General features: G+C 60.6%; 104 protein-coding genes, 1 tRNA gene and 5 pseudogenes (1 of these 110 only partly in view). 56 read left to right on the forward strand and 54 right to left on the reverse strand.

All coding sequences use genetic code 11. The features are described 5' to 3' along the window. Positions 1-388: 388 nt before the first annotated feature. Positions 389-1543 (forward strand): annotated as a pseudogene (locus ACI512_RS25690) (FIST signal transduction protein); the annotation flags it as partial. 507 nt (positions 1544-2050) lie between these two features. Continuing rightward, positions 2051-2410 (forward strand): annotated as a pseudogene (locus ACI512_RS25695) (methyl-accepting chemotaxis protein); the annotation flags it as partial. Positions 2411-2496: 86 nt separating this feature from the next. Here the strand turns inward: ACI512_RS25695 and msrA are convergent. Then, positions 2497-3003: a peptide-methionine (S)-S-oxide reductase MsrA gene (gene msrA / locus ACI512_RS25700; RefSeq protein ID WP_231808535.1), complete on the reverse strand. Its 507-nt coding sequence runs from the start codon at positions 3001-3003 to the stop codon at positions 2497-2499. 135 nt (positions 3004-3138) lie between these two features. Between msrA and ACI512_RS25705 the strand changes: the two genes are divergently transcribed. Then, entirely contained in the window at positions 3139-4179 is a 1041-nt protein-coding gene (locus tag ACI512_RS25705; RefSeq protein WP_236383794.1) for an alpha/beta fold hydrolase, read from the forward strand. Between the two features lie 119 nt (positions 4180-4298). After that, positions 4299-4460, forward strand: coding sequence for a DUF2986 domain-containing protein (locus ACI512_RS25710; protein WP_064490545.1), 162 nt, complete (start codon positions 4299-4301; stop codon positions 4458-4460). A 1-nt stretch (position 4461) separates the two neighbouring features. Here ACI512_RS25710 and ACI512_RS25715 read toward each other — a convergent pair whose 3' ends face one another. Then, positions 4462-5673, reverse strand: a complete 1212-nt coding sequence (locus tag ACI512_RS25715; protein WP_405121418.1) for a YeeE/YedE family protein — start codon at positions 5671-5673, stop codon at positions 4462-4464. A 653-nt stretch (positions 5674-6326) separates the two neighbouring features. On the opposite strand from ACI512_RS25715, the gene ACI512_RS25720 reads away from it, so the two are divergent. Further along, positions 6327-7595, forward strand: a complete 1269-nt coding sequence (locus tag ACI512_RS25720) for an MFS transporter (protein WP_236383750.1) — start codon at positions 6327-6329, stop codon at positions 7593-7595. Here ACI512_RS25720 and ACI512_RS25725 read toward each other — a convergent pair. After that, the gene (locus ACI512_RS25725) at positions 7546-8343 is read right to left on the reverse strand and encodes a DNA/RNA non-specific endonuclease (RefSeq protein WP_015885058.1); all 798 of its coding nucleotides are present in this window, start codon (positions 8341-8343) and stop codon (positions 7546-7548) included. The two genes, ACI512_RS25720 and ACI512_RS25725, sit on opposite strands and share 50 nt — an antisense overlap. A 156-nt stretch (positions 8344-8499) precedes the next feature. Between ACI512_RS25725 and ACI512_RS25730 the strand changes: the two genes are divergently transcribed. Continuing rightward, positions 8500-9561: an SDR family oxidoreductase gene (locus ACI512_RS25730; RefSeq protein WP_122811204.1), complete on the forward strand. Its 1062-nt coding sequence runs from the start codon at positions 8500-8502 to the stop codon at positions 9559-9561. On the opposite strand, the gene ACI512_RS25735 is transcribed toward ACI512_RS25730, so the two are convergent. Then, positions 9558-10781: an MFS transporter gene (locus ACI512_RS25735; protein ID WP_405121419.1), complete on the reverse strand. Its 1224-nt coding sequence runs from the start codon at positions 10779-10781 to the stop codon at positions 9558-9560. The genes ACI512_RS25730 and ACI512_RS25735 overlap by 4 nt on opposite strands. 121 nt (positions 10782-10902) lie before the next feature. Here ACI512_RS25735 and ACI512_RS25740 point away from each other — a divergent pair, with 121 nt between their 5' ends. Continuing rightward, on the forward strand, positions 10903-11607 hold the full coding sequence (locus ACI512_RS25740; protein ID WP_064052791.1) for a TetR/AcrR family transcriptional regulator: 705 nt from the start codon (positions 10903-10905) through the stop codon (positions 11605-11607). Positions 11608-11658: 51 nt separating this feature from the next. Here ACI512_RS25740 and ACI512_RS25745 read toward each other — a convergent pair whose 3' ends face one another. Together ACI512_RS25745 and ACI512_RS25750 are read right to left on the reverse strand one after the other, a co-directional pair. After that, positions 11659-12702, reverse strand: a complete 1044-nt coding sequence (locus ACI512_RS25745; protein ID WP_236382118.1) for a D-isomer specific 2-hydroxyacid dehydrogenase family protein — start codon at positions 12700-12702, stop codon at positions 11659-11661. A gap of 120 nt (positions 12703-12822) precedes the next feature. Next, entirely contained in the window at positions 12823-13719 is an 897-nt protein-coding gene (locus tag ACI512_RS25750) for a LysR family transcriptional regulator (RefSeq protein WP_236382119.1), read from the reverse strand. 122 nt (positions 13720-13841) lie between these two features. Between ACI512_RS25750 and ACI512_RS25755 the strand changes: the two genes are divergently transcribed. The 3 genes from ACI512_RS25755 to ACI512_RS25765 all read left to right on the forward strand — a co-directional run bounded on the left by ACI512_RS25755 (position 13842) and on the right by ACI512_RS25765 (position 17100). Beyond that, positions 13842-14507 (forward strand): RraA family protein, encoded by a 666-nt coding sequence (locus ACI512_RS25755; protein ID WP_236382121.1) that lies wholly within the window; start codon positions 13842-13844, stop codon positions 14505-14507. Beyond that, positions 14504-15709: a pyridoxal phosphate-dependent aminotransferase gene (locus tag ACI512_RS25760; RefSeq protein WP_236382129.1), complete on the forward strand. Its 1206-nt coding sequence runs from the start codon at positions 14504-14506 to the stop codon at positions 15707-15709. Before ACI512_RS25755 ends, ACI512_RS25760 begins: the two co-directional genes overlap by 4 nt. 95 nt (positions 15710-15804) lie before the next feature. Then, positions 15805-17100, forward strand: coding sequence for a cation:dicarboxylate symporter family transporter (locus tag ACI512_RS25765; RefSeq protein WP_405121420.1), 1296 nt, complete (start codon positions 15805-15807; stop codon positions 17098-17100). 222 nt (positions 17101-17322) lie between these two features. Here ACI512_RS25765 and ACI512_RS25770 read toward each other — a convergent pair whose 3' ends face one another. Then, positions 17323-17781, reverse strand: coding sequence for an Hsp20 family protein (locus ACI512_RS25770; protein WP_064052786.1), 459 nt, complete (start codon positions 17779-17781; stop codon positions 17323-17325). Between the two features lie 222 nt (positions 17782-18003). Between ACI512_RS25770 and ACI512_RS25775 the strand changes: the two are divergent. Beyond that, positions 18004-18102 (forward strand): annotated as a pseudogene (locus ACI512_RS25775) (LysR family transcriptional regulator); the annotation flags it as partial. A gap of 32 nt (positions 18103-18134) precedes the next feature. Here the strand turns inward: ACI512_RS25775 and ACI512_RS25780 are convergent. From ACI512_RS25780 to ACI512_RS25815, 8 genes and pseudogenes are all read right to left on the reverse strand, one after another. Continuing rightward, a complete protein-coding gene (locus ACI512_RS25780) occupies positions 18135-18677 on the reverse strand; it encodes a hypothetical protein (protein WP_167355308.1) in 543 nt (180 codons plus the stop codon). Positions 18678-19211: 534 nt separating this feature from the next. Beyond that, the gene (locus tag ACI512_RS25785; protein ID WP_236382139.1) at positions 19212-19553 is read right to left on the reverse strand and encodes a HEAT repeat domain-containing protein; all 342 of its coding nucleotides are present in this window, start codon (positions 19551-19553) and stop codon (positions 19212-19214) included. Between the two features lie 592 nt (positions 19554-20145). Next, positions 20146-20448, reverse strand: coding sequence for a hypothetical protein (locus tag ACI512_RS25790; RefSeq protein ID WP_405121421.1), 303 nt, complete (start codon positions 20446-20448; stop codon positions 20146-20148). A 167-nt stretch (positions 20449-20615) separates the two neighbouring features. After that, positions 20616-21809, reverse strand: coding sequence for an IS4 family transposase (locus tag ACI512_RS25795; protein WP_122304830.1), 1194 nt, complete (start codon positions 21807-21809; stop codon positions 20616-20618). Between the two features lie 188 nt (positions 21810-21997). After that, positions 21998-22534: pseudogene (locus tag ACI512_RS25800) on the reverse strand (methyl-accepting chemotaxis protein); the annotation flags it as partial. A gap of 327 nt (positions 22535-22861) precedes the next feature. Beyond that, positions 22862-24022, reverse strand: a pseudogene (locus tag ACI512_RS25805) (HAMP domain-containing protein); the annotation flags it as partial. A gap of 239 nt (positions 24023-24261) precedes the next feature. Beyond that, positions 24262-24717 carry a DnaB-like helicase C-terminal domain-containing protein gene (locus ACI512_RS25810; protein WP_329616600.1) on the reverse strand — a complete coding sequence of 152 codons (456 nt, stop codon included), beginning with the start codon at positions 24715-24717 and terminating at the stop codon, positions 24262-24264. A gap of 396 nt (positions 24718-25113) precedes the next feature. Further along, positions 25114-26361: a Bcr/CflA family multidrug efflux MFS transporter gene (locus tag ACI512_RS25815; protein ID WP_372812811.1), complete on the reverse strand. Its 1248-nt coding sequence runs from the start codon at positions 26359-26361 to the stop codon at positions 25114-25116. A gap of 302 nt (positions 26362-26663) precedes the next feature. On the opposite strand from ACI512_RS25815, the gene ACI512_RS25820 reads away from it, so the two are divergent. The 8 genes from ACI512_RS25820 (at position 26664) to ACI512_RS25855 (ending at position 33807) form a co-directional block, all read left to right on the forward strand. Continuing rightward, a complete protein-coding gene (locus ACI512_RS25820) occupies positions 26664-27653 on the forward strand; it encodes an aldo/keto reductase (RefSeq protein WP_236383519.1) in 990 nt (329 codons plus the stop codon). 10 nt (positions 27654-27663) lie between these two features. Beyond that, positions 27664-28254: a flavodoxin gene (locus ACI512_RS25825; protein WP_236309684.1), complete on the forward strand. Its 591-nt coding sequence runs from the start codon at positions 27664-27666 to the stop codon at positions 28252-28254. A 58-nt stretch (positions 28255-28312) separates the two neighbouring features. Beyond that, positions 28313-29305 carry an aldo/keto reductase gene (locus ACI512_RS25830; RefSeq protein WP_169878013.1) on the forward strand — a complete coding sequence of 331 codons (993 nt, stop codon included), beginning with the start codon at positions 28313-28315 and terminating at the stop codon, positions 29303-29305. A gap of 26 nt (positions 29306-29331) precedes the next feature. Further along, positions 29332-29811, forward strand: coding sequence for a cupin domain-containing protein (locus tag ACI512_RS25835; protein ID WP_236309686.1), 480 nt, complete (start codon positions 29332-29334; stop codon positions 29809-29811). After that, entirely contained in the window at positions 29808-30599 is a 792-nt protein-coding gene (locus tag ACI512_RS25840) for a carboxymuconolactone decarboxylase family protein (RefSeq protein ID WP_236383515.1), read from the forward strand. Before ACI512_RS25835 ends, ACI512_RS25840 begins: the two co-directional genes overlap by 4 nt. Before the next feature lie 2 nt (positions 30600-30601). Next, complete coding sequence (locus ACI512_RS25845) at positions 30602-31684, forward strand: alpha/beta fold hydrolase (RefSeq protein ID WP_169878016.1); 1083 nt, start codon at positions 30602-30604, stop codon at positions 31682-31684. A gap of 70 nt (positions 31685-31754) precedes the next feature. Further along, positions 31755-32816: an alpha/beta hydrolase gene (locus ACI512_RS25850; protein WP_405121422.1), complete on the forward strand. Its 1062-nt coding sequence runs from the start codon at positions 31755-31757 to the stop codon at positions 32814-32816. A 97-nt stretch (positions 32817-32913) separates the two neighbouring features. Then, positions 32914-33807 carry a LysR family transcriptional regulator gene (locus ACI512_RS25855; RefSeq protein WP_169878018.1) on the forward strand — a complete coding sequence of 298 codons (894 nt, stop codon included), beginning with the start codon at positions 32914-32916 and terminating at the stop codon, positions 33805-33807. A gap of 68 nt (positions 33808-33875) precedes the next feature. On the opposite strand, the gene ACI512_RS25860 is transcribed toward ACI512_RS25855, so the two are convergent. From ACI512_RS25860 to ACI512_RS25885, 6 genes are all read right to left on the reverse strand, one after another. Further along, entirely contained in the window at positions 33876-34151 is a 276-nt protein-coding gene (locus tag ACI512_RS25860) for a hypothetical protein (protein ID WP_236380697.1), read from the reverse strand. Beyond that, entirely contained in the window at positions 34148-35128 is a 981-nt protein-coding gene (locus ACI512_RS25865; protein WP_169878020.1) for an integrase domain-containing protein, read from the reverse strand. The genes ACI512_RS25860 and ACI512_RS25865 overlap by 4 nt, the downstream gene beginning before the upstream one ends. A 290-nt stretch (positions 35129-35418) precedes the next feature. Then, on the reverse strand, positions 35419-35694 hold the full coding sequence (locus tag ACI512_RS25870; protein WP_169878021.1) for a hypothetical protein: 276 nt from the start codon (positions 35692-35694) through the stop codon (positions 35419-35421). A gap of 346 nt (positions 35695-36040) precedes the next feature. Further along, entirely contained in the window at positions 36041-37363 is a 1323-nt protein-coding gene (locus tag ACI512_RS25875) for an integrase arm-type DNA-binding domain-containing protein (protein WP_236380695.1), read from the reverse strand. Between the two features lie 162 nt (positions 37364-37525). After that, a tRNA-Asn gene (locus tag ACI512_RS25880) sits at positions 37526-37601 on the reverse strand. Between the two features lie 60 nt (positions 37602-37661). Continuing rightward, a complete protein-coding gene (locus ACI512_RS25885; protein ID WP_236380694.1) occupies positions 37662-38558 on the reverse strand; it encodes a LysR family transcriptional regulator in 897 nt (298 codons plus the stop codon). 100 nt (positions 38559-38658) lie between these two features. Here ACI512_RS25885 and lldD point away from each other — a divergent pair, with 100 nt between their 5' ends. Both lldD and ACI512_RS25895 read left to right on the forward strand, forming a co-directional pair. Next, positions 38659-39801: an FMN-dependent L-lactate dehydrogenase LldD gene (gene lldD / locus ACI512_RS25890; protein ID WP_236380693.1), complete on the forward strand. Its 1143-nt coding sequence runs from the start codon at positions 38659-38661 to the stop codon at positions 39799-39801. 302 nt (positions 39802-40103) lie between these two features. Further along, the gene (locus ACI512_RS25895; protein ID WP_043205693.1) at positions 40104-41030 is read left to right on the forward strand and encodes a GGDEF domain-containing protein; all 927 of its coding nucleotides are present in this window, start codon (positions 40104-40106) and stop codon (positions 41028-41030) included. Between the two features lie 57 nt (positions 41031-41087). On the opposite strand, the gene ACI512_RS25900 is transcribed toward ACI512_RS25895, so the two are convergent. From ACI512_RS25900 to ACI512_RS25930, 7 genes are all read right to left on the reverse strand, one after another. After that, positions 41088-41855 carry a TenA family transcriptional regulator gene (locus tag ACI512_RS25900; RefSeq protein WP_252120936.1) on the reverse strand — a complete coding sequence of 256 codons (768 nt, stop codon included), beginning with the start codon at positions 41853-41855 and terminating at the stop codon, positions 41088-41090. A 79-nt stretch (positions 41856-41934) separates the two neighbouring features. Then, on the reverse strand, positions 41935-44397 hold the full coding sequence (locus tag ACI512_RS25905) for an EAL domain-containing protein (protein WP_046036075.1): 2463 nt from the start codon (positions 44395-44397) through the stop codon (positions 41935-41937). 71 nt (positions 44398-44468) lie between these two features. Further along, positions 44469-46271, reverse strand: a complete 1803-nt coding sequence (locus ACI512_RS25910; protein ID WP_236380692.1) for an ABC transporter ATP-binding protein — start codon at positions 46269-46271, stop codon at positions 44469-44471. Continuing rightward, on the reverse strand, positions 46264-46866 hold the full coding sequence (locus tag ACI512_RS25915; protein WP_175538081.1) for a DsbA family protein: 603 nt from the start codon (positions 46864-46866) through the stop codon (positions 46264-46266). The genes ACI512_RS25910 and ACI512_RS25915 overlap by 8 nt, the downstream gene beginning before the upstream one ends. 36 nt (positions 46867-46902) lie before the next feature. Next, positions 46903-47844: a rhodanese-related sulfurtransferase gene (locus ACI512_RS25920; protein ID WP_046036072.1), complete on the reverse strand. Its 942-nt coding sequence runs from the start codon at positions 47842-47844 to the stop codon at positions 46903-46905. A 187-nt stretch (positions 47845-48031) separates the two neighbouring features. Continuing rightward, on the reverse strand, positions 48032-48325 hold the full coding sequence (locus tag ACI512_RS25925) for a BolA family transcriptional regulator (RefSeq protein ID WP_015885082.1): 294 nt from the start codon (positions 48323-48325) through the stop codon (positions 48032-48034). A gap of 6 nt (positions 48326-48331) precedes the next feature. Then, entirely contained in the window at positions 48332-48850 is a 519-nt protein-coding gene (locus tag ACI512_RS25930; protein ID WP_015885083.1) for a DUF2059 domain-containing protein, read from the reverse strand. Between the two features lie 193 nt (positions 48851-49043). Between ACI512_RS25930 and ACI512_RS25935 the strand changes: the two genes are divergently transcribed. After that, entirely contained in the window at positions 49044-50426 is a 1383-nt protein-coding gene (locus ACI512_RS25935; protein WP_236380688.1) for a class II fumarate hydratase, read from the forward strand. A 1-nt stretch (position 50427) separates the two neighbouring features. Here ACI512_RS25935 and ACI512_RS25940 read toward each other — a convergent pair whose 3' ends face one another. From ACI512_RS25940 to pap, 3 genes are all read right to left on the reverse strand, one after another. Next, positions 50428-51384: a DMT family transporter gene (locus tag ACI512_RS25940; RefSeq protein ID WP_064052776.1), complete on the reverse strand. Its 957-nt coding sequence runs from the start codon at positions 51382-51384 to the stop codon at positions 50428-50430. 270 nt (positions 51385-51654) lie between these two features. Beyond that, entirely contained in the window at positions 51655-52839 is a 1185-nt protein-coding gene (locus ACI512_RS25945; protein ID WP_064052775.1) for a thiolase family protein, read from the reverse strand. A gap of 297 nt (positions 52840-53136) precedes the next feature. Then, a complete protein-coding gene (gene pap, locus ACI512_RS25950; RefSeq protein ID WP_015885087.1) occupies positions 53137-54651 on the reverse strand; it encodes a polyphosphate:AMP phosphotransferase in 1515 nt (504 codons plus the stop codon). 157 nt (positions 54652-54808) lie between these two features. On the opposite strand from pap, the gene mnmC reads away from it, so the two are divergent. The 5 genes from mnmC to ACI512_RS25975 all read left to right on the forward strand — a co-directional run bounded on the left by mnmC (position 54809) and on the right by ACI512_RS25975 (position 62135). Further along, positions 54809-56788, forward strand: a complete 1980-nt coding sequence (gene mnmC, locus ACI512_RS25955) for a bifunctional tRNA (5-methylaminomethyl-2-thiouridine)(34)-methyltransferase MnmD/FAD-dependent 5-carboxymethylaminomethyl-2-thiouridine(34) oxidoreductase MnmC (RefSeq protein WP_236380684.1) — start codon at positions 54809-54811, stop codon at positions 56786-56788. Between the two features lie 341 nt (positions 56789-57129). After that, positions 57130-58902 carry an N-acetylglutaminylglutamine amidotransferase gene (locus ACI512_RS25960; RefSeq protein ID WP_064052772.1) on the forward strand — a complete coding sequence of 591 codons (1773 nt, stop codon included), beginning with the start codon at positions 57130-57132 and terminating at the stop codon, positions 58900-58902. Between the two features lie 3 nt (positions 58903-58905). Then, the gene (gene ngg / locus ACI512_RS25965) at positions 58906-60639 is read left to right on the forward strand and encodes an N-acetylglutaminylglutamine synthetase (RefSeq protein ID WP_015885091.1); all 1734 of its coding nucleotides are present in this window, start codon (positions 58906-58908) and stop codon (positions 60637-60639) included. A gap of 24 nt (positions 60640-60663) precedes the next feature. Further along, on the forward strand, positions 60664-61848 hold the full coding sequence (locus ACI512_RS25970) for an osmoprotectant NAGGN system M42 family peptidase (protein WP_015885092.1): 1185 nt from the start codon (positions 60664-60666) through the stop codon (positions 61846-61848). A 59-nt stretch (positions 61849-61907) separates the two neighbouring features. Further along, positions 61908-62135 carry a YheU family protein gene (locus ACI512_RS25975; protein ID WP_003236706.1) on the forward strand — a complete coding sequence of 76 codons (228 nt, stop codon included), beginning with the start codon at positions 61908-61910 and terminating at the stop codon, positions 62133-62135. 2 nt (positions 62136-62137) lie between these two features. Here the strand turns inward: ACI512_RS25975 and csrA are convergent, their stop codons facing one another. Further along, positions 62138-62341: a carbon storage regulator CsrA gene (csrA, locus tag ACI512_RS25980; protein ID WP_015885093.1), complete on the reverse strand. Its 204-nt coding sequence runs from the start codon at positions 62339-62341 to the stop codon at positions 62138-62140. A 129-nt stretch (positions 62342-62470) separates the two neighbouring features. Then, positions 62471-63286, reverse strand: coding sequence for an SDR family oxidoreductase (locus tag ACI512_RS25985; RefSeq protein ID WP_015885094.1), 816 nt, complete (start codon positions 63284-63286; stop codon positions 62471-62473). Between the two features lie 328 nt (positions 63287-63614). On the opposite strand from ACI512_RS25985, the gene ACI512_RS25990 reads away from it, so the two are divergent. Further along, complete coding sequence (locus ACI512_RS25990; protein WP_015885095.1) at positions 63615-63767, forward strand: DUF3309 family protein; 153 nt, start codon at positions 63615-63617, stop codon at positions 63765-63767. A gap of 53 nt (positions 63768-63820) precedes the next feature. Here ACI512_RS25990 and ACI512_RS25995 read toward each other — a convergent pair whose 3' ends face one another. The 5 genes from ACI512_RS25995 to ACI512_RS26015 all read right to left on the reverse strand — a co-directional run bounded on the left by ACI512_RS25995 (position 63821) and on the right by ACI512_RS26015 (position 69544). Beyond that, positions 63821-65908: an LTA synthase family protein gene (locus ACI512_RS25995; protein WP_064052769.1), complete on the reverse strand. Its 2088-nt coding sequence runs from the start codon at positions 65906-65908 to the stop codon at positions 63821-63823. A 348-nt stretch (positions 65909-66256) separates the two neighbouring features. Continuing rightward, a complete protein-coding gene (locus ACI512_RS26000) occupies positions 66257-66448 on the reverse strand; it encodes a PLDc N-terminal domain-containing protein (protein WP_015885097.1) in 192 nt (63 codons plus the stop codon). Between the two features lie 68 nt (positions 66449-66516). Then, positions 66517-67047 carry a hypothetical protein gene (locus ACI512_RS26005; protein ID WP_236381091.1) on the reverse strand — a complete coding sequence of 177 codons (531 nt, stop codon included), beginning with the start codon at positions 67045-67047 and terminating at the stop codon, positions 66517-66519. Positions 67048-67088: 41 nt separating this feature from the next. Beyond that, on the reverse strand, positions 67089-67604 hold the full coding sequence (locus ACI512_RS26010) for an ankyrin repeat domain-containing protein (protein WP_236381089.1): 516 nt from the start codon (positions 67602-67604) through the stop codon (positions 67089-67091). A gap of 113 nt (positions 67605-67717) precedes the next feature. Next, on the reverse strand, positions 67718-69544 hold the full coding sequence (locus ACI512_RS26015) for a long-chain-acyl-CoA synthetase (protein ID WP_236381088.1): 1827 nt from the start codon (positions 69542-69544) through the stop codon (positions 67718-67720). A 395-nt stretch (positions 69545-69939) separates the two neighbouring features. On the opposite strand from ACI512_RS26015, the gene ACI512_RS26020 reads away from it, so the two are divergent. Beyond that, on the forward strand, positions 69940-70218 hold the full coding sequence (locus ACI512_RS26020) for a DUF3509 domain-containing protein (RefSeq protein WP_003172952.1): 279 nt from the start codon (positions 69940-69942) through the stop codon (positions 70216-70218). A gap of 58 nt (positions 70219-70276) precedes the next feature. Here the strand turns inward: ACI512_RS26020 and ACI512_RS26025 are convergent, their stop codons facing one another. From ACI512_RS26025 to aroC, 4 genes are all read right to left on the reverse strand, one after another. Next, positions 70277-70546, reverse strand: a complete 270-nt coding sequence (locus ACI512_RS26025; RefSeq protein ID WP_015885101.1) for a response regulator transcription factor — start codon at positions 70544-70546, stop codon at positions 70277-70279. Between the two features lie 210 nt (positions 70547-70756). Then, positions 70757-71287 (reverse strand): acireductone dioxygenase, encoded by a 531-nt coding sequence (locus ACI512_RS26030; protein ID WP_236381087.1) that lies wholly within the window; start codon positions 71285-71287, stop codon positions 70757-70759. Further along, the gene (locus tag ACI512_RS26035; RefSeq protein ID WP_236381086.1) at positions 71284-72447 is read right to left on the reverse strand and encodes an MFS transporter; all 1164 of its coding nucleotides are present in this window, start codon (positions 72445-72447) and stop codon (positions 71284-71286) included. Before ACI512_RS26035 ends, ACI512_RS26030 begins: the two co-directional genes overlap by 4 nt. A gap of 85 nt (positions 72448-72532) precedes the next feature. After that, on the reverse strand, positions 72533-73624 hold the full coding sequence (gene aroC, locus ACI512_RS26040; RefSeq protein WP_064052765.1) for a chorismate synthase: 1092 nt from the start codon (positions 73622-73624) through the stop codon (positions 72533-72535). Between the two features lie 143 nt (positions 73625-73767). Here aroC and ACI512_RS26045 point away from each other — a divergent pair, with 143 nt between their 5' ends. Both ACI512_RS26045 and ACI512_RS26050 read left to right on the forward strand, forming a co-directional pair. Beyond that, complete coding sequence (locus ACI512_RS26045) at positions 73768-74730, forward strand: alpha/beta hydrolase (protein WP_015885105.1); 963 nt, start codon at positions 73768-73770, stop codon at positions 74728-74730. Positions 74731-74828: 98 nt separating this feature from the next. Next, positions 74829-75635: a hypothetical protein gene (locus ACI512_RS26050; RefSeq protein WP_236381085.1), complete on the forward strand. Its 807-nt coding sequence runs from the start codon at positions 74829-74831 to the stop codon at positions 75633-75635. A 102-nt stretch (positions 75636-75737) separates the two neighbouring features. On the opposite strand, the gene prmB is transcribed toward ACI512_RS26050, so the two are convergent. After that, positions 75738-76646: a 50S ribosomal protein L3 N(5)-glutamine methyltransferase gene (prmB, locus tag ACI512_RS26055; RefSeq protein WP_015885107.1), complete on the reverse strand. Its 909-nt coding sequence runs from the start codon at positions 76644-76646 to the stop codon at positions 75738-75740. Between the two features lie 239 nt (positions 76647-76885). On the opposite strand from prmB, the gene ACI512_RS26060 reads away from it, so the two are divergent. From ACI512_RS26060 to ACI512_RS26080, 5 genes are all read left to right on the forward strand, one after another. Further along, entirely contained in the window at positions 76886-77476 is a 591-nt protein-coding gene (locus ACI512_RS26060) for a cysteine hydrolase family protein (RefSeq protein ID WP_015885108.1), read from the forward strand. A gap of 141 nt (positions 77477-77617) precedes the next feature. After that, positions 77618-77938, forward strand: a complete 321-nt coding sequence (locus ACI512_RS26065) for a hypothetical protein (protein ID WP_049712226.1) — start codon at positions 77618-77620, stop codon at positions 77936-77938. 75 nt (positions 77939-78013) lie between these two features. Continuing rightward, positions 78014-78571 carry a Smr/MutS family protein gene (locus ACI512_RS26070; RefSeq protein ID WP_015885110.1) on the forward strand — a complete coding sequence of 186 codons (558 nt, stop codon included), beginning with the start codon at positions 78014-78016 and terminating at the stop codon, positions 78569-78571. A 78-nt stretch (positions 78572-78649) separates the two neighbouring features. Next, on the forward strand, positions 78650-79195 hold the full coding sequence (gene folE, locus ACI512_RS26075; RefSeq protein ID WP_003442011.1) for a GTP cyclohydrolase I FolE: 546 nt from the start codon (positions 78650-78652) through the stop codon (positions 79193-79195). A 102-nt stretch (positions 79196-79297) separates the two neighbouring features. After that, the gene (locus ACI512_RS26080; protein ID WP_015885111.1) at positions 79298-79669 is read left to right on the forward strand and encodes a glutathione S-transferase N-terminal domain-containing protein; all 372 of its coding nucleotides are present in this window, start codon (positions 79298-79300) and stop codon (positions 79667-79669) included. A gap of 117 nt (positions 79670-79786) precedes the next feature. Here ACI512_RS26080 and ACI512_RS26085 read toward each other — a convergent pair whose 3' ends face one another. The 3 genes from ACI512_RS26085 to ACI512_RS26095 are packed head-to-tail and all read right to left on the reverse strand — an operon-like array spanning position 79787 to position 82711. Beyond that, positions 79787-80095: a hypothetical protein gene (locus ACI512_RS26085; protein ID WP_015885112.1), complete on the reverse strand. Its 309-nt coding sequence runs from the start codon at positions 80093-80095 to the stop codon at positions 79787-79789. Next, a complete protein-coding gene (locus ACI512_RS26090; protein WP_236381082.1) occupies positions 80092-81417 on the reverse strand; it encodes an acyclic terpene utilization AtuA family protein in 1326 nt (441 codons plus the stop codon). Before ACI512_RS26090 ends, ACI512_RS26085 begins: the two co-directional genes overlap by 4 nt. Position 81418: 1 nt before the next feature. After that, complete coding sequence (locus tag ACI512_RS26095) at positions 81419-82711, reverse strand: CitMHS family transporter (protein WP_236381080.1); 1293 nt, start codon at positions 82709-82711, stop codon at positions 81419-81421. Positions 82712-82822: 111 nt separating this feature from the next. On the opposite strand from ACI512_RS26095, the gene ACI512_RS26100 reads away from it, so the two are divergent. Further along, positions 82823-83758, forward strand: a complete 936-nt coding sequence (locus tag ACI512_RS26100; protein WP_405121423.1) for a LysR family transcriptional regulator — start codon at positions 82823-82825, stop codon at positions 83756-83758. On the opposite strand, the gene ACI512_RS26105 is transcribed toward ACI512_RS26100, so the two are convergent. Together ACI512_RS26105 and ACI512_RS26110 are read right to left on the reverse strand one after the other, a co-directional pair. Further along, the gene (locus tag ACI512_RS26105; RefSeq protein ID WP_015885116.1) at positions 83728-84330 is read right to left on the reverse strand and encodes a glutathione S-transferase family protein; all 603 of its coding nucleotides are present in this window, start codon (positions 84328-84330) and stop codon (positions 83728-83730) included. The genes ACI512_RS26100 and ACI512_RS26105 overlap by 31 nt on opposite strands. Positions 84331-84340: 10 nt before the next feature. Continuing rightward, on the reverse strand, positions 84341-85507 hold the full coding sequence (locus ACI512_RS26110; RefSeq protein ID WP_236378830.1) for a PLP-dependent aminotransferase family protein: 1167 nt from the start codon (positions 85505-85507) through the stop codon (positions 84341-84343). A gap of 82 nt (positions 85508-85589) precedes the next feature. Here ACI512_RS26110 and ACI512_RS26115 point away from each other — a divergent pair, with 82 nt between their 5' ends. The 3 genes from ACI512_RS26115 (at position 85590) to ACI512_RS26125 (ending at position 88230) form a co-directional block, all read left to right on the forward strand. Then, the gene (locus ACI512_RS26115) at positions 85590-86024 is read left to right on the forward strand and encodes a MarR family winged helix-turn-helix transcriptional regulator (RefSeq protein WP_015885118.1); all 435 of its coding nucleotides are present in this window, start codon (positions 85590-85592) and stop codon (positions 86022-86024) included. 169 nt (positions 86025-86193) lie between these two features. Then, positions 86194-87540, forward strand: coding sequence for an NCS2 family permease (locus tag ACI512_RS26120; protein ID WP_015885119.1), 1347 nt, complete (start codon positions 86194-86196; stop codon positions 87538-87540). A 63-nt stretch (positions 87541-87603) separates the two neighbouring features. Continuing rightward, entirely contained in the window at positions 87604-88230 is a 627-nt protein-coding gene (locus ACI512_RS26125) for a LysE family translocator (protein ID WP_046036061.1), read from the forward strand. Between the two features lie 7 nt (positions 88231-88237). Here the strand turns inward: ACI512_RS26125 and ACI512_RS26130 are convergent, their stop codons facing one another. Together ACI512_RS26130 and uraH are read right to left on the reverse strand one after the other, a co-directional pair. After that, complete coding sequence (locus tag ACI512_RS26130) at positions 88238-93373, reverse strand: dermonecrotic toxin domain-containing protein (protein ID WP_405121424.1); 5136 nt, start codon at positions 93371-93373, stop codon at positions 88238-88240. 227 nt (positions 93374-93600) lie between these two features. Beyond that, positions 93601-93954, reverse strand: coding sequence for a hydroxyisourate hydrolase (gene uraH / locus ACI512_RS26135; protein WP_405121425.1), 354 nt, complete (start codon positions 93952-93954; stop codon positions 93601-93603). 388 nt (positions 93955-94342) lie between these two features. On the opposite strand from uraH, the gene puuE reads away from it, so the two are divergent. The 8 genes from puuE to ACI512_RS26175 all read left to right on the forward strand — a co-directional run bounded on the left by puuE (position 94343) and on the right by ACI512_RS26175 (position 101625). Further along, positions 94343-95269, forward strand: coding sequence for an allantoinase PuuE (gene puuE, locus ACI512_RS26140; protein ID WP_064052759.1), 927 nt, complete (start codon positions 94343-94345; stop codon positions 95267-95269). Next, a complete protein-coding gene (gene uraD, locus ACI512_RS26145) occupies positions 95266-95781 on the forward strand; it encodes a 2-oxo-4-hydroxy-4-carboxy-5-ureidoimidazoline decarboxylase (protein WP_064052758.1) in 516 nt (171 codons plus the stop codon). Before puuE ends, uraD begins: the two co-directional genes overlap by 4 nt. 41 nt (positions 95782-95822) lie before the next feature. Beyond that, positions 95823-96818, forward strand: coding sequence for an allantoicase (alc, locus tag ACI512_RS26150; RefSeq protein ID WP_015885125.1), 996 nt, complete (start codon positions 95823-95825; stop codon positions 96816-96818). Positions 96819-97005: 187 nt separating this feature from the next. After that, a complete protein-coding gene (locus ACI512_RS26155; protein ID WP_015885126.1) occupies positions 97006-97509 on the forward strand; it encodes an ureidoglycolate lyase in 504 nt (167 codons plus the stop codon). Between the two features lie 51 nt (positions 97510-97560). After that, positions 97561-98865 carry a urate hydroxylase PuuD gene (locus ACI512_RS26160; RefSeq protein ID WP_064052757.1) on the forward strand — a complete coding sequence of 435 codons (1305 nt, stop codon included), beginning with the start codon at positions 97561-97563 and terminating at the stop codon, positions 98863-98865. A gap of 193 nt (positions 98866-99058) precedes the next feature. Then, complete coding sequence (locus ACI512_RS26165) at positions 99059-100405, forward strand: nucleobase:cation symporter-2 family protein (protein ID WP_236378849.1); 1347 nt, start codon at positions 99059-99061, stop codon at positions 100403-100405. A gap of 42 nt (positions 100406-100447) precedes the next feature. Beyond that, positions 100448-100816 carry a hypothetical protein gene (locus tag ACI512_RS26170; protein ID WP_236378852.1) on the forward strand — a complete coding sequence of 123 codons (369 nt, stop codon included), beginning with the start codon at positions 100448-100450 and terminating at the stop codon, positions 100814-100816. Positions 100817-100839: 23 nt separating this feature from the next. After that, positions 100840-101625, forward strand: coding sequence for an outer membrane protein OmpK (locus ACI512_RS26175; protein ID WP_046036057.1), 786 nt, complete (start codon positions 100840-100842; stop codon positions 101623-101625). Positions 101626-101673: 48 nt separating this feature from the next. Here the strand turns inward: ACI512_RS26175 and ACI512_RS26180 are convergent, their stop codons facing one another. Beyond that, positions 101674-102804, reverse strand: coding sequence for a patatin-like phospholipase family protein (locus ACI512_RS26180; protein ID WP_231808667.1), 1131 nt, complete (start codon positions 102802-102804; stop codon positions 101674-101676). 85 nt (positions 102805-102889) lie between these two features. Further along, positions 102890-103822, reverse strand: coding sequence for a lipid A biosynthesis lauroyl acyltransferase (locus tag ACI512_RS26185; protein WP_015885131.1), 933 nt, complete (start codon positions 103820-103822; stop codon positions 102890-102892). Between the two features lie 119 nt (positions 103823-103941). Here ACI512_RS26185 and minC point away from each other — a divergent pair, with 119 nt between their 5' ends. The 8 genes from minC to ACI512_RS26225 all read left to right on the forward strand — a co-directional run bounded on the left by minC (position 103942) and on the right by ACI512_RS26225 (position 112027). Continuing rightward, on the forward strand, positions 103942-104679 hold the full coding sequence (minC, locus tag ACI512_RS26190) for a septum site-determining protein MinC (protein ID WP_015885132.1): 738 nt from the start codon (positions 103942-103944) through the stop codon (positions 104677-104679). Between the two features lie 200 nt (positions 104680-104879). Next, positions 104880-105692 (forward strand): septum site-determining protein MinD, encoded by an 813-nt coding sequence (gene minD, locus ACI512_RS26195; protein ID WP_017737535.1) that lies wholly within the window; start codon positions 104880-104882, stop codon positions 105690-105692. 3 nt (positions 105693-105695) lie between these two features. Further along, positions 105696-105950 carry a cell division topological specificity factor MinE gene (gene minE / locus ACI512_RS26200; RefSeq protein ID WP_003175252.1) on the forward strand — a complete coding sequence of 85 codons (255 nt, stop codon included), beginning with the start codon at positions 105696-105698 and terminating at the stop codon, positions 105948-105950. Between the two features lie 96 nt (positions 105951-106046). Further along, on the forward strand, positions 106047-106682 hold the full coding sequence (locus ACI512_RS26205; RefSeq protein WP_015885133.1) for an RluA family pseudouridine synthase: 636 nt from the start codon (positions 106047-106049) through the stop codon (positions 106680-106682). Positions 106683-106779: 97 nt separating this feature from the next. After that, entirely contained in the window at positions 106780-108069 is a 1290-nt protein-coding gene (locus ACI512_RS26210) for a M18 family aminopeptidase (protein ID WP_046036055.1), read from the forward strand. 208 nt (positions 108070-108277) lie between these two features. Then, positions 108278-108454 (forward strand): hypothetical protein, encoded by a 177-nt coding sequence (locus ACI512_RS26215; RefSeq protein ID WP_015885135.1) that lies wholly within the window; start codon positions 108278-108280, stop codon positions 108452-108454. A gap of 52 nt (positions 108455-108506) precedes the next feature. Then, positions 108507-110672 (forward strand): mechanosensitive ion channel family protein, encoded by a 2166-nt coding sequence (locus ACI512_RS26220; protein WP_015885136.1) that lies wholly within the window; start codon positions 108507-108509, stop codon positions 110670-110672. 17 nt (positions 110673-110689) lie between these two features. Further along, on the forward strand, positions 110690-112027 hold the full coding sequence (locus ACI512_RS26225) for an amidohydrolase (protein WP_236378854.1): 1338 nt from the start codon (positions 110690-110692) through the stop codon (positions 112025-112027). A 146-nt stretch (positions 112028-112173) separates the two neighbouring features. Here ACI512_RS26225 and ACI512_RS26230 read toward each other — a convergent pair whose 3' ends face one another. Further along, the gene (locus ACI512_RS26230) at positions 112174-112395 is read right to left on the reverse strand and encodes an MbtH family protein (protein ID WP_015885138.1); all 222 of its coding nucleotides are present in this window, start codon (positions 112393-112395) and stop codon (positions 112174-112176) included. Positions 112396-112477: 82 nt separating this feature from the next. Continuing rightward, positions 112478-113853, reverse strand: partial view of an aspartate aminotransferase family protein gene (locus tag ACI512_RS26235; RefSeq protein ID WP_015885139.1) — the 3' portion only. Its footprint extends 19 nt past the window's final position; 1376 of the gene's 1395 nt are visible here — the last part of the coding sequence; its start codon lies off the right edge, out of view; its stop codon occupies positions 112478-112480.

Raw genomic sequence — 113853 nt, forward strand, 5'->3', positions numbered from 1 at the left:
CTGCAAGTTCTGGACTAGCAATTAGTTCGTCACCCACAAAAGCCCCCATCGTTTTCTTTCGGCAAATACACGCTCATCGCTATCTACTTCCCATTCACTTTTGTGCACATCGCTCCTCCTTAAGCGCAGCCATAGCAGCAACTCGCAAGCAAGTGCTGAGAGTGGCCCACTGCCATCCATTGCAGAGTAGCCCAAGAATATACCGTTTGCTATTAAGTCAATGGTCTACGGGTACTCATCATTGCGCCACCCTGCGGCTGGATAACTATTTCAAACCGCGGCCATCCGTCGCATCCCCCCTCCCCGCCCTCCAGCCCCCACCCCACCCGCCGATAACCTAACTATCCACACACATCTCCCGTGTGCCCCCCTTTCGAGCCCCCACCTAATGAACCCACTCTCCCTCTTCAAAAGCCCCCGGGCCGCTCGTCAAGGCACCACCACGCTCACCTGCACCGCCAACGACCTGGACGCTTCCCTCACCACCCTGCGCATCACCCCCACCCTGATCACCGGTTTCATTTCCCCCCACCTCGACATCGACGCCATCGCCGCCAAGCTCAAACGTCGCTTCCCCCAGTCCACCATCAGCCTCTGCACCACCTCCGGCGAGCTCTGCAACGCACCCAATTCACTGTATTGCGCCACGGGCGAGCGTTGGGACCGGATCGTCTTGCAGCTGTTCGACGACAGTGTGATCGCCTCCGCCGAAGTCGTGATGGTGCCGCTGGAATGCGAGGACATCCGCAGTGGCGGCAAGCGCATGGGCATGCAGGAGCGCATTGCCAAGTTGGTGAGCAATATCAAGCGGGTGCAGGTGCGTACCGCGATTGATCATCGCGATACGTTGGCGTATGTGGTGTTCGATGGGTTGTCGGCGTCGAAGTCGTTTTTTATGGAGGCGCTGTATGAGTCGGGGCGCTTTCCTTGCCTGTTTGTGGGGGGGTCGGCCGGGGGTAAATCGGATTTCAAGAAGACGCTGATTCATGACGGCCAGCGCAGTTATCAGCACCACGCGCAGATTGTGTTCCTGAAGACGGCGGCGCAGGTGCGGTTTGGGGTGTTCAAGAGCCAGAACTTCAAGCCGGCGGATTTGACCTTCAGTGTGCTGACGGCTTCGGTGGAGGACCGCACGATTGATCAGGTGATCGACAGCGCCGGCAATATCAAGAGCATGGTGCAGGCGCTGTGTGATGCGTTCAGTTGTGCGCCCCAGGCGCTGGAGTCGAAGCTGGCGGATTATTCGTTCGCGATCCGGGTGGGCAGTGAGTTGTTCGTGCGGTCCATTGCGCGCATCGACTTTGAGCAGCAGATCGTGCAGTTGTTTTGCGACGTGGCGCCGGGCGAGGAGTTAGTGATGGTGCGGCGCACACCGTTGCGTGAGGCGACGCGGTTGGACTACGAGCAATTTTTGCGTGGCAAGGGCGGTGTGCCGGTGGCGGGTATTTTGAATGACTGCATTTTGCGTCGACTCAACAACGCCGCCGAGCTGGGCAGCATGGCCGGGGCGTTTGGGGACGTGCCGCTGGCGGGGTTCTCGACCTTTGGTGAGATTCTGGGGTTGAACCTGAACCAGACGCTGACGGCGATTTTCTTTTTCCGGGTGGCCAAGGGTGCCAGTTTCAGTGATGAGTACGTGGATAATTTCATCGCGCACTATGGCGAGTTCAAGGCGTTTTTCCTACGTCGCCAGGTGAAGAAGCTGGCGGGGTTGAACCATGTGGTGGTCAAGCAGATTGCCGCATTCAAGAACAACGACTTCACCAACACCCTGAATACCCGTGGGCTGGACCGCAATATCCTGCCGGTGTTCGAAGGCCTGGCGGACTTGGGCCTGGTGCTGGCACATGCCGAGCGTCAGCAGGAGGACATCGCTGCGCAGCTCAAGCATTACTCCGGTGAGCTGCATGCGTCGATGGACGACCTGGTGGGCACTATTGATCGGCAAAACAGCGTGTCGGCCCAGGCAGGAGCGACGGTGGAGGGGCTGTCCAGCCAGGCGGATGTTGCCGTTGAAGGCGCGCGCACGCTGGCCGGTTCGAGTTTGCGTATCCAGTCGATTGTGCAGGTGATCCAGCAGATCGCCGGGCAGACCAACCTGCTGGCGCTCAACGCCGCCATCGAAGCGGCGCGTGCGGGCGACCTGGGCCGGGGCTTTGCGGTGGTGGCCGATGAGGTGCGCAAACTGGCGGAGATCACGCGTAAGAATGCGGCCGAAATCGGTGTGGATATCGACCTGCTGTCGAGTGAGATCCAGCGCGTTGCGCAGCAAATTGAAGATCAGTCCACCGGGGTCGGCGCACTGCGCGAGATGCTCGATGCACTGGAGGCCTCCAGCCGCGCCACGGAAGGCACGGCGCAACGCACCAAAACCATTGCGGATACGTTGACCGGGCTGACCCACGCGTAGGCAAGGCAACGGTTCACATCAAGAGGCGGCGCGCGCACCGTTCGCTGGCGCGCCGCCACCCTTGACCTTCCTCCTCACCGCCCTCTTCAACCCCGCTTCGGCAGCTTCCAATTTGGCCGCACAAAGTGGCACGTATACCCATTAGGTATCCGCTCCAGATAATCCTGATGCTCCGGCTCCGCTTCCCAAAACGGTCCGGCCGGCTCGATCTCTGTCACCACCCGACCCGGCCACAACTTGGATGCATCGACATCCGCAGCCGTGTCTTCGGCGATATCCCGCTGCTGCTCACTCAGGTAATAAATCGCCGAACGATAACTGGGCCCAAGGTCATTGCCCTGCCGGTTAGCCGTGCTCGGGTCATGGATCTGGAAAAAGAATTCAAGAATCTGCCGGTAACTGATCACCGCCGGGTCAAACACGATCTCAATCGCTTCGGCATGGTTGCCATGGTTTCGGTAGGTGGCGTTCGGCACATCGCCGCCGGTGTAGCCAACCCGCGTGTGCAGCACGCCGGGGTAGCGGCGCAAAAGGTCTTGCATGCCCCAGAAGCAACCGCCGGCAAGAATGGCGGTTTCGGTTTGGTTGGTCATGGTCGGCATTTCCCCTGAATGGATACAGGGTAGTTATGGGGCTGTGTTGGCCAATACCAAGGGCGGGTTGGGGGGATACCCAGACGAACGGTTTCAGGTAATGATGCACGCCCCGAATCAAGGACGATAACAAAAATGAAAACCGCTTTTCGCGCCCTGTTCCTGCTCTGCCTGGCCACGCCCGCCTTCGCCGCCGAACGCTCCGTCGGTTTCACAACCACCACGCTGCCCGCCGCGCCAACCAACCGCGCGCTTGAAATGGTGGTCTGGTACCCCGCCGCCGCCACCGCCCAACCCCAGCTGATCGCCGACAACGCGGTCTTCATCGGCGCCCTTGCCGTGCCTGACGCACCACCGGCCAGCGGCGACCATCCGCTGGTCGTGCTCTCCCACGGTTACGGCGGCAATTGGGGCAAACAGGTGTGGCTGGCCAGTGCTTTGGCGCACAAGGGTTACATCGTGGCGGCGGTCAACCACCCCGGCACCACTACCCAGGACCGCAGCCCGCAAAACGCCGCGCAGTTATGGCAACGCCCGGCCGACCTGAGCCGTGCTATCGACGCGGTCCTGGCCCAGCCGAAGCAATTTGGCGCAGTGGCGAAAAACCAGATTGCCGCCGTGGGCCACTCCCTCGGCGGCTGGACCGTGCTGGAAATCGCCGGGGCGCGCTTCGACCCCGACCTGTTCAGTCGCGACTGCGACGTCCACCCCAAGCTGGGCGGTTGCATTGGCTACCGGGAGATGAACCCCGCCGGCACACCAGACGGGAAGGCCAAACTGGCGGCGGATTTGCGCGACAAGCGCGTTACCGCCATCGTGTCATTGGACCTGGGCCTGTCGCGCGGTATGACCGACGCCAGCCTGGCCGCACTGCAAGTGCCGACATTGGTGATTGCGGGGGGCGTGCCAACCGAGGATATGGACTTCAATCTGGAGTCCGCCGACTTGGCCAAGCGGCTGCCAGAGGCGTCGACGCAGTACGTGAAGATCGACGATGCCACTCACTTCAGTTTCATGCCGATCTGCAAGCCAGGTGGCATGGCCTTGGTTGAAGAGAGTTCGCCAGGCGATGGCATGATCTGCCGGGATGGTGAGGGCGCGCGGCCGCGAGCGGTGATCCAGCAGCAGGTGATCGCGCTGATCAGCGAATTTTTGCAGCGCACGGCTCACCCCTAAGAGCAACGCCAACCGTCGGAAAAGGTTTTATCAAGCGCCTTATGCTGAAAAGCGCGCAGGGGAACAGCCCGCTTTTTTAAACTGGTATCATCGAGGCCTTTCAAAGGTTGGTAAAAGACATGAATCGCCAGAAAAAACTCCAGCAGCTCTTCAAGGCCAAAGCCAAAAAAGCCAGCGCCAAATTGGCGCCGAAGAAAAAAGATACGTACATCAGCAAAGCGGACCGGGAAAAGCTGGCGGCTGAAGCCGCTCAGGCGCCAGACATTTCTCCGCAGAGCTGACTCAGCAACCGCTCAACGCGACCTGCGGCCGCTCGCCGGCAAAGAAAAACGGCCGTAACCGCACGCCCACGCCATTGCCGATAAACGCCGCCACCAGCCACACCCAACCATGCAGGCTGCCCGAGGCGATGCCGCTGAAGTACGCGCCGATATTGCAGCCGTAGGCCAGACGCGAGCCATAACCGAGCAACAGGCCGCCGATCACCGCCGCCACCAGCGAGCGCGCCGGGATGTTCAGCCTGGGGGCGAAACGCCCGGCCAGGCCTGCGGCCAACAACGCGCCGAGGACAATGCCGATGTCCATGACGCTGGTGATGTCTTCCCATACCGGCGCGGCGAGGGCCTTGGCATTGCCCGGCATTTGCCAGAACGCCCAGCTGGCTACGTCCACACCCACACCGCTTGCCACCTTGGCGCCCCACAAGGCGAACGCAGAAGTAATACCCCATGGCCGCCCCGCCAATGCCAGGGTGGCGTAGTTGAGCAGGGCCAGGCCGATGGCGCCCCACACCAGTGGCCACGGCCCACGCAGGAAGCGGCGCACGCCTTGGTGCTCGCTTTTTACGCCCTCTTCCAGCTGACCATGACGGCCCTTCTCCAGGCGCACGGTGATAACCGCAATGAGCGCAAACACAGTCAGGCTCAAGCCCAGCGCCGGCAGCACGCCGAAGCTCTTGACGATGGACACCGCCGGGAACGCAGGCAGCGCAAACCACCAGTCAACGTGGTGTGTGGCAATCAACGAACCGCAGATAAAGAAAAATAGCGTCACCAGCATGCGCGCATTACCGCCGCCCACGGTGAACAACGTGCCCGACGCACAACCGCCGCCCAGCTGCATGCCGATCCCGAAGATAAACGCCCCGAACACCACCGACACCCCGGCCGGCGCCACCAGCCCGACCACCGGCTGGCCGAACAAGGTGCCCGCCCCCAACGCGGGGAAGAACAGCAGCACCGCCACCGCCAGCATCACCATCTGCGCACGCAAGCCGGCGCCACGGCGATCATTGATAAACACACGCCAGGCCGAGGTAAAACCGAAGGCAGCATGGTAAAGGGTCAAGCCCAGTGCAGCGCCGACCACCAGCAACAGCACCTGGCGTGAGCCGACGCTGTTTTGCAGGAACAGGGCGCCAAGCACCAGGATGATAAAAGCCACCAAAGGCGCGACAGGCTTGCGCGCAGGGATGAGAGGGAGAGAGGTGCTCATGGGGTATCCCGGGTTGATTGAATGGGTTGATTGCGAGGGGGCGAGTATAACGCCGTGGGGTGATATTCAGTGTGGGAGCTGTCGAGCTTCAGCGAGGCTGCGATGGCGGTGGGTCAGGCAAAGAAAATGCCAGCAATACCGCCGCCTTCGTAGCCTCGCTGGGGCTCGACAACTCCCACCTTTGAGCTTCACTGCTGTCGGGAACTGCAATCGCCGTGCGGGCCTTGTGAACCGCAACCCAACCGCCACCGCCAATCCCCTGTGGGAGCTGTCGAGCGTCAGCGAGGCTGCGATGGCGGTGGGTCAGGCAAAGAAAATGCCAGCAATACCGCCGCCTTCGTAGCCTCGCTGGGGCTCGACAACTCCCACCTTTGAGCCTCACTGCTGCCGGGCACTGCAATCGCCGTGCGGGCCTTGTGAACAGCAACCCAACCGCCACCGCCAATCCCCTGTGGGAGCTGTCGAGCTTCAGCGAGGCTGCGATGGCGGTGGGTCAGGCAAAGAAAATGCCAGCAATACCGCCGCCTTCGTAGCCTCGCTGGGGCTCGACAACTCCCACATTGATCTTCACTGTGGTTGTGAACTGCGCCTGCCGCGTCATACACCCAGGCGCTGTTTAGATGATCCCGCCTTGAGGAGTAAAAAATACCGCCATGAGTTTCCTCGGCACCTTCCGCTCGCTGCGCAGCCCCAATTACCGCATCTGGGCCGCGGGTGCGTTGGTGTCCAATATCGGCACTTGGATGCAACGCACCGCCCAGGACTGGCTGGTACTCACTCAGCTTACCCCGCACAACGCCGCCGCTGTCGGCATCGTCATGTCGTTGCAGTTCGGGCCGCAGTTGCTGCTGTTGCCGTGGACCGGGTTTGCCGCCGACCACTATGACCAGCGCAAGCTGCTGATCGTCACCCAAGCGGTCATGGGCTTGCTGGCGCTGACGCTGGGGGTGTTCACCATCACCGGGTTTGTCGAGCTGTGGCACGTGTATGTGTTCGCGTTCCTGTCCGGCTGCGCGTCGGCGTTCGATGCGCCGGTGCGGCAGATTTTCGTCGCGGAGCTGGTGGCCGAGAAGGACTTGTCCAACGCCATCGCGCTCAACTCCACCTCGTTCAATATGGCGCGCATGATCGGCCCGGCGGTGGCCGGCCTGACCATCGCGTCGGTGGGCACCGGCTGGGCATTCCTGCTCAACGGCAGCAGTTTTTTTGCGGTGCTGGCGTCGTTGTTTTTCCTGCGGGTGTCGGGGCAGCACGCCAAGGTTCGCGCCCTGCGCACCAAGGGCAGCCTCACCGAGGGCTTGCGCTATGTGTGGGCGCGGCCGGACTTGAAGGCGATCCTGCTGATGCTGTTTCTGATCGGCACCTTCGGCATGAACTTCCCGATTTTCATCTCGACCATGGCGGTCCGCGTGTTCGATACCGATGCGCGCGGCTATGGCCTGTTGTCTTCGACGTTGGCCATCGGCACCCTCGCCGGCGCCCTGATCGCGGCTGGCCGTGAACGACCGCAGTTCAGGTCACTGCTCAACGGCGCGGCGATCTTCGGGATCGGCTGCACGTTGGCGGCCCTGGCGCCGAACTACTGGCTGTTTGCCGTGGCGCTGGTGATCATCGGCGTGGGCGCCATGACCTTCAGCAACACCACCAACAGCCTGATGCAACTCACCACCGAGCTGGCCATGCGCGGCCGGGTGATCGCCCTGCGTGTCGGCGTGGCCCTGGGCGGCACGCCGATCGGCGCGCCTATCGTCGGCTGGGTGGCCGACCACCTCGGGCCGCGCTGGGCGCTGGGGGTCGGCGCCGTGTCGGGCATCCTGGCGGTGGGTGTGGCGCTCTATACCCTCAAGCGCCAGATGGATCGGCCCGCGTCGATCACGTCCGCCCCACCGACCCGGAAACCGGAAGATTCCCCAACAACTTGAGCCCGGTGCTCTTCACGAAGGTGTCGTAGTCCATCGGCTTCTGGATGCGCGTCTCAGCATTGGGCAGCACATACGCCCAGGCGCGCCGGGACGAGGCGTCATACACCAGCTTGAACAGGCGCGTCGGCACCCAGACCTTGTTTTTACCGATGGTGCTGTAGCCGGCGTCGAACAGCGGGCCGGTAAACACGTACACATCGCCGCCGGAGCGCTGGGCAAACTTGCGCACGTCGGCCTCGACCTTGCTCCAGATCTTGCGGTTGTTGGTGGGGTCTTGCGGCACCATGTTCGACAGCGCGAAGGATTGGGCCATGGCATGGGCGTTGGGTGCATCGGCGGCCGGGGCCTGGTGGCCACGGTCCACGGCCGGGTGCTGGCTGCGGTAGTCGCTCAGCTCGGCGCGCCCGGCCTTGGGGATGCGTGGGTCGGGGTAGAACTGGTTGGTGCGCTCCTCGCCTTTGGCGTCTTTCAACTGCGTGGCATTCAGGCGTTCAACCACCACCAGCGGGGTCTTGCTGGTTTGCGAGTACAGCACCGCGAAGGTGTCGGAGCACAGGGCCAAGGGCTTCATCGACGCCGGGACGGTGGCCATGTTGATCGGGGTGGTGGCGGGAAAGAGTTGGGCGCAACCGTCAAACGAACTGCGTTGCTGCGTGGGGGTGTAGGGATTGGCCAGGCTGCGTGCGTCTACAGCGGTGGAGAGTAAAACGAGGGCCGACAGCCCGACTGCAATCTTGCGTAGGTACATGCGTTAGATCTTATGGTGAGGGTAAACGGACGAGCGCGAATGTTCGTGCGGGGTGTATGGACCCTGATAGGCCGGTTTGGTGCCGCAAGGCCACGGATAAGGTTGAACCTCTCCTACACGCCAGGGCTCAGAACCCTACATCCTAGGGAGAATTGTATGACCCAGACCGCACTCGTCGTGGGCGCCAGCGGCATCGTTGGCAGCGCCACCACCCAGTTACTGCTCGATAACCAGTGGCAGGTTGCCGCGCTGTCGCGTAGCCCGTCCCAGATACCTGGCGTGATCCCGGTAGCCGCCGACTTGCAAGACCCGGCCTCAGTACAGCAGGCACTGGCCGAGTTGAAACCCACCCATGTGTTCATCACCACCTGGTCGCGCCAGGCCACGGAAGCCGAGAACATCCGCGTCAACGCCGCCATGGTGCGCAACGTGCTGGACGCCGTGCGCCCCGCCGGCACGGTGCAGCATGTGGCCCTGGTGACCGGTTTGAAGCACTACCTCGGCCCGTTCGAAAACTATGGCAAGGGCAGCCTGCCGCAGACCCCGTTCCGCGAAGAACAAGGCCGCCTGGACGTGGAGAATTTCTACTACGCCCAGGAAGACGAAGTGTTCGCTGCGGCCGAGAAAGACGGCTTCACCTGGAGCGTGCACCGCCCGCACACCGTCACGGGCGTCGCCGTGGGCAATGCGATGAACATGGCGACCACCCTCGCCGTCTACGCCAGCGTGTGCAAACACACCGGGCGCCCGTTTGTGTTCCCAGGTTCGCGTGTGCAGTGGGACAGCCTCACCGACATGACCGATGCACGGCAACTGGCCCAACAACAGCTATGGGCGGCGACCACACCGGCGGCGGCGAACCAGGCGTTCAACATCACCAATGGCGATGTGTTCCGCTGGCAATGGATGTGGGGGCAAATCGCCGATTACTTTGGCCTCACCCCGGCAGACTTCCCCGCCCAGCCCTGCCCGCTTGAGCAGCAGATGGCCGATGACCAGTCCGCCTGGAGCCAGATGGTTGCGCAGCATGGGTTGAAAGAAGCCGACATCAGCCGGCTCGTCTCGCCGTGGCACACCGATGCCGACCTGGGGCGGCCGATCGAGGTGGTCACGGACATGTCCAAGAGCCGCCAGCTGGGTTTCACCGCTTATCAGGCCAGCGACCAGGCGTTTTTCGCGGTGTTCGATCAGTTGCGCGCCGCGCGGTTGATCCCTTAACCCGGCAGGGGTTGGGTGGGTGCTGCAGCGCCAGCCCGGCGACCGGGCTTGAAACCATGGGCGCTGGCACCCCAGGCAATCGCCAGGGACACGCCCACCAACACCAGCATCGCCCACGGAAACGACGCCACGCCCCAGGTATCCAGCAATACCCCGCCGACCACGCCGCTGCCGGCAATGGCGCTGTTCCAGGCCACCACGTTCAGCGACAGCGCCACATCCGCGCCATCCCCCGCTGCATCGGCCAGCGCGGTTTGCAGCAAGGTTGCAGCGCCGCCAAAACTCAGGCCCCAGACCGCCACACCGAGGTAAACCACTTCAGGCACGCCGCCAAAAAAGCCCAACACCAGCGAGACGCCGCCAAACACCGCCAGGCTGGCGAGGACCGTGTTGCGCAAGAGCGGCTCCACCAACCTGGCCGCGATCCAGATCCCCGCCAACGCGGCCACCCCGAACACCAACAGCACCAGGTCAACCCGGTCCGCCAAGCCAGCAGGCGCCACGAACGGTGCAATGTAGGTGTACAGAATGTTGTGCGCCAGCATCCACGTCATCACCACCGCCAGCACCGGCCGTACGCCCGGCGTCGTCAACACCTTGCCCAACGACACGCGTTGATGCGCAGGCTGGGGCGCGTAGTCCGGGACTTTCACCAGCACCCACGCAATCAGTACCAGGCTCACGGCCGACATCAGGCCGAAGGTGGTGCGCCACCCCACCCACCCGCCCAGCCAGGTACCCAGCGGCACACCCAACGACAGCGCAATCGGCGTGCCGACCATCGCCAACGCCAGCGCCCTACCCTGTTGATGGGGCGCGACCATACGCCGTGCGTAACCGGCCAGCAGGCTCCAGGCCAACCCCGCCGCGACACCGGCAAAGAAGCGTGCCACCAGGGTCACGCCATAGTGTGACGACAGCGCCGTGATGGAGTTGAACAGCAAAAAGCCGACGATGGTCAGCAGCAGCACATTACGCCGGCGCCAGCTCCGGGTGGCGATGGTCAGGGGGATCACTGCCAGCACCGAGCCCAAGGCATACGCGGTGACCATCTGCCCGGCCATGGATGGGGAAATCGCCAGGCCGTCGCTGATCAACGGCAAGAGGCCGGCGGGCAGGGTTTCGGTGACGATGCAGATAAAGCCGGTCATCGCCAGGGCGAGCAAGGCGCCGATGGGCAGACGGTCGGATGACGCCGATAAGGTCAATGAGGGGGTCACGGGAAACTCCTTGATTGGGACTTAAATACTGATCGATACAGATGTTGCGGGCGTACGCCATGCGTTGTCAACGACTTATGTATCGACTAGTATTTATCTCGCTTTCCACCGGAGATCTCTCATGGCACAAATGGGCCGCCCCCGCACCTTCGACCGTGAACACGCCGTGGAACAGGCCATGCACCTGTTCTGGCAGCACGGCTACGACGCCACGTCACTGGCGCAGCTCAAGGCCGGCCTGGGCGGCGGGATCTCCGCGCCGAGTTTCTACGCGGCCTTCGGTTCCAAAGAAGCGTTGTTCGACGAATGCGTGCAGCGCTACCTGGCGACCTACGCCCAGGTCACTGAATGCCTGTGGGACGAAAACCTGCCACCGCGCCGTGCCGTTGAAACCGCACTGCGCCAATCCGCGCGCATGCAGTGTGAAGACGGACACCCCAAGGGCTGCATGGTGGCGCTGGGCGTAATGAGCGCGCCGAGCCCGGAGAATGCGCGGGTGGCGGACGGGTTGACGCAGTCGCGGCTGCGTACGCGGGCGGGGATTGTGGCGTGTGTGGAACGGGCGATTCGTCTGGGGCAGTTGCCGCCCACGGTTAACCCGGCAGTGATGGCGTCGGTGTTTGATAGTTTCCTGCAGGGCGTTTCGATTCTGGCGCGCGATAACGTCCCGCACGCCACCCTCGACGCAGCGATCAGCCAACTCATGCTGACTTGGGACATTGCAGCCTCCCTCGCCTCCCCTGTGGCGAGGGAGCTTGCTCCCGTTGGGACGCGCAGCGTCCCCACATCGGCTGATACAGGTGCGTCAGGGACGGCGCGTTCCTGAGGGCTGCGGCTGCTGCGCAGCCCAACGGGAGCAAGCGCCCTCGCCACAGGCTCACGTGAGGCTGAACGCATGGATCTTGTCGACAATCTGCCGTGAAGCCCTACGGATCGCCGTCGTCGTGTTGCCTGCGATATGCGGTGTGAGTTGGGCATTGCCGACGCCTGCCAGGGGCGAGTTGAAGCGGTCTTTTTCCAGCGCGAAGGTATCGATGGCGACCGCTTTGATGTGCCTGGGAAACGCGGTCATGAAGCTTGCCAACTGGGCTTCATCGACGATGCCGCCGCGAGCGGTGTTGATCAGCACCGACCCTCGGCGCATTTGCCTGAACTGGGCAAGCCCGAACAGGCCTCGGGTGAGCGGTGTCAGCGGGACGTGGATAGAGACCACGTCGGCCTCCCCCAGCACGTGCTCGAGGGTTGGTCGTCGCTCAAGCCCAAGGCTGCGCGCGGCCTGCTCGGTAAAACGTTCGGAACCGGTGGCGATGACCTTGATACCGAGCGATCCCGCTTTGCGTGCGACCTCTTGAGCAATGCTGCCCGTGCCGACCAACCCTAGCGTGAGTTCGCTGAATTCGCGGCTTGGCGCCAAGGTGCCCTTGGACCAGCGACCGCAGTGCGTTTCGGCGTTGTAGTGGTCCAGGTCTCTGGATAAAAACAACGCCTGGGCCACCACATAATCGGCGACCGCCGTCGCGTTGGAGCCCGGCGTGTTCAGCAAGGTCACACCACACCGCTGCGCCTCTTGCTGGTCGATATGGTTGAGGCCTGCACCGGCTTGGGCGATAGCGCGCAGCGGCGTGGGCAAGGCCGGTGATACGGCGGCGCGGATCAGTTCGCCGTCCATGGGAATATTCAGGCGCGTCTTGAACACGCTGTACCCCCCGGCCTGAGTCACGACGTCGATGAACGCTTGCCTGTCGTGGCCGTTGATCTCGGTGTACCGCAGGCGCTCGCCATAGTGTTGGCGAATGCTGTGTTTATCCGCGAAATAATAGAGATTGAGGGTGACCACCAGGCCCAACTCAAGGAAGCGGTCAACTTCCTCAAATAACAATGGAGGGCCGGGTGCATCCAGTATCAGGGTGGTAAACGCCATGCGCTTGGACCTCTTGCTAGAGAGAGGAGCGGGTCGATGCATCGTCAAGAACGTTGAACTTACGCCATCACGATACCGAGACACAGGCATACCCACTGGCCTGGCCACGTTCCACGTGCGCTAAAACAACAGACGCGAAAAATTGCAGCACGCCTGCGCCATCCGCGCCACGTCCTGGTTCAAGCCAAATTGCCGATCCACCCGGTGCAGCGCCACATACTGAATAGTCGGCAATTCCGGCTGCGTGACCAACGCGCGCAACGCCCCTTGCTCGATCAGGTGGGACAGACACGCCTTGGGCAAATAGCTCACACCGATCCCCGACAACGCCAACCCCACCTGCACCAGCAGGTTATGGCTAGTGAGTGTGCGTGGCATCTGCACGTTGTGCGCGGCCAGCCAGCGCTCGTAGATCAAGCCGGTGCCCGACTGTGAACCCTGGGTCAACACCGTGTAGTTGGCCAGGGTTTCAAGGCTGACAGGGTCTGCGTCAGGGATAAGACCCGGCGAACAGATCCAGGCGTTTTCCACGCATTGCAGCGCGGTGCTGTGGAAACGCGGATCGCTGTACACGTCGGGCACGATCACCAGGTCCAGTTGGTCGCTTTCCAGTTTGCGGAACAGCTCGCTGCTGAGCTCCACCGACGGCTCGATTTGCACCTTGGGGTAGGCCTGGCGCAGCGCTTCCACCAACGCCGGCAACCAGGTGAGCGCGGTGAGTTCAGTGACGCCCAGGCGAAACCTGCGCACCAGCACGTCACGGGCGCTGACCCGTTCCAGCAATTGGTCGCGGCTGTTGAGCAGGTCACGGGCGTAGTCGAGCAGCTCGCCGCCCTTTTCCGTCAGCCGGGCATTGCGCTTGCTGCGGTCGAAAATTTCGACGTCGAAGGTGTCTTCCAGCTCCTGGATACGCTTGGAGATGGCCGACTGCGACATGTTCAGCTTGTTGGCCGCCGCTTCGAAGCTGCCCAGTTCAGCGATCCAGTACAGCGCGTCGATTTGCTTGAAGGTGATCATGGCGGACCGCTCATGAAAAAAAGCGATGCTAACACATCATAAAATATCGCTAAAACTCTCCGATTATCACTCCTAAGATCTGGCCATAGCCCGTTGCTATCCAACGATTCTGGAGATTTGCCATGTCCTTGCCCGGTTCACGCATCCTTCCCAACGCCCCCATGGCCTCGGCCGAACTGGTCGAGGCCTTCGCCCAGGTGGTCACCCCGCACATCAGCGACAACCTCGGCCGACACATCGGCGCCCGCGGCCTCACGCGCTACAACCGCACCGGCAAATTGGTCGGCACGGCTATCACGGTAAAAACCCGCCCCGGCGACAACCTGCTGATCTACAAAGCCTTGAGCCTGCTGCAACCCGGCCATGTGCTGGTGGTGGATGGCCAGGGCGATACCAACAACGCGGTGATCGGCGAGCTGGTCAAGCTCTACGCCCAGCAACGCGGCTGCGTGGGGTTTGTGATTGATGGGGCGATCCGCGATGTCGCCAGCTTCGAGGACACCCCGTGCTATGCCCGCGCCGTTGTGCACACCGGCCCGTACAAAACCGGCCCCGGCGAAGTGAACGTGCCGGTGTCGATCGGCGGTATGATCATCAACCCCGGCGACCTGCTGGTAGGCGATGAAGACGGCCTGGTCGCGTTCTCCCAGGTAGACGCCGCCGAAGTGCTGCGCCGCGCCGCGCAGCATGCCGAACATGAAGAGGCTGTCAAAGCCGAGATCGCCAGCGGTGCCGTGCGCCAGAGCTGGATCGACAAGGTCCTGGACACTGCAGGGTTGGCGCCATGAAGCACTTTTTGTCTGACCGCGTCCTGGGCATCGCGCCCTCCCCCAGCATTGCCGCCAACGCGCTGGTGACCGAGTTGCGCGCCCAGGGCCGCGATATCGTCAACTTCACCGTGGGCGAGCCGGACTTCGACACCCCGGCGCATATCCTTGCCGCCGCCGGCCAGGCGATGCACAGCGGCGACACCCATTACACACCGACCACCGGCACCCTCGCCCTGCGCCAGGCCATCTGCCTCAAGCTGCAACGGGACAACGACCTGGTCTACGGGCTGGATGAAGTGGTGGCCGGTTGCGGCGGCAAGCACATCATCTATCACGCGCTGGCCGCCACGCTGAATCGGGGTGATGAAGTCATCGTGCACACGCCTTACTGGGTGTCATACCCCGATATCGCACGGCTCAACGATGCAACGCCGGTGATCATTCCCGGCGACGAAAGCCTGGGGTTCAAGCTGTCGCCCGACGCCTTGGAACAGGCGATCACCCCGCGCACCAAATGGGTGATCCTCAACAGCCCGAACAACCCCAGCGGCGCGGTCTACAGTGAAGCCGACCTGCTGGCGCTGGCACAGGTGCTGCGGCGTCATCCTCATGTGCTGATCATGGCCGACGAAATCTACGAGCACTTCGTGTATGGCGAAGCCCGGCACGTGCCATTGACGCGCCTGGCGCCCGACCTCAAGCCGCGCACGCTGATCGTCAACGGTGCCTCCAAAGGCTACGCCATGACCGGCTGGCGCCTGGGTTTTGGTGCCGGCCCCGCCTGGCTGATCGCGGCCATCGCCAAGCTGCTGTCGCAAACCACCACGTGCCCCAGTTCGTTGAGCCAAGCGGCTGCCGTGGCTGCGTTTGCCGGAGACCAGGCGCCCATCGCCGCGATGCGCGAGGAATACCAGCAACGCCGCGCACGCATGCTGGCCCTGCTGGCGGGCATCCCCGGCGTGAGCTGCACCCCGCCGGACGGCGCGTTCTACGTGTTCGCCAACGTCAGCGCACTGATGGGCAAGCTCACCCCACAAGGCGATCGCCTCGACAGCGACACCCAACTGGTGGACTACCTGCTGCGTGACTACGGCCTGGCCACCGTGAGCGGCGCAGCGTATGGCATGTCGCCCTATGTGCGCCTGTCCTTCGCAAGCTCGTTAGAAGTGATCGAAGAAGGGTGCCGTCGTCTCAAGGACGCCTGCCGCGACCTGCGCTGACGGTTTCCCGCTGCACCCGGCGACCCACGGACGGCCGCTGTTTTGACTGCCTAGAACAACAACTTAAAATCATTGATCTCAAATGAGGCATTCCTATGCACACGCCCCGTATCGCGCTGGTCTGGCAAATCATGATCGGCTTGCTCGCCGGCATCGCCCTGGGTGCCCTGTTGCACCGCTTTCCCGAATCCCGGCCGTGGCTGGTGGACAATCTGTTGCAACCGGCGGGCGACATCTTTATCAAGCTGATGAAGATGATCGTGGTGCCTATCGTATTCTCCTGCATGGTGGTGGGCATTGCGGGCCACGGTGACGGCAAATCCCTGGGCCGGATCGGGGCGCGCTCACTGGGGTATTTTTTCTGCATCACCACCTTGGCGATCATCGTCGGGCTGGTGCTGGGCAACCTGCTCAAGCCGGGCGCCGGCACGGAATTGTCCAGCCTGCACGCGGCGACTATCACCCTGCCCACCAGCAATGGTGGCGGCCACAGCCTGGGGCAAATCATCGTCGGCATCATCCCGGACAACGTGATCAACGCCATGGCCCAGGGCAGCCTGTTGTCGGTGCTGTTTTTTGCGGTGATGTTCGGGTTGGGTGTGGCGCGCTTGCCCGCCGAGCGCAAAGACCCGGTGATTGCCCTGCTACGGGGCGTCTCGGATGCGATGTTCAAGGTCACCTCGATGATCATGGCCTACTCGCCCATCGGCGTGTTCGGCATGATCGCGGTGACCGTGGCCAACTTCGGCTTCGGCTCACTGATGCCGCTGGCCAAGTTGATCATGGTCAGCTACGTGGCCATCGCCTTTTTTGTACTGGTGGTGCTGAACCTGGTGGCACGCCTGTGCGGCATCAACTTGTTCGCGCTGATGCGGCATATCAAGGATGAACTGGTATTGGCCTTCTCCACCGCCAGCTCGGCGGCTGTGATGCCGCAACTGATGAAGAAGCTCGAAACCTACGGCGTACCGCCTTCACTGGTGAGCTTTGTGGTACCGGTGGGGTATTCGTTTAACCTCGACGGTGCCTCGCTGTTCCTCGGCATCGGCACCTTGTTCGTGGCGCAGTTGTACGGTATCGACCTGAGCTTTGGGGACCAGGCGCTGCTGGTGGTGACGATGGTGCTCACCTCGAAAGGCGCTGCCGGGGTGCCAGGGTTTATGTTCGTGATTCTGTCGGCGACCCTGGCCAGTGCCGGGTTGCCATTGGAAGGGATCGCGTTCATCGCGGGGGTGTATCGCTTGATGGAAATGCCGACGACCGCCCTGAACGTGTTGGGCAATGCGCTGGCGCCGTTGGTGATTGCCAAGTGGGAGAGACGGGAGGCACGGGCTGCGCAGCAGCAAACAGCCCAAACACTCCCGGATTGTGGTGTGCAGAACAAGCCCTGATCCATTCAGCTAAGGGAGAACACTGTGCCAGTGGCGAGGGAGCTTGCTCCCGTTGGACTGCGCAGCAGCCCCAGGTCTGTCATGCAACAACGGGGGCCGCTTCGCGCCCCAACGGGAGCAAGCTCCCTCGCCACAGGTTACTTTGCACCGTTTGGGCACCGCGACATCGTGTATGAAGACCACGAATAAAGGCGCTCCAAAGAGCGCCTTTATTCATTTCACTCACTGCTCGCTGATGGACTTCACATCCGCCTTCGCGGCACCACCAATCGCAATACGCTTAGGCTTGGCTTCCTCCGGTACGACCCTGAGCAGGTCAATGCTCAGCAAACCATTGGAGAGCTGCGCGCCCTGCACTTCAATGTGGTCGACTAGGCGGAACGACAGGCGAAACGCGCGCTGGGCGATGCCCTGGTGCAGGTAGGTGATGCTTTCATTGTGCTCGCGCTTGCCGCCGGCGACGGTCAGCACACCTTTTTCCACCTGGATATCCAGGTCATCCTCCACCAGGCCTGCGGCCGCGATGACGATTCGGTAGTGGTCATCGCCGTGCTTTTCGACGTTGTGAGGTGGATAGGTGGTACCGGCCTCGCTGCGAAGCGCCGATTCGAAAAGGTCATTGAACCGGTCAAAGCCGACGGAGTGGCGGAACAGTGGGGCCAACGAAAGAGTAGTAGCCATTGCAAAATCTCCTGAGTTTTCTCCAAGTGATTAAGTACGCGACCCGGATTCGGCATCGCGTAAAGCCTAAGTAGGTTCAGGCGGAAAAATTTCAAGCGGGGTCCGTAAAATTTTTTATCCGGGGTCATGATCCCCCGAAGAAAGGCTGACGCACCGGCGCGCAAGGATCGTTGTGGGATCGACCAAAGCGACACTGTGAGCCCCTATCTCAAACATTTCAGGTTGATGCGCATGGCTATCGAGGGCTATGGCGTTGCCTGGTTGCCGCAGAGTGCGGTGGTGGATGAACTGGAGCGCGGCGTGCTGGTGCGCGCCGGGGGGTGATAATCACGCAAGACGTAGTGCTCGGACACTTACTCCCCTCCTCCTAACCCTAAGTTACGCAGGGCTGCTTCAAGCAGCCGCACTGCGTTCTGAGCCTCAGCGTTGGCGGTAAGCGTTGCGTTCGAAACATAGCCGCCGTTAGCAGCACCTTCTGCGTTCACCGCTGAAGCCGTCTGGACCGCCGTAGACCTGGCCTGAACCAAGTTTTGCTGCAACTCTCGTCTAAGAGTGGCTTGTTGTGTCACTCTCGGATCTTCCTTGCCGCCCTTCAAACCGACATCCCTCTGCCAGCCTCCATTCCCATCGGATACGACGCGCTTGGCGCTCTGCTTATAGACCCCCTTCCTGGTATCCAGAAGATAGAGCGAGTGCGATTGACGGGGGTTGGCAGAGTCTTTGAGGTAGTAGTTGGAAGCATCGCCCGTTAAGACGAAGGGCTTGTACACAGGTGTTTGTGATTCATTCAGTGATGGGACGGTAGGTGGGTGCGACGCCATTGGCGAAGTGGTGGGTTGCTCTCGCTGCAAAAAGGGTAGAGGTGCGGAATAAGGCAATGCGGTGCTGGCTATCACGGTTGTTGGATTCCTGAACAATAAATGGGTGGTGACGGATGAATAACTGCTGGGATGACGTTTGCCAGCAGACAAGCCAGTGGTGGGTTGGCAGATAAGGCCAGTTCCACGGCATCCAAGATGGATCCATGACTTTATTTTTCAGGAGTCGGACAAACGCCCGCTTTACTGACTCAGCGCTATGGCATTGAGGATCGTTGTCTAAGGCAACGACCTGTGCGTTGGCCAGGGAGGGCTGGGTCAAATACAAGGCAAAAAAAAGCCTGCATCTGTGCAGGTTTCTCTTTATGTCGCTATATGGCTCCATGAGCTGGACTCGAACCAGGGACCCAATGATTAACAGTCATTTGCTGGCTGTTAGGCGCACTGGGGCCACGGCGAAATGTGGCGCAGAAAATAGGTTAGCTGCATAGCGTGGTTCGCATGAATGCGTCACTCCAGGAAAGTTAGTCGGGTTGGGTGGGCTTGTCAAAGCAGGACATTTCAATGACCTGTAGGAAAAGGAGTCGTGCGCTGTCAGCTACTGAGTAACCTTTATGCATTACTTAATTTTCTGACTAACGTAGCCGCCATTAGCTTCAACGTTCTGCTCTCTACCTCAAACCCCTCATCTAGAGCACGTATGACCTGCGCCCTGTCAAGAATATGGCCAGCCAAAAAAACTGATTCAATTGACTCGATTGCATGAATGACAACCGACTCATCTTCAGTTTTTAGAAGCGACAGCAAAACGCGCAACGCCCGCTCATCATCCGAGTCTCCGAGAGACTCCGCACACCGACCTCGCCAGACTTCAGACTTTGCCAGAAGAGTAGATTCAAGTTCGTTCCAGCTTGAATTATCAAACTGAGAGACCTTGGAGGTCGCGATATCCATTCCTACATCCGACCGATAATCTTCTGACCCTATTGAATCCAATAACAACTCATAGTCTTTAAACACATTTCGCCTATCAGAATTTTACTCCTCAGGGTCAGACCCCATTTACAGCTTCATTTACTGCTCTCAACCCACCCGAAGCCCCCCATCAAGAGAGGGACTTTCCCAAAGCCAGCACCGGCGGAAAGTATCGTATCCGCCCCTCGGTAACCCAATGGGCCATCGCCTCCTGCCAACCCTGCCGGGATCCCTCAGGGTCTGACCCCGTTTACACTCTCAGCGCCATAACTATACAAACCTTTCTTAGCCATCTAAATAAACGACTGCAGAAAGCACTCACGCGTTGCTGGACAATCAAAAAAACTTCAAATCACTCCCCTTCAATATCGCAATCATAAGCCTCTGTTAACGAATAAAAAACCATACAACAATTCATAATTTGAAATCGAAACGCGGAGCACGTCGGGGACAACACCATGCCCCCGCAAGCACCCAGTCCTGGTTCGTAGCAAACCAAACCAGATCATTTACCTCTAGAAGCTCGTCATCCGTCTGCGTTATTCCAGATAATAGGACAGGTCAATCGGCATCAGACGTCAAACTTGGTTTTAACCTCTCCTCCACGCGCATAAGTCATCACAAACGAATTCCAATTTTCACCACGCTTGGTGGCGCACTCTCTCAACTCTTTCACCAAACGATAGATAATTGCTCCATTGTAATCCGTTTCTGCATCCGTCACACGATCCCCTTCTTTCTCGACAGTAAGAACCGTCTCCATATACCCCACACTCACTCTTACCTCATAACAAAAAGAGTCATAGCCATCCACGACACCAGCATCTAGCAACTCAAAAATCCGCTTCACCGACTGTAGGTCTTGAGTAACCACTATATAATCTCCGGAATCTTATGGGCTTCATTTTCAAACATAACTTTTTCGGCCTTTCCATTTATCGTATAGGTCACTTCCATGCTGTCAGGACGTGGCGACCGCGGATCCTCACGATAAAAATTTATAAACTAATTGGGGTCAGACCCTGAGGGATCCCCACAAATTTACTCCAAGCTCTGCGCCTGATGATGCACCTCATCACGCAGAGCATGCTCCAATATTTCTAATTGCTTTCGGTCTCCGAGACCTGTGCAACTGCGCCAATACTCCAGGCCTAAACGCCACAGAGAAAGTACTCGCCGCTCCTTGAGGCTGTTGCTTTGATAACGCCGCTCCAATTGGTTCTCTCGTGCCTGCAACCCTGTTAAGAAGATCAGGTAGTTGGCCAAAGCGGCAATCAGCAACAACACTTCAATGCGCCTTGGACAGTGGCTTCGATGCAGGTTCAAGCCCCATCCCAGGTGCTCACTTTTGACATCCCGGAAGCCTTCTTCGATCTGCATACGCCGCTTATAAATCGCGACGATTTTTGCTGGATTCCACTCGCTTTGCGACAAGTTACTGGCAAGCAACCACGGCTCGCGCTCACGTCTAGCGGACTGCCGGCTTAGTTTGCTTCTAGCGACTGAGCCTGTAACACGTTGGTGTTTGCGGCCCTTTGCTGAATGACGGACACAGTACAAATCGATGAAGTGAGGGGCGCTACGTGTCATCTCGACACGGCCTAACGATTTGGCCGATGAGGTGGCCAGAGCGTACAAATTCTTCACTGGTTGCCAGTCATTGTCTTCGCGACGATAAAGCTCACGATTTCGTATACGGGCCACGTAATACCAGCCCTGCGCTGCTACAGCCTTCATCCAGGGGCGCCGGAAACCTGCATCAGTGACCAGGACTGGAACGCATCCATCAGGCAGTAACTCAGCCAACGTTTTGAGCAGACGGCTTTGATATCTTGGGCAACTTTCGCGTTCATGAACGCTTTCATAAATAGGAAATGAACGTCCCGCAAACGGGACCGCAGCTCTTAACAAAAAAGCGTCGCCAGGCGCATCAATTCTCGACCAGTCGACCAAGATTAAAGGGTGCTTCAAGGAGCCCAGCAATGCCCGCAGCATCGCCCAGTAGAACAATGGCCGCTCCGCTCTCAGGTGTTGATTACCCAACAATCGGTCCACTCGCTTGATTGCATGTTTTGGATACGCTTGACCTGGCATAAAACGTCCGAGCGCAGTCAGCGTCAGGCGACGACCTCGTAGTAACGAACTGACACAACTCACCAGCGTTGTCAGACGGCGAGAATGGATTGAAGGCAGTGCTTGAGCGAGTGCTCTGTGTAAAAATCGGATGGCCTGCATGAGTTCGGGGGTCTTGTTTTTGTGTGGTGCAAACCAAGTTGCCGACTCATGCAGGCGTCTTCAATATTCCAACTTCTTGATTTTCGGTAAGAAAAATCGGGGATCCCTCAGGGTCAGACCCCATTTACCCGAAACGGACTGTGCCACAAATCTTTTATTGCCAACAAATTCGGCCCCCCTTTGCCGCGTTACAGCTTGAAACGCGAAACGACAGTACGCAGTTCCCCTGCCAGCAGCGTGAGCTCCTCCGCAGTCACAGCGTTGTCCTCTATGCCCTCCATCAGCGCAACGCTACCGTTACGAATCTCGGTCACATTGCGATTGATATCCTCCGAGACGGCGTGCTGCTGAACCGCCGCGCTGGCTATCTGGGTGTTCATTCCTACGATTTGCTCGACGCCGTCATTGATTGCATCCAGGCTAGTCGAGGCCTGATCAGCGGATTCGATGCATTCCTGCGCGCGCAGTTTGCCCGCTTTCATTTGCTCGACGGCGTCGCCTGTCGCCAGTTGCAGCTCTTGGATAATCCGGCGGATCTCTTCGGTTGAGTTTTGTGTGCGCGAGGCCAGAGTTCTGACCTCGTCGGCGACCACCGCGAATCCTCGACCCTGCTCACCGGCGCGGGCCGCCTCAATGGCCGCGTTCAACGCCAGCAGGTTGGTTTGATCAGCAATGTTACGGATCACCTCAATCACGCCGCCGATCTGCTGGCTGTGTTGCGCGAGTGCCGAAACCTTTTGCGCACTGCGCTCTACCTCATCGGCCAAGGCTTCAATAGTCACGCGGGTTTCCTGCATCTTCGCCAGGCCGGTGTTTGAGGACTGGCTGGCGTGCCCAGCGGCGTGGGCAGCACCCTCGGTGTTTTGCGCCACGTCCGCAACGCTGGTGGTCATCTCGTTGATAGCCGTAGCGACTTGTTCGGTTTCGCTTTGCTGGGCGCTCATCGCGCGTTTAGCCCGGTCAATCGACACCCCAATGCGCTCCGCCGCATCGGAGACCGATTGTGAACTGCGCTCGACCTGGGCAAGCGAGGAGCCAAAGGCTTGCACCATATGGTTAAGGCCGTTGCCCACGTCGGCCATTTCATCTTTGCCGCGCACTTGAACTCGCACGCTCAGGTCGCCCTGAGCAATGAGTTGGGTGGCAATCAAAACATCGTTGATCGTGCGACGCATGGCGCTGTAGATGCCGCTGAACACATACACCAGCAACAGGCCAAGAACGACAAACATACCTAGAATGAATAGTCGTTCCGACGTTTTTTCCTGAACTCGGCGTTCAAGCGCATTCAACAGTGCGTCTTGCAGCGTGTCTTGCGCTTTGTACAACTCAGCCACCACCGCATTGCCCTTAGCCGGCAAGTTCTGCACGCCGCTGATGATGTCGCTTGGCGCGCCAATCAATACTTCGAGGTCGGCGCGGAAGCTGTCGAGGCTCGCAAAAGCACTGGTGATCGGCGCCTGAATACTATCGGTGAGGGCGGGTTCTCTGCGGCGCAAAAGTGCCAGGCTTTGCTGAAGTTCTTTATGGATGAGCAACTCATTTTTAAGCATCGACTTGATGACGCTGCGCTCACCCCCACTCAACGTTCGCCCATCATGTAGCCCGCTGGCCAGCCCGCGCAATTGCCCGACGATATTGATTTGTCGTGGCAGCCTTAAGGTGCTCTGATCGATCATGAACAACGATGCGTAATCTTCATCCAGCACCATGCCCGACGTGGCCGATACGTAGTATACGAAGTTCAACGTCTCGGTGAGCTGATCGTTCCAGTCGTCGAAGATGGCACTCTGGTTGGCATCCGCTTTCGCCCGCTCAATCAAACGCTGCGCCCCAGAGTGCAGACGCTGCACTCGATCACCGGTTTCCAGCTGTGTGTTGAGTTGTCGGTCGGTTGCAGCCAGTTTCGAAAACGCGTCCTCCAACTTCAACTGGTTGGCCGACAGATCGGCTTGAGCGGTTGTATCCCCGCTGAGCAAGCGGTTGGTGAGCGCACGTTGCAACATCGATAGGCGTAGTACAGGTGTTACGTCCAATAGATAGCGCTGGCCTACTTGTTCCGAGCGAATGACCTCAAGGCTTCCGTTGATCTGATGGATCACGCGCGTACCGAGCAGAACCAAAGGGATTAGGACGATGATTGCAAGCACACCGAATTTCGTGGAGAAGCGTAATCGGTCAGCCAGGTGTACGGCAGGAGCAAGGATGTTCATGGAGTTCTCACAGCCCGGAATGGGACGGTTTGTAGTTGATGTGTAGTTGAGAACACTCCATTTTCTCGAATGCCTGGCTCTGTCTGGCTCATTCGGCTAATCACGTTTTATGCAATTAAACGTTTCAGACATCCTGTCGGCATTGAGATTGAAAACTTTATGAAAAGTTGTACAGATATTTATTTTTGTACAACTTGTGAACGCTTTGATAGCAATGATGTCTCCGAGCCATCACTGCTTCAAGGGAGTCTTGTAGGGTAAGCGCTGCGGTCGCTACCGGATTGATCTGTGCTGGAGGCCGTTTGTCTCCCATCGACATGTCTATAGATCTGGACCGTGTTGGTTGGCTTCTGTTGAGGCGCTGCATCCACGACACTAAATGTCAGACTGGTTTTCCCCATAGAAGGACGCGCCGCAATGACGATCAAATCAGCATCTTGAAAGCCGCCTGTGATCTGGCGCATCGCCTCCAAACCACTGGGAATGCCAGTAATGCTCTCGCCCTCATTGAAGTGGTAGTCGATCCTTTCAAGCACCTCATGCGATAGCGCATAAAACGACGACAGCGACGGCTGATTATCCAGATCGATGGGCAGGATGCGGATCCCTGCATCGGCGCAGAACGCACCTAAATTGGCGCCAACCGTGGTCTTACCCGGCCCGCCTTTGGTTGAAACGACTGCAGCGACTTTCACGGAGCTTCCCTCTTAATCGTAGGATTTGAGACGGCTTCATGCTGGTCACGCTGTGCGCTTTGATCACCCTGGAGAAATCCAAGGCAAAAAAAAGCCTGCATCTCTGCAGGCTTCTCTTTTATGTCGCTATCTGGCTCCACGACCTGGACTCGAATAGAAAAATAAGTACCTGTTTTCCAATAAAATTGTGCTGATCTCCAAAATCTTTACCCCTACTATTATCCTAATTAAGCCCGGATTTTATACAAACTCTTTGGATCCCCATGAGCACGGCAATCCGAACTGTTGAGTTGTGACAGGAAACCAATCGGCCAGAAGGACAGTTGAGATTTACCCCGATAAGAACAATTGTTCAATTTGTGCTCGGTTTCAGCATCGATGGACATGGCGATTGGGTCAGGACCTCTCTCCGCGAGCTCCCTTCGACCACAACGCCGCCACCAGGCAGCCGATGCCAGCCCCACCCATCACCAGCGCCATGCCCTTCGGCGTTCCATCCGCCAACCAGCTGACTAATGCTGCGCTGAAAATGCCGCTGCCGTAGTGCATGGCCCCGACGAGCGACGAAGCAGAACCCGCTCTGTGGGGAAAGAAGGCCAACGCGCCCGCGACGGAATTGGCGACGATAAGCCCGTTCATGGACATGTAGAAAAATATGGGGATGACCAAGCCCCAAATCCCACCCCAACCAAACAACACGCAAACACTGAGCACCACACCGAAAAAAGCCAACGTCCATGCGCCGCGATAGAAAAGCTGCTCGCTACTCATGCGGCTCAGCAATCGGCCATTGATGAAATTGGCGATCATCATGCCGACGATATTTACCCCGAACAGCCACCCGTAGGCCTGAGGTGACACCTGGTAGAAGTCGATGTAGGCGAACGGTGTTCCGACGATAAACGCGTAGGCACCGCCGTAAAAAAATCCGCCCGACAACGCGTAGCCGATCAGCCGAGGATCGCGGATTAGCTGCAGATAAGTGGCAAACGTATGCCGCAGTGGCTCACGCGTTCTGTGCTTGGGAGGGAGACTCTCTGGCAGCCTGCCGAACGAAAAGAGCGTCACCAGCCCGACGATAGCCAGTGCCCAAAAGATTGCCGGCCACGACCACAGCAACAGGATCTGGCCGCCAACCAGCGGACCGGCAATCGGAGCTACGCCCATGATCAAAATCAGCGTCGACAGCATCTTCGCCGACTGTTCCCTGCCGTACAGGTCGCGCACCATTGCCCGCGACAGCACCGGCCCCACACAGGCGCCCAGTGCCTGAACCACCCGCCACACCATCATTTCAGTGACTGTCGTCGACAGCGCACAGCCAACCGAGCCGATGATGAAAAGGACCATCCCAATAAGGATCGGAAACTTGCGTCCAAACCGGTCGCTGATTGGCCCCCATATCAACTGGCCAAGGCTGAACCCGATCAGGAAGGCGGAAAACGTCAGCTCAACGCCCGCTGAATCGGTATGCAACGCGCGACTAATGGCGGGCAGGGCAGGCAGATACATATCAGTAGAAATCGAGGCGAACGACATCAACGCACTCAGGTTAAGCATCAACCGCACGTTGTTGGTTGTGCGCGGCACGTCCGATGGGCTGCCAGCGTTGCGTTCTGTCTCGGCAGGGCCAAGAGATGACATGGAATTCGCCTATAGCCGGTAAGTAGCTCGCCAGCGTAAGTGTTACTGAATGTTCGATTAACCCCTTAATCCCGCAAGGGGAAATGAGCACTGCTCATGAATGCCCCGGTGCATCAGCGCTTGCAGCGACGGAGCTTCGGATTGATTAGTTCTCTTCATATGTCCTTGCCGTTTTACCCGGGTAGTCCAATCGCAGGTCATCACTTAACGTCCTCCCATCGAGGTTGCAGCCGAGTGACTGCAACCCTCCCCCACCTTGGCTCAAGGGCCAGGCGGGTTTGCTTACGCCGGGAGAGAACGCAATGCAAAAGCGCTATTTGGGCAACAGTTCGTTAGAAGTCTCGGCCCTTGGCCTGGGCTGCATGGGCCTGAGCCACGGCTATGGTCCGGCCACGGACACCCAGGATGCCGTGTCCCTGATCCGCGCCGCCGTGGACCTGGGCGTTACCTTCTTTGACACCGCAGAGGTGTACGGCCCCTACTTGAACGAAGACGTGGTAGGGCAGGCCTTGGCGCCCGTGCGCGATCAAGTGGTGATCGCCACCAAGTTTGGTTTCACCTTTGGCGCGGACAACAAACAGCAGATTCTCAACAGCCGCCCGGAGCATATTCGCGAGGCCGTTGAGGGCTCGCTGCGGCGGCTCAGGACCGATTACATCGATCTTCTTTACCAGCATCGGGTCGATCCGGATGTGCCCATCGAAGACGTTGCCGGCACCGTCAAAGCCTTGATCGCTGAAGGCAAAGTGAAGCACTTCGGCCTCTCGGAAGCAGGCGCACAGACCATCCGCCGAGCGCACGCCGTGCAACCGGTCACGGCGCTGCAAAGTGAATATTCGATGTGGTGGCGAGAGCCCGAGTTGGAGATTTTCCCAACCCTCTCCGAGCTGGGCATCGGCTTCGTACCGTTTAGCCCGTTGGGCAAAGGTTTTCTCACCGGTGCTATTTCAGCCGACGCATCGTTTGGCAGCGATGACTTTCGCAGCGTCGTTCCACGCTTTGGCCAGGAGGCGCTGCAGGCCAATCAGAACCTGGTCATCCGACTGCGCGAGATCGCCGCGCAAAAAGGGGTAACCCCTGCGCAGATCGCCCTCGCCTGGCTGCTCGCCCAGGCGCCGTGCATCGTACCGATTCCGGGGACGACCAAGCTGCATCGCCTTCAAGAAAACATCGGCAGTGCGTCGGTCAACCTTACCGAAGCGGAGCTGGAAGCCATCGCCTGCGCCTTATCGCAGATCAGCATTCAAGGTGACCGCTACCCCGAGGCGCTTAAAGCGCGTGTCGGACGCTAAGGGAGGCTGAATGAACGACCACGACTCGCTACGCCGCACGGTAGTTTTTGCGTTGGCCAGCTCGCCGTTTCTGGCGCGGGCCAGCACGGACGCCAGCGACGAGCGCTCTGCACCTTCCGGCTCTCGCACCTTGGTGGCGTACTTCTCTCGTTCCGGCAACACGCGGGTCGTGGCCGGGCTTATCCAGCGCGGCCTGGGTGCTGACCTGTACGAAATTCGCCCTGCCACCGCCTACCCTGAGGACTACCTGCAAACGGTGGAACAGGCGCGCCGGGAGCGCGATAGCGGCTTCGAGCCGGCACTGGAAAGCAGGGTCCACAACTTGGACGCGTACGACACCCTGTTTCTCGGCTTTCCCATCTGGGGTGAAACCATGCCCCCAGTGGTGCGCGCGTTTCTTTCGGCACATGACCTTGCGGGCAAGACCATCATTCCATTCAACACCCATGGCGGCTATGGCTTAGGCAACAGCCGTGCCGTGCTCGACCGTCACGCACCCAAGGCCAAGGTGCTGGTGGGGTTCGTGATGGAGGGCGAGCAAGAGCGCAAAACCATGGAGTGCGTGAACGAATGGATAAGCGACAGCAACTTCAAACGTTAAACGTGCGACGCAAGTCATCGACCCGCTGCGCCCCCCCATTTCCAACTAGGAGACACCAATGAAAACCCGCATTTTGGGCAATGGCCTGGAAGTGTCCGCACTCGGTCTTGGCTGCATGAACATGACTCAGGTCTACGGCCCGGCCGCCGACAAGCAGGACATGATCAAACTGATCCGCACCGCCCACGAACGTGGCGTGAACCTGTTCGACACCGCCGAGGCCTACGGACCGTTCAGCAATGAAGAGCTGCTCGGCGAGGCCCTGCAGCCAATCCGCGACCAGGTGGTGATCGCCACCAAATTCGGTTTCGACATCGACTTGATTTCCGGCGCCCGAGGGGCTGGCCTCAACAGTCGACCGGAGCATATCCGCGCAGTGGCTGACGCCGCGTTGAAGCGCCTGCGCACCGACCGTATCGATCTGTTCTACCAGCACCGTGTCGATCCTGCGGTGCCCATCGAAGAGGTCGCGGGCACAATCAAAGACCTGATCGCTGAAGGCAAGGTAAAACACTTTGGCCTCTCTGAAGCCGGTGTCGAGACTATCCGCCGCGCACACGCGGTGCAGCCGCTGTCTGCGGTGCAGAGCGAGTACTCGTTGTTCTGGCGTGGCCCTGAGCAAGAGCTGCTGCCCGTGCTGGAGGAGTTGGGCATCGGCTTCGTGCCGTTCAGCCCACTTGGCGCCGGTTTTCTCACCGGCAAGATCGATGAGAACACCCAGTTTGATGCATCGGACTTCCGTAACTTCGTACCGCGCTTCTCCGTAGAGGCACGCAAGGCCAACCTGGCGTTGGTCGAGGTGGTGAAAGCAGTCGCACAGCGCAAAAATGCCACGCCTGCCCAAGTGGCCTTGGCTTGGCTGCTGGCACAGAAGCCTTGGATCGTGCCAATCCCCGGCACCACGAAACAGCATCGCCTTGATGAAAACCTTGGCGCTATCGAGCTGGAATTGAGCCGCGATGAGCTGCGTGCGATCCGTGAGCAGATCTCGCAGGTCCAGGTCCTCGGCGAACGCCTGCCTGAGGCCGTACTGAAGATGACTGGGCTTTGATCCCTTCCCTGCCAGGAGTTACGGCTATGAACCCCCTGATCGCCCCACTGGTTGCCCTTTCGCTTATGGCTGGCGAAGCCACAGCCGAGGACACCAAGGAAGTTCGCGTCACCCGTGTTGGCACTAAGCCTTCCGTTCAAGGCCCTGCTGACAACTTCACCGGCACCGTGCGGGTTGATGGCCTATTCAAGGGCGATGCTCCCGCACGCATTGGCGGCGGTACAGTGACCTTCGAGCCTGGAGCACGCACGGCTTGGCATACCCATCCGCTGGGCCAAACGCTCATCGTCACCGCTGGCGTGGGCTATGTGCAGCAGGCAGGCGGCCCCCGCCAGGAAATTCGCCCAGGCGACACCGTATGGATTCCGGCCAACGTGCGTCACTGGCATGGGGCTACCGCTACCACAGCTATGACCCATATCGCGTTGGCAGAATCCCTGGATGGCAGCGCCGTGACCTGGGGCGACAAGGTCTCCGATGCCGAGTACGGAGGCGCGCCAAAATGACTGCATCGATCTTGCGTGCCCTGAGATATCGCGAAACCCGCTCCATTGCCGCTTTCCTGGCATTGTGCCTTGGCTTGGGGGACGTTCCCGGCGTTGTCGCCCAAGAAAGCGTGGCACCGTCTACCCCAGCCAATACAGCACCGCCCTCCGAAGCATTGTCGAGCAGACAACAGGCCATTCCATTGATCGCTGCGTTTATGGCATCCAGCGACATTCCCCGCCTTAACCAGGCGTTGAATCAAGGATTGGATGCGGGCCTGACCATCAGTGAGGCCAAGGAAATTCTGGTGCAGCTCTATGCGTACGCGGGCTTCCCACGCAGCCTGAATGCGCTGGGCGAACTGATGAAGGTCGTTGATGCGCGCAAAGCGCGAGGTATTCAGGATGTAACAGGACGCGAACCCAGTCGGCCCGCCCCAACGGGCCAGGAATTGGTTGAGGTCGGTACTGTTAACCAGACCCGCATATCCGGTGGAGCGGTGAAAAGTCCGGTGTTCGACTTTGCGCCGGTCATCAACCAGTACCTGCAGGCCCATCTGTTCGGCGACATCTTCGAGCGTGACAACCTGGACTGGCAAAGCCGTGAACTGGCCACCGTCGGCGCTTTGGCTGCAACGCCGGGTGCCGAGCCGCAGCTGCGCTCCCATATGCTGGCGAGCATGCGGGTCGGCCTGAGTGCTGGCCAACTGCGCCAGGTGACCGAAATACTCGCCAAACACGCAGACGAAGCAGTCGCCACGCGTGCGAGTGCGGCGCTGACTCAAGCCCTTGCGGCGTCGGGTAGTTGAACATGAAGAGCACAAGGAACGTTCTGACCCTCGCTATCACGTGCCTACTTGCCGCCTGTGCGGCGCCTATCAGCAGCCCTGGCAACACCGCCGCGCCATTGCAGATTCAGGAGCAAGGCAGCTTCGCCGCCGGCGGCACCCTAATCACTGCACCGGGTACGTTCGACCCGCGCAAACCCATGGCGCCCGATGGCCAGACCTACCATGGCGATCACGCCTATGTGTTTTACCAATTGCCGGTCAACGCGCGAAAACTGCCGATCGTCATGTGGCACGGTGCCGGCCAGTTTTCCAAAACCTGGGAAACCACAGCCGATGGCCGCGAAGGCTTCCAGAACATTTTTCTGCGCCGTCAGTTTAGCGTGTACCTGATCGACCAACCCCGCCGCGGTAACGCCGGTCGCAGCATGGTAGAGGCAACGCTCAAGCCCACGCCGGACGAACAGCTGTGGTTTAACCAGTTCCGCATCGGTTTGTGGCCCAACTACTTTGATGGCGTGCAGGTCGCGCGCGATGAGCAAACACGCGACCAGTTCTTTCGCGCCATGACCCCCAACACAGGTCCGTTCGATATGGACGTGGTTTCCGATGGAGTATCCGCTGCGTTCAACCGGATCGGCCCCGGCATTTTATTCACTCACTCCCAAGGCGGCGGCCCCGGCTGGCTCACCGCGATCAAGAACGACAAGGTGAAAGCCATCGTCGCGTTCGAGCCGGGTAGCAGCTTTGTCTTTCCTTCAGGAGAGGTTCCGGCACCGATACCCAGCGCTTTCGACACGGTGCAAGGCGCTGAGGTGCCGATGAGCCAGTTCATGGCATTGACGCGGATTCCGATCCTGATCCTCTACGGTGACAACATTCCTGATCACGCCATCGACCTACCGGCCCAAGACAGCTGGCGGGCCCGACTCGCGATGGCGCGGCTGTGGCGCGACAGCGTTAACAAACATGGCGGTGACGTGAAGCTAATTCATCTTCCGGAAATTGGCATCAAGGGCAACACGCACTTTCCTATGTCAGACCTGAACAACATTCAGATCGCGGACTTGGTGGCCAAGTTCCTTGCCGAGAAACATCTGAATTGATCTGGAATGCAGGCCTGCCGAATCAGAAAAAAACCTGCTACTTCACACTTCAATCGTTTGGAGAAATCGTATGAGAAACACTGTTCTCAAAGCCACTTTTATGGCCGCGATGATCGGCATTTCGGCCGGCAAGAGCATGGCGGCTGACTACAAGAAGAACCCGTTCACGCTGGTCTATGACGGTGCGATTACCAAGAATGAGCCGGGCAAGGTCAACATCCATCCGGTGACCTACAAGCTCAACGGCCTGGACATCGTCGCCAACGTTTACACCCCGGCCAGCTACGACCCGAAAAAGGCCTACCCCACCGTTGTGGTGGCGCACCCTAACGGCGGTGTGAAAGAGCAAGTCGCGGGGCTGTACGCGCAGCGCCTGGCCGAACAGGGCTACATCACTATTACCGCCGATGCGGCCTATCAAGGTGGCAGCGGCGGCCAACCGCGCAGCGTCGACAAACCAGCCAACCGTATCGAAGATATCCACGGCATGGCGGACTTCATTACCCAGTACGCCGGAGTTGATGCTCAGCGTCTGGGCCTGCTCGGCATCTGCGGCGGGGGCGGTTACTCCCTGGCCGCTGCCGAGACCGACAAGCGCTTCAAATCGATTGCCACAATCAGCATGTTCAACTCAGGCCGTGTGCGCCGTAACGGCTACGTCGACTCCCAAATGGACACCATACAGGATCGCCTCAAGCAAGCGTCTGAGGCACGCGCCCTGGAAGCTGCCGGTGGCGAGGTTCGTTACTCGGGCGATGCCAACCTGACCGATGAGCAGATTGCCAAATTGCCGTTTGATCTCTACCGCCAAGGTTACGAGTACTACTGGAAAACCCACGCGCACCCGAACTCGACCTTCAAGTACACCACCAGCAGCTTGCTCGACCTGATGCGCTTCGACGCTACCAACCAAATCGAACTGATTGGCCAACCATTGTTGATGATCGCCGGCACCAAGGCCGATAGCCTGTACATGACTGAGGATGCATTCGCCAAAGCCACTGGCACCAAGGACAAAGAGTTCTTCAAGATTGAAGGCGCAACCCATATCGAAACCTACTGGGTACCCAAATACGTCGACGCCGCACTGAGCAAACTCACGCCGTTTTACGCAAGAACCCTCGCGAAGTAACCATTGATACATGTTGAGAGGATTGCAACTGTCTCGAAGCACTCGAGACATGGTTAGATAGGACAATTCAGCGCACCTTTATGAAGGGTCCTCATCAATGTCCCGCGCCAATCTCAACGATCTGCAAGCCTTCGTGATCATCGCTCGCGAAGGCAGCTTTACCCGCGCTGCTGCTCAGCTAGGCGTTTCGCAATCTGCAATTAGCCACACCATGCGCGCCCTTGAATCGCGCCTTGGTGTGCGCCTGCTGACTCGGACAACGCGCAGTGTATCGCCCACTGAAGCGGGTTTGCGCTTGTACAAGTCCATGGCTCCACGGTTCGAAGAGATCGAATTGGAATTGGCGGCAGTCAGCGAGTTTCGCGATACCCCGTCGGGCACCGTACGCATTTCAGCGTCCGAACATGCAGCCAACAACATTCTCTGGCCAAAGCTGTTGAAGGTGCTTCCTGGCTATCCGGATATCCACGTGGAAATCACCGTGGACTACGCCCTCTCCGACATCGTCGCCCAGCGCTACGATGCTGGCGTACGACTGGGCGACCAAGTGGCAAAGGATATGATCGCCGTACCTATCGGCCCTCGGCTGCACATGGCGGTAGTGGCATCACCCGAATACTTCCGCAAGTACACCCCACCTGAAGCCCCTGCAGATTTAGCGGCACACAACTGCATCAACCTGCGCTTGCCAACCCACGGTAGCCTGCTGCAATGGGACTTTGAAAAGGGCGGCCACGAGCTCAAAGCACGTGTCGAAGGTCAATGGACATTCAATAGCAGCGTGCCGATTTTGCGCGCGGCGGTAGCTGGCTGTGGTTTGGCTTTTTTGCCGGAAGACATGGTAGCGAAGGAAATTGCCGAGGGAGCGTTGGTTCGGGTGATGGAGGATTGGTGTCAGCCATTTCCTGGCTACCATCTCTACTACCCCAACCGGCGTGAGCAGTCGTCAGCGTTCGGCGTCGTGGTTGATGCGCTGCGGCATGAACGCTGAGTTTTCCATTCGTATAGCGATCGGCGGCAGATCGAAAATGTCTGCTTTTGGTGATTTATGACCTTCGCCTAGCGGTTGAACTGCCAGGATTTTCCTAGGCGATAAGTGAGTAATTGCATGGTCAGCAAATAGTAATAGCGCGTCGATTCAGTGCGCTGGTTTAGGTGGTGAGTCAAAAACCACGCAAGGTGTTTTCTCTGCCAAGTCCATGGATTGTCGCGTTGCCAGCGCTCAGCGACTGCTGTTTGGATAGTCTTCGCCTGACGCAGGTGGCGTTGGCGTGTGGTATGTGACCCAGTCAAGACGCTCGCCAGGAAGAGTTCCATATCGAATGCCGTGCTCATGCTCGACCACCAATATACGCCGATACCACGCCGATGCGGCCGTGCCCCAGCTCATAGCTGATTTGTAAACGTGCCTCTCGATCAAGGCGCGGATCGAGGTGCCTGCACCTGCCACCGTTGATGGGCGCTAGGTAATGGGTGATCTGCTCATAGCGTTCGCACGCATAGGCCGCCCGTAATTCGTGGAAGCCATTGAGGTTGTGCTGATGGAGGATGTCCCGGGCAGGGCGGACGATTTCCCGTTGAAAATCGAGGTAGCTCTCGTTTTGTGCAAGCAGGTTGTGGCTACCGCCAGGCGAGACCTGTTCGGCAAATCTCAGCGCATCACGAATATGATCATCTACTGTGATCCAGCGGGGTGCCGACGCACCTGAACGGCCACCCTTAGTGCCATTCTGGATGTTGATTTTTCCGTATTGTTCGGCCTCACGTTTGAGGCGCGGAAGGTCGGCCAAGATGGTCTCGCGCAAGCGCATACCGGTTGCTCGCGCCAACTGAGCGATGGCCGCGGCGCGCGGCATTTGGTGTTCGCAGAGCACGTCGACGATCCGCTTCACGTGTTCGCGGTCTTGGCCTTGCGGCACCGAACGACGAACACTGGTGCGCCGCATTCCCAGGGCCTTGCTCGGACTCGGCACCTTCACATACTGATCACCGCGAAGCGCGGCCATGGTTCGGTTCACGCTGGACAACCGATTTTGCGCGGTGGCGATGCAGATAGCCCCTTGTTCAACTTGCTGCCGCAGATGTCCAGCGTAGTTTAGCAAGGTCTGCCGATCAATTTTTCGCGCATCGTTAAACCCGGGACCATCCTCCGACCGACACCAGCGTACAAACGCCTGCCACCGATCACTGTGCGCTTTGACCGTGCCATAATGACCGCCGCCAAAAAGATCACGCAGTGCCTGCGGCCCGGCATAGCTCAGCTGCCGGCCATAGCCGAAATTGCGCCCATCCCGTCTACCGACCAATGCCATGATCAAACTCCTCTCGAAGCCAAACCCTTAAAACCTTCCCCACGTCATCCCGCCACGGAAGTTGAGTGTTATCAGGGATCAAGGCCCCTGCGACCTGTGAGGGTTGTCCACTAACGCGGGACTGGCGGCTCCTTACGACCGGGAGCATGGGCATCTCATGATCTGGCCTCCTGAGCACTTCCGAAGAAGTGGGCGGGTGGAGGCTGCACTGACTGACGAGACCAAGCGCCGCGAGATCCTGAGTCGGGTGAAGGCAGTGGTGCGATGACCGGGGCATGCCTGACTGTCAGTCAGGTGCAGTCCATTCCGTGGGCTGCGGCACCATCATCTGCATCGCTGTTGCTGGTGACTTCTGTGTTTGTCACGCCGATTGTCACGAGGGGGAATGCCGCAAAGCCTTGTACGAGTTGGGCTGCAGCAGCGGTAGGAGCGTTCGTCTCTTCCAGGAAGTAAGAGACGAACGCAGGTTGGCGCAGTGAAATGGCCAAGCGGATAGGTTGCTGCAGGGCAGGAATGTAGAGGTATGAGTTGCCGCAGTGGGCACTCTGGTAGAAGTAGGCATCCATCACATCGCTGTGACTGTGCGAGCCGCCGGACGCTAATCGCACTTGGGGGAGAACCACCACTGAGTGGCGTAGCCTCAAAGGTTCTGGCTACCTGGGTTGCTGTCAACGACAGCACTTGTACGATCTTTTCTACGCCCACGGATAGACAGGGTCAAGGCTCGATTTTCCGAGAACTCTGCGGCTGAAAATGACATTAGCCGTCTATGGAAGTTCGTGGTTTCCAAAAGACGATTGCGGGAGTTTTAAGATTTTTTAAGTGAGGTCCATCCAAAGAGGGCGGCTTTGCAGCCCTCTTTGGATGGACCTGCGTGGACAAGCGGATCACCGAGATATGAAGACCGATCGCTTACTCGGTTGCGCCATGTTTTGCTTTTAGTCGAGTGACGTTCACACCCGTCTGATTGGCGAATTCGCGTGGGCTGACATGCTCCTGCTGATTAGCCTCAAGGTAGCGACTCCACCAGTTCATGATCAGCCTGCGCTCCTCGATGAACTCGGCCTTGTGGATGTAGGCCGCTCGGACGTTGTTGCGCTCCTTGTGGCTCATCTGCCGCTCGATGGCTGTATCCGTCCACAAACCCGACTCGATCAGTGCGCTGCAGGCCATCGAACGAAAGCCATGGCCGCAGATCTCAGTTTTGGTGTCGTAACCCATCTTCCGAAGCGCGCTGTTCACAGTGTTTTCGGACATCGGTTTCCAAGACTTGGTATCGCCTGCGAACACCAAGTCAAATTTGCCTGTGATTGCGTGGATCTGCTCGAGTAGGGCGACCGCTTGCGGTGATAAGGGTACAAGGTGGATGTCCCCGGCCATCTTCGTACCCCTTGTGGAAAAGGGTACGCCTTCCAACGCTGGTCGCGTGTCGGGTATTTCCCAGACGCCACGCTTGAGGTCGAACTCGCTCCAGCGGGCGAAGCGCAGCTCGCTGGAGCGTACAAACACGTGCAGCGAGAGTAAGACCGTCAGCCGGGTAAGTGCGCGGCCTTTATAGGTGTCGATCCGTTCCTGCAATTCAGGCAAGCGCGATAAGGATAAAGCGGGGCGGTGGACGACTCGCGAGGCTTTGATCGAGCCTACGAGGTCATACGCAGGGTTCACGGTGATAAGCCGGAGGCGCTTTGCTTCGCGCATGATGCTCTGCAGGTAGTTTTGTACCCTTAAAGCAATGTCTATCGTTCCGCGCTTCTTGATCGCTTCCAAGGGCTGCATAAGGTCGTGGGTGTCTAGGTCGACAATGGCGCGGGCGCCGATTAGCGGGAAGAGATGGGTTTTGAGGCGGCTCATCACTGTCTTGGAATAGTCTGGTGCCCACTTGGCTGACATTTCCGTGTGCCAGCCGAGGGCAACGCTTTCAAAGGTGCGGCCTTTGATCAGGGCTTGCGTCTTGGCTTGGTTCTTGGCTCCTATGGGATCAATGCCATCCGCCAGCATTCGCTTGACCTCCAAGCGCTTGCGGCGCGCATCTGCGAAGCTAACGATGGGATAGTTGCCGAATGAGGTCAGTCCTTCCCGGCCATCAGGTTTAACGTATCTGAGACGCCAGCCTTTGCGGCCATTGGGTTGGACGAGAAGGTAAAGGCCGTCGCCGTCGAAAAGCTTGTAGGCGCGGTCTGTGGGCTTGGCCGTACGGCAAGCGGAATCGGAGAGTGGAGCAGTGGTGCGCGACATAAGGGTACTCCCTATTATCGAACTGACCTTTATCCCAAACTCTACCCTTAAAACGGCTGGTACCCACCGGAATCCGACGGAACGCCAAAACGAAAAAACCCGCCAGAAGGCGGGTTTTTCGGGTGGTTCAGAGATTTTGGAAGCCTTCTCTGGAACCTTGTCTGGCTCCACGACCTGGACTCGAACCAGGGACCCAATGATTAACAGTCATTTGCTCTACCAACTGAGCTATCGCGGAATGCGCCGTATGTTACTGATTAAAAAGGAGAAGTCAAGCCTTGCCTGGCATTCGGTGGCATTAAACCGGATAGCCGGTTGAATCGGCGTGTTCCTTGGCCAACTCCAGCCAGGCCAAGGCGGCGGGTGGCAGGTGGGCGCTGGCGCGCCAGGCCAGGGCGATGTGCCAGTCGGTGTGGGGTTCGTCCAAGGGGACCAGGGCGATGCCGGCGTGTTGATGTTTGTGCGCCAGCATCCGCGGCAGGAAGGCCACGCCCAGGCCGGCGGCGACCAGGTCGACGATAAAGTCGATCTGCCCGCTGCGGGCGGTCACCTTTGGGGTGACGCCTTTGTGCTCGCAGGCGGCGAGGATCTTGGCGTTCAGGGCGAAGCCCGCTTCGAACAAGATGAACGGCGAGTCCGCCAGGTCGGTGAAGTCGATGCGCGTGTGCGAAGCCAGTGGATGGCTGATGGGCAGCACGGCCATCAGCGGTTCATTGCGCACCGGTTGGTAGTTAAAGTCTTCGTCGACCGGCAACAGCAGGGCCGCCAGGTCGACCTCTCCTGCTTCCAGGCACTCGCGCAGTTTTTTGCTGCCGTATTCGGTGAGTTCGATGTCGATGTCCGGGTAGCGGCTGCGGTAGGTGGCGAACATCGTCGCGAACAGCACACCGCAGCCAACCGGTGGCAAACCGATACGCAGCACGCCACGCTTGAGACCACGCAGGTCGTTGATCTCGGCCACCAGGTTGTTGTGCTCGGCGAGCAGCACCAAGGCACGGCGGTAGGCAATTTCGCCAGCGGCGGTGAGTTCGTTACGGTGGCCAAGACGATTGAGCAGCGGCGCGCCCAATTCCTCTTCCAGGGTCTTGACCGCCTTACTCACGGTGGATTGGGTCAGGGACACCACCTCGGCGGCCTGGGAGAAACCACCCTGGCGCACCACTTCGACAAAGGCACGCAATGTTCTCAAGTTCATCAGTATTCCCTTGGCGACTGGATACCAGTGATAAAAGTTGTTTTTATCATGACAGAAATTTACCTATCCTGATCCGCCCTGCCTCGTGGAGACACCGTTCATGATCATCTCGTCCGCCTCCGACTACCGCGCAGCCGCCCAGCGCAAGCTGCCGCGCTTCCTGTTCGACTACATCGACGGCGGCGCCTACGCCGAACACACGATGCGTGCGAACAGTTCGGACCTGGCCGAGATCAGCCTGCGCCAGCGCATCCTGCGCAACGTGGATAACCTGAGCCTGAAAACCACCGTGTTCGGCCAGGAACTGGACATGCCGGTGATCCTCAGCCCGGTGGGCCTGACCGGCATGTATGCGCGGCGTGGTGAAGTTCAGGCGGCTAAAGCGGCGGCGAACAAAGGCGTTCCGTTCTGCCTGTCGACGGTGTCGGTGTGCCCGATTGAAGAAGTCTCGTCACAAAGCGCGCGGGCGATCTGGTTCCAACTCTATGTGCTCAAGGACCGAGGTTTTATGCGCAACGCGCTGGAGCGCGCACAAGCCGCGGGGGTCACCACACTGGTCTTTACCGTGGACATGCCCACGCCCGGCGCGCGCTATCGCGATGCTCACTCGGGCATGTCCGGCCCGTTCGCCGCGCAGCGACGTATGCTGCAGGCCATGACCAAGCCGCAGTGGGCTTTCGACGTCGGCTTGATGGGCCGCCCGCACGACCTGGGCAATATCTCCAAGTACCTGGGCAAACCCACGCATCTGGAAGACTACATCGGCTGGCTCGCCAACAACTTCGACCCGTCGATCAGTTGGAAAGACCTGGAGTGGATCCGCGAATTCTGGAAAGGCCCGATGATCATCAAAGGCATCCTCGACCCCCAGGACGCCAAGGACGCGGTGAGTTTCGGCGCCGATGGCATCGTGGTGTCCAACCATGGCGGCCGCCAACTGGACGGCGTGCTGTCCACCGCCAAGGCCCTGCCACCGATTGCCGATGCGGTGGGCGATGACCTCACGGTGCTGGTGGACTCCGGCATCCGTTCCGGGCTGGACGTGGTGCGCATGCTTGCCCTGGGGGCCAAGGCGTGCCTGCTGGGTCGCGCCAGCGCCTATGCCCTGGCTGCCGATGGCCAAAACGGCGTGGAAAACCTGCTGGACATTTTCGCCAAAGAAATGCGCGTGGCGATGACCTTGACCGGCGTAACGTCGATTGACCAGATTGACCACACCACCCTGGTAGGCCAGCGGCATTAAGTCGGACATCAGCCAAATAACCGGCGCGCTGATTCAACGACTGCTTTCTGATTAGGGAGTAGTCGTTGTTTTATAAGAACATTTAATAATGTTAAACAAATTGGCATGAATATCGCTCTAACCAATCCCAAGCAGGTTAAGCGATGACAAGACGTGCGGCGGTGCCCAGGGGTTATAACCCACTGCAAAGCGGTCTAAACTGTTACTAATGTTTTACGGAACTGAAGGAACAGTAAGACGCTTGGCACTTGCCACTCTCATCGAGCCTGTAAGACAGCTTAGTGCTTAGAGGCCGATCGCTTATGAAAACACCTACCCAGACCAACGCAATTGACTTCGACAGTGCCAAATTGCAACGCCTGGGGTTTGGTCAGCCATCCCTCCTTCCACGCCGCCCCACGACCCTTGCGCAACTTCGCCAACAGCTCGGCCAGCAATTGCAAACCAGCCTGGAGCCGGAGCGCATCCTCGGCGTGTTCTTCCGCGAGATCCAGCGCCTGGTACCCCTGGACGCCCTGCAATACCGTCATCAAGCCAGCGACCTGCGCCTGGAATTCGGCCATCGCGGCCACCATTCGGTGAGCTACAGCCTGAGCCATGAAGGCGAACACCTGGGCGAGCTGATCTTTCGGCGTAACCAACGGCTGTCGGAAGAGGAGCTCGGCCAGCTCGAATCGCTGCTGGCCCCCCTGCTCTACCCGATGCGCAACGCCCTGCTGTATCGCGCCGCCACCCGCAGTGCCCTGCGCGACCCGTTGACCGAGACCGGCAACCGCATCGCCATGGACCAGACCCTGCAACGGGAAATCGACATGGCGCGCCGGCACCTGAACCCGCTGTCCTTGTTGATGATCGACATCGATCACTTCAAGCGCATCAACGACACCCATGGCCACGCCGCGGGCGATAATGTATTGCGCGCCGTCGCCGCGGCGATCAAGGGCCAGTTGCGTAACGTGGACATGGTGTTCCGGTTTGGCGGGGAAGAGTTTCTGATCCTGCTGTCCAACACCGGCCGAGACGCGGCGGCGATGGTCGGGGAGCGCCTGCGCCAGGCGGCACAGGCCCAAGACTACTGGGCGGATGACACGCGGATCGAATTGACGGTAAGCCTCGGTTGTTCGACCTTACTGGCCGCCGAGTCTGCCGAAAGCCTGCTGCGCCGAGCCGACACCGCGTTGTACGTGGCCAAGCGCGAAGGCCGTAACCGCCTGGCGATGGCGGGGTAACCCCGCCAACGCGCGACACTTCAAGGGTGGCGAGGGAGCAAGCTCCCTCACCACAGGTCAAGCTTCGCTGGCCACCCGCGCCTGGCGCTCACGCATCACTGCGGGGGCTTTCTCTTTCTCCAGGCGCATGCAGCTTTCCAGGAACAGGAACATGTAGTCGTAGCTCTTGCACACGGCTTGGCGCAGTTCTGCCTGCAGTTCCTTGGTCGGGTTCATGCCGGCCAGGGTGCAGATGATTTCCAGCGCTTCCCACGGGTGGGCATCATCGTACTGGGCGTGCATTTTCAGCCACTTCATCGCACGTTTGCGCTCTTCCTCGGGAAAAGCCGCCGCATAGACGCCGGTGGAACACACCACGGCGGACCATTCCCCGGTCGCCCCTTCGATCGCGTAGTTGGTCGCGGCGATGGCCACGATCAGCGAATCGGCGGAGCTGGTGTGCCAGCACCAATGGCTCAGTGCATGCAACTCCGGCGGTACGTTCTGGGCCTGCAACTCCTCCAGGCTCACACCATGGGCACGGGCCCAGTGCACCCAATAGTCGGCGTGGTTGAGTTCCACGCGAATATTGCGCATCAGCCAGCGGCGCGCCATGTCTTCCCCAGGATGGCGGGCAAATTTGGTCTTGGTGAGGTTCTGTGCCATGTACAAGGCAAACTGTTCCACCACTGGCCAGCCACCGATCAGGTAATGGCGCATGGTTTTGGCGCTGAGCGTGTTATCGCGCATGCGCTGGTACAGTTCGTGTTCGACAACTCGACGCTTGCTCTCGCTACAGTCCAGGATCAGTTTCTGAGCCCAGGCGGGGTAACTCGAGGCTTCCATAAGCGGGCCGGTTCTGTTGAATGTGTCGATCACTGTTAAGGCTCCTTTTTAAGTGTGATTGTACAGACCAGCAAATGTTTCAGCGGAATGTGCCGGGCGCCTTGAATAACAGAGGCTGCGGCCGCACAGGTCGACACTGCAAGCTATCAAAGGTAAACAATTGCGGTCGTTCAATCAGGTAGCCCTGAGCGTAATCCACACCAATTTCGAGTAACGCCTGTTCGATTTGCGGTGTCTCGACAAACTCTGCAATTGTGCGCTTACCCATGACGTGGCCGATGTGGTTGATCACTTCGACCATCGCGCGGTTAATCGGGTCGTCCAGCATATCCTTTACGAAACTTCCATCGATCTTCAGGAAGTCTACAGGTAAATGTTTGAGATAGGCGAATGAGGACATTCCGGCACAAAAGTCATCCAACGAGAACTGACAGCCTAAGGCTTTGAGTTCATTAATAAAGCGGATCGCACTGCCCAAGTTTGCAATAGCGCTGGTTTCGGTTATTTCAAAACAGATCATGCCGGGCGGAATTGCGTAAGTATGAAATTTCTCACGCAAAAATCCGAGAAAGTCATCATCACCAATAGTTATGCCTGACAGATTGATCGCACACATGGCCATAGGGCGACCCGGACGCTCGTGCAGGCAACGGGCGATGATCTTGAACACATTCTCCACCACCCAACGGTCCAGGGATGTCATCAGACCGTAGCGCTCGGCGGCCGGGATAAAGCTGTCGGGCAAGATGATGCGCCCGGCTTCGTCGTGCAGGCGCAGCAGGATCTCGATATGCCCATCACCACCGTCGGTCTGCCCCAGGGGTGAGATTTCCTGGGCATACAGGCAGAACCGGTTCTCTTCCAAGGCCATGTGCAGACGCTGCACCCAGGCCATTTCGCCAAAGCGCAGCGACAGTTCCGAGTCGTCGGCGTGGTACACCTGCACACGGTTGCGGCCCTTTTCCTTGGCCATGTAGCACGCCATGTCGGCAGCGCGCAGTGAGGTTTCCAGGGTGGTCGGGGTGTGCCCCAAGTGCACCAGGCCGATGCTGACGGTGGTCATGAACGGCCGGCCTTTCCACACAAAGTGCAGGCTTTGCACGGTATGGCGCAGGCTCTCGGCGATTTTTTCCGCCACCGCCGCCGGACAATTCTCCAGCAGGATGCCGAATTCATCCCCGCCCAGGCGCGCCAGGGTGTCGCCTTCGCGCAGGTCCGATTGCAGCAGCGCGCAGATATGCCGCAGCAGCTCATCACCCGCCGCGTGGCCACAGGTGTCGTTGACCAGCTTGAACTGGTCCAGGTCAAGAAACATCAAGGCATGTCGCCCGCCGTACTGCTGAGCGGCAGGATGCAGCACCTGTTCCAGGCGGAACTCGAATTCACGACGGTTGGCCAGCCCGGTCAGGGCGTCGTGAGTCGCCTGCCAGGACAGGTTGGCAATGTATTGACGCTCCTGGGTCATATCATGCAACACCAGCACCGCCCCGGTGACTTTACCCCCGCTGCGGATCGGCGCGCCCACCAGGGTCACCGACACCGTACTGCCATCCAGGCGTTGGATGGTTTTCGAATGCTCGCTGCCGCCGCTCAATTGGCCCTTAACGATATGTTCGATCAGGGTAAAGCCATCGGGCTGGGCATTGTCATCCAGCAAGTTGAACAGCGCTGCCAGGGGTAACCCTTGCGCCTGGGCCGAATTCCAGTGGGTCAGCGCCTCGGCCGCCGGGTTCATATAGCTGATGGCGCCGTCGACGTCGGTCGTGATCACGCCATCGCCAATCGACTCCAGGGTGATCTGCGCCCGCTCCTTCTCCTGTTGCAGGGCATCGGCAAAGGCGTGGCGCTGAGCCAGTAACTTATGCGTACGCAACAACGCCAGCACAATCAGGCCGAGCGCCGTGGCCAGGTTGGTGATCAGCAGCAACCCCAGGATCATCCGCGAGCCTTCGCCCAACGCATCACTAAAGGCCTTGGCAGCGGGCGTCACGCCTTCGTTGATGGCGATGATATGCGCCTTCCATTGCTGCACATCGTTGGCGCTGACCTGGTCGCGGGTGATCGAGCTGTGCATCTCACGCGCCAGTTCATCCAATTGCACCAGGTAGCCATCGCCGACGGTCCACAGCTCGATGGCTTTTTCCAGGTAACTGAAATGGCGAAAATTGAGGTACAACCAGATCAGGCTGGAAACGTCATCCGGGTGGTTGCCGCCTTTGAGAATGCCCAGTCGTGCAGCGCTCAGGTCGGGCGTGGGACGGTCCAGGGCAATGCGCAGTTCATGCCCGCCCTGAGGCACGGCAATGGCCTGCTGGTACTTGAGGTAAGTAGTTTCGTCGCGGTTATCGGCGTACAGCGTCAGGTAATAGATGGCGTCTTTCTGGCCCTTGGACCACAGGCTTTCGCCAGCCACATAGCCGCGTACTGCCGAAAGCACGTAAAGACTGACGCAGCCTAACAATGCCTGGAACAGTACGACGGCGATAAAGGGCCAGACAATGCCCAACAGCCTTGGCGTTCCGAGAGTCCGCTTTTGCTTCATGAAGTCCCTTGCACATGCACTGCTGGATACGCACGCGAAAATCCGCTTCTGATAGCTCAGCCTAGGCTAAATCAACGCACTTGTTGCAGGTGTCCATAGAGTTTGGCGTACAGGCCGCCGTCGGCAATCAACTGTTGATGATCACCATCTTCAGCAATGTGACCGCCGTCGAAGACTAATACTCGATCGGCCTGCTTAACCGCCGACAGGCGGTGGGCAATAATCAGTGTAGTACGCCCGCTGAGGAAGCGCGCGAGCGCCTGGTGCAGGTTGTACTCGGTGGCGGCGTCCAGGGCGGAAGTCGCTTCGTCGAGGATCACCACTTTCGGCTCGGCCAACACCATGCGCGCAATCGCCAGGCGCTGACGCTGCCCGCCGGAAAACCGCACCCCGGAACGCCCCACCACACTGTCCAGGCCCATGGGCAATGCCTTGACGGTAGCCTCCAACTGCGCAATTTCCAGTGCCTGCCAGCAGGCTTGGTCACTGCGCTCGCGGCCCATGGTCAGGTTGGCGCGCACGGTGTCGTTGAACAGCGCCGGGTGTTGCAGCACCACGGCGACGTGCTCGCGAATGGTCTCCAGGCCAATTTCCTGCTGGGTGGCGCCGCCAAATCGGATCGTCCCGGCCTGGGGCGTGTAAAGCCCGAGCAGCAGCTGCACCAGGGTGCTTTTGCCGCCACCGCTGGCGCCGACGATCGCCACCTTTTCACCGGGCGCGATGGCCAGGTTCAACTGGTCGAGCACCCGGTCTTCGCCATAGCCGAAACTGAGGCCGCGCACCTCGATGCCCACGGTTTCACGCCCGGTAAACGGGTCTTGGCCCCCGGCGTACTGCGGCTCATCGGCACGCGCCAGCAGTTCGTTGATCCGCGTCAGCGCCCCGCCCGCCGCGTAGTAGGCGTATTGCAGGTTCAGCAGCTGTTCCACCGGGCCGATCATGAACCACAGGTAACTGAACACCGCGAGCATCTGGCCAATGGACAGGTCGGAGAACAGCACCGTGAGCATCGCGGCGGCGCGGAAGATGTCGATACCAAACTGGAACAGCAAACCGCTGGCGCGGCTGGAAGCGTCGGTTTTCCACTGGGAATGGATCGCGTAGTCACGCACCTCCTGGGCACGCTGGCCGAGGCGCCCGAGGAAGAAACCCTGGCGGTTGCCGGCGCGCACTTCCTGAATGGCGTCCAGGGTTTCGGTCAGTGCCTGGGTAAAGCGCGCGGTGCTGTCGTTCTCCAGCTTCTTAAGGTGTTTGACGCGCTTGCCCAACTGCACCGTGGCGTAGATCACCAGCGGGTTGAACAGCAGGATCAGCAAGGCCAGTTGCCAATGCATCCACACCAGAATGGCCGAGGTGCCCACCAGTGTCAGCATCGCCACCAGGAAGCGGCTGAGGGTTTCACCGACGAATTTATCCAGGGTGTCCAGGTCGGTGACCAGGTGCGTGGTGACCGTGCCGCTGCCCAGGCTTTCATATTCGCCCAGGGAAATACGCTTGAGCCGTTCGATCAGGCGCACGCGGATGCGGTACACGATGTCCTTGGCCAGCCGCGCAAACAGCCGCGCCTGCACCACGTTGAATACCAGCGCACCGCAGCGCAGCAGCAGGGTCACCAGCAGCATCAGGCCGATATAGCCCGCCGCCTTCTGCCAACCCAGAGGCAGCGCGTGGTTCATCACGTTCAGGGCCGCATCGCCGTGGCCCAGCAGCACTTCGTCCACCAATAACGGCAGCAGCAAAGGGATAGGAACGCTGCAAAGGGTCGCCAGCACGGCAACGCCGTTGGCGATCCACAGGGATTTCTTGTGGCGCAGGGCCAGCCGGCGGATTTCTGCCCAGGTCAGGCGATCGGTGCGTTGAGGGCGTTCATGCACAGGTTGCCCGCTCCAGCCATCGGCCCAATAACGGCGACAGGTCGGACAACGGCTGGTAACCATTGGTCAGCAGGGCCAACTGGCCATTGCGCTCGGCCAGCAGCGTCGGGAAACCGGCGATGCCCAGATCCTGCACCCACGTAAAGTCGGCAGCGGTGGCGGCGTGTTGCTCGGCACGGTCGAAGGCGCCCGCAAACTCGATACGCGGGATGCCCGCTTGCTCTGCCAACTCCACCAGCACACTGGCCAAGGTCACGTCGCGACCCTCGACATAAAATGCGCGCTGGATCAGCCCCAGCAGCGTCCAGGCACAGTCCGGCGCCAGGCTGCGGGCGGTGACGATGGCGCGGCACGCCGGCTCGGTGTCGTAGACAAAACCATCGGGCAACGCGCCTTCACGCTTGAACGGCTGGCCGGTGGCCTCGGTGACCGCCTGCCAGTGCTCCAGGATGTAGCGCCGGGTGGTTGGCTCCAGCGCCGCACCGCTGCCGGTGCGCAAGCCGCCCACCACCAGGTGCAGTTCCACGCCGGCCGCCTGGGCCTGCTCCACCAACGCCTCGGCCACCGGGGCAAAGCCCCAGCACCAGGAACACATCGGGTCCATTACGTAGAGCAGGCGCGCGGACATGGCTCAGGCCTCGGAAGGGGTTTGCTTGTAGTTGAAACCAATCGGGTGCGGCATGTTGCGGGCCTTGGCCAGCTCGATCTGCTTTTGCCGGTCGATCGCGCTGCGACGGGTTTTCTCCGGCAGCTTATCCCAGCAATGCGGGCAACTGATGCCAGCCACGTAGTGCTCGGAGGCGCGGTCTTCAACGCTCACCGGTGTGCGGCAAGCATGACATTGATCGTAGTCGCCTTCGCTCAAGTCGTGGCGTACGGTCACGCGATTATCGAAAACAAAGCAGTCGCCCTGCCACTTGGTTTCCTCCTGGGGCACCTCTTCGAGGTACTTCAGGATGCCGCCCTTGAGATGATAAACCTCATCGAAGCCTTCGCTGAGCATGTAGCTCGAGGCCTTCTCACAGCGAATGCCACCGGTGCAGAACATGGCGACTTTCTTATGCTTGGCGGGGTCGAAGTTGGCTTTAATGTAGTCGGGAAATTCGCGAAAGCTGGTGGTTTTCGGGTCGATCGCGCCCTCAAACGTGCCGATGGACACTTCGTAGTCGTTACGGGTGTCGATCAACAGCACTTCCGGGTCGCTGATCAGCGCGTTCCAGTCCTGCGGCTCGACGTAGGTGCCAACTTTCTTGTTCGGGTCGACGCCATCGACGCCCAGGGTCACGATCTCTTTCTTGAGCTTGACCTTGGTGCGGTAGAACGGCTGGTCGTCGCAGTAGGATTCTTTATGGTCGATGTCGACCATGCGGGGGTCGGTCTTCAGCCAGGCCATCAGGCCATCAATGCCTTCACGGCTGCCGGAAACGGTGCCGTTGATGCCTTCTTCGGCGATCAGCAAGGTGCCTTTGATGCCGTTGTCGACCATCGCCTGCAACAGTGGCTCGCGCAGTGCGACGTAATCTTCGAGAGTGACGAACTTATACAGTGCCGCCACGACGATCGGTTGAGTCATGGGTGTTCTCTCCAGGTGGCTACCCTCGTAAGGGGTGAACCGGATGCAAAAAAAACGCGCCGACTAAGCGGCGCGTTGCGGATTCTAACAAAATTGGCGACGTTTATGGACCGCCTCTTTACTGTGGCGAGGGAGCTTGCTCCCGCTGGGCGGCGAAGCAGCCCCAACAAGCACATGCGCCAGAGTGTCAGTGCCCGCCGGCGCAGGTCGGCGAGGCCGGGGCTGCGTCGATTTTCGCCCATTCATCAGGCGTGTAGGTATGCAGCGCCAGCGCATGAAACTCGCTCATCAGGTCACCCAGGGTGGCGTAGACCTTCTGGTGGCGCTTGACGCGGTTGAGCCCCTCGAACTGCGGGCTGACCAGCACGGCCTTGAAGTGGGTCTGCAACCCACGGCTGTGCATATGGCTTTCATCCAGCACGCTCAAGTGGTCGGTGCCCAGGGCGGCAAGTGCCGTTTCGATACGCTGTTGCATGGTCATTCCTGCTTACTTCTTCTTGGCCGGTGCGGCAGCTTTTGGCGTCAGCTCGTTGGTCATGTCTTCCAACAGCTTGTTCACCACTGGCACGGCGCTTTCCAGCTTTTGCTGGGTCATCTGGGCCGATTGCTGGGTCAGTTGCGGCATTTTTTCCAGGACTTTCTTGCCCAGTGGCGACTGGTAGAAGGCAACCAGGTCCTTGAGTTCGGATTCGCTGAAGTTGGTGGTGTAGAGCTTGACCATGTCAGGCTTCAGTTTTGGCCAGCCGATAGCCTGGTCCAGGGCGGCGTTGGCCTTGGCCTGGTAGCTGTCCAGTACGGACTGCTTGGCGGCAGGCGCCTTGGTCTGTTCGAAACGCTGGGCGAACATTTGCTGCACTTGCATGTACACCGGGGTACCCAGCTTGTCGGCATGGGCCAGGGTAAGGAAGGCTTCGGCACTGGCGTTGTGGCTGGCGGTATCGGCAAAAACCTGGCCGCTGGCGCAAACCAGAGCAACCGCGGTACAGATGGCACGAAGACGAGTCATCGAGTTTCCTTTTCTAGCAGGCGAGGTAAGACCCCAAGGGCGCCCATTCTGCGCCTAAAAAACGCCATGGCTCAACCCCACGCCTTGTAGGGCCTGGATTTGCGGCGCCCAATCCGATGAAAAGTCTTTTAGGGGAACCCCCAGGGCTCATCACAGCCTAAACTGCGCAAACGAACCTGAAGGAGTGTGCCCGATGAGCCGTATCGAAACCGACAGCCTGGGAGAAGTCCATGTCCCGGATGACGCTTACTGGGGCGCGCAGACCCAACGCTCGCTGGTGAACTTCGCCATCGGCGAACAACGCATGCCCCTCGCGGTACTGCACGCCCTGGCCCTGGTCAAGAAAGCCGCGGCACGCGTCAACGACCGCAATGGCGACCTGCCTGCCGACATCGCCCGCCTGATCGAACAGGCCGCCGACGAAGTGCTGGCGGGTCAACACGACGACCAGTTCCCCCTGGTGGTCTGGCAGACCGGCAGCGGCACCCAGAGCAACATGAACGCCAACGAAGTGATCGCCGGCCGCGCCAATGAGCTGGCGGGCAACCCGCGCGGCGGCAAGAGCCCGGTGCACCCCAACGATCATGTCAACCGCTCCCAGAGTTCCAATGACTGCTTCCCGACCGCCATGAGCATTGCGACCGTACAAGCAGTGCATCAGCGCTTGTTGCCGGCGATCGCGACACTGTCCGGCGGGCTGGCCGAGTTGGCCGCGCGGCATATGAAGCTGGTGAAGACCGGTCGCACCCACATGATGGATGCCACGCCGATCACCTTTGGCCAGGAACTCTCAGCCTTTATCGCCCAGCTCGATTACGCCGAACGCGCGATTCGCAGCGCCCTGCCCGCCGTGTGCGAGCTGGCCCAGGGCGGCACCGCTGTCGGCACCGGGCTGAATGCGCCCCATGGGTTTGGCGAGGCGATTGCCGCCGAACTGGCGGCGCTGTCGGGACTGCCGTTTGTCACGGCGCCGAACAAATTCGCCGCCCTCTCCGGCCACGAGCCGCTGGTGACCCTGCATGGCGCGCTGAAAACCCTGGCCGTGGCCCTGATGAAAATCGCCAACGACCTGCGCCTGCTGGGCTCCGGCCCGCGCGCCGGGCTGGCGGAGGTGAAGTTGCCGGCCAACGAACCGGGCAGCTCGATCATGCCCGGCAAGGTCAACCCTACCCAGTGCGAAGCGCTGTCGATGCTGGCCTGCCAGGTCTTGGGCAACGACGTGACCATCGGCATCGCCGCCAGCCAAGGGCACTTGCAGTTGAACGTGTACAAGCCGGTGATCATTCACAACCTGCTGGAATCGATCCGCCTGCTGGCCGACGGCTGTAATAACTTCCAGGAACACTGCGTGGCCGGGCTCGAACCCGACCCCGTGCAGATGGCCGCACACCTGGAACGTGGATTGATGCTGGTCACAGCGCTCAACCCGCACATCGGCTACGACAAGTCCGCAGAGATCGCCAAGAAGGCTTACGCCGAAGGGTTGACGCTTCGGGAGGCGGCGCTGGACCTGGGCTACCTCACCGATGCGGAATTCGACCAATGGGTTCGACCGCAAGACATGCTGGGCACCTAGCCTAGGACGTCACCCGCAACCGCCGGGCCTTGAGCCCGGCGAGCAACGACGGCGCCAGCGCCACGGTCGCCGAGCCCAGTACCACCACCAACGCCCCGGCATACCCCAGGGCGTTGATTTCTTCGGCCTGCACATATTCGGGCCACAGCCAGGCCGCCAAGGCCACCGCCACAAACGTCACCAGCGGCGTGAGCGACAGCGTCGCACTGACCCGCGAGGCTTCCCAGTGGGCGAGCGCTTCGGCAAAGGCGCCATAGGCCACCAGGGTATTCATGCAGCACGCCAGCAACAGCCAGCCTTGCAGCGGGCTCAGGTCCAGTGCCTCCAAGGGATGTGCCCAGGGCGTGAGCAACAACGCGCAGGTAAGGTAGATCACCATCATGACCTGCAACGAATTCCACGCCGTCAGCAGCTGTTTCTGACCCAGGGCGTAGAACACCCAAATAGAGGTGGCGAGCAGGATCGTCAGTACCCCGGCCGTGTAGGCGCCGAGGGACGTCAGCAACTCTTCCAGGCGCTGATTGAAGAACAGGCCAAAGCCTGCGATCAACACAAACAACCCCAGCACCTGTCCGCGACTGAAGCGCTCCTTGAACACAAACACACTGGCGATCATCAAAAAGATCGGCCCCATCTGCACCACCAACTGCGCGGTGCCGGGGCTGAGCATTTTCAGGCCCACCAGGTACAACACATAGTTGCCCACCAGGCCACACACCGCCATTCCCACCAGCCAGCCGCCCTTGGGGCCTAGCACCTTGCGGCTGGGCAGGCGTTTGGTAAGCGCCAGGTAGATGAACAGGCAACCACCGGCCACGGTCAGGCGAAACCAGGTGACGGTGATCGGGTCCATCACCTGCAGGACCTGTTTGAGTTTGATCGGCAGAATGCCCCAGAGCAGCGCGGTCAGCAGGGTCAGGAGAAAACCATAGACCCAGCGGCCGGAAGAGATGTGCATGAGCGCCCCAAAAGCCAGAGGAAGTGGAGCGGGCATTCTAGGGGCAAGCGCACGGATTGGGCTATGACGCGTTTTAAATGTGGGAGTGGGAGCAGGCTTGGTGTGGTGAGCAGGCTTGCCCTGCGCTGGGGCGCGAAGCGGCCCCAAAACCTACCAATCAGTTCTGCCTGAAAGAACGCGGCGCCTGGGTCAGGGCCGCTTCGCAGCCCAGCGCAGGGCAAGCCTGCTCACCACACCAAGCCTGCTCACTACACAAATCCGCTTCCGGGTCTAGCGCACGGCTTCGAAGAGCCCCGTCGCGCCCATGCCGCCGCCCACGCACATGGTGACGATGCCGTAGCGCAGATTACGCCGCTGCAACTCACGCACCAAATGCCCGACCTGCCGTGAACCGGTCATGCCGAACGGGTGCCCGATGGAGATCGAGCCGCCGTTGACGTTGTACCGGGCATTGTCGATTTCCAGGCGATTGCGCGCATACAGGCACTGGGAGGCGAACGCTTCGTTGAGTTCCCACAGGTCGATATCGGCCACCTGCAACCCCTTGGCCTTGAGCAGCTTAGGCACCGAGAACACCGGGCCGATGCCCATCTCGTCCGGTTCGCAGCCCGCCACGGTAAACCCACGGAAAAACGCCTTGGGCTTGAGCCCCAGGGCCAGGGCTTTTTCCAGGCTCATCACCAGGGTCATCGACGCACCGTCGGAGAGCTGCGAGGAGTTGCCCGCCGTCACCGAGCCGTCTTCGGCGAACACCGGTTTCAAGCCCTGCAAGCTAGCCAGCGTAGTGTCGGGACGGTTGCAGTCATCGCGATCAACGACGCCGTCAAGCACCTGTACTTCGCCGGTGTTCTTGTCCTCGACCTTGTACTTGACCGCCATCGGCACGATTTCATCGTTGAACAGCCCATCGGCCTGAGCCTGGGCGGTGCGCTGCTGGCTTTGCAGGGCATACAGGTCCTGTTCTTCGCGGCTGACGTTGTAGCGACGCGCGACGATCTCGGCGGTCTGGCCCATGGGGAAGTAGAGCCCCGGCACCTGCTCTTTCAACAGCGGGTTGATCAGGTTGTCGGTGTTGACGCTTTTCATTGTCAGGCTGATGGATTCGACACCCCCGGCGACGATGATCTCGCTGCAGCCCGAGGCGATCTGGTTGGCGGCGATAGCAATCGCCTGCAACCCCGACGAGCAGAAACGGTTGAGGGTCATGCCCGCCGTCCCCGTGCCCAGTTGCGAGAGCACCGCCACGTTGCGGCCGATGTTGTAGCCCTGCGCGCCTTCGTTGGAACCGGCACCGACGATGCAATCTTCCACCGTGGCCGGGTCGATGCCGTTGCGGGCGAGCAGCGCATTGACGCAATGGGCCGCCATATCATCCGGGCGGGTCTGGTTGAACTTACCGCGAAAGGATTTGGCCAGGCCGGTTCGCACGCTGTCGACAATCACTACTTCACGCATGGGCTACCTCGATCGTGTGGTGGTTGGATCGAGCATAGAGCCAGCCCTGCGCAACCGCGACGATCATTCACCCGGCGTATACAAAAGCATGGCCAGCGTGCTCGCCCTGCGGTGATCATGGCTGTTGTGGTGATTGAGGCTGTTGTAGTGAGCAGGCTTGCCCTGCGCTGGGCTGCGAAGCGGCCCCAAAACCTGCCAATCAGGTTTGTCTGAAAGGGCGCGGGGCCTGGGTTGGGGCTGCTCCGCAGCCCAGCGCGGGGCAAGCCCGCTCACTACAATAGGCAAGCCTGGCGGCCATTATTTCTTTTTCTTTTTATCGTGCTTGTCGGACTTGGCGAACGCCTCCTCCAAGGCCAGGTTGATGGTGCGCAACACCTTGACGCGCGCCCAGCGCTTATCGTTGGCTTCCACCAGGGTCCAGGGCGCGACTTCGGTGCTGGTGCGGTCGACCATATCGCCCACGGCGGCGCGGTAGTCATCCCACTTGTCGCGGTTGCGCCAGTCGTCTTCGGTGATTTTGAAGCGCTTGAACGGGATCTCTTCACGCGCCTGGAAGCGTTCCAGTTGGGTCTGTTTGTCGATGGCCAGCCAGAACTTGACCACGATCACCCCTGCGTCGCGCAGTTGCTCTTCAAAGTCATTGATCTCGCCATAGGCGCGCAGCCAGTCGGCCGGGGTACAGAAGCCCTCGATCCGCTCCACCAGTACGCGGCCGTACCAGGAGCGGTCAAACACAGTGAACTTGCCCCGTGCCGGGATTTTCTGCCAGAACCGCCACAGGTAAGGCTGGGCACGTTCGTCTTCAGTGGGCGCAGCGATCGGCACGATATGGTACTGGCGTGGGTCAAGCGCCGCCGCCACCCGGCGAATCGCCCCGCCCTTGCCCGCCGCATCGTTGCCTTCGAACACCGTGACCAGAGCGTGCTTGCGCATACGTTTGTCGCGCATCAGGCCGGAGAACCGCGCCTGCTCGGTGATCAGCTGTTCTTCGTAATCGTCCTTGTCGAGGTGCAGCGTCATGTCGAGGCTGTTGAGCAGGCTCATCTGGTCGACAGCCGACGGCAACGGTGCCGGGTTCATGCCGCTCGCCTTGCCTTTGGGCAGTTTCAAGGCGTTTTGCAGGCCTTCGAGCAGGATCTTGCCCACGGTGAGGCTGCGATAGTTGCTGTCAACGCCTTCGATCACATGCCACGGCGCGTAGTCGCGACTGGTACGCCGCAGCACGCGCTCGCCGAAATGCACGAACTTGTCGTAGGTCTCGGACTGCTGCCAGTCCAACGGGCTGATGCGCCAGCTGTGTAACGGGTCATCGGCCAGGGCCTTGAGCCGCGCCTTCATCTGCTTCTTGGACAGGTGGAACCAGAACTTGAAGATCAGCGCGCCTTCGTCGCAGAGCATTTTTTCCAGGCGTTCGGCGCCGGCAATGGCCTGGTCAAGCCGCGCGTCCTTGATCTGCCCATGCACCCGGCCTTGCAGCATCTGGCTGTACCAGTTGCCGAAGAAAATCCCCATGCGCCCTTTGGCCGGCAGTTGGCGCCAGTAGCGCCAGGCCGGTGGCCGGGCGAGTTCTTCGTCGGTCTGCTGGTCGAAAGTGCGCACTTCAATCAGGCGCGGGTCCATCCATTCATTCAGCAGCTTGACCGTCTCGCCCTTGCCGGCGCCTTCGATGCCGTTGATCAGGATGATCACCGGGAAGCGCTTCTGCTGCTGCAGTTCGTACTGCACCTCCAGCAAGGCTTCGCGCAGGGCCGGCACCTCGGCCTCAAAGGTGTCTTTGTCGATGGCGTGACCGATTTCGGCGGATTCGAACATGGGCAGCTCCGTTTCAAGATGGCTCAAGACTAGCGGATTGGGCAACGCCGTGCGGGAGGAAATTCCACGCGTGCTTGCCGTAGGTCAATTCAACGCCTGTTGATCAGCTAGAATGGCCGCCTTGCCTTTGCCTGCTTCTATTGCCTATGAGTCGCCCATGAACCCCGTTACCCACGCCCAGCTCGACTGGGATGAGCAAGGTCGCCCACACTCGCGGGTCTTCGACGATGTGTACTTCTCCGACAAGTCGGGCCTTGAAGAAACGCGCTACGTGTTCCTCGAACAGAACCGTTTGCAGGAGCGCTTCGCCGCCCTGCCGGCCCAGGGCCACTTGGTAATTGGCGAAACCGGTTTCGGCACGGGGTTGAATTTTCTCTGCGCCTGGCAGTTGTTCGAGCAACACGCCGTGGCCGGTGCCCGCCTGCATTTTGTCAGCGTGGAAAAGTACCCGCTGAGCCACGCCGACCTGCAGCGCGCCCTCGCCCTTTGGCCGGAACTGCAGCCGTTTGCCGATCAGTTGCTGGCGCAGTACATCGCCATTCATCAAGGCTTCCAACGGCTGGTGTTGGCTCACGGCCGCGTGACGCTGACGCTGCTGATCGGCGACGCCCTGGAACAATTGCCCCAACTGGACGCCCAGGTCGACGCCTGGTTTCTCGACGGGTTTGCCCCGGCCAAGAACCCCGACATGTGGACCGCCGAGCTGTTTGCCGAACTGGCGCGGCTGGCGGCCCCCGGCTCGACCATCAGCACCTTTACCAGTACCGGCTGGGTGCGCCGCTTGATCAACGCCGCCGGCTTCAAGATGAAGCGCACGCCGGGCATCGGCCACAAGTGGGAAATCCTGCGCGGCGAGTTTCTCGGCTGGCCCGCCGAAACGCCCGCGCCGGAGGCTATCAAACCCTGGTTTGCCCGCCCCGCGCCGCTGCCCGGCGCGCGCACGGCCCTGGTGATCGGCGGCGGCCTGGCCGGCTGCACGAGCGCCGCCAGCCTGGCGGCGCGCGGCTGGCAGGTGACGCTGCTGGAGCGTCACGCGGCGCTGGCGCAGGAAGCCTCGGGTAACCCGCAGGGCGTGCTGTACCTCAAGCTTTCGGCGCATGGCACGGCGCTGTCGCAATTGATCCTCAGCGGCTTCGGCCATACCCGCCGGCTGCTCGAACACCTGCACCGTGGCGTCGACTGGGACGGTTGCGGCGTGCTGCAACTGGCGTTCAATGCCAAGGAGGCCGAACGCCAGGCGCAGCTGGCCCAAGCCTTCGCGCCGGAGCTTTTGCACGTGCTGGATCAGGCGCAGGCCCAGGCGCGCGCCGGCGTGGCCTTGGAACACGGCGGGCTGTTTTTCCCCGAAGGCGGCTGGGTGCATCCGCCGGCACTGTGTGAGTGGCAAGCGTCACATCCGCTGATCACGCTGTTGCAGCATCGCGAGGCCCTTGAGTTGCGCCAAGTCGAAGGCCAATGGCACGCCCACGACGGCCACACCCTGCTGGCCAGCGCCAGCGTGGTGGTGCTGGCCGGCGCCGCCGAGATCAACCGCTTCCCGGTCAGCGCCGAGCTGCCCCTCAAACGCATTCGCGGGCAAATCAGCCGCCTGCCGCAAACCCCGCAAAGCCAGGCACTGGCCACGGTGGTGTGCGCCGAAGGCTACGTCGCGCCTGCGCGCCTGGGGGAACATACGCTCGGCGCCAGCTTCAACTTCGCCAGCGATGACCTCACGCCCAGCACCGCCGAACACCTCGGTAACCTGCAGATGTTGCGGGAAATCTCCATAGACCTGCTGCAACGCCTACACGCCGACACCCTTGACCCCGAGCACCTGCAAGGCCGTGCGGCCTTTCGCTGCACCAGCCCCGACTATCTACCGATTGTCGGGCCACTGGCCGACCGCGAGGCGTTCCACCTGGCCTACGCGGCGCTGCGCAAGGATGCTCGGCAAGTCCCGGACATTGCCTGCCCCTGGCTCGATGGCCTGTATATCAACAGCGGGCACGGCTCACGGGGCCTCATCACCGCCCCGCTGGCGGCAGAGCTGCTGGCCGCCTGGCTGAATGACGAACCGCTGCCCGTCCCCGCCAGCGTCGCCCACGCCTGCCACCCCAACCGTTTTGCCCTGCGGGGATTGATCCGGGGCACGTCCTGAGGGTTTTACACACTGCACGCCTGGGCAAGTCGCCGGTCAGTTGAAGAAGGGCCGCCAGCTTCATCTCGGAACTCAAGGATTGGGGGTGTTTCAGAGGGTACGACAGGCATGGCAATTGTCCGTATGGCAGGTGTTTCGCCAAACCTTATCAACGGGCTTGAGGCTGTTGCGCCTACCTATCTAACCCCCCTCGACTGACGCATCACCGCACTGATGCCCAATCGCCTTATAACCGATCGTTCTAAAACTCCCATCCACCACACGGGTCAGTTTCTCAACGCCCGCCCTTTTTGGCGCACGGCATTTCAACCCTCCCCAACGGAAAAACCGGTAAGGAATTTATGTGCGGATTAGCTGGAGAGTTACGTTTCGATGCCCAACCTGCCGACCTGGCAGCTATTGAGCGCATCACCCATCACCTGGCCCCGCGTGGGCCTGACGCCTGGGGGTTTCATGCCCAGGGGCCTGTCGCGCTGGGCCATCGGCGCTTGAAAATCATGGACCTGTCGGATGGCTCTGCACAACCGATGGTCGACTGCCAACTGGGGCTGTCCCTGGCGTTCAACGGCGCGATCTATAACTTCCCCGAACTGAGAGAAGAGCTGGAAGCCCTCGGCTACGCCTTCTACTCCGGCGGCGACACCGAAGTGCTGCTCAAGGGTTATCACGCCTGGGGCGAAGCGCTGCTGCCCAAGCTCAATGGCATGTTCGCGTTCGCCATCTGGGAACGTGATGCCCAACGCCTGTTTATTGCCCGTGACCGTCTGGGTGTGAAGCCGCTGTACCTGTCGCGCACCGGCCAGCGCCTGCGCTTCGCGTCGGCCTTGCCGGCGCTGCTCAAAGGCGGGGATATCAACCCAATCCTCGATCCGGTGGCACTCAATCACTACTTGAACTTCCACGCCGTGGTGCCTGCGCCGCGTACCTTGCTGGCAGGCGTCGAAAAACTGCCGCCGGCGAGCTGGATGCGCATCGACGCCAACGGCAAGACCGAGCAAAAAACCTGGTGGACCCTGCCCTACGGCCCGCATGACGACGAACGCAACCTGAGCCTGGAAGACTGGACTGACCGCGTACTCGACAGCACCCGCGAAGCCGTGGCCATCCGCCAACGCGCCGCCGTGGATGTCGGCGTGCTGCTGTCCGGCGGCGTCGATTCGAGCATGCTCGTGGGCTTGCTGCGTGAAGTCGGCGTGCAAGACCTGTCGACCTTCTCCATCGGCTTTGAAGACGCCGGTGGCGAGCGTGGCGACGAGTTCCAGTACTCGGACCTGATCGCCAAGCACTACGGCACCCGTCATCATCAATTGCGCATTGCCGAAAGCGAGATCATCGAGCAACTCCCGGCGGCGTTCCGTGCCATGAGCGAGCCGATGGTCAGCCATGACTGCATCGCCTTCTACCTGTTGTCACGGGAAGTGGCCAAGCATTGCAAGGTGGTGCAGAGCGGCCAGGGCGCCGACGAACTGTTTGCCGGTTACCACTGGTACCCGCAGGTGGACGGCGCCGCCGATCCCTACGCCGCGTATCGCGATGCGTTTTTCGACCGCAGCTACGACGACTACGCAGCCACCGTCGCGCCAAAATGGCTGACCGCCAATGACGCCGCCGGTGATTTCGTCCGCGAGCACTTCGCCATGCCCGGCGCGGATGCGGCAGTGGACAAGGCCCTGCGCCTGGACAGCACGGTCATGCTGGTGGACGACCCGGTCAAACGCGTCGACAACATGACCATGGCCTGGGGCCTGGAAGCGCGTACGCCGTTCCTCGACTACCGCTTGGTTGAGCTGTCGGCCCGTGTACCCGGCAAGTTCAAGTTGCCCGACGGTGGCAAGCAGGTGTTGAAAGAGGCCGCGCGCCGGGTGATCCCGAGCGAAGTGATCGACCGCAAGAAAGGTTACTTCCCCGTGCCAGGCCTCAAACACTTGCAGGGCGATACCCTGAACTGGGTGCGTGAATTGTTGCTGGACCCGAGCCAGGATCGCGGCCTGTTCAATCCCGCCATGCTCGACCGCTTGCTGACCGACCCGCAAGGCCAATTGACCCCGCTGCGCGGCTCCAAGCTGTGGCAACTGGCGGCGCTGAACCTGTGGCTCAGCGAACAAGGAATCTGAGTAATGAAACCTCTCGCAGCGGCTTACAGCCAACGCTTGTTGAAGGGCCAGGCGCCAACCTATGAGCGCTTGCAGGCCCGCCTGGCGGAAGATGGCAGCCCCTTGGCCGCCGAGCCGATTGCCGTGCACTGTGGATGGGGCCGCTTGTTGATCGGGCACACCTTTCCCGACCCGGCGACCCTGGCCCAGGAACTGCTGAATGAACAGCCGGGCGAGCGCGACATCGCACTCTATGTGGCTGCACCGCAGCAGATCCTCGGGATCGATCCGCAGCAACTGTTCCTCGACCCGTCAGACACGCTGCGCCTGTGGTTCACCGACTATCGGCCGGCCACCCGGGTATTTCGTGGTTTCCGCATTCGTCGGGTGCAGACCGAAGCCGATTGGCTGGCCGTCAACCAGCTCTATCAAGGACGCGGCATGTTGCCCGTCGACGCCGAACGCCTTACGCCGCGCCATGCCGGTGGGCCTGTCTACTGGCTGGCGGAAGATGAAGACAGCGGCGCGGTGATCGGCAGCGTCATGGGCCTCAACCACCAGAAAGCCTTTCATGACCCGGAAAACGGCTGCAGCCTGTGGTGCCTGGCCGTGGACCCGCAGTGCACCCGCCCTGGCGTGGGTGAGGTGCTGGTCCGCCATTTGGTGGAACACTTCATGAGCCGTGGCCTGAGCTACCTGGACCTGTCCGTGCTGCACGATAACCGCCAGGCCAAGAACCTTTACGCCAAGCTGGGGTTCAGGGCGCTGACCACCTTTGCGATCAAACGTAAGAACGGCATCAACCAGCCGCTGTTTCTCGGCCCGGGTCCGCAGGCAGGCTTTAACCCTTATGCCCGGATCATCGTCGAAGAAGCGCATCGGCGCGGTATCGATGTACAGGTGGATGACGCCGACGCGGGCTTATTCACCCTCAGTCACGGAGGGCGCCGTGTGCGTTGCCGTGAGTCGTTGAGCGACCTGACCAGCGCCATCAGCATGACCTTGTGCCAGGACAAGAGCCTGACCCACAAAGTGCTCAAGGCGGCCGGTTTGAAACTGCCGTCGCAACAACTAGCGGGCAGCGCCGATGACAACCTGGAGTTCCTCGACGAGCACCAGCGCGTCGTCGTCAAGCCGCTGGACGGTGAGCAAGGCCAGGGCGTGGCGGTGGATTTGCAGAGCATCGAAGAGGTGCAGCAGGCGATTGAAGCGGCGCGCCAGTTTGACAGCCGTGTGCTGCTGGAAAGCTTTCATGAAGGCCTGGACCTGCGCATCCTGGTGATCGGTTTCGAGGTGGTTGCGGCTGCGATTCGTCGTCCTGCGGAAGTGACCGGTGACGGTCAACATTCCATCGGCGCGTTGATCGAAGCCCAGAGCCGTCGCCGCCAGGCGGCAACTGATGGCGAAAGCAAAATCCCTGTCGACGCCGAAACCGAACGCACCCTGCACGCCGCCGGCTACGACTACAGCAGCATCCTGCCACGTGGCAAAACCCTGGCCGTGCGCCGTACCGCCAACCTGCACACCGGCGGTTGCCTGGAAGACGTCACCGCGATCCTGCACCCCACGTTGGTAGACGCCGCCGTACGCGCCGCCCGCGCCCTGGACATCCCCATGGTCGGCCTGGACCTGATGGTGCCTGCCGCCGACCAACCCGAGTACGTGTTTATCGAAGCTAACGAACGGGCCGGCCTGGCCAATCATGAACCGCAGCCTACCGCGGAAAAATTTGTGGATTTGCTGTTTCCCCATAGCTGAACGATCCGAACCCCAGGAGTCTTTATGAGCCGAACCATCCCAGAACCGGATCTGAATTACCTGCAAAAAGTCCTACTGGAAATGCTCGCCATTCCCAGCCCCACCGGGTTTACCGACACCATCGTGCGGTATGTCGCCGAGCGCCTGGAAGAACTGGGCATCCCCTTCGAGATGACCCGGCGCGGCACCATCCGCGCCACCCTCAAGGGCCAGAAAAACAGCCCTGACCGTGCGGTCTCCGCCCACTTGGACACCATCGGCGCCGCCGTGCGTGCGATCAAGGACAACGGCCGCCTGAGCCTGGCGCCCGTAGGTTGCTGGTCGAGCCGGTTTGCCGAAGGCAGCCGCGTCAGCCTGTTTACCGATAATGGCGTGATCCGCGGCAGCGTGTTGCCGTTGATGGCCTCCGGGCACGCGTTCAACACCGCCGTGGATGAAATGCCGGTGAGTTGGGACCACGTCGAGTTGCGCCTCGACGCCTACTGCGCGACCCGTGCCGATTGCGACTCCCTGGGCATTGGTATCGGTGACTATGTGGCCTTCGACCCGCTGCCGGAATTCACCGAGAGCGGGCACATCAGCGCCCGCCACCTGGACGACAAGGCCGGCGTCGCCGCCCTGCTCGCCGCGCTCAAGGCCATCGTCGACAGTGGCGAGCCCTTGCTGATCGACTGCCACCCGCTGTTCACCATCACCGAGGAAACCGGCAGTGGCGCAGCGGCCGCCCTGCCCTGGGACGTGAGTGAATTTGTCGGCATCGATATCGCTCCGGTCGCTCCCGGCCAGCACTCCAGCGAGCATGCGGTGAGCGTGGCCATGCAGGATTCCGGCGGGCCGTATGACTATCACCTGTCCCGTCACTTGCTACGTTTGGCGTCGGACCACGAACTGCCGGTGCGCCGCGACCTGTTCCGCTATTACTTCAGCGATGCGCACTCGGCCGTGACCGCCGGGCACGACATCCGCACCGCGTTGCTGGCGTTTGGTTGCGATGCGACCCACGGCTACGAGCGCACCCATATCGACAGCCTCGCGGCGCTGAGTCGCCTGTTGGGCGCCTACATTCTCAGCCCACCGGTGTTCGCCAGCGATGCGCAACCGGCCCAGGGCTCGCTGGATCGGTTCAGTCATCAGATCGAACACGAGACGCAGATGGAGAGCGACACCCGCGTGCCCTCGGTGGACAGCCTGGTCGGCAACAAGTCCTGACGCTGGCAACTCTGATCCCGGCGCAGTAGGATCGCCGGGATCCATCACCCGAGGCTTGTATGCTGATTCCCTACGATGCACTTGAAGTCGACACGCTGACGCGCCTGATCGAAGACTTCGTCACCCGTGACGGCACCGACAATGGTGACGACACGCCCCTGGAGACCCGCGTGCTGCGCGTACGCCAGGCGCTCACCAAGGGGCAGGCGCTGATCGTGTTCGACCCGGACAGCGAGCAGTGCCAGTTGATGCTCAAGCACGACGTGCCCAAGCATCTGTTCGACTGAGATCAGAGATTGGGCACCGGCACTGGATGGGTCGTGGCGCCCAGCCGATCGCGGATCTTCTGGTAGACCTCGGCACGATGTACATGCACCCCGTTCGGCGCCTCCACACCGAATTTCACTTGGCTGCCGTTCAATTCAAGAATGTGTACGGCGATGTCATCACCGATAGAGATGACTTCGCCTACGGCGCGGCTTAAGACCAGCATGGCGGATGTCCTTATTAGCAATGAAAGGACCTCGACCATGCGCGCTCGGTGTCGGAGCATCAATGGCTTGCGACGAAATCAGGCAGGCCCTACATACGCAGGTAAATTGCCTGACAGACCGCTACCGGCTCAGGCCTTGGCAGCCTGAGCCTTGGCGCGCATCTTGTCGGCCATGCTGGTCATTTCGTCATAGAGCAACTGCGGGTTCTTCTGCTTCAACGCCCAGGCCATGCGCCCCTGTTCGTGGGGCAGGATCATGAACTCACCCGCCGCGACGCGTTGATAGATGTAATCGGCGATATCCGCCGCCGAGATCGGCGAACTCTCCAGCAGCTTGCCCACTTGGGCCTTCATCGCAGGGGTCGGTCCACGGAACGAGTCGAGCAGGTTGGTCTGGAAGAACGATGGGCAGACCACATGCACGCCGACCTCCTGTTGCTTGAGTTCCACCAGCAGGCTTTCCGACAGCGCTACCACGCCAGCCTTGGCCACGTTGTAGTTGCTCATCGCCGGACCCTGCATCAGCGCGGCCATGGACGCGATGTTGATGATACGGCCCTTGCTCTTTTCCAGCAGCGGCAGGAACGCCTTGCACCCCTTGACCACACCCATCAGGTTGATTGCGATCTGCCAGTCCCAGTCCTCCAGGGACAGTTCGGCAAAGAAGCCTCCCGAGGCGACGCCGGCATTGTTGACGATCACATCAACCCCGCCGAGCTTTACCTCGCAGGCTTGGGCGAATGCAGTGAGCTGGCTGTAGTCGCGCACGTCGCAACGCTGGACGAAGCCATCCCCCCCGGCTTCACGCACCAATTTGAGGGTTTCCTGCAGGCCCGGCTCGCTGACATCCGACAAGGCCAACTGCCAACCCTCGCGGGCCCAACGCAGCGCGATTTCACGACCCAGGCCGGACCCGGCGCCAGTGATCATCATGCGATTTTGCATAGAAAGTAGCCTTGTGGTTCACGGAAGAAGTGACCGGCAGTGTAGCGAAGGTTTTTCCAGCACCCACCCACCATCAGATTGATGAATGCCCCTGGCAAACCAGCGGCTGGGTCGGAGGGTTGCGTATAGCCTAAGTTCAATATTTTTCAACTAATGCAGCGCAGTTGCGAACGCATTAAAAGAAATAAGCAAGTGTGCGAAATGCTTTAAAAAAATACTGAATTTTCCACCATGGACACCAGTCGGAGTTGTTAAGGCGTTCGTTAATAAACTGCGGGCCTATCGTTAAATAACCGGTCTTTGCAGAAGGCCAATAAGGAAAAAAACCATGAGCCTCATTCTGATCATTATCTTGATCCTCCTGCTGGTCGGTGGTCTGCCAGTGTTCCCTCACTCGCGTAACTGGGGTTATGGCCCGTCGGGTATCCTGGGTGTGGTACTGGTGGTCCTGCTGGTGCTGTTGTTGCTCGGTCGGATATAACGCCGGGCAAAAAAAAGAGGCCTTTTAAAGGCCTCTTTTTTATTGCCGGTTAATTAATCCGGCTTGCCGTCTACCACACCGGCGGTGTTATCCAACAGGCTCTTGGTAGCCGTCTGCAGGAACGACTCGAGTTTCTGCCTCAGCGCCGCCTCGTCCGGCGATTCAGCAATCACTTTACCGGTCGGGTTGGCGCCCAGTTCGTATTCCCACAGCTTCGGTGGCATTTCCTTGGGCAGTACCAGCACACGGTCGCCGGTGAGCAATGCCACGGTCTGGTCGCTGCCCGATGGCTTGATCACGCCGAAACCTTTATCGCCTTCCGGCAGGTTCAACAGGTCGCGGCCCCAGCACTGGTGCAGGGTCTCGCCGCCCAGGCGCCCCATGATGGTCGGCACGATGTCGATCTGAGTACCGACGGTATGGTTGCGCTCGCCGAACTTCTCCTGCATGCCCGGCGCGATCATGAGCATCGGCACGTTGAAGCGGCCCAGGTCCATTTCGGTGATTTGTTGTTCGTTGCCAAAGCCGTGGTCGCCGACGATCACGAACAGGGTTTCCTTGAAATACGGCTCTTTGCGGGCTTTCTCAAAGAACTGACCCAGGGCCCAGTCGGAGTAGCGCATCGCGGTCAAATGCTCGTCGAGGCTGCCACGGCCAGTGACTTTATCCACCGGCAACGGGGTCGGCAAGGCGTACGGCGTGTGGTTGGACAGGGTTTGCAGCAACGCGTAGAACGGCTTGCCACCTTCACGGGCTTTCAACTCTTCCAGGCCACGGTTGAACATGTCCTGATCGGACACGCCCCAGGTAGGGTCAGAGAACACCGGGTCGACAAAGTCGTTGCGACCGATGAAATTGGTCATGCCCTGGTTGCTGAAGAAGCCCGACTGGTTGTCCCAGGCGAAGTCACCGTTGTAGACATACACGTCGTCAAACTTGCGTGCGCTGAGCAACTGCGGCAGGCCCGACAGCTTGTGGCTGCCTTCCGGGGTCTGCATCAGGTATTCGAAGGCCGGCAGGTTCGGGAAGCACGCCATGGTCGCGAACATACCTTGGTGGGTATGGGTGCCGTTGGAGAAGAAGCGGTCGAACAGCAGGCCTTCCTTGGACAGTTTGTCGAAGTACGGCGTGATATTGCCCGGACGACCCAGCGCCCCCACCGAGTGACCGGCGAAGCTTTCCATCAGGATCACCACGACGTTTTTGATCGGCAGGGTTTTCTCGGCCGGTGGCGTGAACTCGCGGCGCACGGCGGCGGTGTCGGTATCCACCAGTTTTTCCGTCGGCAGCACCAGCATGTCGCGCACGGTCTGGGTTGCCAGCGGCTGCTCCAGCGTGGCTTTCCAGGTGTTATCCCGATGTTCCGAGAAGCGGGCCTTGGCCGCGCCGATCAGCGACAGCGTGCCATTGAGGCCCAACTGGTTGGCGAAGTTCGAGTCGGTGGTGTACACGTCACCCCAACGCAGCGGCGGGCCCTGGCGCAGGGTGCCACGGGCGGCGACCACGGCGATCAGCAGGCAGACCACGAACACCGCGATGCGCGAGTACCACGGCGCGACCTGGCGGGTGCCGATGCTGCCACCGCTGAAGGGGCCGCGCGGGCGTGTCGCACGGTCGGCACCTTTGAACGCCATGCTGAGGATCAGCGTGCCCACGGCCCAGGCCAGCAGGTAGCGCACCACCGGGAAACCGTACCAGAGCATGCTCATCACGGTTTTCGGGTCTTCCTTCACGTACTGGAAGACCAGGCCGTTGAGGCGCTGGTGGAACTCGCGGTAGAAGTCCATTTCCATCAGGCCCAGGAACAGGGCGATGCTGGACGCCACGGTCAGCCAGAAACGAAAGAACCCGCGGGCTGCCATTGCCCGTACGCTGAACAGTGCCAGCAGCAACGGAATGATCAGGTACACCACCAGACGCAGGTCCAGGCGCAGGCCGTTGGCGAACGCTTCAAGGAAGGTCGAGGCCGGCGTATCGAGGATCATCTCGCGGTTGTAGACCAGCAGCGCCAGGCGCAACAGGGAGAACATCACCATCATGACCAGTGCGCAGAGCAGCGTGTATGCCAGATGGGATTTGACGGTCGGTTGCAGCAGGCGATTAGAAGCTCGCTGCTGACTCAGGGCGTCCGGGTTTGCCATGTCGTTTCAGGACCCATTGGAAGTTTAAGTGACGAAGTGGTGCAGTGGCGCGAATGGTGCCCGATCAATCACAGCAAGGCTATTAATTACTGAACGAGCAGCGCCGTCCCGCGTTTAAGACACCTTGAGGCAGGGCCTTGGCAGGGAGATTCAACCGGCGAATTGTCTTGGATAAGATGTGAAAATTGTGTGCAGCGAATATTTCGATACACAAATCTCAGGGGTGTGGTGAGAGGGTTCACCGGAGATCGGATGGGGCTGCTTCGCAGCCCAGCGCGGGGCAAGCCCGCTCACCACAACAAGAGCGGTCATCACAGCGAGCCCGCTCCTGCATGGATTGTGCTCACTCTAGAGCCGCACATTTCCCCGTGGCCCGGCGATCGCCCAGATGATCAGGCCCAGCACCGGCAGCAGGAGGATCAACAGGATCCACAGCACCTTGGCGCCCGTGCTCGCGCCGCTTTTGAATACGTTGATGATCGCCCAGATATCCAGCGCCAGGATGATCAGCCCGATCAAGCCATTAAAAGTGGAACCCATGGTGTTGCTCCTAAAGTGAGGGCATGCACCTTTAGGATAGCCAGCCCTGGCCGGGGTTCCGTTTTATTTCAGACGTGGACGGCAACTTTCAGCGCTTCCAGGGAGGGTTCGGCCTTGATGCCGACTTCGGCACACAGCTCGAGCACGCGCGGCAGGTCGTTACCGTAGACCAACACGGCCTGGATCTCGTCATCCAACGGTTGGCTGAAGTTGAGCAGCACATAGCCGCCGTCTTCCGGGCTGAGCGCGCTCATCTGGATCTGGATACGGTTCAGGGCCGTCAGGGCTTCGGTCTTGGCCAGTTGCTTGGGCGTGAGATTGAACGCCACGCCTGGGCCGAACGACGCGACGATCTGCGCGAACAGGTCACCGTAGGTGTCGGCCTGGAACACCACGGTGTCCGGCAGGCTGCCAACCACGACCCACTCCCCCAACGGAATGGGGAATGTGTCGTCGTAGTTGATATCCGGGTTGGCCGCCAGAAACGCCACCGGGTCCGCGTAGGCCTGCGCCGCTTCATCGGCGATACGCGCCACCTCGTCCTTGCCCATGACGCCGGCGCTGATGTTGCTGATAAGTTCGACGAGGGCGGCTTTCATGGGGTGATCCTGTAGCGGGCTGGTTTTCGAGGGCGCAAAGCCTACACCAGTTTTTGCAATTGCGCCGCCGTATCCACCGCGCCCATGGTTTGCGCGGCGGCCAATGCCGTCGCGCCCTGGGCATCGGTGGCCTTGGGGTTGGCGCCCTGGCCGAGCAGGTAGTCGACCATTTCAACGCGATTGAACATCGCTGCCATCATCAATGCGGTACGGCCATCGGAAGAGGCCGCCTCGACCGGTGTACCGCCTTCGATCAGCGCCTTGACCACTGGCAGATTGCCCTTGAACGCCGCACCGGCGATCGGCAATTGGTTCTTGTCATTGGCGATCAGCGGATCGGCCTTGAATTCCAGCAGCACTTTTACCGCCTCGGCATGGCCGTGGTAGGCCGCGAGCATCAGCAAGGTGTCGCCATTGTGGTTACGAAAGTTGGCCGGCAAGCCTTTGGCCAGCAACGCGGCGAGCATGGCGGCGTCGCCTTTGCGGGCAACGTCAAACACCTGCTCGGCAAATTCTGCGGCTTCGTCGTCGGTCATCTGTTTGGCGTGGTCTGACATGTGGGACGGCTCCGTGTGTGGTCCTTTATAGGCGCCCAGTGTCGCGATGGAGTTCCCACCTGTCATGGCTTTTTTGTCAAAAGCCCCCATAGGCATATTCAATAGCGCTGCCTTTAATAACGAAAGTGCCCACCCTGAATCTGCGCCAACAACTGGCCGGTCACTGGCACGTAGCAGTCCGACCCCGGCAGCCAGGCGTAGACCGGATCATTGCCCGCCTTGTCCGGGTCGAACGCTTCCTCCTTGAGCCGCACCTTCTGGTACTTGAAGGTCCCCGTGGTTTCCATCTTCACCTTGATCCGCAGAAACAGCGGCACCGCGTAGTGCGGCAACTGACCGTGGGCAAATTGCAGCAACTCACGCATGTCCAGCGCGGCCAGGGATTCGCTCGGGGTGATGGCAACCATCCCGGCGCGACCGTTGGTGTTTTCGATTTCCACCCCATAGGCCACTGCTTCGGCGATCTGCGGGTGCTGCAACAGGACGTTTTCCACTTCGGTGGTGGAGACGTTTTCGCCCTTCCAGCGGTAGGTATCCCCCAAGCGGTCGACAAATTGCGCGTGGCCGAAGCCAATACTGCGCACCAGATCGCCGGTGTTGAAATAGCGGTCGCCCTTCTCAAACACGTCAGTGAGGATCACCTTGCGGTTTTTTTCCGGGTCGGTGTAGCCGTCATAAGGGGATTTTTCATCGATTCTCGCCAACAACAGCCCCTGCCCGCCCTTCTTTACTTTATGCATGAAACCATCGCTGCCACGCAGCGGCTCACCGGTGTCGTGGCCGTAGTCCACCAGCGCCCAGTGCTGCAGGCAAAAGCCGACGGTGTTGTCAAAATTCAATACGTTGGTGAAGCCGATATTGCCGTCGCTGGCGGCATACAACTCGCACACATGCTCGACGCCATAACGCGCCTTGAACTGCGCCCACACGCCAGGACGCAAGCCATTGCCGACCATCTTGGTCGCGCGGTGATCACGGTCGTTTTCGCTGGCTGGCTGATCGAGCAAGTACCGGCACAACTCGCCGACATAACCGAGGGTGGTCGCCTCGAATCTGCGGACATCGCCCCAGAACTGGCTGGCACTGAATTTACGCCGAATGGCGAAGCCCGACGCCCCGACCACTGCCGAGCCCCAGCACACGCATAGGCCGGTGGCATGGTAGAGCGGCAAGGTGCAATAGAGGACGTCGTCCGGCCCCATGTCCAGGGCGATGCGGCCGAAGCTGATGGCGGTCTTGGTCCAGCGGCCATGTTTCATGATGCCGGCCTTGGGCAATCCCGTCGTGCCGGAAGTGTAGATATAGAAGCAGGGATCGTTAAAGAAGATCTGCGCTGCGCTGGCGAGGTTCTCCACCGGACATTCAGCGCTGGCGGCCATCAGGTCGCTGTACCCCTCGGGCACCGCCGCGCCCTGCTGCTCGGCGACGAACCAGCTGCGCTGCGCAGGGATCGCCACTTGATCGCGCACCGCCTCATAGGCGGCCACCAATTCCGCCCCCACCACAATCGCCGCCGGGCTCACCAGCGTCAGGCTGTGCACCAGCGCCCCGTGGGTTTGCGCGGTATTGAGCATGGCGCAGACACCGCCCAGCTTGGCCACGGCCAGCACGCTCAACAATAATTCGGGACGGTTTTCAATAAACATCGCCACCACATCGCCCTTGCTGATGCCTTTTTCTTGCAGGTGGCGGGCGATGCGATTGGCGTGCTGGTTGGCTTCGGTGTAACTGATCACACGGTCGCCATACAGCAAGGCGGTTCCCTGCGGGTTACGCAGGGTGGCTTGTTCGAAGTGCCAGCCCAGTCCGCAGGGCTGCTCGGGGTCGGTGACATTGGCAGCACGCATCCCTCGCACCACGCGCGGCAGGGCACGCACAATCGCGGGCACCTTACGCAACATCATGCGCCAGGTGATCATGTCATTTTGCGAGTGGCTCATGGAGGAACGTCCTTTTTCTTATTCTTCGAATGATCCTGTAACACCCGTGCGCCCATAGGCGAGAGACCGAGTGCCTTGCAGGAAAATACGTCAGCCTTTCTTCGGCTGTACACGCGGGATTTGAAAAGTTTTGTATCCCAAGGGGCGACCGCTGATAAAAGGAATTTCGCGGTGCTGGCGCAGTCATTTAAGAATGAGGCGCGCCCGCTCAACCCGGCTGAGCCACGCAAAATGCAGGATGCATGATGGCCATTCATGCAAATTGCACGAAATCGAAAATTTGTTATTTTTTTAAGTGATTGTTTTATAAAGATATTTTAGCTAACCGCTAGATGGCACAATCACTGCACCTATCACTCCATGCTTGCCAACTTGAGCCAACGGAGCTGATAGACATGAGCCTGATCCAAGATAAATTCGCTTCAGTATTCTCCAACTACGACGTCACCACCCAGCCTCGCCCAGACGGCGGTATCCTGCTGACGCTGCGCAACAGCGAAGGTAAACAGGTCAAGCGTTCGATTTCCTATCAGCAGTTGCACACTGCCGATCAGCTGACCTGGGTGATCAGCGCCATTCGCCGGGACCTGGCGGAACAAGCCAGCGAGCTGCCGCAGATTTCCATGCTGCAAAGCCAGAACCGCTTTGCCCTGCCGACTTATCATTCGGCTTAAACACCAGGCAGTAAAAAGGGCCGTGACACCGTTGAGTGTCGCGGCCCTTTTTTTGCCTTCAGCAAAGTCCCTGACGCGCCGCTTCGTTCATCGCCTGCACACGGTTACTGACTTCCAGCTTGCCGTAGATATTGCGCAGGTGAAATTTCACCGTGGCTTCGGACGTGGTGCGAATCTGGCTGATCTCCCAGACGGTCTTGCCTTCCGAGGCCCAGCGCAGGATCTCTAACTCCGCCGGGGTCAGCGGTTTTCCCGCCAGGTTCAGACGTCGTCTGACCGCATTGGGCACCGTATACGGTGGTATCAATAATTCCGTTGGGGCGCTCATTCAATCCTCTCCTTATTTTCTGTCTCTGCCGCGCCACATTCGGATTCCTCCTATTGACAGGCGACATAAACGTTGATGCCGGAGAGAGTTACATAACGAGTGGTATTAAGGCGCAGGGCCCAGAATAAACAGCCGAGCCTTACAGAAGTTTAAGTTTCTTCCCACAGAAACTTCCAACCTATAGGGATTGTAGTTTCTGATAAATCTCGGTTAGTCGTCTAAGCCAGGGAAGTGCCGGGCGATAGTGTCGCCCGTCAATAGGGGCACCTGCCCTTGTGCGGTATTGAAACACCGCAAGGCAACACAATGCGGGTTCTCGCCCATATCGAACCAGTGCTTGATACCGGCCGGGATCACCAACAGGTCATTTTTCTCACAGCGCACGGCGTACACGTAGTCGCCAATGTGCAGGGAAAACAAACCCTGCCCCGCGATGAAAAAACGCACCTCATCTTCGCTGTAGCAGCGCTCTTCAAGAAACTGCGCACGCAGTTCAGCCTTCTGCGGGTGATCGCCGGTCACGCGTACCACCTCAATAGCCTCGTAGCCAAGGGCATCAATGTGCATCTGGTACGCCGCAATCATTTCAGCGTCACTGGCCCCTTGCCCTATCGGGCTCGGCTGCCAGCGTTCAAAGCGCACGCCGTGCTCCGCCAGGGTCGCGGCGATATCGTCAAAATGGGTCAGGACCTTGTTCGGCGTGTCCGGTGAAGCGGCGGAGTAAACGGCGACATAGCTCATTGAAGGGTTCCTTGATTCTGCTCTTGCAATCGAAGACCGATGATAGCGGCAGCGGCCAGGGCCGCGACGCTGGCGATGCTGAAGGTCAGGGTCGGCCCCAACAGGTTCCAGCTGTAACCGGAATAAAGGGCACCCAGCGCACCGCCGGTACCCGCCAAGGCGGCGTACAACGCCTGGCCCTGGCCTTGTTGCTTATCGCCAAAACTGCGTTGCACGAAGGCAATCGCCGCGGCATGGAAACTGCCGAAAGTGGCGGCGTGCATCACCTGCGCCACTAACAGCACCCAGAAAAACTCGGCAAACGAGCCCAACAGCAACCAACGCAGCGCCGCCAACAGGAAACTGGCCAGCAGCACCCGGCGCACCGAAAAGCGCGAGAGGATGCGGCTCATCGCCAGGAACATTAGCACTTCCGCCACCACGCCCAAGGCCCACAGCAGGCCGATTACGCCACGGGTGTAGCCCAGGTGTTCGAGGTGCAGGGTCAGGAAGGTGTAATACGGGCCATGGCTCATTTGCATCAACGCCACACAGGCATAAAACGCCAGCACGCCAGGGCTGCGCAATTGTTTCAGGAAGCCATCGCCAGCCGGGCGATTGCCGTGGGTGGTGGGCTGCGCATTCGGCACCCACAGGCTGGCGCCAATGATGCCGGCCATGATCACCACGACGACGACCGGGTAGATGTCCAGGCTCAGCCAATCGAACAGGCGACCCATGATAACCACGGTGAGGATGAAACCGATGGAGCCCCACAGGCGGACCTGGCTGTAGCGGGAGGTCTGTTTTTGCAGGTGCGCGAGGGTGATCACTTCAAACTGCGGCAACACCGCATGCCAGAAGAACGCATGCAAAGCCATCACCAGGGCCAGCCAGGCGTAGGTGTGGCTGATGAAGATCAGCGAAAAACTTGCCAGGGTGCACACCGCGCCAAAGCGTACGATCGCCAGGCGCCGACCGGTGTAGTCGCCCAGCCAGCCCCACAGGTTGGGCGCCACGCAGCGCATTAGCATGGGGATGGCCACCAGCTCGCCGATGCGCGCGCTGGAGAACCCCAGGTGATCGAAGTACAGCGCCAGGAAAGGCGCGGTCGCCCCGAGGAGGGCGAAGTAGAAGAGGTAGAAGCTGGAGAGGCGCCAGTAGGGAAGTGGGGGCGTCATGTCGATTTTTGGGGCTGCTTCGCAGCCCAGCGCGAGCAAGCTCGCTCACTACAACGACAGCAAGCGCGCCTGCCACGACAGGCTGTCACAGCTGGCCCAATACCGGCGTACTCACGCGTACATCGGCGTTTTGCCCACGGTTGCGCAGCAGGTGGTCCATCAGCACGATGGCCATCATTGCTTCGGCAATCGGCGTGGCACGGATGCCGACGCACGGGTCGTGGCGGCCCTTGGTGATCACGTCCACCGGGTTGCCGTGCACATCGATCGAACGGCCCGGCGTGGTGATGCTGGAAGTCGCCTTGAGCGCGAGGTGCGCCACGATCGGCTGGCCGGAGGAAATACCGCCGAGGATGCCGCCTGCGTTGTTGCTGAGAAAACCTTCCGGGGTCAGCTCATCGCGGTGCTCGGTGCCGCGCTGGGACACGCAGGCAAAGCCGGCGCCGATCTCTACACCCTTGACCGCGTTGATGCTCATCAGCGCGTGAGCCAGTTCAGCGTCGAGGCGGTCGAAGATAGGCTCGCCCAGGCCGGGTTTAACGCCTTCGGCCACCACCGTGATTCGGGCACCGACGGAATCCTGGTCGCGGCGCAGCTGGTCCATATAGGCCTCAAGCTCCGGTACTTTGTCCGGGTCGGGGCTGAAGAAAGCATTGTCTTCGACGCTGTCCCAGGTCTTGAACGGGATTTCGATCGGGCCCAACTGGCTCATGTAGCCGCGAATAATGATGCCCTGGGTGGCCAGGTATTTCTTGGCGATGGCACCCGCGGCCACACGCATGGCCGTTTCGCGGGCCGAGCTGCGGCCGCCGCCACGGTAGTCGCGCTCACCGTATTTATGGTGGTAGGTGTAGTCGGCGTGAGCCGGGCGGAACAGGTCCTTGATCGCCGAGTAGTCCTTGGACTTCTGGTCGGTGTTGCGAATCAGCAGGCCGATGGCGCAACCGGTGGTGCGGCCTTCGAACACGCCAGAGAGGATTTCGACTTCGTCGGGTTCCTGGCGTTGGGTGGTGTGGCGGCTGGTGCCAGGCTTGCGGCGGTCGAGGTCACGCTGCAAGTCCTCCAGGGACAGCTCGAGGCCGGGCGGGCAGCCGTCGACAATGGCGACCAACGCCGGGCCATGGCTTTCGCCCGCGGTGGTGACAGTGAACAGCTTGCCGAAGGTATTGCCGGACATGCAGGGCGCTCCGTGAAATCAGTTGAATCAAGTCAACCGTAATAACTTAAGGCGGCCAGTATACGCAGGCTAACCGACTAGTTCATCCTCGAAACCTTACCGGTAGACCTTGGTCCAACCGGCACCTTCCTCATGATGGCGCGATGATGCTTCGAGTTCTGCTTTTGACCCTCACTCTGTTTTCCAGCCTTGGCTTCGCCGCCTCCCCTGTTGTGCTGCAACGGCCCATCAGCCTGGACACCGGCAGTGGCGAGCTGTTTGGCTCGCTGTTGCTGCCCCAGTCCGACACCCCCGTGCCGGTGGTGCTGATCATCGCCGGTTCCGGCCCCACCGACCGCAATGGCAACAGCGCCGACGGCGCGCGCAACGACAGCCTTAAGCGCCTGGCCTGGGTACTGGCGCGGCATAACATCGCCAGCGTGCGCTACGACAAGCGCGGTGTGGCCGCGAGCCTGGCCGCCACGCCGGATGAACGCAACCTGACCCTGGACGCCTATGTGTCCGATGCAGTGGCCTGGGGCAAACTGCTCAAGGCCGACAAACGCATGGGCCCGCTGATTGTGCTGGGCCATAGCGAAGGCGCCCTGGTGGCCGCCCTTGCCGCGCCGCAACTTGATCCCGCAGGCGTTATTTCATTGTCCGGCAGCGCTCGCCCCGTGGACCAGGTGATCCGCCAGCAACTGGCCGATCACTTGCCCCCGGCCCTGTTGCTGCGCAGTAATGAGATCCTCGATCACCTCAAGGCCGGCCAGGTGGACGCCGATGTGCCTGGCCCGCTGGAAGGTATTTTCCGACCCAGTGTGCAGCCCTACCTGATCAGCCTGTTTCGCGCCGATCCCTCGGCAGCCTTCGCCAAGCTGCGTATGCCCGCGCTGATCATCCAGGGCACCAACGACATCCAGGTGGGCGTCGGCGACGCCCAGCAGCTGAAAAAAGCCAAGCCCGACGCCCAGTTGACGGTGATCGAAGGCATGAACCACGTGATGCGCATCGTGCCCAACGACGTAAAGCAACAATTGGCCTCCTACAATGACCCGCAACTGCCTCTCGCCGCCGAGCTGGGCAGTCGCCTGGTGCGCTTTATCGACGGACTTCAGCCCCGTTAAACGACAAATTGCCTCCAGTCCTGACAAAAATGGCCGATAAGCCCAGGGTCGACAGTAAAAAGACTGTCGACTGGCTGGGTTTGGACAGGATCGCACGCATGACAACCACTGAAGCAACACCGGAACCGACTGCCGAGAGCCCGGCTGAAAAAACCGAGGCCGTCGACACGGCGCCCCTGCCGTGGGCGGAGGTTCAGGCCGAGCATTTCAAGATGCTGCGGTTGGCGCCCCTGGCCATCGACCGCGCCACCGGCGTGCGGCCGTTGCGGTTCGTGCAGTTCGGCTATGCCGAGCGCAATGACAAACACCACAGCCTGTTGCGCATGGTCATCCAACTGCCGGGCCAGCGGGTGCGCCGTGAGCAGAACCACCTGGACATTTGGGTCGATCACGACAAACACCGCGTGCACTTCGGCCCCGGCAACAGCCTGGAAATCGAACCGGCCAATCGAGGCATCGGGCGCTTCCTGGTCGCTCAAGGCGCCGCCTGGGCGAAGAAGAAGTGGTCACATTACCGCGTCGACGGTGTCGACCTGGCCAACAAAGACGCGTTGAACGAAGCCACCCGCCTGCGCCGCGATCATTTCCTGCGTGTCCAGGGTTTTGATGTGGCCTACGCCGATGTGCAGCACCTGAAGGGCAACGTGCAGCCCGGCAAGGTCAGCGATGTGCTGGATAGCTGGAACACCGAAAAAGTGCAGTTCGTGGAGATTCTCGAAGCGGCGCAGATGCTGCAACAGGCCGAGCATAACCTGATGGAGCAGGAAGTGAAGCTGCGCAAGGAAGAGGAAAAGGTCACCAAGTTCAAGCGTGAAGACAGCGGGCTGCGCTTTACCATCACGTGCCTGGTGGCGTTCACGGTGTTTCAGGCCGGGCTGTTGATCTGGATTGCCACGCACAGGTAAGTCGGTGGGAGGGGGCTTGCTCCCGATGATGGCGTGTCAGTCACCGAATGCAGTGACTGATGCACCGCTATCGGGAGCAAGCCCCCTCCCACATTGACCGGTTTAAACGCGGGCGGCGAAGACGGCCTGATGCTGGCGGCACTGCTCCGCCGTCAACATGAACACCCCGTGCCCACCGCGCTGGAAGTCCAGCCAGGCGAAGTCCACTTCCGGGTACAGCGCCTCGACATGCACCTGGCTGTTGCCCACTTCAACAATCAGCAAACCCTTCTCGGTCAAGTGGTCCGCCGCCTCGGCCAACATGCGCCGCACCAGGTTCAAGCCATCATCGCCGCAGGCCAGGCCCAGTTCAGGTTCGTGCTGGTATTCATCCGGCATGTCGGCGAAGTCTTCGGCATCCACATACGGCGGGTTGGACACAATCAGGTCAAAGCGCTGGCCCGGCAGACCGTCGAAACCATCACCCTGCACGGTGTACACGCGCTCGTCGACGCCATGGCGCTCGATGTTCTGGTTGGCCACTTCCAGGGCTTCGAAGGACAAGTCCCCCAGCACCACTTCGGCGTCCTGGAACTCATAGGCGCAAGCGATGCCGATGCACCCGGAGCCTGTGCACAGGTCGAGGATGCGTGCCGGCGGTTGGGCCAGCCAGGGTTCGAAGCGGTTTTCGATCAGCTCGCCGATCGGCGAACGCGGGATCAGCACGCGCTCATCAACGATAAACGACATGCCGCAGAACCAGGCCTCTTTCAGCAGGTAAGCGGTGGGCACGCGCTCATGGATGCGGCGATGCAGCAAACGCTGAACGTGGGAAATCTCTTCTTCTTCCAGGTTGCAATCCAGGTAGCTGTCGGCAATTTCCCACGGCAGGTGCAAGGCGCCGAGCACCAATTGCCGGGCTTCGTCCCAGGCATTGTCGGTACCATGCCCGAAAAACAGCTCTTCCCCATGGAAACGGCTGACAGCCCATCGGATGTGGTCGCGCAAGGTGCGCAGGCGGGAAGTGATCACGGGGGCAAACTCCTGGAAAAAACGACTGGCGATTCTAACAGTCTTCACCGGTACCTACGATGTACGAAACCCCTTCGCCATCCGTCGGAATTCATCCAAATTGCCATCATTGGGTTAAACACGCACACCTCTTGACACGGCTGCACGCCAACAACGGCGTACCTTACGATGGTAGCGATTCACAGAACCGCTCAGCCAGTGGACAATGTCACAAAAGCCCCCCTCACAGGAGCCCCAGAATGTCCGTTCCAAAGACGATGTTTCAACTCAGCGGTCGTGGTTACGCAGCAGCGAACCTCAGCCATGCGACCCTCGTGATCATCGACGCCCAGAAGGAATACCTCAGCGGTCCACTCGCCCTCTCGGGCATGGACGCAGCGGTTGGCAATATCAAGCAACTGGTCGCCGCAGCCCGCAACGCCGGGCGCCCGATCGTGCATGTGCGCCACCTGGGCACCGTTGGCGGCCTATTTGACCCGCAGGGCGAGCGCGGCGAGTTCATCCCGGGGCTCGCGCCTGAAGGCGACGAAACCATCATCGGCAAGCTGCTGCCCAGCGCGTTCCATGGCACCGGGCTGGAAAAGCACCTGCAGGACCTCGGCTCGCTGGACCTGATCGTCTGCGGTTTCATGAGCCACTCCAGCGTCAGCACCACCGTGCGCGCCGCCAAGAACCTGGGCTTTCGCTGCACCCTCGTGGAAGACGCCTGCGCCACCCGTGACCTGCCTTACAAAGGCGGCATCCTGAGCGCCGAACATGTGCAACAGACCGAAATGGCCATCATGGCCGACAACTTCGCCACCCTGGCGCTGACCAAAGATCTGATCTGATCGTCCTTCTGATGAGCGGCGCGGCCTGTTTATGTCTCCGCTCATCAGCAAATGCCTGTCATTTGCTGCAATTGCCTCGGGTACAGGAACAACCTGTGTATTGTCCGGTCGAAGGGCCGATACCCTGGAGGAAAGGTCGGAATGAAGATATCCGATGGTTTTGATGCTCGTCGCTTGCGCCCCAAGGGCCCGAGCAACTGGCGTCTGCGCCTGGTGGCCGGCATTGCCGCGCTGCTGGCGATTGTAGGTGTGCTGTTGGCCGGCGCTGGTGGCGCCGGTCTGTTCGGTCACTCGCCGGCCCTTGGCGAATTGAATGCCAGCCCAGGCGGCTCGGCCATTCTGTTGGTGATCGGGCTGCTGGTGCTGTGGTTGGGCGTGTGGTTGTGGCGCCGTAGCCGTCGGAAAATGCGTCAGCCGTTGTCGCTGAACATCGCTTCACACCTGATGAAAAAGCACGACTGATGGCGCTTGGATAGCGTTTCCTGCGCCCTGGCCGCCGCGATTTAGGTAAACTGCCCGCCCTTCGCGGAGGCTGACATGCAAGACGACGATTTTTCCCTGTTCAAAAATGAGCTGCGCGGCGTCAAGCCGATCAAACACGACCGCGCCGACACGGGCAAACCCAAGGCTGACCGTGCGCAGATCGCCAAGCTGCGCCAGGCCGCGACCGTACGCACCGATGCCACCACGGTGGACGGGCTGTCGGACCAGTTCGTGATCGACGTCGGCCCCGAAGACGAGCTGATGTGGGCCCGCGACGGCGTGCAGGAAAGCCAGATGCGCAAGCTCAAGGTCGGCCAGATCCCGTTCGAGGGCAGCCTCGACCTGCACGGCATGACCGTGGAGAAAGCCCGGGAAACCCTGTGGGCCTTCCTCGCCGAAGCAACCAAGTTCGAAATCCGCTGCGTACGCGTCACCCACGGCAAGGCGGTGCGGCTGGACGGCAAACGCCCCATGATCAAGAGCCACGTCAACACCTGGTTGCGCCAGCACACGCAGGTGCTCGGCTTTACCTCGTGCCAGGCCCGCCACGGCGGCGCGGGTGCGGTGTATGTGATGCTCAAGCGCACCATGATGGAAGGGCGCGACGAGTAACAAGTGCCATCGTCAGGCTTGCAGCGATGTGTCCGCCACCGTAACCTTGCGCTTTGCGAAAATCCCACAGGTAGTTTCATGTCCCTGGAACAGAATTACACCGCGATCCTCGGCCAACTCGGCGAGGACGTTTCCCGCGAGGGCCTGCTCGACACGCCAAAACGTGCCGCCAAGGCCATGCAGTACCTCTGCCGCGGTTATGAGCAGACACTGGAAGAAGTCACCAACGGTGCCTTGTTCAGCTCCGACAACAGCGAAATGGTGCTGGTCAAGGACATCGAGTTGTACTCGCTGTGCGAACACCACCTGCTGCCGTTTATCGGCAAGGCTCATGTCGCCTATATCCCGAGCGGCAAAGTGTTGGGCCTGTCGAAGGTCGCGCGGATTGTCGACATGTATGCGCGCCGCCTGCAGATCCAGGAAAACCTCAGCCGCCAGATCGCCGACGCGGTGATGCAAGTGACCGGTGCACTGGGCGTGGCCGTGGTGATTGAAGCCAAGCATATGTGCATGATGATGCGCGGCGTGGAAAAACAGAATTCGTCGATGATCACCTCGGTGATGCTGGGTGAGTTCCGCGAAAACGCGGCCACCCGTAGCGAATTCCTCAGCCTGATCAAGTAACAGGCTGCGTAGGAAAAGACCGGCGTTCATCGCCGGTTTTTTTTCGCCTGCAGAATTAAGGTAAGCTGCGGCCCCATCTGTCATGGGCAAGAGGTTTCAGCCATGTTCGTCAAAGCACTTCGAGTCGGCCTCGGCCACGTCATCATCGCGGGCGACTACCTGACCCGCCCGCGCAAAAAACAGCGCCCCGCCGAACAGCAGGCGCAGGTGAACGCAGCGGCCAAGGAATTGACCCTCTACCAGTTCCACGCCTGCCCGTTCTGCGTGAAGACCCGCCGCACCCTGCACCGCCTGAACGTACCGGTGGCCTTGAAGGATGCGAAGAATAATGAGCAAGACCGCCAGACCCTGCTGGAGCAAGGTGGCAAGATCAAGGTGCCATGCCTGCGCATTGAAGAAAATGGCCAGACCACCTGGATGTATGACTCCAAGGTGATCATTGATTACCTGGACAAACGTTTCGCGGCGGTCTGACAGACACTGGATAACCAATGTGGGAGGGGGCTTGCCCCCGATAGCAGAGTGTCAGTCACACATAAGTTGACTGATACACCGCCATCGGGGGCAAGCCCCCTCCCACAGTTACGGTATTTACAGGTCGAGATCCAATAATGCAGAGCCCAGGCACTTGCCATGGGCATCCAGCGCCAGCGAACGCGTGACGCCACCCCGCAAGATCCCCGGCAGCACGAAGTTCAGTGCCTGCACGTTAGGCAATTCATAACGCCGCACCGGTGCAGCGCCGGGCTCCAGCTGGTCCGCAAAAAACTCTGCCACGCGCTCGGCGGTCAGCGTTTCGCACAGCAGAGGATAATCCTCGGCACGGTACGCAATAATCGAGATGTTCGACGTATCGCCCTTATCCCCGGTCCGGGAATGGGCCAGCGTGTGCAGCTTCATGCTTCGATCCTCGGGTTGACCACGTTACGCGGCAGCAGCAACGATGCCACTGCCACCACCTGGCGTACGCTTTTGCTGGCGCCGCCGCCACCAGACGGGCCGTTGGTGTAGAGCGTTTCCACTTCATTACCCACACGCACTGCTTCGCTGCGTGCTTCACAGCGGGCCGCCACGCGCAGGCGCACTTCCCAGGGCTCGACCGTGCTGCGCGGCCCGTGGAGCGCGTCCATGCCGATCAGTTCGGCACGCACGTCCTGCATCTTCACGCCCGTCAACTCAAGACGCTTGAGGACGACGTCCCGCGCCAGCTGCGCTCGTGCGACAGCACCGGGGCCACCGTAGGACATCTGCCCTTCGCCGATCCAACCGTCCAGATAACCGACGCTGACCTTTAACTGCTCGGGTCGCGCACGGCCACCCGCACCCACGGCGCGAACGCGATCAGCGCTTTCTTCGACAAATCCCACGTGGGAAAAATCAGCGGTCACGTCAGGCGTGAGGTACGCCGCCGGGTCGTGCACTTCGTAGATCAGTTGCTCCGTGCACGTGGCGCGGCTGACCCGGCCACCGGAGCCGGCGACCTTGGTGATCAGCGCTTCACCCTCGGCATCGATCTCGGCCAAGGGGAAGCCCAGGCGGGCCAGGTCATCCACCGCCTTGCGACCAGGGTCGGCAAAATAGCCGCCACTGACTTGCCCGGCGCACTCGAGCAAATGCCCCACCAACGTACCGCGTCCCAGGCGCTGCCAATCGTCCGCTGCCCAGCCGAACTCAAACATCTGCGGCGCCAGGAACAAGGAGGGGTCGGCCACACGCCCGGTGATCACCACATCCGCATCCGCGCGCAACGCCTCCAGAATGCCATCGACGCCCAGGTAGGCATTCGCGGAAATGATCCGCTCGCCCAGGGAACCGACCGTCTGGCCGTTATCCAGCAGAAACTCGGGCTGCAGCACCGCCAACACGTCGTCGCCGACCACGGCAACCACCTTGAGATCAAGGCCCAGCTCGCCGGCAATCCGCCGCACTTCAACAGCCGCCGACAGCGGGTTGGCCGCGCCCATATTGGTGATCACCCGCAGACGGCGACGCCCGGCGCTTATCCCCACGAAGGGCAGCACACGACGCATGCGTTCACTCAACAACGGGTCATAACCGCCAGCGGGGTCAGTGATCCGCGCCTGCTGCGCCAGGGCGATGGTGCGTTCGGCCAGGCACTCGAAGACCAGGTAATCCAGGTCGCCCTGCTCGGCCAGTTCCACGGCAGGTTCGATACGGTCGCCGGAGTAGCCGGCGCCGGAACCGATGCGCAAGGTTTTCATCTCAAATCACTCCCAGGAGCAACGCGGTCAGGGTCATCAACACCGACGCGGCAAACAGAAAAGGGATGGTAAAGCGCTGGTGATCGGCCAATTCGACCTTGCACAAGCCCACCAACAGAAAGGTCGCGGGGGTCAGCGGGCTGACCGGGAAGCCGGTGGTGTGTACGCCCAGCAACGAGGCCTGGGCCACTTGCAGCGGGTCGACGCCGAGGGCCTTGCCGACTTCGGCGATCACCGGCATTACGCCGAAATAGTAGGAATCGGGGTCGAATAGCATGCTCAGGGGCATGGAAATAAAGCCCACCACGGCCGGGATCAGCTTGCCGTGGCCGGCGGGAATCTGTGCCACTGCCACTTCGGCAATCGCCTTGAGCATCCCGGTGCCTTGCATGATCCCGGTAAACACCCCGGCGGCGAGCAGGATACTGGCCATGGTCAGGGCGGTTTTTGCATGGGCGTCGATGCGGGCGCGCTGGGCATCAACGTTCGGGTAGTTGATACACAGTGCCAGCACCGTGCCGAGCATGAACATCACCACCGGGTCGACCCAGCCGGCGATCATCACCACCATGACCAGCACAGTCAGGATCAGGTTGACCCAGAACAGCCGAGGGCGACGCAGCTTGATGTCATCGTCGCTGAGTACCCGTTGCGGCACCGCATCGACGGTTGAACCGGCGCCCAGGCCCAGGCGTTTTTCTTCGCGACGGCCGAGCCACCAGGCACAGGCGAAGACGAAGACCAGGCCGACGATCTGCACCGGAATCAGCGGTTGGAACAGGTCGGCTACCGGCACATGCAGCGCCGCCGACGAGCGCAACACCGGACCGGTCCATGGCAGAAAGTTGACCCCGGCCGCCATCGCGCAGACGCAGGCGAGGATACGTTTGTCGATGCCCAGCCGGGTATACAGCGGCAACATCGCCGGCACTGTCACCAGGAAGGTCACCGCACCGGAGCCATCCAGGTGCACCAACAGCGCCAGGGTCGCGGTACCGACGACAATCCGCGTAGGACGCGTGCCTACCGTACGCAGGATGCGGTCAATGATGGGGTCGAGCATGCCGGCATCGGTCATGATCCCGAAAAACAGGATCGCAAACACAAACATGCCCACCACGGGGGCGACGTTCTTGATACCGGTGATGATGAAGGCGCTGGTCTGCAGGCCGAACCCACCAAGCAGCGCGGCGATGATCGGTAAAGCGATCAGCGCCACCAGCGGTGAAAGGCGTTTGCTCATGACAGCAGCGAGCAGGCACAGGATGGTGATGACACCCAGGGTAGCGAGCATGGGTTACTCCAGAGCGGCCTTGGTGGCCGGTTATTGTTTTCCCTGGAGTATTGGAAGCGAGGTAGTCTTTGTAAATTGGAATATTCACCAGCTAGTGTTCGGAAAAACAAAATGAAGAACAGTATCCAACACATTCAAGCGTTTCTTGCGGTGGCTCGCACAGGCAGCTTCACCAAGGCGGCCAATGAACTGCATCTGTCGCCTTCCGCACTGACGGTGCAGGTCCAGCAACTGGAAGACTGGCTCGGCGTTGCCCTGCTCGACCGCAGCCCGCGCCATGTGAGCATCACCGCCGCCGGCCAGGAAGCCCGCGGCCCCATGGAAAAACTGCTGCTGGACCTGGACAACATCGTCACCGGCTCCCGCGATTTGGCCGCCCTGCGCCGGGGCGTGGTCACCATCGCCGCCCTGCCCTCGGTCTGCGCCGGCACCCTGCCGCCGGCGCTGCGCCTGTTTCGCGAGCGTTTTGCCGGGATCGAAGTGCGCCTGCATGACCTGGTGGCCCACCGTATTCATGCCCAGGTGCGTTCCGGCGAGGTGGATTTCGGCATCGGCGTGCGCGCACGGCTCAGCCATGGCCTGGCGTTCGTGCCGGTATTGAATGATCGCTTGTGTGCATTCGTGCCGGTGGATCATCCCCTCACTCGCCACCGTCAACTGAGCCTGGAACAGTTGGCGGACCAGCCGATCATCCTCACGGGCCGTGACAGCAGCGTGCGGGAGCAAGTGGATGCGCTATTCGATGAGACACGCCTGACGATGAACGCCGGCATGGAAGCCAACTACATGTCGACGGTGCTGGCGTTGGTGCGCCAGGGATTGGGCATCAGTGTGCTGCCGGAATCGGCGGCGGACAGCCTGGAAGGGTTGAAGCGCATCAGCATCGATCACCCCGGCGTGAACCGGGAGATCGGGTTGATCAGCCGCAGCGGGATGGGGTTGAGCCCGGCGGCGCAACGCTGCTTTGACCTGTTGAAAGAACAACTCTCTGACACACCACATTTTGACCGAGTGAATCAGTCCAGCATCGCCACATGCTTAGGATGACTGGCAACACGTTTCAACCACGCCTGCACACCCGGATAAGCGTCCAGCTCAAAACCACCCTCATGGGCCACATGGGTATAGGCATACAAGGCCACGTCCGCGATGGAGAACTGATCACCCACCAGGTACGGCGTCAGTTGCAGTTGGCGCTCCATGACCTTGAGCGCCTTGTAGCCACCCTTGTGCAGCTTCTTGTATTCCTCCAGGCGCTCCTCGGGCAGCCCCAGGTAGAACTGGATAAACCGCGCCACCGCAATGTACGGCTCGTGGCTGTACTGCTCGAAGAACTGCCACTGCAACACCTGGGTACGCAGGCGCGGTTCGGTCGGCAGGAACTCGCTGCCATCGGCGAGGAAGTTGAGGATCGCATTGGACTCCCACAGGCAGGTGCCGTCTTCCAGTTCCAGTACCGGGATCTTGCCGTTGGGGTTCTTGGCCAGGAATTCGGCGGTCTGGGTGTCGCCCTTGAGGATATCGACATCGATCCATTGGTACGGGATGCCCAGCAGGCTGAGCATCAATTTGACCTTGTAGCAGTTGCCCGACTTGTAATCGCCATAAACTTTGTACATGGGGCTCCCCTTATGCCGCTTGCGCGTGCTGTGCTTGACGGACCACCGCGGCCAGGCGCTTGAGACCTTCGTCCAGGCGGGCCGGGTCGATATGGCTGAAATTGAGCCGCAGCGAACCCAGGTGTTGGTCCGGCTCGGAAAAGAACGGTTCACCGGGCATGAACGCGACGTTCTGTTCTAACGCTTGCGCCAACAAGGTGCGGGTGTCGAGCGGCTGTTTCAAGGTCAGCCAGAAGAATAATCCACCCTGGGGCACCTGCCAGTCGGCCAGGTCAGCGAAGTGATGCGCCAGCGCCACTTGGAATGCGTCACGGCGCTCGCGGTAAAAGCTGCGCAGTTCCACCAAGTGCTGTTGGTATTTTTCCGTGCCGACCCATTGCATCGCCTGCCATTGGCCGACGCGGTTGGTGTGCAGGTCCGCCGATTGCTTGAGCTTGAGCAAGTGCGGGAACAGGTCCGGGCTGGCGATAAGGTAACCCACGCGCAAACCTGGCAACAACGTCTTGGACACAGTGCCGGTGTAGATCCAGCTGGCTTTTTTCAGGCGGCCAACAATGGGCTTGGCACTGCCGCCGTCGAAGGCCAGTTCGCGGTAGGGCTCGTCTTCGATCAGCGTCACCCCAAACTCGTCGAGCAAGGCGGCGACCGCTGCGCGCTTGGCCTCGCTGTAGCGTACGGCCGACGGGTTCTGGAAGGTTGGAATCAGGTAGATAAACGCCGGGTGGTGACGTTCGAGGTTAGCGCGCAACGCGGCCAGGTCGGGACCGTCGGTTTCCAGTGGCACGGTGAGGCAGTCGGCACCGAAGAGTTGGAAGATCTGTAAAGCAGCCAGGTAGGTCGGGCCTTCCAGCAGGATCTGGGTGCCTTTGTCGATGTACAGTTTGGCGGCCAGGTCCAGGGTTTGCTGGGAGCCGCTGACCACCAGCACCTGGCTGGCCTGGCACGGTACGCCCAAGGCGCGAGCTTGCGCAGCGAGCAATTCGCGCAAGTGAGGTTCGCCTTCGCTCATGCCGTATTGGCCGATAGTGAGCGGCATGTCATCCCAGTCCAGGGCGGGCAGCATGGCTTGCGCGGGTAGGCCACCGGCGAACGACATCACTTCCGGACGCTGGGCCGCCGCGAGGATTTCACGGATCAGGGAGCTTTTGAGGCGCGTAACACGTTCAGAGAAGGCCATTAGGGTCACCGGTAGCGAAGACTGTAGAAAATACGTCAAACTGGTTGACCGAAATTACGACGACTTCAGTGGATACGTCAATATGCTTGACCTTAAAAATCCGACCAGCCAGCAAACAGCCATGGAGGCGTTCTTCTTCGGCTACCAGGCCTTTACCGCCAAGGCCGACGAAATGCTTGAGCGCCGTGGCCTGAGCCGGGTGCACCAGCGCATCGTGTTTTTTATCGCACGCTACCCCGCCCTGAGCGTGAAGGAACTGCTGGAATTGCTCGGGGTGAGCAAACAGGCGCTGAACATGCCGTTGCGTCAATTGCAGGAAATGCACCTGGTGGACAGCGTCGCGTCCGAGACCGACAAGCGCAAACGCCTGCTGGAATTGACAGAGGAAGGTCGGCGTTTCGAGCAGTCATTACGCCGTGAACAGGTGAAGCTGTTACAGCGCGCGTTCAGTGAAGCGGGCGAAGACGCGGTGGCGGGATGGCTGGCGGTGAATCAGGCGTTAAGTGCGGCTAATTAGCCTTTCATCCCCTTTTACCCAGCCAATCGAAAACATTATTTGCTTTATTTGTATACAAAAGCATAATTCGCTTCGTGCGAGTTCCTGACCTATTGGTCAACAAACCCGCCAGTACCTCTCAGCGCCTACGCGCTGGCCATAACAATAAAATGCTTGAGGAGTACTCGCTGTGGATAGCCGCAAATCCGAAGCCTCACCCCTGGACCTCCAACCCACCCACACCGGCTGGCTGGAACGCCTGTTCAAACTGCGCTTGCATGGCACCACAGTGAAGACCGAGCTGATCGCCGGCCTCACCACCTTTATCACCATGGCGTACATCATCTTCGTCAACCCGAACATCATGGCCGACGCCGGCATCGATCATGGCGCGGCGTTCGTCGCCACCTGCATCGCCGCCGCGCTGGGTTGCCTGTTGATGGGCCTGTATGCCAACTGGCCAGTGGGTCTCGCACCGGGCATGGGGTTGAACGCGTTTTTCACCTACACCGTGGTCGGCACCATGGGCTACACCTGGGAAACCGCGCTGGGCGCGGTGTTTATCTCCGGCGTGTTGTTCATGGGCCTGACGCTCTCGCGGGTGCGTGAGTGGTTGCTCAACAGCATTCCGGTCAGCCTGCGCCATGCCATGGGCGCGGGTGTCGGCTTGTTCCTCGGGGTGATCGGTTTGAAAACCGCCGGGATCATCGTCGACAGCCCGGCCACGCTGATCAAGCTCGGCTCGCTGCATGAACCCGCGCCACTGCTCGCGGCCGTGTGTTTCCTGCTCATCGCCATTCTCAGCTACCACCGCGTGTTTGGCGCGATCCTGATAAGCATCATCGCCGTCACCCTGGCAGGATGGGGGCTGGGGCTGGTGCACTACAACGGCATGATCTCCACCCCACCGAGCCTGGCGCCGACCTGGATGGCCATGGACGTGAAAGGTGTGTTCAATGTCAGCATGATCAGCGTTGTATTTGCCTTTCTTTTTGTACACATGTTCGACACCGCAGGTACACTGATGGGCGTCGCGCAACGAGCCGGGCTGGTCAATGCCGATGGCAAGATCGATAACCTGTCCCGCGCGCTGAAGGCCGACAGTGCCTCCAGCGTGTTCGGTGCCATGGTCGGCGTGCCACCGGTGACCAGCTACGTGGAAAGTGCCGCCGGTGTCGCCGCCGGTGGCCGCACCGGGCTGACGGCCGTGACCGTAGGCGTTCTGTTTGTGGCGGCGATGTTCTTCGCGCCGCTGGCCGGCATGATTCCTGCGTACGCCACGGCCGGCGCGTTGATCTATGTCGCGATGCTGATGATGAGCGGCATGGCCCATATCAACTGGGACGACGCCACCGACAGCATCCCGGCGATTGTTACGGCGATCATGATGCCGCTGACCTTCTCGGTTGCCGACGGGATCGCCCTGGGTTTTATCACCTATGTGGCACTGAAGGCCGGTACCGGCAAGCATAGGGAAATTTCTGTCAGCCTGTGGGTGCTCTGCGCGATCTTCATTGCCAAGTTCGCGTTCCTGTAGGGACACCGGTTTGACCCCGCCTCACCCCGTCGGGTGGGGCTTTTGTATGAAGGGAGGAACGCAATGAGTCTGGAAACCTGGCTGCTGTTCAGCGGCGCTGCGCTGGTAGTGATCCTGATCCCAGGACCGCTGTCATTGCTGATGATCAGCAACAGTTTGAATTTCGGTCTGCGCCGCTCCTACCCGGCATTTCTCGGTGGGGTGTCTGCCTCGATCTGCCTGTTGAGCGCATCGGCATTAGGCCTGGGCGCCCTGCTGCTGGCGTCGGAACACCTGTTCAGCGCGTTGAAAATTGTCGGCGCGGTCTACCTGTTTTATCTCGCCTGGCAGAGTTGGCAGCAATCGCGCCAACCGGCCCAAGGTGCCGTGGTACCGCAGGCCGTCGCTACGCCGCGCTTTCGCACGCTGTTTGGCCGCGCCTTTATATTGGGCGCCAGCAACCCCAAGGACATCCTGTTTTTTGCCGCCTTCCTGCCGCAGTTCCTCAGTGCCCAGCAGGCGTTTGTGCCACAGCTGTTGATCATGATCGCCACGTGGACCGTACTCGACCTGCTGTGCAAGCTGGCCTACGGCCTCGGCGCCCATGGCGCAGCGCAGTACCTGCGCAGCGGCAAGGGGCAACGCTGGTTCAACCGCATCAGCGCAGGGTTGTTCAGTGGTGCGGGCGCGGCGTCACTGCTCAGTCGCTGATCGTTACCTAGTCCGTCACCTTGATCATGAACACCGTGAAGTAACCCGCGCTGCGGTTGTGCTGTATGCCCACCAGCATTTTGACCAGGCGTTTGTCCTTCATGGCTTGCTTGACGGGTTCGTACAGCCCCTTCTTGCTGGCAGGGCTATGGGTCAGGGTTCGTCGAAACCAGGTGTCGGACAACTGCAGCACATCCGTGGACTGGATATTCAGGCTGCTCGACTCCGTCCAGCGCGTCATCATGAAGTACACATTGCTGGATTTGGGATGGGTGCAGATAAAGTTGTATTGGTTGCCCATCTTGCGTTTCTCCACTGCCGTGACGGTAAAACCCTGGCGCTCAAGCACTTGCCTGACGGCCTTGCGCACGGTCAAGTTTTTGGTGCGCGTGCTCGCGGTGCCTTTTGGGCCAGACAGTGCAGGAGGCAGTCGAAAAGGCACGATGAAGTCCACGCGGGCAAACCCCATCCCAGTGCTTTCAGTGGCGATGTTGATGCTCGCTCGCTTCTCCAGTCGCAGCGGCTTGAGCATCCTTAACAGGTCATCCGTCTGCCCCAGAACGCGGGGCACCGGCGGCAGCCAATCATCGAGGGTCGCGCGAATATTGAGCAGGCGCGTGGCGGTCATTGAGTTCCCCGTATCGGCCAGTTCTACCAGACGATGGGCTACGGCGTACTGACTCGAGCGGGTCAAGCCAGGAAAAGCCGTAGCCACCGACTCGACCAAGGGCCCAACGAACAGCGGTTGACGCGGCGTCCACAGGCCGTCGGCCCCCAAGGTAAAAGGAATGGGCTGGGAAGCCAGGTCATCGCTGAGCCAGTGGACCAGTTCGTCATAAGGCCCTTCTCCCATGCGTACGCTACGCCTCACGAAAACCAGATCGTCCGGTGCCTTCGCGCCTGCGGGGAGGATCTCGTAATATTTGTTGCCCAACAGCAGTGCGTCGTAAGGTCGGGGGCCAGGCATACGGTACAAGCGCTTGGAAGCGGATATCGCCTGCGGTGGCTCGGCCGGCACTTCCTGCCCCCAGCCCTGCCAGGCATGATCCGCCAGCACGGCGCGGTCCCGATAACCGGTGCGGGGAGGAGCCTGCGGTGCCGACCAGCCGGTGTTCCCCTCCGTTGTATCCCAAGGCCTCCACCGCCCGGAGCTGGGACCGGGCGTCGGTTCCGGGGCGTCGGCCCCCAGTAGCCACTCGGAGGGTTCTTGAATGCGCAGCACCAGTTCGTTCTCACCGGCGGCCTTAGTGTTTTTCATGCGCAGGTCGCGCTCCCCTGGGCGACGATAAACGGCGTAGCGCTCTGCACCGTCGACCACAAACTGTTCGCCGCCTTTCACATAACTGCCCTTGCTGTGGCCACGAAGGGCAATCGCACCGTCGACGGTGGTCGAGGTGCTATAGCCGTCAAGGCCCTTGAGCGAACGCGCGCCGGGCGACGAACGCAAATAAAAGTCGCCGCCATGTGCCATTCGCTGCTGGCGATGCAACTGCTTGAGGGCCTGGCGCAGGGTCGCGGTGCTGAGGCCACGACTGCCCCGCGCCAGGATGCCGGGGCTTAAGGTCATGAGCGCTTCGACCACGGCCATGTGGACACTCGACACCAGGTCGAACACTGCACGTGGCGAGGCGCGTTGATACACCCGCCTGGCAGCCAGCAATACTTCGTACACCTTGACACCCAGGCCCACCCCCGGCACGTAGGACAATAGCCCGCGCCGCCTGGCGTCGACCTGTTCACCCAAGCGCCATTCGCGATAGGCCTGCAACTCTTCACGAGAGTTGGACTCACTGCGCGCCTGGCGCTGGACACCGAGTACCCGAGCATGGGCCACCATGGCCAACAGGTGATAGCCGTTGCTGAGGGTAATCCCCAACCACTGACGCGGTGCTGCGGCCTGTTGCTCACTGATTTCGGCTTCGATCTCCGTCAAGGCTTTGGCCGGCTGTACGCGCCAGGTCATGAACCATCGCCGCACAGCCTTTGCGATGCCCGGCCAACCGTTGCTTGCAAACCCGTGGATGACCCTCAACCAGCTCAATGGTTCGGCGACACGGTGCAGGACTTCCGGGTAACTGCCGAGGGCCTGAGCCTCCCAACCCGGCGCGATTTTGCGGGCAATGTCCAGACAGATGTCCGGTTCAGCCGCAAGGTCGATCAGTGTCTGACGAGCTCGCGCCAGGTTCAGGTGCTCGGTTAACGCCGGATGCCCTGTTGCCTCGGGCCAATACACCAGGCACCGGCCATCGACTTGATCGAGGATCACCACAATGCCGGCCACATGTCGCGGCTGGGGTAACGTCAACGCCTCCAGCCGAACGCAACACAACTGAACCCGATGACCGTTACGTTCCAGGTCAGACACCGAGCGGGCGCTCAGCGCAACGTCAAACAGGCTTTGCGCACGGGCACTCAACCCCGCGTTGACGGCACTGAACAGCTCCCATCGCGCCGCCAACCGAAACGCCCGTAACAGGACCGCCCGCAGGCCAGTCGAACCCTCGCCATCGCCATAAAACGCCTGACTGATCTGGTGGTCGTACTGCCCGCCCAGGTCCAGGGCCGAAATGGTTTCAAGCAAATAGTCAGGGGTCAGGCGAGTCTTCCAGGAGGGTTCCAGGTAACGCGCATGGCGCAACCTCTGTCGTGTCCAGGGCGCCTCGGCATCCAGGTTGCTCAGGGCCAGTTGTAACAGGCTGAACTGGCTGCGTTGCTGGCTGACCACCGTCTTGATCCCCGACCCGCCCGCCGGGCGTTGTGGGTGGCCTTCCCAGTGGGTACTGACATCATCGGGCAACTCCAGCATCGGTTGGTCGATGTTCACCTCGGGATAAAAACCATCGACGGTCAACTGCGCGATCAGCGCTTGGCGAGCAAACGTCGCCAGCGCCGGCAACTGGTGAAACAGGCCGCGCTCGAGGACCTGGCGCGCACTCAGGGCCTGGGTTTGCAGCCGTCCATATTGCCTGCGTTGGGCCACTGCGGCCTGGGCCATCCAGGCGGGCAAACGCTTGACCTGCGCCGCCGCCAGGCGCAAGACCTCGACATTGGCCAACGCCTGGTCCCGCGTATCGTTGGGTGGGATCTGCAAGCTGCTGGCCGCTTCATCGGCCAACAGCATTTTGGCCAAGTCTGTGTCACTGACTTCGCGAAAAATTTGCTCGCCTTTTTCCACGCTCACCCGCAGTTGATTGAAGCCTTCGAGCTGCTCACGAATCGCCAGCATCAGCGCGTGCCCTTCAATCACCGACCAGGTCACCGTCAACGGCTGGTCGGTCGCCAAGGCGTTGACCTCAGCCATGGCCTGTGCGCGCTTCGGACGGTGAACGCTGCGCCACAGGGGTGAGCCGTCCGCGTCTTTAAGACTGGCGTCCAGCGCGGCAGACAGTTGCTCCAGTGAATTGAACCCTTGAAGCCCACCGTGGATACCCGGCAAATAAAACAGCACCGGCTCTTGGCGAATCGGCCGCGCCACAGCCTCGGCAGTGGTGATGACCCATGCTCCGAGCAAGCGATGGCCGCTGCCAATCGAGACACCCAGCCACCGCGTTGTACTGCGTGCATCGGCGGTGGCTGGTTTTTTTTCCAGGGCTTCAAGCCCGACCTTCAGATGGCGGGGCCCGATCAACTTCAACTGGTGTTGCAGGCGCACCTCGGCATCCAAAGCCGTATGACATGCCTTCAGCAGTTGCGAAGCCCGTGAACGCTGCCCTGCGGGGCTATATTTCCAGTATTCGAGGTCTGCCAGGCGCGAGTCAGAGACCAGCGTTTGCGCAGCGGCAAAGGCCTCCTGCCACTGCCGGTGCAGCGCTTGGAAGTCGCTATGCGCGGAGGTCTCATGGTTCAGGTCCGTGGGGTCCAACAGCCCCGACAGCGCTTTCTCATAGCGCAGCAGCTTGGCTTCGCGGGTTTTGATCGCCAGGTCCGAATCCAGGCTGGCAAAATCGATGTGCTGCAACCGACGTAGCCGGTCCCACTCCAGCATTTGCTCCAACGCAGCGTGAAGGTCCGGTCGTGGCTGGATCCACTGCTTGCGCTCCTGCTCAACCCGCTGCAAGCGCTGGATAATACTCCCCTCGCTGCCGCGTGCCGCGTTGCGAGGAAACACCAGGACCAAGTTGATCTGCCGGACACAATCGCGCTCATTTTCCCATTGGACGCGCACCACGCTATCGGCGCTGTGGTGCAGTGCGTTATCCGTCAGCGGTTGCGGGGGCTGGACGGTGAGAGGAACGGCATCCTGTGAGACAACGTCCGGTAATTCGTGTCGACGACTCAGGGGCAAACGTGGCCACACGGCCTCCAAATGCCGATTGATCAACCTCGGCAGTTGCTCTTGCAAGCTGATCAAGGAGCCAAATTCGTGAAACACCTGGGCCAACCCCGGCAGAACAATCACCTGCCGCTGATGGCTGCGCCCCTCGTCCTGATAGATATGCAAGGCGCCGCCCAACAGCACGCGGACCGCTGCCTTGGCCGGCCAAAATAGCGGTGAAACCTGCAAACCGCCCCAAAACCCACCCGCCTGCTGCCGCGCCGCCAAGGTGGGCGCGTCGAGGATGCCCTGGACCATCTCCACGCCATGATCCGACAGCTCCAACACGCCGTGAGCCAGCAACGCCTGGTCGGCTAACCACTCGCTGTAGACCTCACGCCAACGTGCCTGGCGTGACAGCCAGGAGTCGCCCGCCAATCCCGTCCAGTAATCCGTCTGGGCCTCATCAAGCTGCGCGTGGTCCCACTCTCCAAGAGCATCCAACAAGGCCGCCTGGGACCTGTCATCCAGCGTACACGGGGCCACGCCATCATCATCGAGCTCCGACGCCAGCAACCTCAGGCTCGCCTCGATCAAGTCCGGCAGTGAGCATACCTGGCCCTCCGGCATCGGCACTTTGCCCGGCAGGGCTTCAAGGTTCACGCCGAAGGCCTTTTGTAATGCCACGCGCGTAATCCGGCGAATGCGTGGGGCACGGCTCAGTAAGGTGTTCAGGCGTTTGGTCGATGCCCGGGCTCGCAGGCTGGCGGCGTGCAGCTCGTTGATCGTGCGGCTGGGCAAAGCGCTGGAATTGATTCGGCGGGTCAAGCCGTCCTTGATAGGGTCATCGTCGACACGTCCTGCCTGAGAGTCGGGTACCTCGCTCATCTTCGCCTCCGTTGCTCTGAAAAACACGAGGCTACGCAGATCGACGACTGCTCCCGATGTACATAAATAACCTTGGCCTAATAAAAATATCTCGGGCGCTTTCTCTGTTCATCTGCCAGGGAAACCCTAGAAAGCGCCCGTGCCGGATCGCCCTCCTTGAACAGCACTCGAAAAAAAGCCCGCAGTGTGGGCGGGCCAAAACCAACGAAGTCAGTGGTGTACGTTAGTCAGCTACCGCGGTAAGTCGAATAGCTGTAGGGCGAAATCAGCAGCGGGACGTGATAGTGGTCCTGCTCGGCGCTGATGCCGAACAGCAGGACCACCACATCAAGAAACGCAGGCTCCGGCAATTGCAAGCCTCGAGCGCGGTAGTAGTCGCCCGCACTGAACTGCAACTGATAGACACCGCTGCGGTAGTCATCACCTTGCAGCAGGGGGGCATCGCAGCGGCCGTCGCTGTTGGTCTGTGCGGTGGCAACCAGTTCCAGCTGCGCGCCTTCGACGCGATACAGCTCGACCTTGATTGCGCTGCCGGGGCAGCCGTGTGCGGCGTCCAAAACGTGTGTGGTCAAACGTCCCATGGCGTCTGTGCGCCTCCCGTGGTCAGTAATAGAGGAAACCGCACTCTTTCAGGGCATCAAAAAAGCCGGCGATGAACGATTAAGACACTTTTCAAAAAACTTGTACACAATAAATTTAACAAACACCCGGTCCCCGTGAGTGGCGGCCAGGGTGGCGACGGTGGTGCACCTGCTATACCCAGTTAGAATGCTTGCCGGTAAGCTGACGCCTACAGGTGGGCGTCTACCAAAAAGATTTTAGGCTTTAGCTGACCAGTCAGGCAGGTTTCTTGCAGTAACTGAAACGCATGCCATTCGGAAAAAATGCAGAAATGCAGGCTTACAAACTGAGCAATAAGTTGTATACAATCACTCATCGCTACTTCGACGAACAAGAAGGAAGACTGCAGTGAGCGCTGACTACCCACGCGACCTGATCGGTTACGGCAGTAACCCTCCTCACCCCCATTGGCCGGGCAAGGCGCGCATTGCGCTGTCTTTCGTACTCAACTACGAAGAGGGCGGCGAGCGCAATATCTTGCACGGAGACAAGGAATCCGAAGCCTTCCTCTCGGAAATGGTCTCGGCCCAGCCGCTGCAAGGCGCGCGCAACATGAGCATGGAGTCGCTGTACGAATACGGCAGCCGTGCCGGCGTATGGCGCATCCTCAAGCTGTTCAAAGCATTCGATATCCCGCTGACCATCTTCGCCGTGGCCATGGCCGCCCAGCGTCACCCGGATGTGATCCGCGCGATGGTCGAGGCCGGCCACGAAATCTGCAGCCACGGCTACCGCTGGATCGACTACCAGTACATGGACGAGGCCCAGGAGCGCGAGCATATGCTCGAAGCCATCCGCATCCTCACCGAACTGACCGGCGAACGCCCGCTGGGCTGGTACACCGGGCGCACCGGCCCCAACACCCGACGCTTGGTGATGGAGGAAGGCGGCTTCCTCTACGATTGCGACACCTACGACGACGACCTGCCCTACTGGGAACCCAACAACCCCACCGGCAAGCCGCACCTGGTGATCCCCTATACCCTGGACACCAATGACATGCGCTTCACCCAGGTGCAGGGTTTCAACAAGGGCGATGACTTTTTCGAGTACCTCAAGGATGCGTTCGACGTGCTCTACGCCGAAGGCGCCGAGGCACCGAAGATGCTGTCCATCGGCCTGCATTGCCGCCTGATCGGCCGCCCTGCCCGCCTGGCCGCCTTGAAGCGTTTTATCGAATACGCCAAGGGCCATGAACAGGTGTGGTTCACCCGCCGCGTCGACATTGCCCGTCACTGGCACGCGACCCATCCGTACACGGGAGCAGCGAAATGACTGCGTTCCAAACGCTGAAACCGTCGACCCTGAGCCGCGACACCTTCGTCCAGGCCTTCGCCGACATCTACGAACATTCGCCATGGGTGGCCGAAAAGGCCTTCGACCTGGGCCAGGACGCGTCGATCGACCAGATCGAAACCCTGCACCAGCGCATGAGCGACATCCTGTTGAGCGCTGATCATGCAAGCCAGCTGGCCTTGATCAATGCTCACCCGGACCTGGCCGGCAAAGCCGCCGTCCAGGGCCAGCTTACCGTGGCCAGTACTGGAGAACAGGCTGGCGCCGGTATACACCAATGCACGGCCGAAGAGTTCTCGCGCTTCACCGAGCTGAATGATGCCTACAAGGCCAAGTTCAAGTTTCCCTTCATCATGGCGGTAAAAGGCAGCAACCGGCATCAGATCCTCGCCGCGTTCGAAACGCGCATCCACAACGCGGTAGACACCGAGTTCAAGTGCGCGCTGGACGAGATCAACAAGATCGCGTTGTTCCGCTTACTGACCCTCTAAACGACCATCCCCAGCCACTTTATCTAAGGCAGACAAGAAGAATGAAAGCTTACGCCGCACCTTTCGAGAAGTTCGTCAACCTGGCCGACGCCCGCCTGGGCACCAAGATCATCTCTGTCACCGATGACTGGTTCGCCGACGCCAACCGCCTGTTCCAGCCGACCCCGGCCGTGTGGAAGGAGGGCGTTTTCGATGACAACGGCAAGTGGATGGACGGCTGGGAGTCGCGCCGCAAGCGCTTCGAAGGCTACGACAGCGCGGTGATCCGCCTGGGCGTACCGGGCTCGATCAAGGGCGTGGACATCGACACTTCATTCTTCACCGGCAACTACCCGCCGTCGGCCTCCCTGGAAGCCTGCTTCCTGGCCTCGGGCGAGCCTGACGAAACCACCCAGTGGGTGGAAGTGCTGTCGGCCGTCGAGCTGCAAGGCAACAGCCACCACTACCACGAGATCAACAACGACCAGGCGTTCAGCCACCTGCGCTTCAACATCTACCCGGATGGCGGCGTCGCGCGCCTGCGTGTGTACGGCGTGCCGTTCCGCGACTGGTCCTCGGTGGGCGACAACGAACAGGTCGACCTGGCTGCCGCACTCAACGGTGGGCGTGCCCTGGCGTGCTCCGACGAACACTTCGGGCGCATGAGCAACATCCTCAACCCAGGTCGTGGCGTCAACATGGGCGACGGCTGGGAAACCGCGCGTCGTCGTACACCGGGCAATGACTGGGTGATCGTCGCCCTGGGCCACCCGGGCGAGATCGAGAAGATCATCGTCGACACCCTGCACTTCAAGGGCAACTACCCGGACACCTGCTCGATCCAGGGCGCGTTCGTGAAGGGCGGCACCGACAGCCAGATCGAAACCCAATCGCTGTTCTGGCGCGAACTGCTGCCGGCGCAGAAGCTGGAAATGCACGCCGAACACACCTTCGCCGAGCAGATCAAGGCGCTGGGGCCGATTACCCACATCCGCCTGAACGTGTTCCCGGATGGTGGCGTGAGTCGCCTGCGCGTCCTCGGTAAAGTTTCGAAGTAATCGGTGCCCCCTGTAGTGAGCGGGCTTGCCCCGCGCTGGGTGGCGAAGCCGCCCCAATCCAGCCACCGCATTCTGTCAGACAGAACTCAGGCGCCTGGTTTTAGGGCGGCTTCGCCACCCAGCGCGGGGCAAGCCCGCTCACTACAGAAGCAAAACAAACACACAGAATCCGGATAAGAAGACAGCCATGCGCACACTGATGATCGAACCCCTGACCAAAGAAGCCTTCGCCCCTTTCGGAGACGTTATCGAAACCGACGGCAGCGATCACTTCATGATCAACAACGGGTCGACCATGCGCTTTCACAAACTGGCAACGGTCGAAACCGCCAAGCCGGAAGACAACGCCATCATCAGCATCTTCCGCGCCGACGCGCTGGATATGCCATTGACCGTGTGCATGCTGGAGAGACACCCGCTGGGCAGCCAGGCTTTCATTCCGCTGCTCGGCAACCCCTTTCTGATCGTGGTCGCGCCACTTGGCGATGCACCTGTATCGGGCTTGGTCCGCGCCTTCGTCACCAACGGCAGGCAGGGCATTAATTACCATCGCGGCGTCTGGCACCACCCGGTGCTGACGATCGAAAAGCGGGATGACTTCCTGGTGGTTGATCGCAGTGGCACAGGCAATAACTGCGATGAGCATTTTTTTGAAGAGGATGAGCGGTTGATCCTCGCCCCCCACCAATAAGAGAAGGCCGGATCACCCGACAACAAGGGTGACAGGCGAGAGGTAAAGACTGTGGAAGCACATTTGATGGAATGGCTGAACCTGAGCGTGCGCTGGGTTCACATGATCACGGGCGTCGCGTGGATCGGCGCTTCTTTCTACTTCGTCTGGCTGGAAAACAACCTTAATCGCGTCAACCCCAAGAGCGGCCTGGCCGGTGACTTGTGGGCGATCCACGGTGGCGGTATCTACCACCTGGAAAAATACAAACTGGCCCCACCGACCATGCCGGACAATCTGCACTGGTTCAAATGGGAAGCCTATTTCACCTGGATGTCCGGGATAGCGCTGCTGTGTGTGGTGTTCTACTGGAACCCCACGTTGTACCTGCTGGCACCGGGCAGCAGCCTCAGTGGTCCGGAAGGCGTGTTGCTGGGCATTGGCTCATTGTTCGCCGGCTGGTTCATCTACTCCTTCCTCTGCGACTCGGCCCTGGGCAAGCGCCCTGCCCTGCTCGGTTTCATCCTGTTCGTGCTGTTGATTGCCGCCGCGTACGGCTTCAGCAAAGTGTTCAGTGGCCGTGGCGCCTACCTGCACGTGGGTGCGGTGATCGGCACCATCATGGTCGGCAACGTGTTCCGCATCATCATGCCGGCGCAACGCGCACTGGTCGCGGCGATTGCCGAGAACCGCACGCCGGACCCGGCGCTGCCAGCCAAAGGCCTGCTGCGTTCGCGACACAACAACTACTTCACCTTGCCGGTGCTGTTCATCATGATCAGCAACCACTTCCCGAGCACCTACGGCAGCCAATACAACTGGCTGATCCTGGCCGGTATCGCGGTGGCGGCGGTGTTGGTGCGGCACTACTTCAACACGCGGCATAACAGCCAGAAGTATGCGTGGACCTTGCCGGTAGGCGCCTTGGCGATGATTTGCCTGGCGTACGTGACCGGACCGAAACCGGTGTCGACGACCCCGGAAGTGGCCAAGGCGCCGGCGGCCATCGAGTATCAGCCGTTGCCGGAAACGGCGTTGGGCGGAGGTTTGAAACCCGCCGCGCCCGCTGCGCCTGCCGAACCGGCTGCAGCCCCTGCGGCACCTGCCCAGGCGACGATTGATTTCGACAAGGTCCATGGCGTGATCCAGGAACGCTGCGCCGTATGCCATTCGGCCAAACCGACCAGCCCATTGTTCAGCACCGCTCCGGCCGGGGTGATGTTCGACACCCCGGCGCAGATCCAGCAGCAGGCCGCGCGTATTCAAGCGCAGGCCGTGGCGAGCCAGATCATGCCGCTGGGCAACATCACCCAGATGACCCAGCAGGAGCGGGATCTGATCGGCACCTGGATCAACCAAGGAGCGCGTACCAACTGACAGGCTGGCGCAGATCCAAATGTGGGAGGGGGCTTGCCCCCGATGGCAGCGTGTCATTCAACGCATCAGTGACTGAACAACTGCAATCGGGGGCAAGCCACCTCCCACAAGGGTCTCCGGTGTTTTGAAGATTGAGTTACACCCGGCAATTGAATGCCGAACAACACAACAATAAAAAGATCCGAGGTGTTGCATGACCGAGTTAGTCGAACCGCAGATTCCTGCCGCGCCCGCCATGGTGCGGCTGCCCCTCTTGCAACTGATTCTGGTAGGCCTGCAACACGTCTTGCTGATGTACGGCGGCGCCGTCGCCGTGCCCCTGATTATTGGCCAGGCCGCCGGCCTGAGTCGTGAAGAAATCGCCTTTCTGATCAACGCCGACCTGCTGGTGGCCGGCATCGCCACCCTGGTGCAGTCGTTCGGCATCGGTCCGGTGGGCATTCGCATGCCGGTGATGATGGGCGCCAGTTTTGCCGCCGTCGGCAGCATGGTCGCCATGGCCGGCATGCCGGGTATCGGCTTGCAGGGGATCTTCGGCGCAACCATCGCCGCCGGGTTCTTTGGCCTGTTGATCGCGCCGTTCATGTCCAAGGTCGTACGCTTTTTCCCACCGTTGGTGACCGGCACGGTGATCACTGCGATCGGCCTGTCGCTGTTTCCGGTGGCCGTGAACTGGGCCGGTGGCGGCAGTGCCGCTGCGACGTTTGGCTCACCCATCTACCTGGCAATTGCCGCGTTGGTACTGGCCACCATCCTGCTGATCAACCGCTTCATGCGCGGATTCTGGGTGAATATCTCGGTGCTGATCGGCATGGGCCTGGGCTACGCCTTGTGCGGGGCTATCGGCATGGTCGACCTGAGCGGCCTGGCCCAAGCGCCGTGGGTGCAAGTGGTGACGCCGCTGCACTTCGGCATGCCCAAGTTCGAGTTGGCGCCGATCCTGTCGATGTGCCTGGTGGTGGTGATCATCTTTGTCGAGTCCACTGGGATGTTCCTCGCGCTGGGCAAGATCACCGGCCAGGACGTCACGCCAAAGATGCTCCGTCGCGGCCTGCTGTGTGATGCCGGTGCGTCGTTCTTTGCCGGCTTCTTCAATACCTTCACCCACTCCTCGTTCGCCCAGAACATCGGCCTGGTGCAGATGACCGGCGTGCGTTGCCGCTCGGTGACGATGATGGCCGGCGCATTTCTGATCGTACTCAGCCTGCTGCCCAAGGCCGCCTACCTGGTGGCATCGATTCCACCGGCGGTACTGGGGGGCGCGGCGATTGCCATGTTCGGGATGGTGGCGGCCACCGGGATCAAGATCCTCCAGGAAGCCGACATCGCCGACCGTCGCAACCAATTGTTAGTGGCGGTGAGCATCGGCATGGGCCTGATCCCAGTGGTGCGCCCGGAGTTCTTCGCGCAGCTGCCGTTGTGGATGAGCCCGATTACCCACAGCGGCATCGCCATGGCCACCCTCAGCGCGTTGTCGCTGAATATCCTGTTCAACATTCTCGGCGGCGCTGAACGACCTGCCGTTGCTCACACGCATTGATTCCTTTGTTAGTAAAACAATAACAAGACAGGGAACACTCACATGCACACCCTTCACCTGGGGCCGGCCACAAGCCGTGCCCCATTCTCGCCCCACGCGCGCTGTTACAGCGCACTTGAGCCCAAGCTTTGGAGCCAGTATTCTCCGCGCCCGCTCGAATCAACTCAAAAAAAAACAGCGAATGTAAAAGCTGACTGCAAGGCCAACTTATCCCGGCCTTATGTCTGCGGCCAACGTGCGCAAACGTCCTCTGAATTCGACTGCATCCGATGCAGCCGACGGGGATTTTTTGGCTTTTTAAACACCTTGGCGCAGCTCTTGCTAAAAGCACTAAAGCTGACCAAACAGACGATTTTTGCAGCGAAGCCAAAGGCGTCACACCAGAGCGCCTGTGTAGAAGAAAAACCATAAAACTTTAACTCGGGAGCAACCGAATGAAACCTATGTTCCAAGGCCTGATGCTGGCGGGATCCCTGCTGGCCGGTGGCCAAGCCGTGGCCGGTGACCTGTTGCAGTGGCAGAACAACAGCCTGACTTATCTGTGGGGCAAGAGCTTTACCGTCAACCCGCAGATCCAGCAAACCGTCACGTTCGAACATGCCGATGCCTGGAAGTACGGCGACAACTTCCTCTTTGTCGACCGCATCTTTTACAACGGCAAGGAAGACGGCAACGTCGGCCCAAGTACGTATTACGGCGAAATCAGCCCGCGGCTATCATTCGGCAAAATCCTGGACAAAGACTTGTCCTTCGGCCCGATCAAAGATGTGCTGCTGGCACTGACTTACGAGTTCGGCGAAGGCGATAACGAGTCGTATCTGGTCGGCCCCGGCTTTGACTTGAACATCCCCGGTTTCGATTACTTCCAGTTGAACTTCTACCAGCGCCAGACCGAAGGCAATCGCCCGGGTGACGGCGTTTGGCAGATCACCCCGGTCTGGTCGTACACGATTCCGGTCGGCAACTCCGATGTGCTGATCGATGGTTTCATGGACTGGGTGACGGACAACGACAAGAACGCCCGTGGCACTTACCACGCCAACCTGCACTTCAACCCACAGGTCAAATATGACCTGGGTAAAGCGCTGCATTGGGGCGACAAGCAGTTGTATGTGGGCTTTGAGTACGACTACTGGAAGAACAAGTACGGGATCGAAGATTCCGGCGCGTTCAAGACCAACCAGGACACGGCGAGTTTCCTGGTCAAGTACCACTTCTGACAGAACACTGCAGATCTAATGCGGGAGGGGGCTTGCCTCCTCCCACATTTAGTCCTGTTTCAAACCGAGGAACCGAGTGATTTCTTCGCGCTTGGCCAACGCATCCCGCCGCCCCAACTCAATCAACTCGCTGCAATACCCCGCCTCGAACAACAAGTAACTCAACACCCCCGCCCCACTCGTCTTGGTCGCCCCCGGCCCGCGCAAAAACAACCGCAACGCCGCCGGCAATTCCTGGCGATGCCGTGCCGCGATTTCGTCGATGGGCTGGCTGGGCGCAATCACCAGCACTTCCACCGCCGCCACCCCAGGCGAGGCATGGCTGAACTGGTTCAAGCGCTCCAGCAATTCGATATCGCTTTCCAGGCTATCAATGAACGTACTGTTGAGCATGTGCCCACCGATCTGCGCCAGGGTCGGTTCCTGGCCGGTGTAGGTGCGTTGCGTCACCGGCTCAATGCCACGCGGGTTGCCACTGACCCCCACCACCAGCACGCGACTGGCCCCCAGGTGCAAGGCCGGGCTGATCGGCGCCGACTGCCGCACGGCGCCATCGCCGAAATACTCCTGGTCGAGTTTCACCGGGGCAAACAGCAAAGGGATCGCCGAGCTGGCCAGCAGGTGCTCCACCGTCAGTTGGGTCGGCACGCCGATGCGGCGGTGGCGCAACCAGGCGTCGATGGTGCCGCCGCCCTGGTAGAAGGTCACCGCTTGCCCGGACTCATAACCGAAGGCCGTCACCGCCACTGCGTGCAAGTGTTTGTGGCGGATAGCCTCGTCGATGCCGTCGAGGTTCAAGCGCTCCTGCAACAGGTCGCGCAGCGGCGAGCTGTTGAGCAGTGCCACCGGCACCTGAGCGCCGATGCCCAGCAGGCTATGGATGAAAAAGCGGCCCGCCTGGCGAATCACCCCCGGCCAATCGCTGCGCAGCACCAGATGGCTGCGAAAGCCCTGCCAGAACGCGGTCAGGCGTTGGATGGCCGCGGTAAAGTCCATGGCGCCACTGGCCAGGGTCACAGCATTGATCGCGCCAGCCGAGGTGCCGACGATCACCGGGAAAGGATTGGGTGCCCCTGGCGGCAACAGCTCGGCAATGGCCGCCAATACCCCTACCTGATACGCCGCTCGCGCCCCGCCGCCGGAAAGAATCAAGCCAGTAACCGGTTCAGCTGGGCGCATTGCGTCACTCCATGTAGGGAAAGGTCTGTCTTTGTGGCGAGGGAGCTTGCTCCCTCGCCACACGTGCAGTACTTATCCATCTTAATCAGCGGCGTTTTTCGTACAGTTTGGCTTCACCCGGTGGCCGGCTCTTGAAGCGGCGATGGGTCCACAGGTATTGCTCGGGGCATTCACGTACCGAAGCTTCGACCCACTGGTTGATACGCAGGCAGTCAACTTCGTCGCTTTCACCGGGGAAATCGGTCAACGGCGGGTGGATCACCAGGCGGTAGCCGCTGCCATCAGCCAAGCGCTCCTGGGTGAACGGCACCACCAGCGCCTTGCCCAGGCGGGCGAACTTGCTGGTGGCGGTCACGGTCGCCGCCTGGATGCCGAACAGCGGCACGAAGATACTTTGCTTGGCGCCGTAGTCCTGGTCCGGTGCGTACCAGATGGCGCGGCCGGCGCGCAGCAGCTTGAGCATGCCACGCACGTCTTCACGCTCCACGGCCAGGGAATCGAGGTTGTGACGCTCGCGGCCACGGCGCTGGACAAAGTCGAACAGCGGGTTGCCGTGCTCGCGGTACATGCCATCAATGGTGTGCTTCTGCCCCAGCAGCGCTGCGCCGATTTCCAGGGTGGTGAAGTGCAGCGCCATGAGGATCACGCCCTTGCCGTCCAATTGAGCCTGCTTGAGGTGTTCCAGGCCTTCGACGTGGGCCAGGCGCGCCAGGCGCTGACGTGACCACCACCAGCTCATGGCCATTTCAAAGAACGCGATGCCGGTGGAGGCAAAGTTTTCCTTGAGCAACCGTTTACGCTCTTTGGCGGATTTTTCCGGAAAGCACAGTTCCAGGTTGCGCGCGGCGATGCGGCGACGTTCGCCGGCCACGCGGTACATGCCGGCACCCAGCAGGCGACCAATGGTCAGCAGGGCGCGGTACGGCAGTTGGGTAACCAGCCACAGCAGGCCGAGCCCCAGCCATAACAGCCAAAAACGCGGGTGAAAAAATACAGCTCGAAAACGCGGGCGATCCATTACAGATTCCGGTAAAGACAAGGGCCGCGCATTCTACAACGGTTCGACTCGGCTTGCGGCGGGTGAGTGTTCTCGTTATAAGTCTCGACACTTTTCGTGACAAGCCGCTTTTGCCGACCATGAGCCAAACCGAACCGCTAGACCAAGATCCCGTGTTCCAGCTGAAAGGCAGCATGCTCGCCATCACCGTGCTGGAACTTGCCCGCAACGACCTCGATGCCCTGGACCGCCAGCTCGCCGCCAAGGTCGCCCTGGCGCCGAATTTCTTCAACAACGCCCCGCTGGTGCTGGCCTTGGACAAACTGCCCGCCGGCCAAGGGGTGATCGACTTGCCTGGGCTGATGCGCGTGTGCCGCTCCCATGGCCTGCGTACCCTGGCCATCCGCGCCAGTCGAATTGAAGACATTGCCGCCGCCATCGCCATTGAACTGCCAGTACTGCCACCGTCCGGCGCGCGTGAGCGACCGCTTGAACCATTGGTCGGTGAAGAGAAGAAAAAACCGGAAAAACCACCCGAGCCGACGATCAAGCCGACAAAGATCATCACCTCGCCCGTACGTGGTGGGCAGCAGATTTATGCCCAGGGTGGCGACCTTGTCGTGATCTCCTCGGTCAGCCCGGGGGCGGAACTTCTTGCCGATGGCAACATCCATGTATACGGCCCGATGCGCGGACGTGCCCTCGCCGGCATCAAGGGTGATACCAAGGCCCGTATTTTTTGCCAGCAGTTGACCGCTGAGCTAGTGTCCATCGCGGGCCAGTACAAGGTTTCAGAAGATTTGCGTCGCGACCCGCTGTGGGGGGCTTCGGTGCAGGTCAACCTGTCGGGCGATGTGTTGAACATCATCCGTCTTTAACGGATACTGCCGCATTTTCCAAGCATCTCTAGACTCTGATAGCACAGCGAAACCGGCAAGACTTGCGTAGGAATAATTGAAAGTGGCGTTTTTCCTCGGGAAACCCCATCTTTTTCCTACAAAGACTGTCCGCCTGCAGCGAGTTTCAAGAGATGTTTTTCAGGGACTCAAAAGTCCTTTTTCCTTAGGGGTGAAACACCTTGGCCAAGATTCTCGTGGTTACATCCGGCAAGGGTGGTGTGGGTAAGACCACCACCAGCGCCGCTATCGGTACCGGTCTCGCTCTGCGCGGCCACAAGACAGTTATCGTCGACTTCGACGTCGGCTTGCGTAACCTCGACCTGATCATGGGCTGCGAACGCCGCGTGGTGTATGACTTCGTCAACGTGGTCAACGGTGAAGCCAACCTGCAACAGGCCCTGATCAAGGACAAGCGCCTTGAGAACCTGTACGTATTGGCCGCCAGCCAGACCCGTGACAAAGACGCGCTGACCAAAGAAGGCGTAGGCAAAGTCCTGGCTGAGCTGAAGGAAACCTTCGAATACGTAGTCTGCGACTCCCCGGCCGGTATCGAAACCGGTGCTCACCTGGCGATGTACTTCGCCGATGAAGCCATCGTGGTGACCAACCCGGAAGTCTCCTCGGTACGTGACTCGGACCGCATGCTCGGCCTGCTGGCCAGCAAGTCCCAGCGCGCCGAGAAAGGCGAAGACCCGATCAAGGAGCACCTGCTGCTCACCCGCTACAACCCTGAGCGCGTCAGCAACGGCGAAATGCTGGGCGTTGAAGACGTGAAGGACATCCTCGCCGTGACCCTGCTGGGTGTGATCCCGGAATCCCAGGCCGTCCTGAAGGCTTCCAACCAAGGCGTTCCAGTCATTCTTGACGACCAGAGCGACGCCGGCCAGGCGTACAGCGATGCGGTTGATCGCTTGCTGGGCAAGACCGTGGAACATCGCTTCCTCGATGTTAAGAAGAAGGGATTCTTCGAGCGTATCTTTGGAGGCAACTAAACAATGAAATTTCTCGACTTCTTTCGCGCCAACAAAAAGCCAAGTACCGCGTCGGTAGCGAAAGAGCGTCTACAGATCATCGTGGCGCACGAACGCGGCCAACGCAGCACGCCGGACTACCTGCCAGCCTTGCAGAAGGAACTGGTCGAGGTGATCCGCAAATACGTCAATATCGGCAACGATGACGTGCATGTCGCCCTGGAAAATGACGGCAGCTGCTCGATTCTGGAACTCAATATCACCCTGCCTGATCGTTGATCGAACAGGCGGCCGCCACGGCGGCTCGTTCACCCTGATCCCTTTTTGCGGACCGGGTGGGCGAGCCGCCGTTGGCGTTTGTTACGAGGCTGTTTAATGCCGCTGTCCAACATTCATATCCTCTATCAGGACGCTGCCGTCCTGGTGGTGAACAAGCCCACCCTGCTGCTCTCGGTGCCTGGCCGCGCCGACGACAACAAGGACTGCCTGATCACCCGCCTGCAGGAGAACGGCTACCCCGAAGCCCGCATCGTCCATCGCCTGGACTGGGAAACCTCGGGCATCATCCTGCTGGCGCGGGACGCCGATACACACCGCGAACTGTCTCGCCAGTTTCACGACCGAGAAACCGAAAAGGCCTACACCGCCTTGGCCTGGGGCCAGCCGGAACTGGACAGCGGCAGCATCGACCTGCCTCTGCGCTACGACCCGCCCACCAAGCCACGCCACGTGGTCGACCATGAGTTCGGCAAGCATGCACTGACCTTCTGGAAGGTGCTGGAACGCTGTGGTGACTGGTGCCGCGTCGAGCTGACGCCGATCACCGGGCGCTCGCACCAGCTGCGCGTGCACATGCTGTCCATCGGTCATCCGCTGTTGGGTGATGGCCTGTATGCCCATGAACAGGCCCTGGCTGCGTGGCCGCGCCTGTGCCTGCATGCGAGCATGCTGAGCTTCACTCACCCGCAAAGCGGCGAGCGCCTGCGCTTCGAGTGCCCAGCGCCATTTTAAAGCGGTTGTGGGAGGGGGCTTTCCCCCTCCCACATTTGTTCTGTGCACTTCTCACCCTCGAACGGTAAACTCCGCGCATTGCTGTCTGGAGCTATTTATGCGCGAAGCGTTGAATCAAGGCCTGATCGACTTCCTCAAGGCCTCCCCTACTCCTTTTCATGCCACTGCTGCCCTGGCCCAGCGCCTGGAAGCGGCCGGCTATCAGCGTCTCGACGAGCGCGAGACCTGGACCACCGAGGCCAACGGGCGCTATTACGTGACCCGTAACGACTCCTCGATCATCGCCTTCAAGCTCGGCCGCCACTCGCCGCTGCAAGGCGGTATCCGCCTGGTCGGCGCCCACACCGACAGCCCGTGCCTGCGCGTCAAGCCGCAGCCGGAGCTGCAGCGCCAGGGTTTCTGGCAGTTGGGCGTGGAAGTCTACGGCGGCGCGCTGCTGGCACCGTGGTTCGACCGCGACCTGTCCCTGGCCGGCCGCGTGACGTTCCGCCGCGACGGCAAGGTCGAGAGCCAACTGATCGACTTCAAATTGCCCATCGCCATCATCCCCAACCTGGCCATTCACCTGAACCGTGAAGCCAACCAGGGCTGGGCGATCAATGCCCAGACCGAGCTGCCGCCGATCCTCGCGCAGTTTGCCGGTGATGAGCGCGTGGACTTCCGCGCCGTGCTCACCGATCAACTGGCGCGTGAGCATGGGCTGAACGCCGACGTGGTGCTCGACTATGAGTTGAGCTTCTACGACACCCAAAGCGCTGCGGTCATCGGCCTGAACGGCGACTTCATCGCCGGCGCGCGCCTGGATAACCTGCTGTCGTGCTATGCCGGCCTACAAGCTTTGCTCACCAGCGAGACCGATGAAACCTGCGTGCTGGTCTGCAACGACCACGAAGAGGTGGGCTCCTGCTCAGCCTGCGGTGCCGATGGCCCGATGCTTGAACAGACCCTGCGCCGTCTGCTGCCGGAAGGTGATGAGTTCGTACGTACCATTCAGAAATCCCTGTTGGTGTCTGCGGACAACGCCCACGGCGTGCACCCGAACTACGCCGAGAAGCACGACGCCAACCACGGTCCCAAGCTCAACGCCGGCCCGGTGATCAAGGTCAACAGCAACCAGCGCTACGCCACCAACAGCGAAACCGCCGGGTTCTTCCGCCACCTGTGCATGGCCCAGGAAGTACCGGTGCAGAGCTTCGTGGTGCGCAGCGACATGGGCTGCGGTTCGACCATCGGCCCGATCACCGCCAGCCACCTGGGCGTGCGCACCGTGGACATCGGCCTGCCGACATTTGCCATGCACTCCATTCGCGAGCTGTGCGGCAGCCATGACTTGGCGCATTTGGTGAAAGTGCTGGGCGCGTTCTACGCGAGCCACGACTTGCCCTGATAATGTGGGCTGACTCGGTCAAAAATGTGGGAGGGGGCTTGCCCCCGATGGCGGCGGATCAGTGACTCTATTTGTAGTCTGACCCTCTGCAATCGGGGGCAAGCCCCCTCCCACATTAGATCTGCGTACACCTGACCTGCATCACCTGCACTTTCTGCAATCCGACCTAGACTTGTCAGTATTCCCACTCCGACAAGGCCGTCGCACCATGATCTCCATGTCCTCCTTCCACGCCATGCTTATCCCGATTCTGATCGGCATGATCCTGTTGGCTGTAGGCTTCAACTTTCGTGACAAGCCTGTCGGCGTGTTCGGCATGTGGGTCGGCATGCTGCTGATCCTGGGCACCGTGGTGTACAAGATCCTCGCCAAACTGGCCGAATGACGATTGCACTCGTACACTCGCTCAACCCGTCGTTTTCAAGGTTGACCGCCTCGTGCTTTCCCGTCTGTTTGCCCTGCCCTGCTATTGCCTGATTGCCCTGCTCACCCTGCTGCCGCTCACGCCTGCCCAAGCCGTGGGCCTGCCCGGCCTATTGGGTAACAACAGCAAAACCCAGCCCCAGGCCGACGTGCCGCTGGGGCAGTCGTTGGACGAGGTGATCAAGACCCTGGAAAACGACCAGCAGCGCACTCAGTTGCTGAGCGACCTGAAAAAGCTGCGCGCCGCCACGCAAAAAGCCCAGCCCGCCGCCGAGCAAGGCGTACTGGGGCTCATCGGCAGTACGCTGTCGGGCTTTGAGCAGCAGTTCTCCGGCGAAGACAGCCCGGTGGGGCGTTGGTCCAACGAAGTCGACCTGGCCAAGGAAGAACTCAGTGCGCTGATGCTGCCGGCCAACGAATGGCTGCCGATCATTTTCGGGTTTGCCCTGATCCTGGCGGTGTGGAGCCTGCTCGCCGCCGCGCTGATCTGGCTCAGCCACCGCGTCCGCGAACGCTTCGGCCTGCCCGAAGAATTGCCGCAACACCCACGTACCTGGGACATGGTGCGCTTCGCGCTGCGCAAGCTCGGCCCATGGCTGATCGCCCTGGTGATCACGGTCTACCTGAGCTACGCCCTGCCCTCGTCCCTGGGCAAATCCCTGGCGATGGTCTTGGCCTACGCGCTGGTGGTCGGTACCTGCTTCTCTGCCATCTGCGTGATTGCCTTTTCGGTGCTCGACGGCCCGCATCGCCATCGCGCGCTGTACATCCTGCGTCACCAAGCGTTCCGCCCCCTGTGGTGGATCGGCAGCTTTGCCGCCTTCGGTGAGGCCTTGAGCGACCCGCGCCTCGTCCTGGCTCTGGGCCAGCACCTGTCACACACCGCCGCGACGATCGCCAATGTGATGGCAGCGCTGTCGACCGGTGTGTTTATCCTGCGTTTCCGCCGGCCCATCGCCCACCTGATCCGCAACCAGCCGCTGTCCCGTCGCCTGACCCGCAGGGCCCTCAGCGACACCATCGAAATCATCGGCTCCTTCTGGTACATCCCCGCATTGCTGCTGGTGGGCATTTCGCTGTTCGCCACCTTTGTCTCTGCCGGCGATACCAGCACCGCCTTGCGCCAGTCGCTGTTGTGCACCGTGTTGCTGGTGCTGTGCATGGTCATCAACGGCCTGGTCCGCCGTCACGCCCTTAAGCCGCAACGTGGGCACAAGCGCCACGCGCTGTACTCCGAGCGCCTGAAAAGCTTCGTCTACACCCTGGCCCACCTGGTGGTGTGGCTGGTGTTTATCGAATTGGGCCTGCGGGTGTGGGGCCTGTCGCTGATTCGCTTTACCGAAGGCGATGGCCACGAAATCAGCGTCAAGCTGTTCGGCCTGGGCGGCACCTTGCTGTTCGCCTGGCTGATCTGGATCCTCAGCGACACGGCGATCCACCACGCCCTCACCCGCTCGCGCAAAGGCCTGGCCAACGCACGAGCGCAGACCATGATGCCGTTGATCCGCAACGTGCTGTTCGTGACCATCTTTATCATCGCCGCGATTGTCGCCCTGGCGAACATGGGCATGAACGTCACGCCACTGTTGGCGGGTGCCGGTGTGATCGGCCTGGCCATTGGTTTCGGCGCGCAGTCGCTGGTGGCGGACTTGATCACCGGCCTGTTCATCATCATCGAAGACTCCCTGGCCATCGATGACTACGTGGATGTGGGCGGCCACCTGGGGACGGTAGAAGGCTTGACCATCCGCACCGTACGCCTGCGCGACATCGACGGCATCGTGCACACCATCCCGTTCAGCGAAATCAAGAGCATCAAGAACTACTCGCGGGAGTTCGGCTACGCGATCTTCCGGGTGGCGATCCCCTACAACATGGAAATTGACGATGCCATCAAGCTGATGCGCGATGTCGGTCAGAAAATGCGCAACGACCCGCTGCAACGCCGCAATATCTGGTCGCCGCTGGAGATACAGGGGGTCGAAAGTTTCGAGTCGGGCAGCGCGATCCTGCGCGCACGGTTCAAGACCGCGCCGATCAAGCAATGGGAAGTGTCGCGGGCGTTCAACCTGTCGCTCAAGCGTCATCTGGACGAAGCCGGGCTGGACCTGGCCACGCCGCGCTTGAGTGTGCAGGTGGTGACCGCCGGCACGGTGCAGGAGAAAGATCAACAACAATAAACTCAGGAGAGGTCCTTATGCGTTTAACCGGTCTGACACACACGTGGGTTTTCGGCGCGCTGTGCGGCGTTGCCAGCAGTGCCGTGATTGCCGCCAGCAGCGGCCAGGACAGTGCCCGGGAGGAAATCGCCGCCCAGGCAAAAGCGCTTGAACCGGCGTTGCTGGAAACCCGACGCGACCTTCACGCCCACCCTGAACTGGGCAACACTGAAACCCGTACGGCCGAGTTGGTCGCCAAACAACTGCGCGACCTCGGCCTTGAGGTCAAGACCGGCGTAGCCCGCACCGGTGTGGTCGCCGTGCTGAAAGGCGCCCTGCCCGGCCCGACCGTGGCCCTGCGTGCCGACATGGATGCGCTACCGGTGAAGGAAGTCGCCGACCTGCCCTTCGCCTCCAACGCCAAGGGCACCTACCTGGGCAAGGAAGTCGACGTGATGCACGCCTGCGGGCACGACGCCCATGTCGCCATCCTGCTGAGCACGGCGAAGATCCTGACCGGCATGCGCGAGCGCCTGCCCGGCACCGTGGTGTTCTACTTCCAACCGGCCGAGGAAGGCCCGAGTGATTTCATTCCCGACGGCAAAAATACCTGGGGCGCCAAAATGATGGTGCAGGAAGGCGTGATGAAAGCGCCCAAGCCGGACGCGGTATTCGGCCTGCATGTGTGGGCCGGTGTGCCCGCCGGCCAGATTGCCTACCGCCCGGGACCGACCCTGGCCAGCTCGGATGATTTGCGTATCAAGATCCTCGGCAAACAGACCCACGCCGGTCGCCCTTGGGACGGCATCGACCCGATCACCGTGGGTGCGCAGACCATCGTTGGCTTGCAGACCGTGGTCAGCCGCCGCACCGACATTTCCTCGTTCCCCTCGGTGGTGAGCATTGGCACCATCAACGGTGGCACGCGCTACAACATCATCCCTGAGTCGGTGGACATGACCGGCACCATTCGCTCCTATGACTACGGCATCCGTCAGAAGCTGCACGCGGACGTACGGCAGACCGTGGAAAAAATCGCCGAAAGCGGTGGCGCCAAGGCCGAAGTCACCATCATCGAGAAGTACGACCCCACCATCAACAACCCGGCATTGACCGAGAAAATGCTGCCGAGCCTGCGCTGGGCGGCCAAGGATGACGTGGTGCAGGGCCCACTGGTGGGCGGCGCGGAAGACTTCTCGTTTTATGCCAAGGAGGCGCCGGGGCTGTTTGTGTTCCTGGGGGTGACACCGAGGGATCAGGACATGAGCAAGGCAGCGCCGAACCACAATCCGGGGTTCTTTGTGGATGAGTCGGCGTTGGTGGTGGGCGTGCGGACGCTGGCGTCGTTGGCGACGGATTACCTCTACACCCAGTAACCGCCGAAATGCGTTCTTGCGGTTAACAGGGTCATTGTAGTGAGCGAGCTTGCTCGCGCTGGAGTGCGAAGCGCTCCCGGCTTCTTTGGGGCTGCTGCGCAGCCCAGCGCGGGACAAGCCCGCTCACCACAGTAAGCGCACCCTCTTCAACCCAGCGCGGCGCCGTCCATCTTCTGGCGCAGGCTCAACGGACGCATATCGGTCCAGACCTCTTCGATGTACGCCAGGCACTCTTTCTTCATGCCGCTCTTGCCCACGGTGCGCCAGCCTTCCGGCACAGCCTTATAGTCGGGCCAGATGGAATACTGTTCTTCATGGTTGACCACTACCTGAAACAGGATGTCGTCGCGGTCAAATACTGAGGTCATTGCTGTTCTCCATCGCTGAAAGGCTGGCTGCGCAACGCGCGCAGCACTGATACCTGTAGAAACGTACCACGTTGCAAAAAAATTAGAGGCTCGCAACCGCCGCCGCCAACGCACGTCCGAAGATATCCGCCACGCGGTCCACTTCGGTGGCGGTGATCACCAACGGCGGCAAGAAACGCACGACGCTGCCATGACGGCCGCCCAGTTCCAGGATCAGCCCGCGCTTGAGGCATTCGCGCTGCACCAGCGGCGCCAATTGGCGATGCACGGGCGGGTGGCCCTGGATGTCTGGCGGGCCATTGGGGTCTACCAGTTCCACGCCGAGCATCAGCCCACGGCCGCGAATATCCCCCAGGTGCGGGAAGTCGCGCTGCAGGATGCGCAGGTGTTCACCCAGGCGCTCGCCCATGGCCGCCGCGTGGCCGGCCAGGTCGTGGTCCTTGAGGTAGCGCATCACCGCCGAACCCGCCGCCATCGCCATCTGGTTGCCACGGAAGGTCCCAGCGTGTGCGCCCGGCAGCCAAGTGTCGAGCCAGTCGCGGTACACCACCACCGCCAACGGCAGGCTGCCGCCGATGGCCTTGGACATCACCACCACATCCGGGATGATGCCGGCGTGTTCGAAGGCAAACATCTTGCCGGTGCGACCGAAACCGCTCTGGATCTCATCGACGATCAACGCCACACCTGCCTGTTCGGTGATGCGGCGCAGACCGCGCAGCCAGTCCAGGTCAGCCGGAATCACACCGCCCTCGCCCTGCACCACTTCGACAATCACCGCCGCCGGCAGCAAAACGCCAGCCTCTGGGTCATTCAGCAGGTTTTCCAGGTAGTGCAGGTTGACGCGCACCCCTTCCGCGCCGCCCAAGCCGAACGGGCAACGGTAGTCGTAGGGGTACGGCAAGAATTGCACGCCATTGCTGAGCAACGCGCCCAAGGGTTTCTTCGGCCCCAGGCTGCCCATCAGGCTCAAGGCGCCTTGGCTCATGCCGTGGTAACCGCCCTGGAAGGACAACACTGTGCTACGCCCGGTGGCAGTGCGCACCAGCTTCAACGCGGCTTCCACCGCATCGGTGCCGGTGGGGCCACAGAACTGGATTTTCGCTTCGCGCGCCAACGCTGGCGGCAACAGGCCGAACAAGTCCTGCACGAACTGATCCTTGACCGGCGTAGTCAGGTCCAGCGTATGCAACGGCAGTTCATCGGCCAGCACTTGCTGGATCGCCTCGATCACCACCGGGTGGTTATGCCCCAACGCGAGGGTGCCGGCGCCGGCCAGGCAGTCGATGAAACTGCGGCCCTCCACGTCTTCCACGTAAATACCCTTGGCGCGCTTGAGCGCCAAGGGAATGCGCCGAGGGTAGCTGCGGGCGTTGGACTCCTGCTGGCGCTGACGGGCGAGCAGCGGGTTTTCGTCGAACTGGTAGAGCGTTTCATGCACCTGGGCGTCTTCGATAC

This window comes from Pseudomonas petroselini, assembly GCF_045037875.1.
Classification (GTDB): Bacteria; Pseudomonadota; Gammaproteobacteria; order Pseudomonadales; family Pseudomonadaceae; genus Aquipseudomonas; species Aquipseudomonas petroselini.

What these genes read in the sequence shown, in the direction of transcription:
- msrA (WP_231808535.1), bottom strand. Translation starts at nt 3,003, where the DNA reads ATGACCAACCAAACCGAAACCGCCATTCTTGCCGGCGGTTGCTTCTGG.
- ACI512_RS25705 (WP_236383794.1), top strand. Translation starts at nt 3,139, where the DNA reads ATGAAAACCGCTTTTCGCGCCCTGTTCCTGCTCTGCCTGGCCACGCCC.
- ACI512_RS25710 (WP_064490545.1), top strand. Translation starts at nt 4,299, where the DNA reads ATGAATCGCCAGAAAAAACTCCAGCAGCTCTTCAAGGCCAAAGCCAAA.
- ACI512_RS25715 (WP_405121418.1), bottom strand. Translation starts at nt 5,673, where the DNA reads ATGAGCACCTCTCTCCCTCTCATCCCTGCGCGCAAGCCTGTCGCGCCT.
- ACI512_RS25720 (WP_236383750.1), top strand. Translation starts at nt 6,327, where the DNA reads ATGAGTTTCCTCGGCACCTTCCGCTCGCTGCGCAGCCCCAATTACCGC.
- ACI512_RS25725 (WP_015885058.1), bottom strand. Translation starts at nt 8,343, where the DNA reads ATGTACCTACGCAAGATTGCAGTCGGGCTGTCGGCCCTCGTTTTACTC.
- ACI512_RS25730 (WP_122811204.1), top strand. Translation starts at nt 8,500, where the DNA reads ATGACCCAGACCGCACTCGTCGTGGGCGCCAGCGGCATCGTTGGCAGC.
- ACI512_RS25740 (WP_064052791.1), top strand. Translation starts at nt 10,903, where the DNA reads ATGGCACAAATGGGCCGCCCCCGCACCTTCGACCGTGAACACGCCGTG.
- ACI512_RS25745 (WP_236382118.1), bottom strand. Translation starts at nt 12,702, where the DNA reads ATGGCGTTTACCACCCTGATACTGGATGCACCCGGCCCTCCATTGTTA.
- ACI512_RS25750 (WP_236382119.1), bottom strand. Translation starts at nt 13,719, where the DNA reads ATGATCACCTTCAAGCAAATCGACGCGCTGTACTGGATCGCTGAACTG.
- ACI512_RS25755 (WP_236382121.1), top strand. Translation starts at nt 13,842, where the DNA reads ATGTCCTTGCCCGGTTCACGCATCCTTCCCAACGCCCCCATGGCCTCG.
- ACI512_RS25760 (WP_236382129.1), top strand. Translation starts at nt 14,504, where the DNA reads ATGAAGCACTTTTTGTCTGACCGCGTCCTGGGCATCGCGCCCTCCCCC.
- ACI512_RS25765 (WP_405121420.1), top strand. Translation starts at nt 15,805, where the DNA reads ATGCACACGCCCCGTATCGCGCTGGTCTGGCAAATCATGATCGGCTTG.
- ACI512_RS25770 (WP_064052786.1), bottom strand. Translation starts at nt 17,781, where the DNA reads ATGGCTACTACTCTTTCGTTGGCCCCACTGTTCCGCCACTCCGTCGGC.
- ACI512_RS25785 (WP_236382139.1), bottom strand. Translation starts at nt 19,553, where the DNA reads ATGGATATCGCGACCTCCAAGGTCTCTCAGTTTGATAATTCAAGCTGG.
- ACI512_RS25795 (WP_122304830.1), bottom strand. Translation starts at nt 21,809, where the DNA reads ATGCAGGCCATCCGATTTTTACACAGAGCACTCGCTCAAGCACTGCCT.
- ACI512_RS25815 (WP_372812811.1), bottom strand. Translation starts at nt 26,361, where the DNA reads ATGTCATCTCTTGGCCCTGCCGAGACAGAACGCAACGCTGGCAGCCCA.
- ACI512_RS25820 (WP_236383519.1), top strand. Translation starts at nt 26,664, where the DNA reads ATGCAAAAGCGCTATTTGGGCAACAGTTCGTTAGAAGTCTCGGCCCTT.
- ACI512_RS25825 (WP_236309684.1), top strand. Translation starts at nt 27,664, where the DNA reads ATGAACGACCACGACTCGCTACGCCGCACGGTAGTTTTTGCGTTGGCC.
- ACI512_RS25830 (WP_169878013.1), top strand. Translation starts at nt 28,313, where the DNA reads ATGAAAACCCGCATTTTGGGCAATGGCCTGGAAGTGTCCGCACTCGGT.
- ACI512_RS25835 (WP_236309686.1), top strand. Translation starts at nt 29,332, where the DNA reads ATGAACCCCCTGATCGCCCCACTGGTTGCCCTTTCGCTTATGGCTGGC.
- ACI512_RS25840 (WP_236383515.1), top strand. Translation starts at nt 29,808, where the DNA reads ATGACTGCATCGATCTTGCGTGCCCTGAGATATCGCGAAACCCGCTCC.
- ACI512_RS25845 (WP_169878016.1), top strand. Translation starts at nt 30,602, where the DNA reads ATGAAGAGCACAAGGAACGTTCTGACCCTCGCTATCACGTGCCTACTT.
- ACI512_RS25850 (WP_405121422.1), top strand. Translation starts at nt 31,755, where the DNA reads ATGAGAAACACTGTTCTCAAAGCCACTTTTATGGCCGCGATGATCGGC.
- ACI512_RS25855 (WP_169878018.1), top strand. Translation starts at nt 32,914, where the DNA reads ATGTCCCGCGCCAATCTCAACGATCTGCAAGCCTTCGTGATCATCGCT.
- ACI512_RS25860 (WP_236380697.1), bottom strand. Translation starts at nt 34,151, where the DNA reads ATGAGCACGGCATTCGATATGGAACTCTTCCTGGCGAGCGTCTTGACT.
- ACI512_RS25865 (WP_169878020.1), bottom strand. Translation starts at nt 35,128, where the DNA reads ATGGCATTGGTCGGTAGACGGGATGGGCGCAATTTCGGCTATGGCCGG.
- ACI512_RS25870 (WP_169878021.1), bottom strand. Translation starts at nt 35,694, where the DNA reads ATGGATGCCTACTTCTACCAGAGTGCCCACTGCGGCAACTCATACCTC.
- ACI512_RS25875 (WP_236380695.1), bottom strand. Translation starts at nt 37,363, where the DNA reads ATGTCGCGCACCACTGCTCCACTCTCCGATTCCGCTTGCCGTACGGCC.
- ACI512_RS25885 (WP_236380694.1), bottom strand. Translation starts at nt 38,558, where the DNA reads ATGAACTTGAGAACATTGCGTGCCTTTGTCGAAGTGGTGCGCCAGGGT.
- lldD (WP_236380693.1), top strand. Translation starts at nt 38,659, where the DNA reads ATGATCATCTCGTCCGCCTCCGACTACCGCGCAGCCGCCCAGCGCAAG.
- ACI512_RS25895 (WP_043205693.1), top strand. Translation starts at nt 40,104, where the DNA reads ATGAAAACACCTACCCAGACCAACGCAATTGACTTCGACAGTGCCAAA.
- ACI512_RS25900 (WP_252120936.1), bottom strand. Translation starts at nt 41,855, where the DNA reads ATGGAAGCCTCGAGTTACCCCGCCTGGGCTCAGAAACTGATCCTGGAC.
- ACI512_RS25905 (WP_046036075.1), bottom strand. Translation starts at nt 44,397, where the DNA reads ATGAAGCAAAAGCGGACTCTCGGAACGCCAAGGCTGTTGGGCATTGTC.
- ACI512_RS25915 (WP_175538081.1), bottom strand. Translation starts at nt 46,866, where the DNA reads ATGTGTTCCTGGTGCTGGGGCTTTGCCCCGGTGGCCGAGGCGTTGGTG.
- ACI512_RS25920 (WP_046036072.1), bottom strand. Translation starts at nt 47,844, where the DNA reads ATGACTCAACCGATCGTCGTGGCGGCACTGTATAAGTTCGTCACTCTC.
- ACI512_RS25925 (WP_015885082.1), bottom strand. Translation starts at nt 48,325, where the DNA reads ATGACCATGCAACAGCGTATCGAAACGGCACTTGCCGCCCTGGGCACC.
- ACI512_RS25930 (WP_015885083.1), bottom strand. Translation starts at nt 48,850, where the DNA reads ATGACTCGTCTTCGTGCCATCTGTACCGCGGTTGCTCTGGTTTGCGCC.
- ACI512_RS25935 (WP_236380688.1), top strand. Translation starts at nt 49,044, where the DNA reads ATGAGCCGTATCGAAACCGACAGCCTGGGAGAAGTCCATGTCCCGGAT.
- ACI512_RS25940 (WP_064052776.1), bottom strand. Translation starts at nt 51,384, where the DNA reads ATGCACATCTCTTCCGGCCGCTGGGTCTATGGTTTTCTCCTGACCCTG.
- ACI512_RS25945 (WP_064052775.1), bottom strand. Translation starts at nt 52,839, where the DNA reads ATGCGTGAAGTAGTGATTGTCGACAGCGTGCGAACCGGCCTGGCCAAA.
- pap (WP_015885087.1), bottom strand. Translation starts at nt 54,651, where the DNA reads ATGTTCGAATCCGCCGAAATCGGTCACGCCATCGACAAAGACACCTTT.
- mnmC (WP_236380684.1), top strand. Translation starts at nt 54,809, where the DNA reads ATGAACCCCGTTACCCACGCCCAGCTCGACTGGGATGAGCAAGGTCGC.
- ACI512_RS25960 (WP_064052772.1), top strand. Translation starts at nt 57,130, where the DNA reads ATGTGCGGATTAGCTGGAGAGTTACGTTTCGATGCCCAACCTGCCGAC.
- ngg (WP_015885091.1), top strand. Translation starts at nt 58,906, where the DNA reads ATGAAACCTCTCGCAGCGGCTTACAGCCAACGCTTGTTGAAGGGCCAG.
- ACI512_RS25970 (WP_015885092.1), top strand. Translation starts at nt 60,664, where the DNA reads ATGAGCCGAACCATCCCAGAACCGGATCTGAATTACCTGCAAAAAGTC.
- ACI512_RS25975 (WP_003236706.1), top strand. Translation starts at nt 61,908, where the DNA reads ATGCTGATTCCCTACGATGCACTTGAAGTCGACACGCTGACGCGCCTG.
- csrA (WP_015885093.1), bottom strand. Translation starts at nt 62,341, where the DNA reads ATGCTGGTCTTAAGCCGCGCCGTAGGCGAAGTCATCTCTATCGGTGAT.
- ACI512_RS25985 (WP_015885094.1), bottom strand. Translation starts at nt 63,286, where the DNA reads ATGCAAAATCGCATGATGATCACTGGCGCCGGGTCCGGCCTGGGTCGT.
- ACI512_RS25990 (WP_015885095.1), top strand. Translation starts at nt 63,615, where the DNA reads ATGAGCCTCATTCTGATCATTATCTTGATCCTCCTGCTGGTCGGTGGT.
- ACI512_RS25995 (WP_064052769.1), bottom strand. Translation starts at nt 65,908, where the DNA reads ATGGCAAACCCGGACGCCCTGAGTCAGCAGCGAGCTTCTAATCGCCTG.
- ACI512_RS26000 (WP_015885097.1), bottom strand. Translation starts at nt 66,448, where the DNA reads ATGGGTTCCACTTTTAATGGCTTGATCGGGCTGATCATCCTGGCGCTG.
- ACI512_RS26005 (WP_236381091.1), bottom strand. Translation starts at nt 67,047, where the DNA reads ATGAAAGCCGCCCTCGTCGAACTTATCAGCAACATCAGCGCCGGCGTC.
- ACI512_RS26010 (WP_236381089.1), bottom strand. Translation starts at nt 67,604, where the DNA reads ATGTCAGACCACGCCAAACAGATGACCGACGACGAAGCCGCAGAATTT.
- ACI512_RS26015 (WP_236381088.1), bottom strand. Translation starts at nt 69,544, where the DNA reads ATGAGCCACTCGCAAAATGACATGATCACCTGGCGCATGATGTTGCGT.
- ACI512_RS26020 (WP_003172952.1), top strand. Translation starts at nt 69,940, where the DNA reads ATGAGCCTGATCCAAGATAAATTCGCTTCAGTATTCTCCAACTACGAC.
- ACI512_RS26025 (WP_015885101.1), bottom strand. Translation starts at nt 70,546, where the DNA reads ATGAGCGCCCCAACGGAATTATTGATACCACCGTATACGGTGCCCAAT.
- ACI512_RS26030 (WP_236381087.1), bottom strand. Translation starts at nt 71,287, where the DNA reads ATGAGCTATGTCGCCGTTTACTCCGCCGCTTCACCGGACACGCCGAAC.
- ACI512_RS26035 (WP_236381086.1), bottom strand. Translation starts at nt 72,447, where the DNA reads ATGACGCCCCCACTTCCCTACTGGCGCCTCTCCAGCTTCTACCTCTTC.
- aroC (WP_064052765.1), bottom strand. Translation starts at nt 73,624, where the DNA reads ATGTCCGGCAATACCTTCGGCAAGCTGTTCACTGTCACCACCGCGGGC.
- ACI512_RS26045 (WP_015885105.1), top strand. Translation starts at nt 73,768, where the DNA reads ATGATGCTTCGAGTTCTGCTTTTGACCCTCACTCTGTTTTCCAGCCTT.
- ACI512_RS26050 (WP_236381085.1), top strand. Translation starts at nt 74,829, where the DNA reads ATGACAACCACTGAAGCAACACCGGAACCGACTGCCGAGAGCCCGGCT.
- ACI512_RS26060 (WP_015885108.1), top strand. Translation starts at nt 76,886, where the DNA reads ATGTCCGTTCCAAAGACGATGTTTCAACTCAGCGGTCGTGGTTACGCA.
- ACI512_RS26065 (WP_049712226.1), top strand. Translation starts at nt 77,618, where the DNA reads ATGAAGATATCCGATGGTTTTGATGCTCGTCGCTTGCGCCCCAAGGGC.
- ACI512_RS26070 (WP_015885110.1), top strand. Translation starts at nt 78,014, where the DNA reads ATGCAAGACGACGATTTTTCCCTGTTCAAAAATGAGCTGCGCGGCGTC.
- folE (WP_003442011.1), top strand. Translation starts at nt 78,650, where the DNA reads ATGTCCCTGGAACAGAATTACACCGCGATCCTCGGCCAACTCGGCGAG.
- ACI512_RS26080 (WP_015885111.1), top strand. Translation starts at nt 79,298, where the DNA reads ATGTTCGTCAAAGCACTTCGAGTCGGCCTCGGCCACGTCATCATCGCG.
- ACI512_RS26085 (WP_015885112.1), bottom strand. Translation starts at nt 80,095, where the DNA reads ATGAAGCTGCACACGCTGGCCCATTCCCGGACCGGGGATAAGGGCGAT.
- ACI512_RS26090 (WP_236381082.1), bottom strand. Translation starts at nt 81,417, where the DNA reads ATGAAAACCTTGCGCATCGGTTCCGGCGCCGGCTACTCCGGCGACCGT.
- ACI512_RS26095 (WP_236381080.1), bottom strand. Translation starts at nt 82,711, where the DNA reads ATGCTCGCTACCCTGGGTGTCATCACCATCCTGTGCCTGCTCGCTGCT.
- ACI512_RS26100 (WP_405121423.1), top strand. Translation starts at nt 82,823, where the DNA reads ATGAAGAACAGTATCCAACACATTCAAGCGTTTCTTGCGGTGGCTCGC.
- ACI512_RS26105 (WP_015885116.1), bottom strand. Translation starts at nt 84,330, where the DNA reads ATGTACAAAGTTTATGGCGATTACAAGTCGGGCAACTGCTACAAGGTC.
- ACI512_RS26110 (WP_236378830.1), bottom strand. Translation starts at nt 85,507, where the DNA reads ATGGCCTTCTCTGAACGTGTTACGCGCCTCAAAAGCTCCCTGATCCGT.
- ACI512_RS26115 (WP_015885118.1), top strand. Translation starts at nt 85,590, where the DNA reads ATGCTTGACCTTAAAAATCCGACCAGCCAGCAAACAGCCATGGAGGCG.
- ACI512_RS26125 (WP_046036061.1), top strand. Translation starts at nt 87,604, where the DNA reads ATGAGTCTGGAAACCTGGCTGCTGTTCAGCGGCGCTGCGCTGGTAGTG.
- ACI512_RS26130 (WP_405121424.1), bottom strand. Translation starts at nt 93,373, where the DNA reads ATGAGCGAGGTACCCGACTCTCAGGCAGGACGTGTCGACGATGACCCT.
- uraH (WP_405121425.1), bottom strand. Translation starts at nt 93,954, where the DNA reads ATGGGACGTTTGACCACACACGTTTTGGACGCCGCACACGGCTGCCCC.
- uraD (WP_064052758.1), top strand. Translation starts at nt 95,266, where the DNA reads ATGACTGCGTTCCAAACGCTGAAACCGTCGACCCTGAGCCGCGACACC.
- alc (WP_015885125.1), top strand. Translation starts at nt 95,823, where the DNA reads ATGAAAGCTTACGCCGCACCTTTCGAGAAGTTCGTCAACCTGGCCGAC.
- ACI512_RS26155 (WP_015885126.1), top strand. Translation starts at nt 97,006, where the DNA reads ATGCGCACACTGATGATCGAACCCCTGACCAAAGAAGCCTTCGCCCCT.
- ACI512_RS26165 (WP_236378849.1), top strand. Translation starts at nt 99,059, where the DNA reads ATGACCGAGTTAGTCGAACCGCAGATTCCTGCCGCGCCCGCCATGGTG.
- ACI512_RS26170 (WP_236378852.1), top strand. Translation starts at nt 100,448, where the DNA reads ATGCACACCCTTCACCTGGGGCCGGCCACAAGCCGTGCCCCATTCTCG.
- ACI512_RS26175 (WP_046036057.1), top strand. Translation starts at nt 100,840, where the DNA reads ATGAAACCTATGTTCCAAGGCCTGATGCTGGCGGGATCCCTGCTGGCC.
- ACI512_RS26180 (WP_231808667.1), bottom strand. Translation starts at nt 102,804, where the DNA reads ATGCGCCCAGCTGAACCGGTTACTGGCTTGATTCTTTCCGGCGGCGGG.
- ACI512_RS26185 (WP_015885131.1), bottom strand. Translation starts at nt 103,822, where the DNA reads ATGGATCGCCCGCGTTTTCGAGCTGTATTTTTTCACCCGCGTTTTTGG.
- minC (WP_015885132.1), top strand. Translation starts at nt 103,942, where the DNA reads ATGAGCCAAACCGAACCGCTAGACCAAGATCCCGTGTTCCAGCTGAAA.
- minE (WP_003175252.1), top strand. Translation starts at nt 105,696, where the DNA reads ATGAAATTTCTCGACTTCTTTCGCGCCAACAAAAAGCCAAGTACCGCG.
- ACI512_RS26205 (WP_015885133.1), top strand. Translation starts at nt 106,047, where the DNA reads ATGCCGCTGTCCAACATTCATATCCTCTATCAGGACGCTGCCGTCCTG.
- ACI512_RS26210 (WP_046036055.1), top strand. Translation starts at nt 106,780, where the DNA reads ATGCGCGAAGCGTTGAATCAAGGCCTGATCGACTTCCTCAAGGCCTCC.
- ACI512_RS26215 (WP_015885135.1), top strand. Translation starts at nt 108,278, where the DNA reads ATGATCTCCATGTCCTCCTTCCACGCCATGCTTATCCCGATTCTGATC.
- ACI512_RS26225 (WP_236378854.1), top strand. Translation starts at nt 110,690, where the DNA reads ATGCGTTTAACCGGTCTGACACACACGTGGGTTTTCGGCGCGCTGTGC.
- ACI512_RS26230 (WP_015885138.1), bottom strand. Translation starts at nt 112,395, where the DNA reads ATGACCTCAGTATTTGACCGCGACGACATCCTGTTTCAGGTAGTGGTC.